Origin of the sequence: Bradyrhizobium diazoefficiens, from assembly GCF_016612535.1 — a bacterium.
GTDB lineage: Bacteria > Pseudomonadota > Alphaproteobacteria > Rhizobiales > Xanthobacteraceae > Bradyrhizobium > Bradyrhizobium diazoefficiens_C.
In genome coordinates this window covers 1-113,149 of the sequence record NZ_JAENXS010000005.1, presented here as the reverse complement: position 1 = coordinate 113,149, position 113,149 = coordinate 1, and the positions used below count along the sequence as shown (strand labels likewise).

The 113,149-nt window shown below is 62.7% G+C and carries 106 protein-coding genes, 1 tRNA gene and 2 pseudogenes; 52 read left to right on the top strand and 57 right to left on the bottom strand.

Going from position 1 to position 113,149, the window contains the following annotated elements; all coding sequences use genetic code 11:
• Positions 1-67: 67 nt before the first annotated feature.
• The 4 genes from JJE66_RS35815 to JJE66_RS35800 all read left to right on the top strand — a co-directional run bounded on the left by JJE66_RS35815 (position 68) and on the right by JJE66_RS35800 (position 1,698).
• Positions 68-460, top strand: a complete 393-nt coding sequence (locus JJE66_RS35815; RefSeq protein ID WP_200520503.1) for a curlin — start codon at positions 68-70, stop codon at positions 458-460.
• A 17-nt stretch (positions 461-477) separates the two neighbouring features.
• Positions 478-885, top strand: coding sequence for a curlin (locus tag JJE66_RS35810; RefSeq protein WP_200520502.1), 408 nt, complete (start codon positions 478-480; stop codon positions 883-885).
• 85 nt (positions 886-970) lie between these two features.
• Positions 971-1,387, top strand: a complete 417-nt coding sequence (locus tag JJE66_RS35805) for a curlin (RefSeq protein ID WP_283818555.1) — start codon at positions 971-973, stop codon at positions 1,385-1,387.
• A gap of 20 nt (positions 1,388-1,407) precedes the next feature.
• A complete protein-coding gene (locus JJE66_RS35800; RefSeq protein WP_200520501.1) occupies positions 1,408-1,698 on the top strand; it encodes a hypothetical protein in 291 nt (96 codons plus the stop codon).
• A 52-nt stretch (positions 1,699-1,750) separates the two neighbouring features.
• Here JJE66_RS35800 and JJE66_RS35795 read toward each other — a convergent pair whose 3' ends face one another.
• Complete coding sequence (locus JJE66_RS35795; RefSeq protein WP_200520500.1) at positions 1,751-2,038, bottom strand: hypothetical protein; 288 nt, start codon at positions 2,036-2,038, stop codon at positions 1,751-1,753.
• Positions 2,039-2,324: 286 nt separating this feature from the next.
• Here JJE66_RS35795 and JJE66_RS35790 point away from each other — a divergent pair, with 286 nt between their 5' ends.
• Positions 2,325-2,774, top strand: coding sequence for a hypothetical protein (locus tag JJE66_RS35790; protein ID WP_200520499.1), 450 nt, complete (start codon positions 2,325-2,327; stop codon positions 2,772-2,774).
• Positions 2,775-2,811: 37 nt separating this feature from the next.
• On the opposite strand, the gene JJE66_RS35785 is transcribed toward JJE66_RS35790, so the two are convergent.
• Both JJE66_RS35785 and JJE66_RS35780 read right to left on the bottom strand, forming a co-directional pair.
• Positions 2,812-3,246 (bottom strand): hypothetical protein, encoded by a 435-nt coding sequence (locus tag JJE66_RS35785; protein ID WP_200520498.1) that lies wholly within the window; start codon positions 3,244-3,246, stop codon positions 2,812-2,814.
• Between the two features lie 48 nt (positions 3,247-3,294).
• The gene (locus tag JJE66_RS35780) at positions 3,295-4,137 is read right to left on the bottom strand and encodes a GNAT family N-acetyltransferase (RefSeq protein WP_200520497.1); all 843 of its coding nucleotides are present in this window, start codon (positions 4,135-4,137) and stop codon (positions 3,295-3,297) included.
• A 124-nt stretch (positions 4,138-4,261) separates the two neighbouring features.
• On the opposite strand from JJE66_RS35780, the gene JJE66_RS35775 reads away from it, so the two are divergent.
• Positions 4,262-4,966 (top strand): SDR family oxidoreductase, encoded by a 705-nt coding sequence (locus JJE66_RS35775; RefSeq protein WP_200520496.1) that lies wholly within the window; start codon positions 4,262-4,264, stop codon positions 4,964-4,966.
• Between the two features lie 10 nt (positions 4,967-4,976).
• Here JJE66_RS35775 and JJE66_RS35770 read toward each other — a convergent pair whose 3' ends face one another.
• A complete protein-coding gene (locus JJE66_RS35770) occupies positions 4,977-6,029 on the bottom strand; it encodes a serine hydrolase (protein WP_200520495.1) in 1,053 nt (350 codons plus the stop codon).
• Between the two features lie 271 nt (positions 6,030-6,300).
• Here JJE66_RS35770 and JJE66_RS35765 point away from each other — a divergent pair, with 271 nt between their 5' ends.
• The 3 genes from JJE66_RS35765 (at position 6,301) to JJE66_RS35755 (ending at position 8,272) form a co-directional block, all read left to right on the top strand.
• On the top strand, positions 6,301-6,732 hold the full coding sequence (locus tag JJE66_RS35765; protein WP_200520494.1) for a helix-turn-helix transcriptional regulator: 432 nt from the start codon (positions 6,301-6,303) through the stop codon (positions 6,730-6,732).
• The gene (locus tag JJE66_RS35760; RefSeq protein WP_200520493.1) at positions 6,732-7,223 is read left to right on the top strand and encodes an SRPBCC family protein; all 492 of its coding nucleotides are present in this window, start codon (positions 6,732-6,734) and stop codon (positions 7,221-7,223) included. Before JJE66_RS35765 ends, JJE66_RS35760 begins: the two co-directional genes overlap by 1 nt.
• Before the next feature lie 206 nt (positions 7,224-7,429).
• On the top strand, positions 7,430-8,272 hold the full coding sequence (locus JJE66_RS35755) for a hypothetical protein (protein ID WP_200520492.1): 843 nt from the start codon (positions 7,430-7,432) through the stop codon (positions 8,270-8,272).
• A 10-nt stretch (positions 8,273-8,282) separates the two neighbouring features.
• Here JJE66_RS35755 and JJE66_RS35750 read toward each other — a convergent pair whose 3' ends face one another.
• Positions 8,283-8,936 carry a response regulator transcription factor gene (locus tag JJE66_RS35750; RefSeq protein ID WP_200520491.1) on the bottom strand — a complete coding sequence of 218 codons (654 nt, stop codon included), beginning with the start codon at positions 8,934-8,936 and terminating at the stop codon, positions 8,283-8,285.
• Entirely contained in the window at positions 8,933-10,318 is a 1,386-nt protein-coding gene (locus tag JJE66_RS35745) for a histidine kinase (protein WP_200520490.1), read from the bottom strand. Before JJE66_RS35745 ends, JJE66_RS35750 begins: the two co-directional genes overlap by 4 nt.
• A 187-nt stretch (positions 10,319-10,505) precedes the next feature.
• Here JJE66_RS35745 and JJE66_RS35740 point away from each other — a divergent pair.
• Positions 10,506-10,943, top strand: a pseudogene (locus JJE66_RS35740) (DUF2380 domain-containing protein); the annotation flags it as partial.
• A gap of 88 nt (positions 10,944-11,031) precedes the next feature.
• Here JJE66_RS35740 and JJE66_RS35735 read toward each other — a convergent pair.
• From JJE66_RS35735 to JJE66_RS35725, 3 genes are read right to left on the bottom strand one after another with little or no spacing between them, the layout of a single operon-like run.
• Complete coding sequence (locus JJE66_RS35735; RefSeq protein WP_200520489.1) at positions 11,032-12,063, bottom strand: L-idonate 5-dehydrogenase; 1,032 nt, start codon at positions 12,061-12,063, stop codon at positions 11,032-11,034.
• A gap of 24 nt (positions 12,064-12,087) precedes the next feature.
• Positions 12,088-12,855: an SDR family oxidoreductase gene (locus JJE66_RS35730; RefSeq protein WP_200520488.1), complete on the bottom strand. Its 768-nt coding sequence runs from the start codon at positions 12,853-12,855 to the stop codon at positions 12,088-12,090.
• Positions 12,856-12,867: 12 nt separating this feature from the next.
• Positions 12,868-14,067: a mandelate racemase/muconate lactonizing enzyme family protein gene (locus JJE66_RS35725; RefSeq protein WP_200520487.1), complete on the bottom strand. Its 1,200-nt coding sequence runs from the start codon at positions 14,065-14,067 to the stop codon at positions 12,868-12,870.
• 175 nt (positions 14,068-14,242) lie between these two features.
• Here JJE66_RS35725 and JJE66_RS35720 point away from each other — a divergent pair, with 175 nt between their 5' ends.
• Together JJE66_RS35720 and JJE66_RS35715 are read left to right on the top strand one after the other, a co-directional pair.
• Positions 14,243-15,010 carry a GntR family transcriptional regulator gene (locus tag JJE66_RS35720; protein ID WP_200520486.1) on the top strand — a complete coding sequence of 256 codons (768 nt, stop codon included), beginning with the start codon at positions 14,243-14,245 and terminating at the stop codon, positions 15,008-15,010.
• Between the two features lie 59 nt (positions 15,011-15,069).
• Positions 15,070-16,434: an MFS transporter gene (locus JJE66_RS35715; protein WP_200520485.1), complete on the top strand. Its 1,365-nt coding sequence runs from the start codon at positions 15,070-15,072 to the stop codon at positions 16,432-16,434.
• A 68-nt stretch (positions 16,435-16,502) separates the two neighbouring features.
• On the opposite strand, the gene JJE66_RS35710 is transcribed toward JJE66_RS35715, so the two are convergent.
• The 8 genes from JJE66_RS35710 to JJE66_RS35675 all read right to left on the bottom strand — a co-directional run bounded on the left by JJE66_RS35710 (position 16,503) and on the right by JJE66_RS35675 (position 26,370).
• On the bottom strand, positions 16,503-17,753 hold the full coding sequence (locus JJE66_RS35710; protein WP_200520484.1) for an arsenic transporter: 1,251 nt from the start codon (positions 17,751-17,753) through the stop codon (positions 16,503-16,505).
• Between the two features lie 25 nt (positions 17,754-17,778).
• The gene (locus JJE66_RS35705; protein ID WP_200520483.1) at positions 17,779-19,056 is read right to left on the bottom strand and encodes an MFS transporter; all 1,278 of its coding nucleotides are present in this window, start codon (positions 19,054-19,056) and stop codon (positions 17,779-17,781) included.
• A gap of 48 nt (positions 19,057-19,104) precedes the next feature.
• Positions 19,105-19,728 (bottom strand): hypothetical protein, encoded by a 624-nt coding sequence (locus JJE66_RS35700; RefSeq protein ID WP_200520482.1) that lies wholly within the window; start codon positions 19,726-19,728, stop codon positions 19,105-19,107.
• Positions 19,729-19,769: 41 nt separating this feature from the next.
• A complete protein-coding gene (locus JJE66_RS35695) occupies positions 19,770-20,465 on the bottom strand; it encodes a hypothetical protein (RefSeq protein ID WP_200520481.1) in 696 nt (231 codons plus the stop codon).
• A 111-nt stretch (positions 20,466-20,576) separates the two neighbouring features.
• Complete coding sequence (locus JJE66_RS35690) at positions 20,577-21,938, bottom strand: sigma-54 dependent transcriptional regulator (protein WP_200520480.1); 1,362 nt, start codon at positions 21,936-21,938, stop codon at positions 20,577-20,579.
• Positions 21,923-23,377, bottom strand: coding sequence for a PAS domain-containing sensor histidine kinase (locus JJE66_RS35685; protein WP_200520479.1), 1,455 nt, complete (start codon positions 23,375-23,377; stop codon positions 21,923-21,925). The genes JJE66_RS35690 and JJE66_RS35685 overlap by 16 nt, the downstream gene beginning before the upstream one ends.
• 32 nt (positions 23,378-23,409) lie before the next feature.
• On the bottom strand, positions 23,410-23,850 hold the full coding sequence (locus tag JJE66_RS35680) for an EamA family transporter (RefSeq protein ID WP_200520478.1): 441 nt from the start codon (positions 23,848-23,850) through the stop codon (positions 23,410-23,412).
• A gap of 42 nt (positions 23,851-23,892) precedes the next feature.
• Positions 23,893-26,370 carry a PAS domain-containing sensor histidine kinase gene (locus JJE66_RS35675; protein WP_200520477.1) on the bottom strand — a complete coding sequence of 826 codons (2,478 nt, stop codon included), beginning with the start codon at positions 26,368-26,370 and terminating at the stop codon, positions 23,893-23,895.
• A gap of 207 nt (positions 26,371-26,577) precedes the next feature.
• Here JJE66_RS35675 and JJE66_RS35670 point away from each other — a divergent pair, with 207 nt between their 5' ends.
• The 4 genes from JJE66_RS35670 (at position 26,578) to JJE66_RS35655 (ending at position 31,115) form a co-directional block, all read left to right on the top strand.
• Entirely contained in the window at positions 26,578-27,669 is a 1,092-nt protein-coding gene (locus tag JJE66_RS35670) for a putative zinc-binding metallopeptidase (protein ID WP_200520476.1), read from the top strand.
• 187 nt (positions 27,670-27,856) lie between these two features.
• Positions 27,857-29,872, top strand: a complete 2,016-nt coding sequence (locus JJE66_RS35665; RefSeq protein WP_200520475.1) for an acetyl/propionyl/methylcrotonyl-CoA carboxylase subunit alpha — start codon at positions 27,857-27,859, stop codon at positions 29,870-29,872.
• Between the two features lie 80 nt (positions 29,873-29,952).
• Positions 29,953-30,819: an oxaloacetate decarboxylase gene (locus JJE66_RS35660; RefSeq protein ID WP_200520474.1), complete on the top strand. Its 867-nt coding sequence runs from the start codon at positions 29,953-29,955 to the stop codon at positions 30,817-30,819.
• Positions 30,816-31,115, top strand: coding sequence for an acylphosphatase (locus JJE66_RS35655; RefSeq protein WP_200520473.1), 300 nt, complete (start codon positions 30,816-30,818; stop codon positions 31,113-31,115). Before JJE66_RS35660 ends, JJE66_RS35655 begins: the two co-directional genes overlap by 4 nt.
• A gap of 6 nt (positions 31,116-31,121) precedes the next feature.
• Here the strand turns inward: JJE66_RS35655 and JJE66_RS35650 are convergent, their stop codons facing one another.
• Positions 31,122-32,642, bottom strand: a complete 1,521-nt coding sequence (locus JJE66_RS35650) for a PAS domain-containing sensor histidine kinase (protein WP_200520472.1) — start codon at positions 32,640-32,642, stop codon at positions 31,122-31,124.
• A gap of 140 nt (positions 32,643-32,782) precedes the next feature.
• Between JJE66_RS35650 and JJE66_RS35645 the strand changes: the two are divergent.
• A pseudogene (locus JJE66_RS35645) lies at positions 32,783-32,992 on the top strand (DUF1731 domain-containing protein); the annotation flags it as partial.
• Positions 32,993-32,996: 4 nt separating this feature from the next.
• Here JJE66_RS35645 and JJE66_RS35640 read toward each other — a convergent pair.
• Positions 32,997-33,851 carry a LysR substrate-binding domain-containing protein gene (locus tag JJE66_RS35640; protein WP_200520471.1) on the bottom strand — a complete coding sequence of 285 codons (855 nt, stop codon included), beginning with the start codon at positions 33,849-33,851 and terminating at the stop codon, positions 32,997-32,999.
• A 113-nt stretch (positions 33,852-33,964) separates the two neighbouring features.
• Between JJE66_RS35640 and JJE66_RS35635 the strand changes: the two genes are divergently transcribed.
• Positions 33,965-34,387, top strand: a complete 423-nt coding sequence (locus JJE66_RS35635; RefSeq protein ID WP_200520470.1) for a 4-oxalocrotonate tautomerase family protein — start codon at positions 33,965-33,967, stop codon at positions 34,385-34,387.
• Positions 34,388-34,447: 60 nt separating this feature from the next.
• On the opposite strand, the gene JJE66_RS35630 is transcribed toward JJE66_RS35635, so the two are convergent.
• Together JJE66_RS35630 and lipB are read right to left on the bottom strand one after the other, a co-directional pair.
• A complete protein-coding gene (locus JJE66_RS35630; RefSeq protein ID WP_200520469.1) occupies positions 34,448-35,161 on the bottom strand; it encodes a DNA helicase in 714 nt (237 codons plus the stop codon).
• Between the two features lie 193 nt (positions 35,162-35,354).
• On the bottom strand, positions 35,355-36,104 hold the full coding sequence (lipB, locus tag JJE66_RS35625; RefSeq protein ID WP_200520468.1) for a lipoyl(octanoyl) transferase LipB: 750 nt from the start codon (positions 36,102-36,104) through the stop codon (positions 35,355-35,357).
• Positions 36,105-36,186: 82 nt separating this feature from the next.
• Between lipB and JJE66_RS35620 the strand changes: the two genes are divergently transcribed.
• The 4 genes from JJE66_RS35620 to JJE66_RS35605 all read left to right on the top strand — a co-directional run bounded on the left by JJE66_RS35620 (position 36,187) and on the right by JJE66_RS35605 (position 38,084).
• Positions 36,187-36,429, top strand: a complete 243-nt coding sequence (locus JJE66_RS35620) for a FliM/FliN family flagellar motor switch protein (RefSeq protein ID WP_035714832.1) — start codon at positions 36,187-36,189, stop codon at positions 36,427-36,429.
• 186 nt (positions 36,430-36,615) lie between these two features.
• A tRNA-Leu gene (locus JJE66_RS35615) sits at positions 36,616-36,700 on the top strand.
• Between the two features lie 304 nt (positions 36,701-37,004).
• Positions 37,005-37,445, top strand: a complete 441-nt coding sequence (locus JJE66_RS35610; RefSeq protein ID WP_200520467.1) for a hypothetical protein — start codon at positions 37,005-37,007, stop codon at positions 37,443-37,445.
• Between the two features lie 228 nt (positions 37,446-37,673).
• Positions 37,674-38,084 carry a hypothetical protein gene (locus tag JJE66_RS35605; protein ID WP_200520466.1) on the top strand — a complete coding sequence of 137 codons (411 nt, stop codon included), beginning with the start codon at positions 37,674-37,676 and terminating at the stop codon, positions 38,082-38,084.
• Between the two features lie 221 nt (positions 38,085-38,305).
• Here the strand turns inward: JJE66_RS35605 and JJE66_RS35600 are convergent, their stop codons facing one another.
• Both JJE66_RS35600 and JJE66_RS35595 read right to left on the bottom strand, forming a co-directional pair.
• The gene (locus tag JJE66_RS35600; RefSeq protein ID WP_200520465.1) at positions 38,306-38,587 is read right to left on the bottom strand and encodes a hypothetical protein; all 282 of its coding nucleotides are present in this window, start codon (positions 38,585-38,587) and stop codon (positions 38,306-38,308) included.
• A gap of 176 nt (positions 38,588-38,763) precedes the next feature.
• On the bottom strand, positions 38,764-39,213 hold the full coding sequence (locus tag JJE66_RS35595; RefSeq protein WP_200520464.1) for a MarR family winged helix-turn-helix transcriptional regulator: 450 nt from the start codon (positions 39,211-39,213) through the stop codon (positions 38,764-38,766).
• 586 nt (positions 39,214-39,799) lie between these two features.
• On the opposite strand from JJE66_RS35595, the gene JJE66_RS35590 reads away from it, so the two are divergent.
• Together JJE66_RS35590 and JJE66_RS35585 are read left to right on the top strand one after the other, a co-directional pair.
• A complete protein-coding gene (locus JJE66_RS35590) occupies positions 39,800-40,999 on the top strand; it encodes an ABC transporter substrate-binding protein (protein WP_200520463.1) in 1,200 nt (399 codons plus the stop codon).
• Between the two features lie 129 nt (positions 41,000-41,128).
• Positions 41,129-42,931: an AMP-binding protein gene (locus JJE66_RS35585; protein ID WP_200520462.1), complete on the top strand. Its 1,803-nt coding sequence runs from the start codon at positions 41,129-41,131 to the stop codon at positions 42,929-42,931.
• Between the two features lie 42 nt (positions 42,932-42,973).
• On the opposite strand, the gene JJE66_RS35580 is transcribed toward JJE66_RS35585, so the two are convergent.
• On the bottom strand, positions 42,974-43,507 hold the full coding sequence (locus JJE66_RS35580; RefSeq protein WP_200520461.1) for a helix-turn-helix domain-containing protein: 534 nt from the start codon (positions 43,505-43,507) through the stop codon (positions 42,974-42,976).
• 233 nt (positions 43,508-43,740) lie between these two features.
• Here JJE66_RS35580 and JJE66_RS35575 point away from each other — a divergent pair, with 233 nt between their 5' ends.
• Positions 43,741-44,373: a 2-hydroxychromene-2-carboxylate isomerase gene (locus JJE66_RS35575; protein ID WP_200520460.1), complete on the top strand. Its 633-nt coding sequence runs from the start codon at positions 43,741-43,743 to the stop codon at positions 44,371-44,373.
• Positions 44,374-44,448: 75 nt separating this feature from the next.
• Positions 44,449-45,648: a CaiB/BaiF CoA-transferase family protein gene (locus JJE66_RS35570; RefSeq protein WP_200520459.1), complete on the top strand. Its 1,200-nt coding sequence runs from the start codon at positions 44,449-44,451 to the stop codon at positions 45,646-45,648.
• Between the two features lie 31 nt (positions 45,649-45,679).
• Here JJE66_RS35570 and JJE66_RS35565 read toward each other — a convergent pair whose 3' ends face one another.
• Both JJE66_RS35565 and JJE66_RS35560 read right to left on the bottom strand, forming a co-directional pair.
• Entirely contained in the window at positions 45,680-46,357 is a 678-nt protein-coding gene (locus tag JJE66_RS35565; RefSeq protein ID WP_200520560.1) for a glutathione S-transferase family protein, read from the bottom strand.
• Entirely contained in the window at positions 46,357-47,100 is a 744-nt protein-coding gene (locus tag JJE66_RS35560; protein ID WP_200520458.1) for an SDR family NAD(P)-dependent oxidoreductase, read from the bottom strand. The genes JJE66_RS35565 and JJE66_RS35560 overlap by 1 nt, the downstream gene beginning before the upstream one ends.
• A gap of 348 nt (positions 47,101-47,448) precedes the next feature.
• On the opposite strand from JJE66_RS35560, the gene JJE66_RS35555 reads away from it, so the two are divergent.
• The 5 genes from JJE66_RS35555 to JJE66_RS35535 are packed head-to-tail and all read left to right on the top strand — an operon-like array spanning position 47,449 to position 52,766.
• Positions 47,449-48,186 carry an SDR family oxidoreductase gene (locus JJE66_RS35555; protein ID WP_200520457.1) on the top strand — a complete coding sequence of 246 codons (738 nt, stop codon included), beginning with the start codon at positions 47,449-47,451 and terminating at the stop codon, positions 48,184-48,186.
• 14 nt (positions 48,187-48,200) lie between these two features.
• On the top strand, positions 48,201-49,382 hold the full coding sequence (locus JJE66_RS35550; protein ID WP_200520456.1) for an acyl-CoA dehydrogenase family protein: 1,182 nt from the start codon (positions 48,201-48,203) through the stop codon (positions 49,380-49,382).
• A 23-nt stretch (positions 49,383-49,405) separates the two neighbouring features.
• Positions 49,406-50,536, top strand: a complete 1,131-nt coding sequence (locus JJE66_RS35545; protein ID WP_200520455.1) for an acyl-CoA dehydrogenase family protein — start codon at positions 49,406-49,408, stop codon at positions 50,534-50,536.
• 14 nt (positions 50,537-50,550) lie between these two features.
• Entirely contained in the window at positions 50,551-51,738 is a 1,188-nt protein-coding gene (locus tag JJE66_RS35540; protein WP_200520454.1) for an acetyl-CoA C-acyltransferase, read from the top strand.
• A gap of 23 nt (positions 51,739-51,761) precedes the next feature.
• The gene (locus tag JJE66_RS35535; RefSeq protein ID WP_200520453.1) at positions 51,762-52,766 is read left to right on the top strand and encodes a nitronate monooxygenase family protein; all 1,005 of its coding nucleotides are present in this window, start codon (positions 51,762-51,764) and stop codon (positions 52,764-52,766) included.
• Between the two features lie 90 nt (positions 52,767-52,856).
• Here the strand turns inward: JJE66_RS35535 and JJE66_RS35530 are convergent, their stop codons facing one another.
• From JJE66_RS35530 to JJE66_RS35520, 3 genes are all read right to left on the bottom strand, one after another.
• Positions 52,857-54,017 carry an iron-containing alcohol dehydrogenase gene (locus JJE66_RS35530; RefSeq protein ID WP_200520452.1) on the bottom strand — a complete coding sequence of 387 codons (1,161 nt, stop codon included), beginning with the start codon at positions 54,015-54,017 and terminating at the stop codon, positions 52,857-52,859.
• 73 nt (positions 54,018-54,090) lie between these two features.
• On the bottom strand, positions 54,091-54,939 hold the full coding sequence (locus tag JJE66_RS35525) for an alpha/beta fold hydrolase (protein ID WP_200520451.1): 849 nt from the start codon (positions 54,937-54,939) through the stop codon (positions 54,091-54,093).
• Positions 54,940-54,970: 31 nt separating this feature from the next.
• Positions 54,971-55,549, bottom strand: coding sequence for a TetR/AcrR family transcriptional regulator (locus tag JJE66_RS35520; protein ID WP_200520450.1), 579 nt, complete (start codon positions 55,547-55,549; stop codon positions 54,971-54,973).
• Between the two features lie 221 nt (positions 55,550-55,770).
• Here JJE66_RS35520 and JJE66_RS35515 point away from each other — a divergent pair, with 221 nt between their 5' ends.
• From JJE66_RS35515 to JJE66_RS35500, 4 genes are all read left to right on the top strand, one after another.
• On the top strand, positions 55,771-56,880 hold the full coding sequence (locus JJE66_RS35515; protein ID WP_200520449.1) for an efflux RND transporter periplasmic adaptor subunit: 1,110 nt from the start codon (positions 55,771-55,773) through the stop codon (positions 56,878-56,880).
• On the top strand, positions 56,880-59,990 hold the full coding sequence (locus tag JJE66_RS35510) for an efflux RND transporter permease subunit (protein WP_200520448.1): 3,111 nt from the start codon (positions 56,880-56,882) through the stop codon (positions 59,988-59,990). The genes JJE66_RS35515 and JJE66_RS35510 overlap by 1 nt, the downstream gene beginning before the upstream one ends.
• Positions 59,991-60,005: 15 nt before the next feature.
• Positions 60,006-60,644, top strand: coding sequence for a TetR/AcrR family transcriptional regulator (locus tag JJE66_RS35505; RefSeq protein ID WP_200520447.1), 639 nt, complete (start codon positions 60,006-60,008; stop codon positions 60,642-60,644).
• An 83-nt stretch (positions 60,645-60,727) separates the two neighbouring features.
• Positions 60,728-61,069, top strand: a complete 342-nt coding sequence (locus JJE66_RS35500) for a hypothetical protein (RefSeq protein ID WP_200520446.1) — start codon at positions 60,728-60,730, stop codon at positions 61,067-61,069.
• Between the two features lie 87 nt (positions 61,070-61,156).
• Here JJE66_RS35500 and JJE66_RS35495 read toward each other — a convergent pair whose 3' ends face one another.
• The 6 genes from JJE66_RS35495 to JJE66_RS35470 form a co-directional block, all read right to left on the bottom strand.
• Complete coding sequence (locus tag JJE66_RS35495) at positions 61,157-62,302, bottom strand: mandelate racemase/muconate lactonizing enzyme family protein (RefSeq protein ID WP_200520445.1); 1,146 nt, start codon at positions 62,300-62,302, stop codon at positions 61,157-61,159.
• Positions 62,303-62,334: 32 nt separating this feature from the next.
• Positions 62,335-63,324 carry a tripartite tricarboxylate transporter substrate binding protein gene (locus JJE66_RS35490; protein ID WP_200520444.1) on the bottom strand — a complete coding sequence of 330 codons (990 nt, stop codon included), beginning with the start codon at positions 63,322-63,324 and terminating at the stop codon, positions 62,335-62,337.
• Positions 63,325-63,327: 3 nt separating this feature from the next.
• Positions 63,328-64,605, bottom strand: a complete 1,278-nt coding sequence (locus tag JJE66_RS35485) for a lipase family protein (protein ID WP_246756821.1) — start codon at positions 64,603-64,605, stop codon at positions 63,328-63,330.
• Positions 64,606-64,696: 91 nt separating this feature from the next.
• Positions 64,697-65,680 (bottom strand): tripartite tricarboxylate transporter substrate binding protein, encoded by a 984-nt coding sequence (locus JJE66_RS35480; RefSeq protein ID WP_200520443.1) that lies wholly within the window; start codon positions 65,678-65,680, stop codon positions 64,697-64,699.
• Positions 65,646-65,843, bottom strand: a complete 198-nt coding sequence (locus tag JJE66_RS35475; RefSeq protein WP_200520442.1) for a hypothetical protein — start codon at positions 65,841-65,843, stop codon at positions 65,646-65,648. Before JJE66_RS35475 ends, JJE66_RS35480 begins: the two co-directional genes overlap by 35 nt.
• Positions 65,843-66,304: a hypothetical protein gene (locus tag JJE66_RS35470; protein ID WP_200520441.1), complete on the bottom strand. Its 462-nt coding sequence runs from the start codon at positions 66,302-66,304 to the stop codon at positions 65,843-65,845. Before JJE66_RS35470 ends, JJE66_RS35475 begins: the two co-directional genes overlap by 1 nt.
• Between JJE66_RS35470 and JJE66_RS35465 the strand changes: the two genes are divergently transcribed.
• Complete coding sequence (locus tag JJE66_RS35465; RefSeq protein WP_200520440.1) at positions 66,251-67,354, top strand: LysR substrate-binding domain-containing protein; 1,104 nt, start codon at positions 66,251-66,253, stop codon at positions 67,352-67,354. The genes JJE66_RS35470 and JJE66_RS35465 overlap by 54 nt on opposite strands.
• 40 nt (positions 67,355-67,394) lie before the next feature.
• Here JJE66_RS35465 and JJE66_RS35460 read toward each other — a convergent pair whose 3' ends face one another.
• From JJE66_RS35460 to JJE66_RS35425, 8 genes are read right to left on the bottom strand one after another with little or no spacing between them, the layout of a single operon-like run.
• On the bottom strand, positions 67,395-68,450 hold the full coding sequence (locus JJE66_RS35460; protein WP_200520439.1) for an acyl-CoA dehydrogenase family protein: 1,056 nt from the start codon (positions 68,448-68,450) through the stop codon (positions 67,395-67,397).
• Positions 68,451-68,467: 17 nt separating this feature from the next.
• Positions 68,468-69,667: a CaiB/BaiF CoA-transferase family protein gene (locus tag JJE66_RS35455; RefSeq protein ID WP_200520438.1), complete on the bottom strand. Its 1,200-nt coding sequence runs from the start codon at positions 69,665-69,667 to the stop codon at positions 68,468-68,470.
• Positions 69,664-70,839, bottom strand: a complete 1,176-nt coding sequence (locus JJE66_RS35450) for an acyl-CoA dehydrogenase family protein (protein WP_311980250.1) — start codon at positions 70,837-70,839, stop codon at positions 69,664-69,666. The genes JJE66_RS35455 and JJE66_RS35450 overlap by 4 nt, the downstream gene beginning before the upstream one ends.
• Before the next feature lie 3 nt (positions 70,840-70,842).
• On the bottom strand, positions 70,843-71,628 hold the full coding sequence (locus JJE66_RS35445) for an enoyl-CoA hydratase/isomerase family protein (RefSeq protein ID WP_200520437.1): 786 nt from the start codon (positions 71,626-71,628) through the stop codon (positions 70,843-70,845).
• The gene (locus tag JJE66_RS35440) at positions 71,625-72,524 is read right to left on the bottom strand and encodes an amidohydrolase family protein (RefSeq protein ID WP_311980249.1); all 900 of its coding nucleotides are present in this window, start codon (positions 72,522-72,524) and stop codon (positions 71,625-71,627) included. Before JJE66_RS35440 ends, JJE66_RS35445 begins: the two co-directional genes overlap by 4 nt.
• Positions 72,521-73,153, bottom strand: a complete 633-nt coding sequence (locus JJE66_RS35435) for a carboxymuconolactone decarboxylase family protein (RefSeq protein WP_200520435.1) — start codon at positions 73,151-73,153, stop codon at positions 72,521-72,523. Before JJE66_RS35435 ends, JJE66_RS35440 begins: the two co-directional genes overlap by 4 nt.
• Positions 73,150-74,397, bottom strand: coding sequence for a CaiB/BaiF CoA-transferase family protein (locus JJE66_RS35430; RefSeq protein WP_200520434.1), 1,248 nt, complete (start codon positions 74,395-74,397; stop codon positions 73,150-73,152). The genes JJE66_RS35435 and JJE66_RS35430 overlap by 4 nt, the downstream gene beginning before the upstream one ends.
• Positions 74,390-75,004: a glutathione S-transferase family protein gene (locus tag JJE66_RS35425; RefSeq protein ID WP_200520433.1), complete on the bottom strand. Its 615-nt coding sequence runs from the start codon at positions 75,002-75,004 to the stop codon at positions 74,390-74,392. Before JJE66_RS35425 ends, JJE66_RS35430 begins: the two co-directional genes overlap by 8 nt.
• Positions 75,005-75,132: 128 nt before the next feature.
• Between JJE66_RS35425 and JJE66_RS35420 the strand changes: the two genes are divergently transcribed.
• Together JJE66_RS35420 and JJE66_RS35415 are read left to right on the top strand one after the other, a co-directional pair.
• On the top strand, positions 75,133-75,876 hold the full coding sequence (locus JJE66_RS35420; protein WP_200520432.1) for a GntR family transcriptional regulator: 744 nt from the start codon (positions 75,133-75,135) through the stop codon (positions 75,874-75,876).
• Between the two features lie 114 nt (positions 75,877-75,990).
• On the top strand, positions 75,991-77,343 hold the full coding sequence (locus JJE66_RS35415) for an MFS transporter (RefSeq protein WP_200520431.1): 1,353 nt from the start codon (positions 75,991-75,993) through the stop codon (positions 77,341-77,343).
• Positions 77,344-77,673: 330 nt separating this feature from the next.
• Here the strand turns inward: JJE66_RS35415 and JJE66_RS39055 are convergent, their stop codons facing one another.
• The 5 genes from JJE66_RS39055 to ccmI form a co-directional block, all read right to left on the bottom strand.
• A complete protein-coding gene (locus JJE66_RS39055; RefSeq protein ID WP_409362864.1) occupies positions 77,674-78,276 on the bottom strand; it encodes an MFS transporter in 603 nt (200 codons plus the stop codon).
• Between the two features lie 5 nt (positions 78,277-78,281).
• A complete protein-coding gene (locus JJE66_RS35405; RefSeq protein WP_200520429.1) occupies positions 78,282-78,485 on the bottom strand; it encodes a hypothetical protein in 204 nt (67 codons plus the stop codon).
• 368 nt (positions 78,486-78,853) lie between these two features.
• Entirely contained in the window at positions 78,854-80,125 is a 1,272-nt protein-coding gene (locus tag JJE66_RS35400; protein WP_200520428.1) for a hypothetical protein, read from the bottom strand.
• Positions 80,071-80,424 (bottom strand): hypothetical protein, encoded by a 354-nt coding sequence (locus JJE66_RS35395; RefSeq protein ID WP_200520427.1) that lies wholly within the window; start codon positions 80,422-80,424, stop codon positions 80,071-80,073. Before JJE66_RS35395 ends, JJE66_RS35400 begins: the two co-directional genes overlap by 55 nt.
• A gap of 936 nt (positions 80,425-81,360) precedes the next feature.
• Positions 81,361-83,046 carry a c-type cytochrome biogenesis protein CcmI gene (gene ccmI / locus JJE66_RS35390; RefSeq protein WP_200520426.1) on the bottom strand — a complete coding sequence of 562 codons (1,686 nt, stop codon included), beginning with the start codon at positions 83,044-83,046 and terminating at the stop codon, positions 81,361-81,363.
• A gap of 739 nt (positions 83,047-83,785) precedes the next feature.
• Between ccmI and JJE66_RS35385 the strand changes: the two genes are divergently transcribed.
• The 9 genes from JJE66_RS35385 to JJE66_RS35345 all read left to right on the top strand — a co-directional run bounded on the left by JJE66_RS35385 (position 83,786) and on the right by JJE66_RS35345 (position 97,469).
• Positions 83,786-85,972 carry a multiheme c-type cytochrome gene (locus JJE66_RS35385; RefSeq protein ID WP_200520425.1) on the top strand — a complete coding sequence of 729 codons (2,187 nt, stop codon included), beginning with the start codon at positions 83,786-83,788 and terminating at the stop codon, positions 85,970-85,972.
• 81 nt (positions 85,973-86,053) lie between these two features.
• Entirely contained in the window at positions 86,054-87,589 is a 1,536-nt protein-coding gene (locus JJE66_RS35380) for a hypothetical protein (protein ID WP_200520424.1), read from the top strand.
• Between the two features lie 42 nt (positions 87,590-87,631).
• Entirely contained in the window at positions 87,632-88,912 is a 1,281-nt protein-coding gene (locus JJE66_RS35375; protein ID WP_200520423.1) for a 2Fe-2S iron-sulfur cluster-binding protein, read from the top strand.
• Positions 88,913-88,975: 63 nt separating this feature from the next.
• Positions 88,976-89,989 (top strand): cytochrome c family protein, encoded by a 1,014-nt coding sequence (locus JJE66_RS35370; RefSeq protein WP_246756817.1) that lies wholly within the window; start codon positions 88,976-88,978, stop codon positions 89,987-89,989.
• Positions 89,990-90,019: 30 nt separating this feature from the next.
• The gene (locus tag JJE66_RS35365) at positions 90,020-91,723 is read left to right on the top strand and encodes a 4Fe-4S dicluster domain-containing protein (RefSeq protein ID WP_200520422.1); all 1,704 of its coding nucleotides are present in this window, start codon (positions 90,020-90,022) and stop codon (positions 91,721-91,723) included.
• Complete coding sequence (locus tag JJE66_RS35360) at positions 91,720-92,541, top strand: hypothetical protein (RefSeq protein WP_200520421.1); 822 nt, start codon at positions 91,720-91,722, stop codon at positions 92,539-92,541. The genes JJE66_RS35365 and JJE66_RS35360 overlap by 4 nt, the downstream gene beginning before the upstream one ends.
• Before the next feature lie 6 nt (positions 92,542-92,547).
• Positions 92,548-95,817 (top strand): hypothetical protein, encoded by a 3,270-nt coding sequence (locus JJE66_RS35355; protein ID WP_200520420.1) that lies wholly within the window; start codon positions 92,548-92,550, stop codon positions 95,815-95,817.
• Positions 95,818-95,927: 110 nt separating this feature from the next.
• Complete coding sequence (locus JJE66_RS35350; RefSeq protein ID WP_200520419.1) at positions 95,928-96,341, top strand: hypothetical protein; 414 nt, start codon at positions 95,928-95,930, stop codon at positions 96,339-96,341.
• Between the two features lie 108 nt (positions 96,342-96,449).
• Positions 96,450-97,469 carry a patatin-like phospholipase family protein gene (locus JJE66_RS35345; protein WP_200520418.1) on the top strand — a complete coding sequence of 340 codons (1,020 nt, stop codon included), beginning with the start codon at positions 96,450-96,452 and terminating at the stop codon, positions 97,467-97,469.
• Positions 97,470-97,633: 164 nt separating this feature from the next.
• On the opposite strand, the gene JJE66_RS35340 is transcribed toward JJE66_RS35345, so the two are convergent.
• The 5 genes from JJE66_RS35340 to JJE66_RS35320 all read right to left on the bottom strand — a co-directional run bounded on the left by JJE66_RS35340 (position 97,634) and on the right by JJE66_RS35320 (position 105,145).
• Positions 97,634-97,825 (bottom strand): hypothetical protein, encoded by a 192-nt coding sequence (locus JJE66_RS35340; protein WP_200520417.1) that lies wholly within the window; start codon positions 97,823-97,825, stop codon positions 97,634-97,636.
• 98 nt (positions 97,826-97,923) lie between these two features.
• Positions 97,924-100,797, bottom strand: coding sequence for a lipopolysaccharide assembly protein LapB (locus tag JJE66_RS35335; RefSeq protein ID WP_200520416.1), 2,874 nt, complete (start codon positions 100,795-100,797; stop codon positions 97,924-97,926).
• The gene (locus tag JJE66_RS35330; protein ID WP_200520415.1) at positions 100,794-102,332 is read right to left on the bottom strand and encodes a hypothetical protein; all 1,539 of its coding nucleotides are present in this window, start codon (positions 102,330-102,332) and stop codon (positions 100,794-100,796) included. The genes JJE66_RS35335 and JJE66_RS35330 overlap by 4 nt, the downstream gene beginning before the upstream one ends.
• Positions 102,333-102,558: 226 nt before the next feature.
• The gene (locus JJE66_RS35325) at positions 102,559-104,445 is read right to left on the bottom strand and encodes a TRAFs-binding domain-containing protein (RefSeq protein WP_200520414.1); all 1,887 of its coding nucleotides are present in this window, start codon (positions 104,443-104,445) and stop codon (positions 102,559-102,561) included.
• Between the two features lie 442 nt (positions 104,446-104,887).
• A complete protein-coding gene (locus tag JJE66_RS35320; RefSeq protein WP_200520413.1) occupies positions 104,888-105,145 on the bottom strand; it encodes a hypothetical protein in 258 nt (85 codons plus the stop codon).
• 231 nt (positions 105,146-105,376) lie between these two features.
• On the opposite strand from JJE66_RS35320, the gene JJE66_RS35315 reads away from it, so the two are divergent.
• Positions 105,377-105,751, top strand: a complete 375-nt coding sequence (locus tag JJE66_RS35315) for a hypothetical protein (RefSeq protein WP_200520412.1) — start codon at positions 105,377-105,379, stop codon at positions 105,749-105,751.
• Between the two features lie 4 nt (positions 105,752-105,755).
• On the opposite strand, the gene JJE66_RS35310 is transcribed toward JJE66_RS35315, so the two are convergent.
• Positions 105,756-107,006, bottom strand: coding sequence for a polysaccharide deacetylase family protein (locus tag JJE66_RS35310; protein ID WP_200520411.1), 1,251 nt, complete (start codon positions 107,004-107,006; stop codon positions 105,756-105,758).
• 160 nt (positions 107,007-107,166) lie between these two features.
• Positions 107,167-107,970 (bottom strand): polysaccharide deacetylase family protein, encoded by an 804-nt coding sequence (locus JJE66_RS35305; RefSeq protein ID WP_246756815.1) that lies wholly within the window; start codon positions 107,968-107,970, stop codon positions 107,167-107,169.
• Between the two features lie 82 nt (positions 107,971-108,052).
• Here JJE66_RS35305 and mgtE point away from each other — a divergent pair, with 82 nt between their 5' ends.
• From mgtE to JJE66_RS35285, 4 genes are all read left to right on the top strand, one after another.
• Entirely contained in the window at positions 108,053-109,471 is a 1,419-nt protein-coding gene (gene mgtE / locus JJE66_RS35300; protein ID WP_200520410.1) for a magnesium transporter, read from the top strand.
• 217 nt (positions 109,472-109,688) lie between these two features.
• Positions 109,689-110,021 carry a DNA-binding transcriptional regulator gene (locus JJE66_RS35295; protein ID WP_200520409.1) on the top strand — a complete coding sequence of 111 codons (333 nt, stop codon included), beginning with the start codon at positions 109,689-109,691 and terminating at the stop codon, positions 110,019-110,021.
• Between the two features lie 119 nt (positions 110,022-110,140).
• Positions 110,141-110,959, top strand: a complete 819-nt coding sequence (locus JJE66_RS35290) for an aldo/keto reductase (RefSeq protein ID WP_200520408.1) — start codon at positions 110,141-110,143, stop codon at positions 110,957-110,959.
• 49 nt (positions 110,960-111,008) lie between these two features.
• Positions 111,009-112,007, top strand: coding sequence for a hypothetical protein (locus tag JJE66_RS35285; RefSeq protein WP_200520407.1), 999 nt, complete (start codon positions 111,009-111,011; stop codon positions 112,005-112,007).
• Between the two features lie 109 nt (positions 112,008-112,116).
• Here JJE66_RS35285 and JJE66_RS35280 read toward each other — a convergent pair whose 3' ends face one another.
• A complete protein-coding gene (locus JJE66_RS35280; RefSeq protein WP_200520406.1) occupies positions 112,117-112,968 on the bottom strand; it encodes a S9 family peptidase in 852 nt (283 codons plus the stop codon).
• Positions 112,965-113,149 (bottom strand): hypothetical protein (locus JJE66_RS37795; protein WP_210350128.1); only part of this gene is annotated, 185 nt, incomplete at its 5' end. The genes JJE66_RS37795 and JJE66_RS35280, both read right to left, overlap by 4 nt.

The following is a 113,149-nucleotide window of genomic DNA, read 5'->3' as shown; positions in this document are numbered from 1 at the left end:
CAAAGACCGCAATCGGACTCGTCGACCAAACCAGAGGTCGCTCGCCGACATTGGCGGAGGAAATGACATGAAAACCAAATTCATTATCGCGACGGCCGTCACGTTCAGCCTGTTGACCGCTGTCGATGCCCAGGCCGGCAACTCGGCCAGCGTGTTGCAATTCGGTGCAACGAACAACTCCTTCATCTCCCAGAGCGGGGGCGCCAACAACAGCGCCACGACCTTGCAGTTCGGTGCAACCAACACCGCGACGACGTTGCAGATGGGCTCGCTCCTGACCGTCAATAATTCGGTGATCGGGCAGGGCGGCACCACCGCGACCGCGACCAACTCGGCGCTGGCCGGTCAGGCCGGCGGCTCCAATTCGAGCCTGATCGGCCAGATCGGCGCCAACAACGCGGCCGGAGTTGGCCAGCTCGGGATCCTGAACGGCTCGACGATTCTCCAGCAGACTCCGTGATCGCGGCGAGGCATGTCATGAAACACTTTCCAGGCGTCGCCTGCGTCTCGTTTCTCGCGCTCTGTTGCGCTGCTGGATCGGCCGGCGCCCAGACCGCCGACATCAAGACCATCGTTTCGGTCGGCGGCCCGCCGATCGTGCTGAACCAGAACAGTCAGCTCAACATGGCGGGCGTGTTCATGATCGGCGGCAGCACCAGCGCGACCGTTATCCAGAACGGCACCAACAACGCCACCGGCATCCTGCAATTCGGCGGAACGAATTCGGCATCGGTCGGGCAGGCTGGCGTGAACAATCTCGCCTTTGTCGGCCAGACCGGCCAGTCGGCGACGAGCCTCGTGTCGCAGCTCGGGGCCATGAATACGGGAGCCATCGCGCAATTCGGCGCGATCAACTCCTCGACGGTGAACCAGAGCAGCCCGTGAAGTGCCTGAGGAGGCGTTGACCTCAATGCGAAGGGGAGCGGCGATGCGATACGGCAAACACGGCCTGAGGCGGATCCTGGCGGTGATGGCAGCGTTCGCCACCATCAACCTGGCGACAGAGGCATCCGCCGGGTCCATCGAGCGCGGCGTGAGCAACAGGAATGTGAGCATCGAGACGGTCGTGGAGTTCGGCAACAACGTCCAGCCGGTCACGATCGTGGAGAACAGCCGCATCAATATCGCACGCGTGATCGAGATCGGGACAGGAACCGTCGATGCGACGATTGTCCAGAACGGGACGCGCAACTATGTGGACGTGATTCAGGTCGGCAGCACCACCAATGCGCTGGTCGGCCAGTCGGGCCTGAGTAACATCGCGGACATCACCCAGGTCGGCAATTCGACGAATGCGCTGCTGCTTCAGGTCGGCGATATGAATACGGGAGCCGTCAGGCAGTTCGGACGTTTCAACTGGCTGGCCATCTTCCAGTTCAACCGCTGATCGAGACGAAGAGGTATGACATGAAGTTGCTCCTGCTCGCATCCGGAATGAGCCTGATGACCGTCATGGCGATGGCGCCGGCCGGCGCCGGTGAGGCCAATGACAGCCACACCACCGTGGTTCAGGACGAAAACGGCACGGCGACAATTACGCAAAGCGGCGATCCGGCGCAGGCCGAGGTCAGGATCGATAAGGAGCCGGGCCGCACCACGGTCTACCGCCGCAGCGGCGGCAATACCGCGATCGTGTCGCAGGGCACGGGAAACGCGCAGGACATGCTGGATTGGCTGCGCAAGCAGCGGGGTCACTGAGGTACGAAGGCCCATCGCTGGTGCGGACGAGGGGCCTTCGGTCGAGCCAGGCTTACCAGTTGCGATAACCGCCGGTCAGGGTGCCGTTATTGTTGCCGTCAGGGCCGACGTCGCCCTGCGTCGAGCTTGGCGTCGGATGGTTGGTGCCGTTGAGCGCGGCATAGGGGCCCGCTGTGCCAGAATAGTACATCGCGCGCGGCTGCACCCGTTCATATGCTGGCGGGGGCCGTTGCCATCCCACGGGATTGCCGAACCGATCGTAGGTTTGCGCTGACGCGGCGGCCGTGCCCGCGACACGCGTTGCTGCGATCAGGGGCACGAGTTTCATTCTGCGTTGCATGCGAGATGCTCCTTTTCTTGTGTCGGAGCCAACGATCGCAATGGGGAGCGTTCCGGACCTGTTCAGCTGGCACGATCAACTCCCATCAACTGCTCATGAGGCGATGAATTTTGCAGCACGATTTCGGTCAAACCGACTGAAATCCCGGGCGTCTTGCCGCACCGGCTTCCCTGATAATCCCGTGCCTTAACCAACAATTAATTATACGTTTGCGGGCGGGCGACGGGCCGGCCTAGCGTGCGGTGGGGAGCCGCTATCCGCGAAGCCAAACGAGTTGGTGCGTATCATGATGTCCAGATCATTTGGGGCGTTGCTCGCCTCGCTCAGCGCAGCCGCGCTGCTTCTTAGCCCCGGCGACAGTTTTGCACGACCGGGCGGCGCTGCCCCGCATGGCGTGATGGCCGCTCACGCGGCGTCGGCAGCGGCACGTTCGCCGATCGCGCCGGGCGCGCGATTCCGTGGCCGCAATGGCTCATTTGTCTATTGGCCAGGCGGAGGCGGCTTCTTCAACGACGGCGCAGGCTACAGCCAGCCCTTCGTCGACGCCGGACAGCCTGTTACCAACGACGTGCGCTACACCTACACCTACGACGTTCCCTGGGACTGGGCACATCGCTTCCCGCCGAATGTCGTACCGTCAGATCGGCCCTACGTGCCGAGCTGCCCGACGGAGTCCGTGACGGTGCCCGGCCGCGGTGGCGGCGAGCAAACCATCAACATCATGCGCTGCTACTGAGCGGCTTGCTGCATGACAGAATGCGTTACAGAATGCGCTACAGAATTCCTGCCGCGGCCGCCTGGTCGCGGTCGGACTGCTTCTGTCTGACGTTCGCGAGCTCGCGGCTGCAAGCCGCAAAAGAGGTCGTCCCCGCGCGCAACCCGAACTGGCCGCAGACATCTCGATCCTCGTCCGCGATGACGCGCGCGAGCTCCGCCTCCGCAGCCGCGCGTATCGCGGGAGCCGAGATCAGCATGTGCAGCCCGAAGGCCGTCACGACGGCGAGCAGCAACGCAGCCACGATCCCGGGGTGCCGCAGGTCTTCGGCCGTGTGCTGAGATGGGCCGGCCCTGCTTCTGGCTTCGGTCATCAAATCCTCTTGAATGAAATATCGATGGTGAGAAAATGATGTGGTCGGAAAAATGATGTTCGAGCCGTCCGGCAAAATCGGCGGATCGAACAGCAATACACGCTGCGCCGCAGCGGGCATGTGAAACAGATTACAAATTTCAAGCTGGTATCGGCATCAAGGCCGGTACTAGCCTAGTTCAAAACTGGTTACGCCGAACACGCGGTCGAGCTGGCCCGTCGGGACGGGTCCAGTGTACATTCGCGCCGTTTCGAACGCCGGCTTCAGGCCCAGGGATTCCGCAAGCGCAAGACCATCGCGGTTTACGGCGGGGATGTCGAGGACCATCTCGCTGCTTCCGGGATTCGCCAGCAAAGCCTGCACGACGGCGTCCGCCGCGGCGCGGTCATCGGCTACCAGCGGGCCGATCTTGTGTCCCGTTCGGCACGGGCGGATCACACCCCATGCGGCGAGCTTGCCATCGTGCACCAACGCACGGCCAACATGGCCGGGCGTGTCGATCCACGCGCGCAGAAAGGCGGCGCGCCGGGCGGGGAAGATTGTGGCGTCATCGGCTTCCACCATCGCGAACGGAATCTTGTCGAGCGCGACGATTTCGGCGGGTGGTCTGGCCGGCGCGGCGACGCTGCCGCCGTAGCGGATATTGGCATAGGCAAACCGGAAGCCTGATGTCCTGTAATTGTCCTGCTGTGCCACGACGCCGTCGAGCCCGATCACGCGCGAGCCCGCATGCGCGATCGCCGCATTCCAGATGCGCAGGCCGTGACCTCTGCCACGAAAGCCTCTGCGCACGATGTGGAAGCCGAGGAAGGCGAAGCGGTCGTCGTAATTGACGCAGGACACGGTCGCAACCGGCTCGCCGCCGATCTCGCCGACGAAGAAGCCTTGCGCATCGGGGATCGCGAAGCAGGCGGCGTCACGCGGGCCGGGATTCCAGCCCTCCATCGCGGCCCAGTCGATCGCAATGGAGATCTCCTCGGGGCGCAAATTGCGGATCTGCAACTCGCTCATGACGGATGCCTTGGACGGTGGACCTGCGGGCAGGGTCTGGTTTGCGGGCAAGTCTGGCGGTAGAAGGCCTGATGACAGGCCGGGCCTTCGGTTCGCCTCAACGCTATCACAGGGATGATCGGTCATGGCAGCAGAGAAGGTCGCACTCGTCACCGCAGGCGGCAGCGGCATGGGGGCCGGGGCTGCGCGGCGGCTCGCGGCCGACGGCTTTCGCGTGGGCGTCCTGTCGTCCTCCGGCAAGGGCGAGGCGCTCGCGGCCGAGCTCGGCGGGTTCGGCGTGACCGGCTCCAACAAGTCCAATGACGATCTGAAACGCCTGGTCGACGGTGCGCTCGCGCGGTGGGGGCGCATCGACGTGCTCGTCAACAGCGCCGGTCACGGGCCGCGCGCGGCCATCACCGAGATCACCGACGAGCAGTGGCATATCGGTCTCGATACATATTTGCTGAACGTGATCCGTCCGACCCGGCTGGTGACGCCGGTGATGCAGGCGCAGAAGGCTGGCGCGATCATCAACATCTCGACCGCCTGGGCCTTCGAGCCGAGTGCGATGTTTCCGACCTCGGCGGTGTTCCGCGCAGGGCTTGCCGCCTTCACGAAGATCTTCACCGACACCCATGCCGTCGACAATGTCCGCATGAACAACGTGCTGCCGGGCTGGATTGACAGCCTGTCGCAGCTAGACGCACGCCGCGACAGCGTGCCGATGAAGCGCTATGGCAAGGTCGAAGAGATCGCGGCGACGGTCTCGTTCCTGGCGTCCGACGGCGCGGCCTACATCACCGGCCAGAACATCCGCGTCGACGGCGGGCTGACGCGCTCGGTCTGAGGCGTGCACTTCAATGTGACACGACGAGCCGCGCCAGCGCAGGCAAAATCTTGTAGCGCGCGATCTCGTGCGGATATTCGCCGCGATTGGCCAGCAGCACGATACCGATCCGCCGCGCCGGCACCAGGCCGATATAGCCGGAGGCGTTGTTGAGGCCGCCCGGCTTGTCGACGACGGTGAGGCCGTCGAGATGCACGGTCTCCCAGGCCATGCCTTGTCCGAATTTCTCGTCGACGCGGAAGCTTTCGTGCTGCGTCATCCGCAGCGCCTCGCGCAAACGTGGATCAACCGAGCGGCCGTCGACGCAGGCCGCCACGAAGGTCGAAAGATCCCGCGCGCTCGAGAACATCTGGCCGGTGCCGGGGAAGTCGAAATAGCTCTGCTGGTCGCCGGGCGGGCCGATCGCCGTTCCCTGGTCGGAATAGCCTTGCACCACGCGCCGCATCGCGGCCTCGTCCATGATAGCGCGGTTGTCCCGTCCGCGCTCGGGAACGAATGTCGTATGCATGCCGAGCGGCTTGAGGATGCGGCTCTCGATCAGCTCTGGGATCGGCGCGCGATAGCAGCGCTCGAGCACGAGCTGAAGCAGCACGTAGCCGGCATGCGAGTAGATCCGCTGCTTGCCGGGCGCGACGCCCGCAGGCGTCCAGGCGTTGAGCATGTCGATGAACTGCGCCTCGGAGTATGAGTCGTTCGGCCAGGGCGGGTGATCGGTCGGCAGCAAGAGGCCAGAGGTGTGCGTGGCGAGCTCGCCGACGGTGACGTGGCGGATATAGTCGCCGCTCAGCTCCGGCAGATATTTGGGCAGGAGATCGTCGAGCCGCAGCTCGCCTTGGAGCGTGCCGAGCGCCACCAGCGTTGCCTCGAACGGTTTTCGCAAGGAGGCGAGATTGAACAGCGTGTCCGGCGTTACCGGCCGCTTTGTGGTGTCGTCGGCAAAGCCGTAGTTGAAAAACTCGGCATGGCGGCCGGCATAGAGCGCGACGGCGAGGCCGCCCGGATGTTCCGGCGTCACGGTCGGCCCGAGCTCGGCGGGAACGATATCGCGCATCTGCGCGGTCACGTCGGAATCCGCCGCTGCACGGCGCGGCCGGGCAAGTGCGACCGCGAAGGGAACAAGCGCGGCGCAGGCGAGGGTTCGCCGGGTGAGATGGAGTGAGGTGACAACAGGTGGCACGTGATCCGATAGTTCATGCGGTGCCCCCGGGGGCTGTCTTAGCGGGGAAAGCCCGCTGTCCCAATTCACGATTACGCGCTCCGGGTTCCACCAAATTACTTAGCTCATGAGCTAACAATTGTTGACGCCGGCGCGCGGCGCCTCTATAGTTAGCTTCATGGCTAACCAATTGTCCCAGCTCGACCAGATTTTTGCGGCCCTTGCCGATCCCACGCGGCGGGCGATCTTGATGCGGCTGTGCGCCGGCGAAGCCTCCGTGGGCGAACTCGCCGACCCCTTCGAGATGGCGCTGCCGAGCTTCATGAAGCACATCCACGTGCTGGAAGAGAGCGGGCTGCTGCAGTCGGAAAAATCCGGCCGCGTGCGGACCTGCCGCCTCAGTCCGCACGCGCTGGTCGGCGCGGAGGACTGGTTCCAGCAGCAGCGCGCAATCTGGGAGGCGCGGCTCGATCGGTTCGAGGCCTATGTGATGAAGCTCAAGCAGGAGAGGGCGGCAGCAAAGCCGCCGTCCAGAACAGCGAATAAGACAGCGAATACGACAACGAAGAAGGCCACCAGGAAGACAACCAAACGGAAAGGTTCCGAGTGATGACGAATTCTGCCAATGCTGCCCTGTCGCAATGGTCGCTCGACCGCGAGATCGTGATGTCACGCGTGATCGACGCGCCGCGCGATCTGGTGTTCGAGGCGTGGTCCGATCCAAAGCATTTGCCGCAATGGTTCGGGCCGAAGGGATTTGAGGTCGAGACCTTCGAGATCGACGTGCGCGTCGGCGGCGTCTGGCGCTTCAACATGATCGGTCCCGACGGCACCATCTATCCGAACCGCATGCGCTTCCGCCGCATCGAGCGGCCGAAACTGATGGAGATGGACCATGGCGTCGACCAGGACGATGATCCCGGCATGTTCCGCTTCATCCTCACGTTTGCCGAGCAAAGCAACGGCAAGACCGTGCTGATGATGCGGCAGTTGGCTTCGACCACCGAGCAGCGGGACCACATGATCGGCTTCGGCGCGGTTGAATATGGCTACCAGACGCTGGACAAGCTGGTGGCCTATGTGGGCGGGCTGAAGAAATAAATGCCCCGCGAGATTCCGGGGGCAGTCGAAGTGGCGGCTCCCGGAAAAGCTTCGAAACGAGTGGGGAAAGCCGTCGCCTTCGCGATTATGACAACGCGCAGGCGAATTATGACAGTGCCGTCACGCAGATTTTTGTCGCGCCGTGCTGCAGATTTATGACAGAATTGCTACCGTTGAATGTCATGTGGACTACGACGGAGCGATTTATGTTGCAGTGGCAGGCGCGGTCAAATCCCCTGGCGTGGTGGTGGGGATCCCTGACGCTGGTTAGTGCAGCCAATATCCTCGTCTGGTTCATGTTGTACCGCGAGTTCTATCCGACCGTTGCCGGCAGTGTCGGCGGCGGCTCGGATATCGGGCTGATGTTCCTGCTCTGCGCGGGCTATGTGTTCGGCTGCGCCTTCCGCTCGGTGCTGCCGCGCGCCGACGTGCAGCGCATCTGCCTGTTCGACACCTGGCTGTCGAGCGTGTTCGTCGGCCGCACCGTGGCGACCGTGGCCGAACTGTGCTTCGTCGCGCAATGGGCGATCATCCTGCATCAGCTCGGTCGCATGACGGGCGCGGAGACCGCGGTGAACATCGCGCTGATGATCGTGCCGATCATCATCATCGCGGAGTGCTTCTCCTGGTACGCGGTCGTCACCACCAACTTCTTCTTCAACGCGGTCGAGAATTCGCTGTGGGCGGTGACCTTCTTCCTCGCCGGCATCGCGCTGTGCCGGCTGATGCCGGAATTCCAGGGCCCGGTGCGCTGGGCGCTGATCGCCGGCATCGTCGGCATCGCCTGCTTCCTCGCCTTCCTCGTCACCGTCGACGTGCCGATGTATCTCAGCCGCTGGCGGGCCGGGCATGAACAGGGCGGCAGGTTCCTCGGCTTCCTCGAAGGGCTGCATGACGTCTCGACGCGATGGGTGGTGACCCACGACATCGCGCATTGGAAGGGCGAGCTGACCTGGATGTTCCTGTATTTCAGCGCAGCCGTCTGGTCGAGCCTGGCGCTCTGCGCGCTTTATGCGATGGACGGCTACGTCACGCGCTATCTGACCTGATCTGCCCGCTTCAGGCATCGCCGAGATCGAGCTGCGTCAATATTCCCTGCCGCAGCGCCAGCCGGACCAGCTCGATGTCGGAGCCGACGCCGAGCTTGTCCTTGATCAGCGAATGCAGGTTGGCCACCGTTTTCGGGCTGACATGGAGCGTCTCGGCGATCTCTTCCGTCGTGTTCTCGGCGAGCAGCAGCCGCATCACCTCGAACTCGCGCGGCGTCAGCACGTCGGCGGCCGACTTGTCGCCGCTGATCCGGCTGAGCGCGAGCTCGTGGTCGATATCCGGGCTGATCGCGATCTTGCCGGCGAGCACGTCCATCACCGCGCGCACCAGCGTCTCCGGCGGGCTGGTCTTGGTGACGTAACCCCTCGCGCCGGCGCGGATTGCCTGCACGGCGAAGCCGGCATTCTCGTGCATGGTGAAGACGAGGATCTTTGCCGCCTTGTCCCATTGCCGGATCCGCCTGACAGCCTCGATGCCGCCAATGCCGGGCATGCTCAGATCCATGATGACGAGGTCGGGCGTCTCGGATTTGAACAGACGATAGGCCTCCGCGCCGTCGGCGGCTTCGGCGATGACGCGCAGGCCGGGTTGCTTCTGGAGCACGGAGCGATAGCCTTCGCGAACGACGGAATGGTCGTCGACCAGCAAAATGGTCGCGCTCATGCCGCGTGCTCCAGTGCCTGCGCAGTGGCAGCCGCGACGGGAATGACGACACGCAACGCGGAGCCGCCATTTGGTCGAGCCTCGAAGCTCAGCCGGCCGCGCAGGGCCGCGACGCGCTCGCGCATCCCGAGCAGGCCCATTCCGGATTTCGCGGCGGGATCGGTCGAGCGTCCGTCGTCATCGATGGCGAGCGCGATGTCGTCGGAATGCGTGGTCAATTCCAGGCTCACCTTGGTGGCGCCGGCATGCTTGGCAGCGTTGGTGAGCGCCTCCTGCACGATGCGGTAGAGGTTGGCGCTGATCGTGGCCGGCAGGGTTTCGAACGTGCCGTCGAAACGGATCGAATAACGTGTTTCGCCTCGGCTGCGGCCGTTCCAGCCGGCAACCAGGCCTTCGAGGCTGGCCACCAGCCCCAGCTCCTCGACGTCAGGCGGGCGCAGCCGGAACAGCGCGCCGCGCAGCGTCTCCATCATGCCGGTCGCGGTCCGCGCGATGCCGTCGCATTCGCCGAGCAAAGAGGGGCAGTCCTGCGCGGCGGTCTGGCGGGCCGAGGATGCGAGCGCGCGGATGGCGGCGAGCGACTGACCGAACTCGTCGTGCAGCTCGCGCGCGAGATGGCGGCGCTCCTCGTCCTGGAGCGCGATCAGTTTCCGGGTCAACTCGGCGCGCTCGGCAAGCGCGGTGTCGAGGCTTTCGGCGAGATGGTTGAAGACATCGCGAACTGCGGAGAGTTCGGCGAGATCGAACGGCGGCAGCCGCGCCGTGAGGTCGTTGGCGGCGATCCGCTCGAGGCCGCTGCGGATCATGCGGGTGGGGCGCAGTGCGCGCGAGAGTGCCGCGTAGACCAGCATGCACAACAGCGGCAGCGTGATCGCCAACGCGATCATCAGTCGACCGGCCTCGTGCCAGGCCTCGGCCGTCTGAACGGCCGGGTCGACCGTGACGACGGCCTCGCCGAGCTTCGTTCCGCGCAAGATCACGGGCCGCGCCGCCTCGCGGCCGGGGTCGAACAGGCTGCGATAGAAGGCCGTGAAGGCTTGCGGCGGCGGGTCAGCAGGTATCGGCGCGCCGCTACAGAACCGCTGGAGCATGTCGCCGCTGGTGCCGCGGAATGCCAGACACAGGCCGGGCGTCATCACATAGGCCGAAACGGGATCCAGGTTCGGAAAGTCCGAGCGGGGGCTCGCAGCCCACAGGATTTTGCCCTGCTGCAGCTCCAGCGTCTTGGCCACGATGGCGGCAATACCGTCGATGCGTGCGTGGGCGGCGCGGTCGGCCGTGATCAGGAAATAGGCGGAGATTGCGGCGAAGCAGGCGGCCGATATCGCGGCCACGCGCATCGTCAGACGGACCTTGAGATCGAACCTCGGGCGGTTCCACATCGGCGGGCACCTGGCGCGAACGGAATTGTCGCCCCCGCATTAAAGGGCAGAATGCTGGCTGCGAAAAGCGGCACCCTTACCGCGGTGCAACGTCGTGAAATTTTCCCGGTGCTGGTCGGGACGGCCACGGCTGCGGCGCGTGAAGCGTCCGTCTAGCTTGCGGTCTTTCCACCACGCGAGGGCTGTCATGCGCCATACCCTGCCGTTGCTGTCTTTCCTTGTTCTGCTCGCGGCCGGGCTGGATGGCCGCGCCGCAGCCACTGAGACCACGACCATTGCTCTCGATGATTTCAGCTACACCGATACCTCGGCCGAGCCAGCCGATCAGACCGCCGCCCACGAGCGGCGGCTGCAGGCATTCATGGCCGCGCTCCGGCGGGACATCGCTGCCGACCCGCGCCACCAGCTTGCGCCGTCGGTGCAGGAGGGGGCGGCGTTCAAGATCATCGGCGGCATTCAGAAGACGAGCACGCTGGTGCAATGGGCCAAGGTCGCGGTGATCGACGTCGGCGCCAGAAAGATCGTGATGGACAAGCTCTACACGTTCCGCGGCGACAACGATGAATCGTGGGAGCGCGCGGAGATCTTCGTGTCCCGCGAGGTCATCGCCGCACTCGCGCAGCCCTAAAGCGCGATGAACATCATCGCGCTTTAGGTTTTTGTTTGAGCATGATCTTTTCGGAAAACCGCTGCACACTTTTCCGGATCATGCTTTAGAACGTCAGCTGCACCTTCATCGACTGCGAGCGGTCGCTGGCGAGCTCGAAGGCGGCGACCGCGTTCTCGAACGGCATGGTGGCCGTGATCAGCGGCTTGACGTCGATCAGGCCGTCGCCCATCAGCCTGACCGCGAGCTCGAACTCGGGGTCAAAGCGGAAGGTGCCGCGGAGCTGCAATTCCTTGGCGACGATGGCGTTGATCGGCAGCGTCATCTCGCCGCCGAGGCCGAGCTGCACCAGCGTCGCGCCGGGCCTGAGCACGTCGAGCGTGGTCCGGAGCGCTGCCGGGTTGCCGGAAGCTTCGAACAGCGTGTCGAACACGCCCTTGCCGGCGCGCCAGGGATCGAGCGCGGTCGCATGCGTCACGACATTGATGGCGTGCGTGGCGCCGAGCTTCTTCGCAACCGCGAGCGGGGAATCGGCGACATCAGTGACCACGATCTCGGAGGCGCCGCCGAAGCGCGAGACCAAAATCATCAGCGCGCCGATCGGGCCGCAGCCGGTGATCAGTACGCGCTTGCCGAGCAGGGCGCCGGCCTGCTTGCCGGCATGCAGGCACACCGCCAGCGGTTCGGCGACTGCGGCTTCGGCCAACGACAGCTTGTCGGCGATCGGCACGGCTTGCGTCGCATCGATCGTGATGAACTCGCGAAAACCGCCTTGCACATGCGGAAAGCGCATCGCGCTGCCGAGGAAGCGCATGTCGAGGCACTGGTTGCGCATGCCTTCCTGGCAATGCAGGCACTGGCCACAGGGCTTGCTCGGATTGACCGCGACGCGGGCGCCTGGTTTTAGGCCGGCGACGCCATCACCGACGGCCGCGACTACGCCGGCGATCTCGTGACCCAACGCCATCGGCTGCTGGATGCGAACGACGCCGAAACCGCCATGGTGGTAGTAATGCAGGTCCGAGCCGCAAATGCCGCCATTGGCGATCTTGACGCGGACTTCGCCCGGGCCGGGTGCTGGATCCGGATAACTATCGATCCGGAGATCCTTCGGGGCGTGAATGACGACGGCGCGCATGGTCTCGTTCCCTTGGGTTCGCGACTACATCGCGGCGATCATGCCGCCATCGACATAGATGATCTGGCCGTTGACGTAAGTGGAGGCGTCGGAGGCCAGGAAGATTGCAGCGCCGACCAGCTCGTCCGGCTTGCCCCAGCGCTTTGAAGGGATGCGGCCCATCAGCCAATTGTTGAAGTCGGTGTTGTTGACCAGCGCCTCGTTCATGTCGGTGAGCATGTAGCCGGGGCCGATGGCATTGGCCGTGATGCCGTGCTGGGCCCATTCCACCGCCATCGAGCGGGTCAGGTTCTTGATGCCGCCCTTGGCGGCGGTGTAGGGCGCAATCGTCGGGCGCGCGAGCTCGCTGCCGAGCGAACCGATATTGATGATCTTGCCGTGCTTGCGCGGGATCATGCGCTTGGCCGCCTCACGGCCGATCACGAAGGCGCTGGTGAGGTTGGTCTCGATCACCTTGCGCCATTCGTCGGTGGTGAACTCCACCAGCGGCTTGCGGTGCTGGATGCCGGCATTGTTGACGAGGATGTCGACCGCAATCCCCTTTTTGTCGAAGTCGTTGAACGCCGCGACGATCGCGGGCTCGTCGGTGACGTTGAAGGCGGCACCTTCGGCCTGATGGCCGGCGGCGCGAAACTCGGCGACGGCCTGTTCGACTCGCTTGGGATCGACGCCGTTGACGATGATCCTGGCGCCGGCCTTGGCCATGCCCTCGGCGATGGCGCGGCCGAGCCCGCGCGAGGAGCCGGTCACCAGTGCAGTGCGGCCGGAAAGGTCGAAGAGGGCAGTGCTCATCTCGAGAAATCCTTAAGCGTTGGAGCGACGCACGGTCAGATCGGAGCGATCGAACACCGCGGGCAGGAGATCGACGCCAAGGCCCGGTCCTTCCATCGGGAAGACATAGCCGTCCTTGATCGTCGGCATCGTCGTGACGAGCTCATTGTACCAGCCCTTGTAGAAGGCGCGCACCGATTCCTGGATCAGCGTGTTGGGCTGGCTGAACGACATGTGGATGGCGGCGATGAAGCCGATCGGGCCGATGCAATCATGCGGTGCGAAGGGCCGGTGGTAGGTCTCGGCCATCGCGGCGATCTTGCGGCCTTCGGTGAGGCCGCCGGTCCAGCACAGATCCGCCATCACCACATGCATGGCGTCGCGGTCGAGCATGTCCTTGTAGGGGAAGCGCGAGCCCAGCGTTTCGCTGGCGCAGACCCAGACGTCGGTCGAGCGCGCATATTCGGCGAGCGCCTGCGGCGAGTTCATGCGGATCGGGTCTTCGTACCAGGTCGGCTTGTACGGCTCGAGCGCACGCGCGATCTGTTTTGCGGTCGGCAGGTTCCAGAGCGAGTGGAGCTCGACCATGATCTCCATCTTGTCGCCGACGACTTTGCGGATTTTTTCGAACGGCTCGATCGCGTGCTTCATCTGGGCGGCGGTGATGTAGAGGCCCTTGTTCTCCTGTGCCGCAGGATCGAACGGCCAGATCTTCATCGCCGAGATGCCATTTTCCAGCAGGTTTTCGGCGAGCGCGTCGGCGTGATGCATGAAGCCGTCGAGATCCTCGTAAGGCCCCTTGGCGGCGCCGAGATTCCAGTTGGCGACCGGGCTGATATTGGTCGAGCGGACATATTGGGTGCCGGCACAGGTGTTGTAGATGCGCTGCTTGTCGCGGCAGAGGCCGCCGAGCATCTGGTGCACAGGCTGATTGCAGACCTTGCCGAACAGATCCCACAGCGCGATGTCGATTGCGGAGGCCGCACGATATTCGACGCCGGTGGAGGACTGCGCCATCGGCAGGTTCAGCATGTCGCGATGGATCGCCTCGATGTGCAGGGGATTGCGGCCGAGCAGGCGGCCGGCAAAGGTGTCGTGGATCTGCGCTTCGACCGCGCCCGCACCGTAGAAGGTTTCGCCGAGACCGATCATGCCCGTGTCGGTGTGGACGCGCACCCAGATGACGTTCGAAAATTCCTCGGTGCGCAACGTCTCGATCGACGTGATCTTCACGGCAATTGCCCTCCCATCACAGGCGCGTTGCGCCGGCCTGTTTCATTTCGCACCGCAGCATGTGGCGCACCGCTGGAAGTGTTACGCCTGCTTGTAATATATCACAACATGTTTTAAGGGTGCCACAAATAAGGCGCCGCCCTGCAGCGATAGCGCAGGCCGACGGGAGGCAGACATGGCACGGCGCAAGCGCACGCTCCAGGTGGTGAGACAGGAGGACGACGGCGAGGGTAAGCCCTCCCGGAGGAACCGGCTCAACTTCTTCGAATTGGCCTATCAGAGGATTGAAGAGCTCCTCGTCCATTGCGAGCTCAAGCCCGGCCAGTTCATGACCATGCTGGAATTACAGCAGATCACCGGCTTCGGTCGCACGCCGGTGCACCACGCGGTCAATCGTCTCTCCGCCGATACGCTCATCATCATCCGTCCGCGCCACGGCCTGCACATCGCGCCGATCGATCTGGCGCGTGAGCGCATGCTGCTGGCTTTGCGCCGCGACATGGAGCGCTTCGTCATTCGTCTTGCAGCCGATCGTGCCAGCCTCTCGCACCGCAATCAGGCGCTGCACATCGAGCGTCTCCTGCGCGAGCGCCGCGCCAATCTGAGCCTCGACGAATTCAACAGCATCGACCGCCGTATCGATGCGCTGGTGCTGGAGGCCGCGGGCGAGCCGTTCCTAGTGCATACGCTGCGGCCGCTGCACACGCTGTATCGCCGTATCGGCTACATCCACCACCGCTTCATGCCGGGGCAGACGGACCTGTCCAGCACGATCGATCATCATCTCGCCATTCTCGCGGCCGTCGCGGGCCGTCGCGTCGAGGACGCGGTGAAGGCGAGCGATGCCCTGATCGACTACATGGACCAGATGTTCACGGGCATGGAGGCGGGCATCGATCCGCGGCTGCTCGATTGCAGCATCGAGCCGCTGCTTGGCGCCTGAAAAGTACTTGGTGCTTAAAAGTACTTGGCGCGTAAAGAGTTTTGAAGAGAGGACCAAACATGTCGACGATGGCGATGCCACAACCAACCGCGAGCGAAGCCGCGATCCGCTACCTCATCACGAACTACAGTCCCAAGGGCAACAAGGTCGGCTGGCTGATGATGGCCTCGATCCTGGTCGAGGCCTGGGATCTCTATTCGATCGCCTTCGTGCTGATCTTCATCAAGGAACAGTACAATCCCGATCCGCTGATGCTGGGCCTTGCCGCAGCTGGTACGCAAGGCGGCGCGCTGATCGGCGCACTGCTCGGCGGCTGGCTGTCCGACAAGATCGGCCGCCGCGTGATGTTCCTGGTGACGATGGTGATGTTCATCGTGCTGGCGGTGGCGCAGGCCTTCGTGCCCAGCGTCGGCTGGCTCGTCGTGATCCGCTTCCTGCTCGGCGTCCCGCTCGGCTCGGACATCTCGACCGGTTACACCTACATCATGGAATCCATGGCCAAGGGCGAGCGCGAGGTCATGGGCAACCGCTGGCAGTTCATGTTCGCGGTCGGTGAAGTCCTGACCATCGGCGTCATCGTGATCTTCCTGCTGCTCGACATCCAGCACGAGATGCTGTGGCGGGTGACGCTCGGCCTCGGCGCGGTGCCGGCGCTGATCATCCTGATCATGCGCCACGACGTGCCGGAGACCGCGGTCTGGTTGGTCCAGAAAGGACGCTACCGCGAGGCCAAGCAGGTCGCGCGCGAGATGTTCAACGACGATCTCGCGATGCTGCCGGACCAGGACGTGCAGATGCCGAAGGTCTCGACCCGAGCTTTCCTGGCCGACCTCAAGCAGGACCCGATCCGCTGGCGCGCCACGATCTACGGCTGGATCGCCTGCTTCGCGCAAGGCAGCGAGTTCTCGACCTTCGCGTTCTATCTGCCGGTGCTGTTCGTAATGGTCGGCGTGTCGAGCGTGCTCGGCAACAATCTGGTGACGATGGGCCTGTTCTGTCTCGCCGCCGTGTCGGGCTGGGTCGGTCCGCTCTTGACCCCGAAGATCGGCCATCGCGGCATCGCCATTGCCGGTTTCGGCATCGTGCTGGCTTCCCTGCTGGTCGCGGCCTTCGCGCTCTACACCAACAACACGATCCTGCTGCCGTTCGCCGCCGCCGCGATGCTGTGGGGGCATTATTGGGACGCCTCGAACTGCATGACGATCCCGACCATGGTCGCCAAGCCGAAGTACCGCGGCACCGCCAGCGGCTTTGCCTACATGTTCGTCAAGCTGCCGTCGTTCCTGGCGATCTTCCTGTTCCCATCGCTGTTCGCGGCGATCGGGCAGGCCGGCGCCACGCTGTTCGTCGCGATCTTCCCGCTGATCGGATTGTGTGCGGCAATCTTCATCCTGCCGGAAGTCTATGGCTACGAGAACGACTAGAGCATGATCCGGAAAAGTGCGTAGCGGTTTTCCGAGAAAGATCATGCTCAAAAAATAGAGTCTGCTCGTTACCTGATCGCGGCTGCAAGCGCCGCGATCAGGGCGGGCGGGGTTACAAGCATGCCGAGCTTGAGAAACCGCCAAGCGCCGACCTCGATCTTCTCCCGCCGCAGCGCGACCAGCCAGAGGATTGTCGCGAGTGATCCGGTCACCGACAGATTTGGACCGAGATCGACGCCGATCAGGATCGCGCTAACGACCGTTGCGGGCAGGTGATCACTGGCGGCGACGGAGCCTGCAACGAGGCCGACGGGCAGATTGTTGGCGACGTTGGTGGCGACGCCCGTCGCAATGCCGGCGCTCCAGGCAGCCTGCGGAACCGACTGCGCGACCGCTTCGTGCAACAGAGCGCTGAGCTGCCCGATCACGCCGGTTTTCACCAGCGCCTCCACCATCACGAAGAGCCCGCCGACCAGCGGCAGCACGCTCCATGACACGCCACGCAGCACGGGCAGGGGCGACTGCCGGTTGATCAGCAGCACGATGGTGGCCGTGACCACGCCGCAGATGAAGGTTGGCAAGCCCAGTTGCTTGTCGAGTGCCGAAGCCGTGACCAGCACGACCCCGATCGCGATGATGCCAACTGCCGTCAGCTTGCCGCCGCGGCCGAGTTTTGGATGCGGCACGCTGCGTGCGATCGTTTCTTCCTTCAGCGCGCGATGCTGGGTCAGGCGCAGCACCACGTAAGTGAGCAGGATCGATGCGGCCGAGGGTAGGGCGAATAGGCGCAGCCATTCGGTGAGTTGCGGCATGTGCGCGCCGAACACGACGAGATTGGCGGGGTTGGAGATCGGCAGCACGAAGCTTGCGGCGTTGGCAATGAAGGCGCAGACGAACAGATAAGGCAGCGGCTTGGCGCCGGCCGCGCGCGTCGCGGCATAGACGGCCGGGGTCAGCACGATCGCGGTCGCGTCGTTGGAGAGCAACACGGTGACGATCGTGCCGACGATGTAGATCAGCAGGAACAGCCGCTGCGGCGAGCCGGCGGCATATTCCACCGCAAGGGCTGCGAGATAGTCGAACAGGTCTTCGAGCCGCGCCAGCTCGGCGATCAGCATCATGCCGATCAGGAAGAGATAGACGTCGATGCCCTTCTCGATCCCGGTGAGCGCGTCCTGCCACGGCAGGAAGCCGAGCAGCACCAGCGCGGCGGCCCCGATCACGGCCCAGATCGCCTCCGGCAGGCGGAACGGGCGGATGATGACGCCTGCGGTCGCAAGCGCGATGATGCTCCAGGCCCAGATGGCGTCAGACGGCACGTTCAATCCTTGAAATGGAATGATTTCATTCGGCAGCGATAGCGGAAGCTGATGCCGCTGTCTTCCCCTGCGGGCGCCGACCGGCATCGGCGATTTGCCGCGTCTCGGGGAGGGCGAAGAGGCAAACGACAGCGCCGATCGCCGCGACCGCGCCGAGGGTGACGAAGGCCGCGCTGTAGCCGGCTCCGACCACGACGAACCCCCCGAGCGTCGTCGACAGGGCCGCGCCGATGCTCTGGGCGGTGATCACAGCGCCTTGCGCGACATTGAAGCGGCCGGTGTTGCGCATGAGGTCGGCGACGATGACGGGGAAGATCGCCCCAAAAATGCCGGCGCCGACGCCATCGAGCAGCTGCACGCCGACCAGCCAGAACGGATTGTCCGAAAGTGTATAGAGCGTCCCCCGAACCGGCAGGATCAGCAACGCAGCGAGGAAGAAGCGCTTGTGGCCCCAGCGGTCGGCCCTTGCGCCGACCAGCATGGCGAACGGCACCATCACCAATTGGGCGGCGACGATGCAGGCGGACATCAGGCTGGTGCCCATGTTCTTGTCCTGCAGTGCGAGCTTCTGCCCGACCAGCGGCAACATCGCCGCGTTGGACAGATGGAAGAGCGTCACACAGATTGCAAAGACGAGCAGGGGACGGCAGGTCAGGAGAACGCCGAGGCCGGAGGGCTGTTCGTGCTGGCTGCCCGTGCCGGTGTCGTGAAGGCCGCGGGCCAGATCGTGGTCGATTGCCTCCTCGGGAATCGCAAGGATGCTGGCGAGGCTTGCGACCGCCATGGCGCCGAGAAGGTAGAAGACGACGGTCGGTCCGAACCAGCAGGCGGAGAGGCCGGCGAGCCCGGCCGCGACCGCATTGCCGGCGTGGTTGAACGTCTCATTGCGGCCGATCCGCCGGGTGAAGGCGGAGTGTCCGAAAATGCCGAGTGAGACGGCGGCGATTGCCGGAGGAAAAACCACGGCGGCCGCGTGCGCGAGGCTTTGCGAAATCACGACCGGCAGGAAGCTTGGAAACAATGGAAGTGCCAGCGACGCTATCGTCACCGTGATGGCAGCGACGGCCGTCACCAGCCGCTTGGCGCGCGTTGCATCGACCAGCGCACCGGCCGGCGTCTGCGCCACGATACCGGCCAGCGTTCCGATCGACATGACGAGGCCGATCCTGGCCTCGTCCCAGTGCTGCTCGGTCAGGAGATAGACCGCAAGATAGGGGCCGAGCCCATCGCGGACGTCGGCGAGGAAGAAATTGGCCGCATCCAGCGCGCGGCCGGCGCGCCCTTGGTCGACATTTCCGGCCATCAGAGTCCTCCGAAATACGGCTGCTTTCTTCCTCGCGCGAGGCCTTCGTCAGGCCGCGCGAGCGTCGCCCTCGTGCTTCGGCTCCTTGTGCTTGTCCTTTTCCTTGGGCTTCGGCTTCCGCACCGGCTTCAGCCTCGCGGCGTCTGGGCCAAGCTCCGGCGCATGGATCACACGGCCATGCCGGGTCTGAAGGCCGTCGCCGCGCGCCGCGAGCTTTGCTCCAGGCGCAAGCAGAGCTGCGACCTGCTCGGCCTCTTTCGGGCCGACGCGCAGGACGGTCCCGTCGGACAGCAGTGCGCCGCGCAGCTCACCCTTCGGCCCGAACAGCGACATCTGCACGATGCCGTCGGCCGTCATGGGTTCATGCTTCACCTTCGGATGCTTGCGATCGTGGTCCGGACCTTGGTCGATGATTTGCCGGCCGCTCGCGGTCGTGACGGCGACCGCGGCCAGCAGTTCGACGCCGCGGGGACGCACCCCGCGCACGCGGACGCTGTCGCCGAGCGCGAGGTGACTGGTGAGCTCGCCATCCAGGTGCGGAGGTGTGTGCACGAGGATGGCGGCGTTTTTGTCGGTCATGACGAAGCCATCGACCTCACCATGGGGATTGAGCACGAAGCGCTCGAAGGTGCCTGCGACTTCGGGCAGGCTATCGGGATTGATCCAATGCATGTTGAGTCCTTTGCGTGTTTTGTCTCGGTTGTGAATGAGGATCAGCCGCGTGGAGGCGGCGGCGGGCCGCGACGATCGGGGCCGTCTTTCGGGCCGGGCGGACGCGGACCGCGCAGCTCCGTCATCTGGTCCGGGAAAGCGCCGATGGCCCTCACATCGACGACCTTGCCGAGCACGGTGTCGAGCACGTCGCCGCGCGCCGCGACGGTCTGGCCCTGGCGCAGGTACTCCTGCATGCGCTCGGCCTCCGGCGGCGGCAGCCGGAGGGTGGTCCCGTCGTCAAGCAGCACGCCATTCACCTCGCCGCGCTTGCCATGCAATTGCAGCGCGATCCTGCCGCCGACGACACGATCATCATTGCCGCCGCGCCGGTCAGGCGGACCATCGTCGACGACGCTCTTGCCGGTCGCGATATTGGTGATCGACGCCGCGTCGACCAGCGGTAGGACGCGGGCGTGCAGGCCACGCACCGAGACCTCGTCGCCCGGGTGGATCGCGAATACGGTCTGCGCAGTAAGATGCGGTGGCAGTTTGACTTCGGTGCCGTCGGTGAGAATGATGCCGTCGACATCGCCGCGCGGCGTCAGCGTGTATTGCTTGACGATTCCGCGCGATTCCGGGAGCTGCGAGGAATCCCACATCGGATCTCTTGCCTCTGAGTAGGCGGCTGCTCCGCCGCCGATCGCCGTCGTGGCGAGCAGCAGGCAAAACAGCGCGCGCATGCGTGTCGTCTTCATGGAACATCTCCTTTCGATTTCGCGACGTTGTCGCGTGCGATGACTTCAGCAAGCGACGTGCCAGCCGGATAATCGCTGTTTCGAAAGAGAAATTCGCCGAAGAGGCCGATGTCAGCCGTCGTCTTTCGCGACACGGTCCGTCAGATTTTCTGACGGCTCGGCAAGGCCGTAACGCTGCATCTTCGTATAGAGAAGCTGACGGTTGATGTTGAGACGCCGTGCTGCTTCGGTGCGGTTGCCGTCGCAGGCCTCCAGCGCACGCTGGATCATTTCCATTTCGAACTGGGCGACGGCGGCGGGGAGGTCTGAATCTGGTTGCGCAGGGCCGGCCGTGATCTTGCTTGTGCCGATGTCGATGTCGTCGGCGCCGATGATGTCTGCGCGCGTCAGGATGCAGGCCCGCTCGATCACGTTGCGGAGCTCGCGGACATTGCCGTGCCAGGCATGGTGGCGCAATTTTTCCAGCGCAGCCGCATCGAGTTGCTTGTGCCGCCCGCTCGAAGCGCTCGCGCGCGCCAGGAAATGCCGAGCAAGTGGTCCGACATCGGCAGGTCGCTCACGCAGCGCAGGGATTGCAATCGGCACGACGTTGAGCCGGTAGTAGAGATCTTCACGGAATTGATGCGCCGCCACCAGCTTGGCGAGATCGCGGTGGGTGGCAGCGACGACCCGCGCATTGGTGCGCACCGGCTTGCCTCCGACCGGCGTAATCACCTGCTCCTGGAGCGCGCGCAGGATCTTGGCCTGCATCGCGAGCGGCATGTCGCCGATCTCGTCCAGGAACAGCGTGCCGTTGGCGGCGTCGCGGAAGGCACCGGCCCGATCGGCGGTGGCGCCCGTGAAGGAGCCTCTGACATGGCCGAACAGTTCGCTCTCGAGCAGGTCCTCGGGAATGGCCGCGCAATTGACCGCGACGAAGGGACCAGCCTTGCGCTTGCCGTGGACATGGAGCGCGCGCGCCACCAGCTCCTTGCCGGTGCCGGTCTCGCCGAGGATCAGCACGATGGCGTCGTTGTCGGCGGCAAGCCCGATCGCCTTTTGCACGCGGCGCATGCCCTCGCTCGACCCGATCAGGGTGTCCTCTGTTTCGTCATTCGGATCGCCGACCATAGACCTGCGCTCCGGCAAGCGCTCTAGCAGGGCTTTCAGTGCATCGCGCCCGATCGGCTTGCTGAGATGGTCGAACGCGCCGAGCCGCATCGCCTCGATCGTATTTGCGGCGCTGGCGAAGGCGGTCAGCACCACCACCGGCGGCGCGTCGTTCTCCGATCGAATCCGGCGCAGCACCTCGATTCCGTCCATGCCGCCGGGCATGCGCAGGTCGAGCAGGATGGCGTCGACGTCGCGGGCGAGGGCGGCGAGGCCCTCGCGGCCCGAGCCCGCGAGGCGGGGCGTATGCCCGAGATCGGTCAGCGCTTCGGCGAGGCCCTCGCGTAGCGCCGCATCATCGTCGACGATCAGGATGGTTGCCATGGGACCTCGATCTCGAATACTGCGCCGCCGGCGGCCTCGAGCAGGCGGACGTCGCCATGATGATGTCGTGCGATCTCGCGAACGATGGCGAGACCAAGACCGGTGCCGTCGGCGCGGCCGGTGACGAAGGGTTCGAACAGCCGTTCGCGCAGCTCTGCGGCAATTCCGGGACCGGTGTCGGCCACGCGCAACAGCAACATGTCATTTTTCCGGTGTGCCTCGACGGCAATCGCGCCGCCGGCAGGTGTGTTTTGAAGGGCGTTGATGATCAAATTGTCCATGGCCCGTTGCATCTGGGATGGATCGAACTTCGGTAACTGCGCGAACGCGGGCCCGGTTCCGGCGGTCAGGATGATGCCCCTCGCCGCTGCAAGCTCGCGATGGGTCTCGACGGTGCGGGCGAGAAAAGCCGCAAGATCGACCTCCGAGAATTTCGGATCGCGCGCCTGGGTCATTTCCAGAAGGTCGCGCAACAACGCATCCAGCCGGTCCACCTGCTGGAGAATCGTGTTCAAAGCTGCCGAGCTGCGCGATCCGTCGGTCGCGGCCAAGGCGTTCTCGGCCTTTAGCCGCATTGCGGCGATCGGATTGCGGATTTCGTGCGCGAGTCCCGCCGACATGCGGCCGAGCGCCGCCAACCGCTCGGCAGCGGCGGCGCGGCGACGCTCCGCCGACAGCCGCTCGCCGGTGCTGTTGAGCGCATCGACCAGGCGGTCGAGCTCGGGCGCGCCGGTGGGCGCAATTTTCGGCAGATCGACCAGTCCGTTCTTGCGGTCATCCAGTGCAGTTTCGATCTGATCGATCTTGCGCGACCAGACATACAAGACGCGCGCGAGCCACGCCGCCGAACCGAAGATGGTCAATGCAAGCAAGATGAGGCCGGCAAGCAGCTGATTATACGCCGGGCCTTCTGCGGTGAAGGCACGTGTCATAGTCCATCCGGTGATCCCCGGCAGGGGCCCGCGCAAGGGACAGGCGTGGACGATCAGAACTTGCGACCGGCCGGGCTGCCTGATCGATGCCGCGCGGCCGGATCGGAGCGCTTCGGCATTGACCTCGCGGATGGTTTTCAGCTCGGCTGCGGGAAGATCGGTCTTCGGTCCCGTGCCTTCATAGGTGGGAAACGCATAGGCGAGCGAGCCGTGGTCGGCCTTCCATATCCCGCCTTCGACGCCATTCGTGACCGCAAGCGCCGTTTGCGTGACGGCCGTCAGTTGCTGTCTGAGCTGATCATCGATCGGAGCCCCGTGCCAAGCGGCGACGAAGAGCTGGTAGCGATCGGCGAGCTCGCGGCAGGCGCGGGCGACCAGCTCCTCGGAGCGGGCCAGCCGCGCATTGGAAGTCTGCTGGAACGATTCGAACAGCAGGTAGCCGGTAGCAAGGCCGGAGACGACCAGCATGATCCAAAGCGCCAGCAATCGGGAGCGGAGCGAGTGCATGCTTGAGAACGAGTGTCTCCGGGATCAGTGTTTCAAAACTTCACCGCCAGCAGCACCGCGCCGGCGCCGATCATGGCGATGCCGAGCCAGCCCTGGGCGGTCGGGCGCTCGCCAAGAAAGGCGAAAGCGAACAGGGCCACCAGCACGACGCTGAGCTTGTCGATCGGCGCCACCAGCGTGGCGGGGCCGAGCTTCAGGGCGCGAAAATAGCATAGCCATGACGCGCCGGTCGCAAATCCCGAGAGGATCAGGAATAGCCAGGTCTTTGACGAGACCGCCGAAGGCACCGCGAACTGTCCCGTGAAGAACAGCAGCACCGAGAAGGCGAGCAGCACCACAATGGTTCGGATGAAGGTGGCGAGATCCGGATTGATGTTCTCGACGCCGACCTTGGCGAATATCGCGGTCAGCGCGGCGAAGCAGGCTGAGAGCAACGCCCAGGTCTGCCAGGCGGAGAAGAGGGCGGGTTTCATGGGCTACCTAAGGGGTCAAGTTGTCATGGAGGACGACGAACATCACCGTGCCACCGACAGCTTCTCCGTGATCGCCTTGCGCAATATCCGTGACAGCGACTCCACCGAATACGGCTTCTGGATCAGCTCGAAGCCGCGATGGGCGTTTTCGGCGAGCACGTTGCTGTAGCCGCTCGTGAGCACCACCGGCAGCCCCGGATAGCGCTCGCGGATGATGCCGGCGAGCTCGACGCCGTTCATGCCGGGCATGATGACGTCGGAGAACACGAGGTCGACGGCGAATTCGTTTTCGCCGAGGATGGCGAGCGCGGCGTTGGCGTTGGCGACACGACGGACGACATAGCCGAGATCCTCCAGGAGTTCGGTCGAGAACTGACCGACATCGTCATTGTCCTCGACGACCAGCACGCGATAGCCGCGCCCGGTGGTGGCGCCCTCGTGGGTCAAGGCCGCGGCTTCCTTCTCGGCCGCCGGGCTTTGCGCCTGCGGCAGATAGATGGTGAAGGTCGCGCCTTGTGCGGGCGTGCTCGTTACCGCGATGTCGCCCTCGGACTGCTTTGCGAAGCCAAACGCCTGGCTCAGGCCAAGGCCCGTGCCCTTGCCGACTTCCTTGGTGGTGAAGAACGGCTCGAAGATGGAGTCGAGGTGTTCCGCCGCGATGCCGCTGCCGGTGTCGGCGACGGAGATCGCGACGTAATCGCCGCCGCGTGCCGACTGCGCGCGCAGGCTTGGAATGCCCTCGACCTTGCGCACCGCGATGGTGAGATGGCCTTCGCCGTCCATGGCATCGCGGGCGTTGATCGCGAGGTTGATCAGCGCGGTCTCGAATTGCGCGATGTCGGCGACCGTAAAGCAGCCGGCATCGTGGACATCCACCGCGATCTCGATACGGCCGCCGACCAGCGGCCGGACCAGCTGCGCCACGTTCTCGACCTGGCTGCCGACGTTGAAGATCTGCGGCTTCAGCGGTTGCCGGCGCGCGAAAGCCAGTAGCTGCGCCGTCAGCTTGGAGGCGCGCTCGACGGTATCCGAGATCGCATCGACATAGCGGCGGCGGCGCTCCTCCGGCAGCTCGCGGCGGCGCAGGAAGTCGGTCGCCGAGCGGATGATGGTGAGGAGGTTGTTGAAATCGTGAGCGACGCCGCCGGTGAGCTGGCCGATCGCCTCCATCTTCTGCGACTGCCGCAGTGCCTCTTCGCCGCGGCGCCGCTCGGTGATGTCGACGGCCTCGGGTACCGCGCCGGTGATGTTGCCGTGGCGGTCGAGCACGGGGCGCATGCCGAACTCGAAATCGCGTTCGCCGATGGGCAGGCGCAGCCGCATCTCCATCCGCACCGCTTCGCCCTTGAGGACGGTGTCGAAGGCTTCGCGCACCGCGGCGCTCACGCCTTCGGTGGTGCTGAACCAGGGGGTGTCCCAGAACGGTTTTCCGATGATGTCGTTCGCCTCGGCGCGGATGCCGTCGAGCGCGGTCTTGTTGGCGTAGAGCAGCTCGCCTTCGAGGTTGACCAAGCCCTGATACTGGTTGCTGGTCCCAAGGATCGCGCGCAGCCGCGCCTCGTTGGCCTCGAGCTCGGCGGTGCGCTCGACGATGCGCTCTTCCAGCGTCTCGTTGAGCTGCCTGAGCTCGATTTCGGCCCGCTTGGCAACGGTGATGTCATGGGCGACGCCGATGAAGCCGATATGTTTGCCGGTCGGATCCCAGCGCGGCTGCGATTCCGAGCGCAGCCAGCGCCAGTCGCCACGGGCGTCCTTGTAGCGGGCCTCCAGTACGAACGGTTTGAGCGACGCCTCGCCCTGGACCGATTGCTGCAACACATGCGGCAGGTCGTCGGGATGCAGCACCTTGCGCCAGTCGAAGGCGATGGCCTGGTCGTAAGGCAAGCCGACGAAGTCGACATAGGCCTGGTTGGCGAAGGAGCGCGTGCGATCGAGCTTCGTCACCCATATCGGCACCGGCGCGCTGTCGGCGATCAGCCGAAACCGCTCCTCGCTCTCGCGCAGCGTGGCCTGCGCCAGCATCTGGTCGGTGACGTCGAGGTCGGCGCCGACCAGCCGTACCGCGCGGCCGCCCGCATCGCGCTCGATTTTGCCGACGACGCGGATCCAGCGCATCTCGCCGTCATTGGGGCGGATGATGCGGTAGCGATCCGCATAGTCCTTGCCGTCGCCCTTGAGGGTGTCGAAGAGATGGCGGACCGTCCGTTCGCGATCTTCGGGATGAACGCGGCCAATCCAGTCGTCGTAGCTCTCGTTCGCGGCAGTCGGTGGCAGGCCGTGGATCAGGAGATATTCGGGGGTGCGCCGGTTCTTCACGCCGTCGCGGAAATCAATCTCGAGGCCTCCGACGCCAGCGATGCGCTGGATGCGCGCGAGCTCGGCCTCGCGCTCCTGGAGGGCGCGATAGGCATCGTCGCGCTCGCGCGCGATCTCTTCGAGATGCTGGCGCAGCTTTTCGGCGGCTGTGGTTTCGGGCGTAGGATCGTTCAAGGCGTCGGCCGTTGTGATGCGGAAGCGCACGTGCCGGGCCGATATTCACACAGACAAAGCGTGATAGCCATTGCTCAAAAGGGAATAGATTAGGAAACGCCCCGCTTAACGGCGTGTGGCGACGGACGCGGGGTCCGGCTATTTGTTCCGCACATTGGAACGATGAGCCGTCGGCGGCGTATCTGCGAGGCACCACAACTGTTATTCGTAAAACTCCCTTTCCCAAGAGGCTAAATCTTGAAGCTCTTTGTCTGTCAGGCCTGCCGCAACGTGCTCTATTTCGAGAACCGCGCCTGCGAACGTTGCGGACACCGGGTCGCGTTCCTGCCGGAGAAGGAGACGATGTCGGCGATCGAGCCTGACGGCGCGACCTGGACCACGCTCGCCGACAAGGGCACAGGGCGGATGCTCTGCCGCAATGCCGAATATGACGCATGCAACTGGCTGACGGATGCGAGCGATACCACCGGCTATTGCCGCGCCTGCCGCCATAACGGCATCGTGCCCGATCTCTCCGATCCCGCGCAGCTCGCAGGCTGGCGCGCCCTGGAGGTGGCAAAACACCGGCTGTTCTATTCCCTGATCCGCTGGCAACTGCCGCTGCAAAACCGGCAGGACAATCCCGAGCACGGGCTGATCTTCAATTTCCTCGCCGACGATCCGAATAGCGGGCAGAAGATATTGACCGGCCATGACAACGGCCTGATCACGATCGCGCTCACCGAAACTGACGGCATCGAGCGCGAGCGGCGCAGGCTGGAGATGGGCGAGCCGTACCGGACGCTGCTCGGGCATTTCCGACATGAGGTCGGCCACTATTTCTGGGATGTGCTGGTGCGCGATGGCGGCAAGCTGGAGGAATGCCGTGCTGTATTCGGCGATGATTCCGTGGACTACGGCCAGGCGCTGCAGCGCCACTACGCCGACGGCGCACCGCCGGACTGGCAGCAGAATTACGTGTCGGCCTATGCGACCACGCACCCCTGGGAGGATTTTGCCGAAACCTGGGCGCACTATCTCCATATCGTCGATACGCTGGAGATGGCCTCGGAGTTCGGCATGGAGGTGCGGCCCAAGGTCGACCGCGACGGGGAGTTGACGGCACGCATCCGTTTCAACCCCTACGAGGCCAGGGACATCCGGGCGCTCATCGACGCATGGCTGCCTTTCGCCTTCGCCATGAACAGCGTCAACCGCGCCATGGGGATGCGCGACCTCTATCCCTTCATCCTGTCGCCGGCGGTGGTCGCCAAACTTGACTTCATTCACGGCCTGGTCCGGGACGTGGCCAAGTCCGAGTCCAGGTCCGAGTCCAAGGCCAGGCCGTAGGTTGCCCGAGGGCGGGCCAAGCCCGTCCACGTTCATTTCGGTCTTGCGCTGGTACGCCGGAAGGGCCGGATTTAGACCGTTGCCTCCGGCCCATTTTGATGTACCACGGGTGCCACACGGCCCGTCCCCGATAGGTCCGAACGGCTAAGGGGAAGGGTCCCGCCCAAGGTCGAGATTCAAGAAAAGCATGTTCAAACGCATTCTGATCGCCAATCGCGGCGAAATCGCCTGCCGGGTCATCAAGACCGCCCGCAAGATGGGAATTCAGACGGTGGCCGTCTATTCCGAGGCCGACCGCGACGCCCTGCATGTCGAGATGGCCGACGAGGCGGTGCTGATCGGCCCGCCGGCCGCGGCCGAGAGCTATCTGGTGATTGAGAAGATCGTCGAGGCATGCCGCAAGACCGGCGCCGAGGCCGTACATCCCGGCTATGGCTTCCTGTCCGAGCGCGAGGCATTTCCGCGGGCGCTGGAAGCCGCCGGCCTCGTCTTCATCGGCCCGAACCCGGGCGCGATCGCCGCGATGGGCGACAAGATCGAATCCAAGAAGGCGGCCGCGAAAGCCAAAGTCTCGACCGTGCCCGGCTATCTCGGCGTCATCGAGGACGACAAGCACGCGGTCAAGATCTCCGACGAGATCGGCTATCCCGTGATGATCAAGGCCTCCGCCGGCGGCGGCGGCAAGGGCATGCGCATCGCGCATTCGAAGGCCGAGGTCGCCGAAGGTTTCAATCTCGCCAAGGCCGAGGCCAAGGCCTCGTTCGGCGATGATCGCGTCTTCGTCGAAAAGTTTATTGTCGATCCCCGCCACATCGAGATCCAGGTGCTGGGCGATAAGCACGGCAACGTCATCTATCTCGGCGAGCGCGAATGCTCGATCCAGCGCCGCAACCAGAAGGTCATCGAGGAGGCGCCGTCGCCGCTGCTCGATGAAGCCACCCGCCGAATGATGGGCGAGCAGGCGGTCGCGCTGGCCAAGGCCGTGAATTACGATTCCGCCGGCACCGTGGAGTTCGTCGCAGGGCAAGACAAGAGCTTCTTCTTCCTCGAGATGAACACGCGTCTCCAGGTCGAGCATCCCGTCACCGAGCTCGTGACCGGCGTCGATCTCGTCGAGCAGATGATCCGCGTCGCTGCCGGCGAGAAGCTCGAGCTTACGCAGAAGGACGTCACGCTGACCGGCTGGGCGGTGGAATCGCGGCTCTATGCCGAGGATCCCTTCCGCAACTTCCTGCCCTCGATCGGACGGCTGGTGAAATACCGCCCGCCTGGGGAAGTGAGCAATGACGGCATCACCGTGCGCAACGACACCGGTGTTCAGGAGGGCGGCGAGATCTCGATCCATTACGATCCGATGATCGCCAAGCTCGTCACGCATGCGCCGTCGCGCGCCGCGGCAATCGAGGCGCAGGCGACCGCGCTGGATTCGTTTTATGTCGACGGTATCCGCCACAACATCCCGTTCCTGTCGGCGCTGATGCATCATCCGCGCTGGCGCGAGGGCCGGCTCTCGACCGGCTTCATCGCCGAGGAATTCCCCAAGGGCTTTGCGGTGCGCGTGCCCGAAGGCGAGGTCGCGCGGCGGATCGCCGCGGTCGGCGCCGCCATTGACCATGTGCTCGGCGAGCGCAAGCGGCAGATCTCGGGCCAGATGGGCGGGCGGATCGTGCAGCGCGAGCGCCGCCGCGCGGTGTGGCTCGATCGCCAGGAGATCCCGCTCGAGGTTGCGCGCGAAGGCGAGGCGATCGCGGTGAGCTTCGTCAACGCCGACGGCAAGGTGGGCAAAGCGCATCTGTTGCAGTCGCCGTGGAAGCCGGGCGATCCGGTCTGGCAGGGCACCATCGACGGCCAGCTCGTCGCGGTGCAGGCGCGCCCGATTGCGAACGGCATCCGCCTCGCGCACCAGGGCGTCGAAGTGCCGGTCTATGTCTGGACCGAGGCGGAAGCAGCCTCCGCGCGGTTGATGCCGGTGACGACGGCGTCCGACACGGGCAAGAAGCTGCTCTGTCCGATGCCCGGCCTGGTGGTCTCGATTGCGGTGACCGAGGGGCAGGAGGTCAAGGCCGGCGAGACGCTGGCCGTGGTCGAAGCCATGAAGATGCAGAACGTGCTCCGCGCCGAGCAGGACGGCACGGTGAAGAAGGTGCACGCCAGTGCCGGTGCGACGCTGGCGGTGGATGCGCTGATCCTGGAGTTTGCGTAACGCGTGTGAGCGGGGCCCTAACCGGGGCCCACCAACGCTGGAGTATGCTGCGGCTGCGTCGCAACAGTTGAGAGGGCACCATGGCCTTTCGTTCCCGCCGCGAGAAACTGCGCTCCATTCTATCGGGCTCAGCCTGCGTCCATCCCGGCTCGGTCTATGACGCGATCTCGATCCGCATCGCCGAGGACCTCGGCTTTCCCCTCGGCATGTTCGGCGGGTCGGTCGCCTCGCTCGCCGTGCTCGGCGATCCCGACATCACGCTGATCACGCTCTCCGAGCTTGCCGAGCAGATGCGGCGGATGTCGCGCGCCGCAAGCCTGCCGGTGCTGGTCGATGCCGATCACGGCTATGGCAATGCGCTCAACGTGCGCCGCACGGTGCAGGAGCTGGAGACGGCGGGTGCCGCCGGCCTCACCATCGAGGACACGCTGCTGCCCGCCGCGTTTGGCGAAGCGAAGGCGCAGCTGATCTCGCTGGAGGAGGGCGTCGGCAAGATCAAGGCCGCGCTCGACGGCCGCGGCGATCCCTCGCTTGTCATCATGGGCCGCACCGGCGCCGCCTCGATCACTTCGCTCGAGGACGCGATCCGCCGCGCCAGGGCCTACGAGGCCGCCGGCGTCGATGCGTTGTTCTTCACCGGCATCAAGTCGCGCGCGGAGCTCGAGGCCATTGTATCCGCGACGCGTCTTCCGATCGTTCTCGGTGGCGCGCCGGACGAATTGAACGCGATCGACTATCTCGCGGGCCAGCGCGTACGCATCGCGCTCCAGGGCCACGCGCCGATCGCGGCCGCTACGCAGGCCGTGTACGAGACCCAGAAAGCGTTGCGCGAGGGCACGGCGCCGAAAGCGCTCAAGGGGTTGCCGTCTGCGGAACTGACGGGCCGCGTCATGCGCGAGGCCGAGGTCAAGGCGCGCAGTGCCGATCTTCTCGGGCTGAAGACATGAGCCGGGCGATCCTCCAGGTCATGATCCGCGGCCGCGTCCAGGGCGTCGGCTACCGGGCCTGGGTCGAATACCAGGCCACCGCAAGCGGCCTCGAAGGCTGGGTCCGCAACCGCCGCGACGGCAGCGTGGAAGCGTTGTTCGCCGGCACGCCGAAGCACGTCGCCGATATGGTCGCACTGTGTCGCCACGGACCGCCGTCGTCGCGCGTCGACAGCGTCACCAGCGAGACGGCGAGTGCGGACGAGCTGAACCTGCGCAGGGCAGGGGAAGCGTTTTCGGTGCTGCCAACGGTGTAGAGGTATTCACCGCGGCAGCTTCGCGATCGCCTCGCTGAGCTCGTGGATTTCGTACGGTTTGCGCAGGATCGGGAAGTCGCCGCGGACGCCGGCCGCGGCTTCGCTGTAGCCTGTGGCGAGCAGGATCGGCAGGTCGGGGCGGATCTGGCGCAAACGATGGGCGAGGGTGAGCCCGTCCATCTTGCCGGGCATCACGATGTCGGAGAAGACGAAGTCGACGCCGTTGTGCTCGAGTTCGCGCAGTGCGGACTCGGCGTCGGGAACGCGGCGAACATGGTAGCCGAGCTGTTCCAGAAGGCCGATGCTGACAATGGCGACTTCCGGATTGTCCTCGACCAGCAGCACCGTGCCGCTGCCGCGGAGCGACCGTGCTTCCGTTGCCTCGCGCACCGGCGCATCCTCTCCGCGCGGCAGCAGAATGGTGAAGGTCGTGCCCTTGCCGAGCTCGCTTGCGACCCTCACGGTGCCGCCGGCCTGATGCGCGAAGCCATGCACCTGCGACAGGCCGAGACCCGTGCCTTTGCCGATCGGCTTGGTCGTGAAGAACGGCTCGAAAATCTTGTCGACGACGTCGGAGGGGATACCAAGCCCGGTGTCGGCGATGTCGATCGCGACGAACTCGCCAGTCAGCAGCGTCTCGTTCAGCACGACGTTGCGTGCGCTGATCGTCACCGTGCCGCCATCGGGCATCGCATCGCGGGCGTTGATGACGAGATTGAGCAGGGCCGTCTCGAGTTCGGAAGCGTCGGTCGTGATCGGCCAGACATCGCGATCGATGTCGAAGGCGAGGCGCACGGAGCTGCCGACGCCGGCTTCAAGCACCTCGCGGATCGAAGCGATACGCTCAGCGAAATCGATCGCCTGAGGATTGACGCTCTGCCGCCGCGCGAAGGTCAGGAGCTGCCCCGTCAGCGCCGCGCCGCGCTTGGTCGCGGTTTCGATCGCGGAAATCGCGCGCTGGAGCTTGGCGTCGTCGATCGCGCCCCTCTTTAGGATGTGGAGGCTGCCGCTGATGATCATCAGGAGGTTGTTAAAGTCGTGGGCGACCCCGCCCGTGAGCTGGCCGAGCGCGTCGAATTTCTGGGACTCGGCGAGTTGCTTCTGCATCGCTTCGAGCTTGAGCTGCGTGTCGCGCCGCTCGGTGATATCGCGCGTGATCTTGGCAAAGCCGATGAGCTGGCCGTGCTCGAAGATCGGGTCGATCACGACGCTTGCCCAGAAGAAGGTGCCGTCCTTGCGGACGCGCCAGCCTTCCTCCTCGTAGCGGCCCTTGTCCCGGGCAATGCCAAGCGCCCGGGCGGGCTTGCCGTTGGCCCGGTCCACCTCGGTGTAGAAGCGCGAAAAGTGCTGGCCGACGATCTCTGCGGAGGAATAGCCCTTGATGCGCTCGCCGCCGCTATTCCAGCTGGTGATGATGCCGGCGGGGTCGAGCATGTAGAGGGCGTAGTCGGCAACCCCTTCAACCAACAGCCGGAAACTGCGTTCACTTTCGAACAAGTCTCTCTGTTGACTAGACTTTTGAACCATTCCGAACCCCGCCTGGACCGGAGCAAACGCTCGAAGGTCCCGTTGGTTCCGCCGGATGAAGGATTCTTAGGCAACCAAGCTGGACGGTATACAGGGCCGGAGGCAGAATGCAGGAACGGCTTGACAGACGGTCATCTTCGTCAAACGCAAAGTTCACCGAGGAGCTCGGCCGCCGCCTGCACCGGCCCGCGGGGTTCCGCATTCCCGGCGGTCTGCTGCGCCGGATAGGTGGCGGCTTCGCCGATAAGCTGTTGCTCGTCGGTCAGCGCGTGCTGCCGAACAATGCGCTGAGCCGTGGCTTTGTGTTCCGCCACGAGACGCTGCGCAGCGCGTTCGAGGCGATCTTGTGAGATTTCAGGTGGCGGCTACACTTCGAAACGTCGCCGCCACCGCGCGCAGCGCCGCAAGCTTGGCCGGATCGCTAACCTTCGAATGCAGCATCACCTTGGAGCTACCGAGCTTTGGCAGCTTGTGCGCAGGCCCGATGTCGACCAACCCGGGCGGTGCGATCCGCCAGGCCAGCGGCGCGATCGCAAGTCCGGCGCGCGCGGCTGCGACCACCGCCGTGACGCCGCCGCCAACAAAGCGCTCGCGCCAGGTGATGCCGGCTTTGTCGAGCGCGCGCACGGCAATGGCGCGGACGCCGCAGGGCGGGGCGAGCGTCGCGAGCGGCAGTGCTTCGCCCTTGGGCAGTGTGAAGCGTCGCGACGCGAACCAGCCGAACTCGTCCTCGGTCAGCTTCTCGCCGCCGCGCCGACTGCCTTCCTGGCGGACGATCACTGCATCCAGCTCGCCCGCGTCGTAGGCATCCTGCATCTCGCGCGAGAAGCCGATGGTGACGGCGAGGGTGAGATTTGCCGAAATCGCGTGCAGGCGTTCGAGCAGCGGCACCAGTTCGGGGCCAGCGGCGTGGTCGGAAATGCCGAGCGAAAGCGATTGCGCGGCCGGTATCTCACCAGATAGCGCGCGATCATGCGCCGCGATCAGCGCACGGGCGCGATCGAGGAACGCTGCACCTTCGGTGGTGAGCCGGACCGCGCGCGGCGAGCGTTCGACGAGGCGTTTGCCCAGCAGCATCTCCAGCCGTTGCAGCTTGAGGCTGACGGCGGCCTGCGTCGTGCCAAGCACCTCGGCGGCACGGGTAAAGCTCTGGAGGTCGGCGACCAGCAGGAAGGCCTGGACGGTGGCGATATCGAGTGTGGCTGTCATTACGTATCGTTATCACTGCTATCTACATAGATAAGATACCAAAATGACGGTGGGAGGTCTAGCTTCTGCTCAACGCCGCACGAACCCCGCGCGACATTCTGAGGAGAACGACAATGCCCCTGATCACTGTGTCCTACACCACGCCTCGCCAGCCGCCGTCGCTGAAGGCCGACATCGCCAACGCCGTGTCCGAACTCACCGCCAGGATTCTGCACAAGGATCCCAAGGTCACCGCCATCATCGTGAAATCGGTCGACGCCGGCGACTGGTTCGCCGGCGGCCGGTCGCTCGCCGAGCAAAAGCTCGCGAGCTACTGGATCGACATCCATGTCACCGAGGGCACCAACACCAAGGACGAGAAGGCGGCCTATCTCGCTGCCATGTTCAAGCGCATGGCCGAGATTTTGGGCCCGCTGCATCCCGAGACCTATCTGCATGTCGACGAGGTCAAGGGCGATGCCTATGGCTTCGGCGGCCTGACCCAGGAACGGCGCTACATCGCCGGAAAGCTCGAGGTGTCGCTAGCTGCGGCGTGAGACTGCGGGCCGCGGGTGAGCAATCTCACCCGCGGCTTGACCACGTTGCAGCACGGATTGTCAGCCTGCCGCGCGGAACTGAACCTCGGACTTGTTCAGGAAGCACGTCTTGTCGAACAGCTTCAGGTCCAATGGGTTCGGCAATCGGACATCGTCGAGATCGGGGCAGGGCTTGACGGAGGGATCATACGACCGATCAATTTGCGAGATGAAGACGACGATCAGTCCCTTGTCGCGCGCGAACGACTTCAGCGCGCGCACTTGAATGGTCAAATCGGGGTTCTCGCGCCGCTGGTCGAGCAGTTGCAGATAGTCGATCACCACGACCGTGCCGCGAGGGGACGCGGCCATCTGCTTGACGACGTAATCGGCGCTGATCGCGTCGGAGCAGTCGACCTCGAACATATCGGCGACTCGCGCCGGGTCCACGCCGGTCGCCCGCAAGCGGTCCAGCACGTCTCTCTCGGTGTATTCAAGCGAGAAGAACGCGGCACGATGGCCCGACTTCATCGCCTCCACGGCGAGTTCGAGGCTCATCAAAGTCTTGCCCTGACCGGGGCGTGCCCCGACCAGCACCACGTCGCCCGGCTTGAATTGCGGGAACAGCTTATTGGCTGGCGTCAGTGCGGCGGCTTTCGCTGCGAGCATGCTCCAGGCGGAAAAGCCTTCGGCCGTGGCGACGCGGTCCAGTGCGTCGTGGAGCGGGATGCCTTCCTCGCGGGACAGGCGTTTTGCTTTACGCTTCAGATGATAGATGGGTGCAGACAGTCTCATCGTGAGAACCTCCCATTGCGAGCATGATCGCAACCCCTCCTTATGCTTGGCGCTCGAACAGTCGGTCCGATGATCTCATCGCCCGGCATGAGGTCTGCTTTCCCGGCGGAGGGGGGAGGCGTGGGCGGCACCGGAAACAAACGTAGCCGATTCCACAACGGCAGAGAACAAGCGCGGTCAGCTTTCCAACAGCCTAAGCCGCCGCTTCCGGCACCAGTGCTTTGGTCGGCCCGAACAGCTCCTCAAACGCCTGTCGGAGCGCGATGTCGACATCGGCCATAGTGACGAGCTGGCCGAGGTCCACCAGCGAAGTGACTCCGTATCGGGAGTCGGCGACGCCGCAGGGCACGATGCCGGCGAAATGCGAAAGCTCCGGCTCGACGTTGATGGCGATTCCGTGGAACGAGACCCACCGCTTCAGCCTGACGCCGATCGCCGCGATCTTGTCCTCGTGCCCCTCGCCCTTGTCCGGGCGCTTCACCCAGACGCCGACCCGGTCCTCGCGCCGCTCGCCGCGGATGTTGAAGGCGGCGAGCGTCTTCAGAATCAGTTCCTCGAGGCTTGCGACATAGGCCCGCACGTCCGGGCGGCGGCGCTTGAGGTCGAGCATGATGTAGGCCACCCGCTGTCCGGGGCCGTGATAGGTGAGCTGTCCGCCGCGCCCGGTGGCAAAGGTCGGGAATCGGGGATCGAGCAGGTCGGAATCCTTGCCCGAGGTGCCGGAAGTGTACAGCGGAGGATGTTCGAGCAGCCACACGAGCTCCGGGGCCTCGCCTGCCGCGATCGCGGCGACGCGGGCCTCCATGGCGGTGATGGCTCCCGGATAAGGCACCGGCGCGTCCGAAATCCGCCATTCGACCGGCTCGCCGCCAGGGGCGGAAAACGACGTCAAATCGAGGTCTTGACGCCGATCTTGGCGGAGGTTTTGCGGTGAATTAACCATTGCCTAACCATAACGTGGTGATGATCGTCGGCGCAAATGCCAAGTCCTTTGGCGCGAGTCTCTAGTTGCGGTGGTGCTGACAGTGCCTACTCTCGATAAAGTCACCGTGGATCTCATGGTCGTCCTCGGGACGACCACCATGCCGATCCATCAAGTATTACGTCTTTCCCGCGGCGCCATCATCGAGCTGGACGCAACCGAGGCCGACGAGGTCAAGGTTCTCGCCAACAATCTGCCGGTGGCCTCCGGCGTGGTGCTGGTCGACCGCAACCGGATCGCCGTCGAGGTCAAGCAGATGCTGCCGCGCACGGCAGGCACGCGGTAGCGGCCTGGGCACGGGGCAGAGGCCTGGGCACGGGGCAGAGGCCGATCCCGGGGGAGCGGGCCGGAACTTTCCTGTCAAGCTTGTGGAATTCGGGGCCATTGCAGGCTTGTACCCCTCTGATGGATTTGTTAGATCGGCGCCGTTGATCCGGCCGGCCTCCTAGGCCTCAAGCCGGCATCCCCAAAAGCGCTCGTGGCGGAATTGGTAGACGCGCTGCCTTGAGGTGGCAGTGAGTAAAATCGTGGGGGTTCGAGTCCCTCCGAGCGCACCACAAACCCACATTTCACATTGAAATAATTAGACTTTTTCTCGGACGTTACCCGGAAAGTTACCACTCCGTTCCGGTGTGGCGTTCGCGCGCTGTTCACCTGCGGCGTTGCCAGGTCGTCGTCCAGTGACTGGCCCTGATCGAAGGTGACGATCTTCTCCATCCCGCTGATCCCGAGCCTCTCTCGATTCGCCTGCGCGATGTAGTGTGCGGGCATTTTGGGGGCGGTCCAGCCGAACATGGCCATCATCTGACTCTCAGTGCAGTCGGCGTAAGCGGCGAGTTCAGCCCAGGCCTTTCGAACGCCATGGCAGCTCTTCTTCGGTTCGTTGACGCCCGCGAGAACCGCATATTTTTTGAACTTGGCCGCCCACGCCTTCTTGTTCATCGGCAGGACACGGCCGCGGACGACCTTGCCGGTGAATACCTCAGCGCCGGTGATGTTCGCCGCGCGAGCCGCCCTCAGGCTCGCAGCGAACTCCGGATGGACAGGCACCGTGACGGTTGTATTGCCCTGACTTTTCTCAGCGGCAATCTGCACAGCCATCTTTCGCACGATCTGGCGCAGGTGGGGCGGCCCGAAACGGTGGGCATCTCCAAGCCGCAGGAACGTGTAGTGCAGGATGTCGAACATCAGCCGTGCTTCGGTACCCAACGGCCACTTCGCCCGATAGCGGGCCATGTCGTCCTCGGTCCAGGGCACAAAACCGCCGGTCTCACGGCTCGCCTTTGCCTTGCCGGACTTTAGTCCGATCGTTGGATCGTCGTCTTCGTCGATATGCCTCTCGTCGATCATCCAACGGATCATGCCCCGAACCGCCGATAGCAAATTGCCCGCCTGCGATGGGGTACGCGCCTTCATCTCCGCTTTGATCACCTTGCGCGTCAGCACCGCAAACGGCTTCTCGCCATTCTCGGGTAGCAGTGACTCGATTAGTCCGATGCGCTGGAGCCGCGTGGACTCCGCAAGCCCCTCGTGACCGATACTGAGGTTGCCGAGCCAGTGATCACTTTGCTTGTAGCCGTTCCAGTACCAGCGCAGCGTACCAGCGCGTGCCGGTGTCTCCGGCAGAGCAGGGCGCGCCTCGTTGCGCTGCTTCTGTGCGTTGATGAAATCGCCGTCGTTGCCGTACAGCGCGATCTGGCCGGCAACCGCGGCATCAACTTCGGCGCCGAACTCACTAGTGCCGTACTCGGCCTTGATCCGGATCTTCGGCAGCTTGTTTCGCAATTGCACGTAGTACCGCACTTGACCACGTTGGCTTACGTCGACATGCAAATAGCGACGTTCCGGCTGGTCCGGTTTCGCTATGCCTTTGCCACGACGCATGCGAATGACTCCCCCCAACGCTGTAACGCCTGCTTCATAGGCAGCGTCGAACGCTGACGTTCCGTATTCCTCCGCAATCCCGATCCTTCGGCCTTTGCTGCTGACTTTCACGTACCAGCGCAGCGAACCGGACTCGGAATAGTTAAAGTAAAGGTACATGCGCCGATCCCCGGGAGCGCGGGGGTCGCGTTTTTCCGTTCCAAGGATTGCTGTCTCCGTCGACCAATGCCCGGAGTCTAGCGACGCGATGACTCCGCATCAATTGCATAAGGTGTCTTTCACCCGCTTTCGGTGCGTTTCAGGTAACGCTCCAACGCCTCCGATGGAACCCATATTTCGTCGACACCTGCAGTGGGTTTGGTTGGAGGGGCGCTCGACGTCAGCGCAATCCGAATAACACCGTCTGCATCGACGCTGACCGCGCTCGCGCCGGCTTCCTTGGCGGCTCGGATCGCGCGAGCTAGGTCGGCTTGTGTAACCTTTGCCGGACGCCGCGGCATGACGTTTTCTCCAAACTGAAAATTTAGCGCGTTCAAGGCGCGCGCTTCCTCGCCGATCATTCTCAGTGCAAAACACAGTGCGTTGGCATCAGCTTCTGCGTTGGCGACTGCGAAATCGATAGCAATGACTCAGGAGATAGCGCCGCGTTAATTTATTTGACCACCGCGTTCGGCACTCAACCTAGTGAAGGTAGATAAAGCTTGGAGTATTGTGAGACAGTGGAGAGAGCCAAAAATCATCGTGAGCTAGCGAAGTCGAAGAAGAAGATGGCGATCATTTTCTCTTGATCGGCTTGGCTGCGACAGCTCTGCAGTTTCTCAAGGATTTCTTTAGCGCTTCCAATGCTGCGGCCTCGAGGCGGTGCGCGCTCGATCCTGGAACGGCACACTGGCTCACGTGATGGACTGGAGGCGGGAAGAGGGACGTCAACGATCCGGTCCATCAGATCACGCATATCGGCGGCTTCCCGTTCGCCCATAGTGTCTTCAAAGGCTGTCTGCGCGCGTCGCCATGCGGCCAGCGCGCAGGCATCCGTCTTATGTCCCTGCTTTGTGACGCTGACGATGCGCTCCCGGCGGTCATTCTCGCCGACCGAAATCTCAACGAAACTGTCGCGCACGAGCGGCCTCAGGTTATACCCCGTGGTCGCACGATCCGTCGACATCAGCTTGGGGAGCCGCGCCATGGTCATCGGCCCCAAGGTCAAGAGATAACTCAGCGGACTGCCGATTTGAGGCCGGTCGAGACCGATGGCCCCCAGCAGGCACTGGCTCCCGGAGCAGGCGCTGAACTGGTCTGGACCGCCTGTCGTGCACGTTCGCCCGACGTCCTTCCTGGACACGTTCTTCCTTCGGCTCGTGATCGCTCGCGTCCCGCTTTCGCAGCGGGCCAGGACCAGACAGGTTCAATAATAGAATTAAGATGATGCGGGCGGCGCAACCTGCTTCTCCGACGCGGCGTTCCCGGCTGAAGATGCTCTGCCCTAGTGATTTTCGCGCCCCAAGCCAAACATGCCACTTCTCATCGAACCCGTCGGCTCGGTGGCGCCGTCAACGAACGACCATCTAATCGCTTGACTAGTTCTAAAAAAGAACGGTAGCTTTTCGCTGCAAGACGGCCGAGCTCAACGGCCGCAGGGCTCACCGCGCCGGCCAATCAGATTTGGGCGGCGAGGCGCGCAGTTCGCACGGCACGGTGCTGGGCGAGCAGCCGGGCGACGCAACAAAACACAACGACGTGCCCGGATGGGTGCGCATCAGGGAGGACGAGCCATGTTGGCGAAATGGAAGAGTCTTGCGGCTCTGGCTTTGCTTTTGAGCAGTCCGGCGTTCGCAGCCGACGAGCAAGGAGTGACCGCGACCGAGATCAAGATCGGCGGGGTATATCCATTCAGCGGACCTGCGTCCTCGATCGGTCTCGTAGGCAAGGGCCTTATCGCCTACATTCAATCGATAAATGACCGCGGTGGTATCAACGGCCGCAAGATTAACTACATCGCCTATGACGACGCCTACAGTCCTCCGAAAGCGGTGGAGCACGTCCGCAAGCTCGTCGAGAGCGATGAAGTGGCGTTCATGTTCGGCCAGCTCGGCACGCCCGGCCTTTCGGCCACGGCAAAATACCTGCGGGCGAAAGGGGTGCCCAGCATCGCCATCATCAGCGGTTCGTCGAAGTTCACTGACGTCGCGAGCTACCCGCTGACGACGACGGGCCTCGTCAGCTACGACACTGAAGGAAAGATCTACGCCAAGTATTTGACCAAGGCGCTGCCGAACGCAAAGTACGCGATCCTTTATCAGAACGACGATCTCGGCAAAGACTACGTCAATGCCTTCAAAGCGTTTCTCGGCAAGGACTACGATCGAAAGGTCGTCAGCGCGTCCTATGAGGTCACGGAGCCGACCGTCGATTCGCAGATCACAACTCTGAAAAGCTCCGGTGCCGAGGCCCTGATGATCGCGGGAACGCCGAAATTCGCCGCGCAGGCGATCCGGCAAGCTTCTGTGATCGGCTGGAAGGCGACGGTGATCATCAACTTTCCGTCCGGTTCGGTCGGCGGCACGCTCGCGCCGGCTGGCCTCGAGAAATCAGTGGGCGTGATCGTCGGGACCATCAACAAGGACGTCGTGGATCCGACCTGGAAGGACGATCCCGCCATGCAGACCTATCGGGCGTTTCTCGACAAGTACCTGCCCGGCGTCGATATCACCAACGGCAGCTATCTCACCGGCTATCAGCAAGGCATCCTGCTCGAGCAGATCCTGAAACAATGCAGCAATGATCTGTCGCGCAAGAACGTTCTGGCACAGGCCAAGAACCTCAGGGATTTCGTCGTCCCGACCGCGTTGCCCGGGATCAGGGTGAACACCAGCGAAACCGAGAACATGATCTGGACGCAGATGCGGCTGCAGCGGTGGACCGGCTCGACCTGGGAAGCCTTCAGCGAGGTGTTGGACGCCAGGTCCGAGTGAGTTCGTGACAGCCAGAGGAGCGGACGCGGCGCGAGCTGCGTCCGTGCTTGCTCTGTGTCGGCGAGCCGCCCAGGGGCACCACAGGAATGCACCGCGTGCGGCCTTCAGCAATTCGGGAGATCATTTTCGATGTCGACGACGGCACTGACGTTTGCACCACGAGAGGTTTCCATCGAGCGCCGGGCAGACGGCACGCTCATCTTGAGTTCGCCTCTCGCGTGGGAACCGTGCGATTGGCGCATCACGGATTTTCTGCCACGCTGGGCCGAAGCCGTCCCGGACCGGATTTTCCTCGCGCAGCGCAACGCGAAGGGCGAATGGGACGAGATCACCTATGGAGATGCGTGGACGCAGGTTCAGGCGGTCGGCCAAAGCCTGATCGACATGGGCGCAAAGCCGGCCGACAAGCTCGCGGTCCTGTCGGGAAACTCCATCGAGAACGCGGTGATCTCGTTTGCGGCGATGTCGATCGGGGTCGTTCTGGCGCCGATCTCGCCAAACTACACGCTGATGCCCGGCGGACTGGCACGGCTCAAGGACATCGCCCAAGTGCTGCGCCCGAGTTTCGTGTTCGTCCAGAGCGGTCGCGACTTTTCCGCCGGTCGCGCCATTCCCGAACTGGCCGCCGCGACCTGGACCAGCGTCGATGGTGCGCCGGACACGGTGCCTTTCAAGGTTCTGACCGATCGGACCGGGAGCGAGGGATTCGCGCGCGCCTCGCGCGAGGTGCCTTGCGACGCAGTCGCCAAGATCCTCTTCACTTCCGGCTCGACCGGCTTTCCCAAAGGGGTGCTCAATACCCACCGGATGATGGCAAGCTCCCTGCAAATGGGGAGCCTGCTCGTATCACCTCCGGCTGCCCCGGTGCAGGTTGAATGGCTGCCCTGGCACCATACGATGGGCAGCAACGTCATCCTTCACGGCATTCTGAAGAATGGCGGAACGCTCTATATCGACAACGGCCGGCCGTTGCCGCAGCTCTTTCACAAGACCATTGCCAATCTCAGGGAGATTTCGCCGACCGCGATGTTCAACGTGCCTGCGGGCTACAATCTCTTATGCGACGCGGTCGAGAAGGACCACGACCTCGGGGCCAGCGTGTTCAAGCGGATGGATCGTTTGAGCTACGCCGGCGCTGCAATTTCGCAAGGCACGCTTGAAAAACTCTACCGGCTGACATCGTCGATCACGGGCCGGTCAATTCCTGTCATGTCAGGCTACGGCACGACCGAAACCGCCCCGACGATCAGTACGACCCACTGGGCTACGGATCAGCCGGGGGAGATTGGCCTTCCCGCGCCGGGACTTCAGCTCAAGCTGATTCCCGTCACCGATACTTACGAGGTCAGGGTCAAGGGACCCAACGTCACGCCCGGTTATCTCGGCCAACCGGAGTTGACGGAAAAGGCTTTCGATGAAGAGGGCTTCTATCGCATCGGCGATACCGTCTCGTTTCTGGACCCGCAGAAGCCGGAGCGGGGTCTTCGCTTTACCGGCAGAATCTCCGAGAATTTCAAGCTCTCGAACGGCACCTGGGTGGCGATCGGCAATATGCGCGCGGCAATCCTGGCCGCGACCCGCGGCGTCCTGCTCGATATCGTCGTTGCGGGCGAAAACCGCGAGGCGTGCGCGCTGCTCTGCTGGCTGAATCCGAGCGAGGCGGCAAGAATCTCGAGCGGCCAAGCCGGCGATTTGACCTGCGATCCTGGCGTGATTCAGTTCCTGAAGGATCGTTTTCAGGAGTATAACGAGACGGTCGGGAGCAGCGAAAGGATCTGTTCGTTCTCGCTGCTGAAGGATCCGCCATCAATGGCCGCGGGAGAAATCACCGACAAGGCCTATGTCAACCAACGTGCCGTGCTGAAAGTTCGCTCCGAACAGGTTGAGCGCCTCTACGCCAACGAACCGTGCCGCGATGTGGTCTTGGTGTGACGGCGAGTTCAGCGTTACTTGCGGCATGCCGGCGCTGCCGTCTCAAGCGGCGCGTGAGCGTGCCTTTGTCTTCCTGCTCTCCGGCGTCTTTCCGGTCTCCGGCGCGCTTTTCTCAATCAGGCCGCCGCGGGCACCCGGCCCCGGGTGAGTGTGAACCTCCTTGGCCGACAGCGGCTCGCCGCATTCGGAGCACACCATGACCGGATCGAAGTCCTTTCCGCATTTGCGGTGCTGGTGCAGCAAGGGGCGGCCGCGCTCGTCGACCATATGAGTATCACCCCAATGCACGATCGCCATCATGATCGGATAGAGGTCGAGGCCCTTCTGAGTCAGGATATATTCGTGGCGCTTGGGCGATTCCTGGTACGGAATGCGGCGCAGGATGCCCTGCCGAACCAGTTTTTTCAGCCGCTCGGCGAGCAAGTGCCGTGTGATTCCCAGCGCCGACTGGAATCCCTCGAAGCGGCGCGTGCGCAGGAAGCACTCACGCAAGATCAGGAGCGTCCAGCGATCGCCGATCACGCCGATGGTCCGGGCCATCGAGCACGGCTCTTCCTCGAGTTCTTTCCACTTCATCCACACACTCCAGTCGTGCCGGCATGGGCCGTTTCGAATCGCCACAGAGGCCAGCGCCGTCTCTTGCATTCTAGATAGGTACTAAATTCCAAACAATACCCCTCGGGACAACGGAAACCAGCGGAGTACAGACATATTTGACAGTTCTATTTTAGAACTATACGCTAGAGGAAAATGGGTCGCTGGCGAGTGGATCGCGAGGGACCGCCATACGATCTCCGGGAGAAGCCGCGATGACCTTGAAGGTTGAATTCCAATTCGATTTCGGTAGTCCGAACGCCTACCTGGCCGAAACGGCCATTCCGGGCATTGAGCAGCGCAGCGGCGTGAAGTTCACCTACGTCCCGGTCCTGCTGGGCGGAATTTACAAAGCGACCGGCAACATGTCGCCGTTCGATTCTCTTCGCGGGATCAAGAACAAGCCGGAATATCAGGCGCTGGAGACCCAGCGCTTCATCCGACGCCACAACATCACGAAATTTCACCAGAATCCCTTCTTTCCGGTCAACACCTTGATGCTGATGCGCGGCGCTGTCGCCGCCCAGTTCGAGGGCACGTTCGAGCCCTATTTTCGCGCCGCCTATCATCATATGTGGGAAGAGCCGAAAAAGATGGACGACCTCGAAATCTTTCGCAGCGCGTTTATCTCCTCGGGCATCGATGTCGACCGGCTGATGGCGCGCGCACAGCAGGATGACGTCAAGAAACGGCTGATCGATCTGACCAACGATGCCGTCAGCCGGGGAGCATTCGGCTCTCCGACGTTCTTCGTTGGCAAGGAGATGTTCTTCGGCAAGGACCAGCTCCGCGACGTCGAGGAGTCCATCGTCGAGCAAACCAGACAGCCCGTTCCCAAGTCGGCCTGACGAGCGCCGATCGTCCGGCGACTGGCGAAAGACGCTCGCGGTTCGAGAACAAAAGCAAAATCAGGGAGAATGCCCATGCCCGGTCCACTTCACGGCGTTCGGGTGCTCGATTTGACCGGCGTTGTGTCGGGTCCATTCGCGACCATGTTTCTGGCGGATCAGGGCGCCGACGTGCTGAAAATCGAGCCGATCGGCGGCGACATTACCCGCCGCAGCCGTGCCACCATCGACAAGGAAGGCGAGTTCTCCGCGCTGTTCATCTCCTCGAATCGAGGAAAGCGCTCGCTGTCGATCGACGTCAAGAGTGCGGCGGGGCGCGAGGTGCTCACCCGGCTGGTCGCGCAGGCCGATGTCCTGGTGCAGAATTTCCGGCCAGGGACCATGGAACGTCTTGGTCTCGGCGTTCAGGAGCTGCGCCAGCTCCATCCGCGCCTGATCTACGTCTCGATCAGCGGCGTCGGCGATACCGGTCCATATGTCAAGAAGCGCGTCTATGATCCGATCGTTCAGGGACTCTCCGGCTTCGCCGACATCCAGTCGCAGCCGGTGACGAACCGGCCACAGATGATCCGCACCATCGTCTGCGACAAGACCACCGCGGTGTTCACCGCGCAGGCGGTGGCGGCGGCACTGTATGCACGCGAGAAGACGGGGCAGGGCGATCATATCCAGGTGGCGATGCTGGATGCGATGATCTCCTATCTGTGGCCGGAAGGGATGATGCAATACACCGTGGTCGGCGCCGAGGCGGCCGCCGCCGATCCGAACGACCGGCCGGATCTCGTGTTCAAGACCAGCGACGGCTATATCACCGCGGGCACCATCTCCGATTCCGAATGGCAGGGTTTTTGCCGCGCTTGCGGCGATCCCGAACTTGCCAAGGATCTCCGCTTCGCAACGCCGGCGACGCGTTCGGTCAATGCCACCGCGCGGATCAACAAGATGGCGGAATATATCAGCCAGCATACGACGGCCGAGTGGCTGGAGCGCCTGGACGCCGCAGATGTGCCTTGCGCGCCGATCCTGCGGCGGGGCGAGATCATCCACAATGAACAGGTCGTCGCGCGCGGCCTCATCACCGAATTCGACCAGCCGAAGGTCGGCCGGGTGCGGCAGCCCAAGCCGGCAGCCCGGTTCGATGTCAACCAGGCCGCGATTGGCGGGCCCGCGCCCCGGGTCGGCGAGCACTCGCGCGAGGTGCTGCGCGATCTCGGCTATGACGATGCCGCCATCGACAAGATGATTGCCGAGCGCGCCGTGCGCGTGGCCGTTTAATCAACGGCCCTCGTCGGCGGCCGGCGGCTCTTCAGGCCTTTGCCGGCGCCGCCGCAATGGGAGCGACCGGAGCATTTGCTGCGACCGCTCGCTGATAGGCCCCCCGCTGCTGAATACGTTCGAGGTAGGGCCGCGCATTGTCGCAAATGCCGACGCCGTAAGCGATGGCCCAGTCGAGGCACGTTGTCAGGAGGATATCCGCGCTGCTGAAGCGCTCGCCCATGAGAAACGGCCGGCCGTCAGCCAAGGCGACTTCGACGTGGCGCAGCTGCCCGCGGAAATAGTCTGCGGCTTGAGCGACGACCTCAGGCGCAACGCCATAGATGTGTCCCAGTGCGTCCGCCCGGTGACGGCGCATGACATACAGGCTCGTCGAATCGAGTTCAGCCACGATAAAAAAGCACCATTCGAGCCATGCGGCATAGTCACGGGCGGCGTCCGGAATCAGCGAGCGTTCCGGCGTGGAATACATCCGCGACAGATAGGCGACGATCGCGGCGCTTTCCCCGATGCAGAAGTCGCCGTCCTGCAACAGCGGAATCTTCTGGCGGGGATTGAGCCTGGTATATTCGGCCGTCTTGGTCTCGCCTGTGCGCGGCCCAATGGGCTTGGCCTTATAGGATAAGCCAAGCTCGTGCATCGCCCAGTGCGCACGGATGGTGCGGCTGGTGCCGGCGCCCCACAGCGTGAGATCGGGTGTCGGGCTCATCACCATTTCTCCACCGACGGGCGAAGATCGAGTTCATGGGTCCAGCCGTCGCGGCACTGCTGGTGCGCGAACCAATAGGCGTCTGCGATTGAGGAGGTCTTGGTCAGGCTGTCCGGCGGGATCTCGCTCGCCTCGATCCCCTTTGCCGCCTTCATGCGCTGATGGATCGCGTCGCTATCGACGCCGGCGTCGATGATGAGATGGACGACGTGGATATTCTTTGGCCCAAGCTCGCGCGCCATGGCCTGGGCCACCGCGCGAAGTCCGAATTTCGCCGAGGAAAACGCGGCAAAGCCCTTGCCGCCGCGAATGCTGGCCGTCGCGCCAGTAAAGAAGATGGTGCCGCGCCCGCGCGGCAGCATGACCCGCGCGGCTTCGCGGCCCACGAGGAAGCCGGCATAGCAGGCAAGCTCCCAGGCCTTGAAGAACAACTTCTCCGTGGTGTCCAGGAGGGGCTTGTTGACGTTGGACCCGGCATTGAAAAGGCAGACCTCGATCGGTCCGATATTGCTGTCGATGTCCGAAAAGAGCTTCTGGACCTCGGCCTCTTGACGCGCATCGACACTGAAGGCGTGGATTCGACAGCCGGCGTCAGTCAGTTCATCCACAAGCCCCTGCGATTTGGCGGCGTCGCGCCGGCAGATGCAAACCGTATAGCCGCCCTTCGCAAAGCGCCGCGCGACGGCTGCGCCGATCGCATCGCCTGCGCCCACCAGGATTGCCACGCCGCGGCTCTCGACCATGCGTTTTCCTCAAGTACGTTCTTATTTAGAACGTATTGGTAATTGCTCTCTGCAGCTTTGTAAAGAACGGTCGAAAGGGCAACTTAGCTGCCGCTTTCTCGCGCCAAAGCCGAAAGCGACAAATTTAGCGGTTGACGAGTTCTAAAAAAGAACGTTAGATCGGACCCATGAATGCGCTGCGGCAAAGGACATGGGCTCATATCCGGGAGGTTGGCAATGGCGACCTTTACAAGCGCGACCGATATAGCAGGCGGCCATATGCTCACGACCGGCGAACGCCGCATTGGGCCAGGCGCTCCGGGCTCGGCGGAATAGCTCAACAGATCCAACCCAACCGGGAGACGAGCCTTGCAAAAGAGAAACGCAACCGCGGCCGTGATCGGCGCCGGCGATTTCATCGGCGGCGAGATCGCCAAAAAATTTGCGGCAGAGGGATTCACGGTCTTCGCCGGCCGCCGTAACGGCGAAAAGCTGGCCCCGCTCGTGAGGGATGTCGAGGCTGCCGGCGGAGAAATCCACGCCCGTTCTCTCGACGCTCGTAATGAAGACGAAATCATCTCCTTCCTGAACGATGCGGACAGGCACGCGCCGCTGGAGGTCTGCATCTTCAACATCGGGGCGAACGTCAACTTCCCGATCCTGGAAACCACAGAACGCGTTTTCCGCAAGGTCTGGGAAATGGCCTGCTATTCCGGCTTTCTGGCCGGTCGCGAGGCAGCCCGCCTCATGCTGCCGCGCGGGGGCGGCAACATCTTCTTTACGGGGGCGACCGCCTCGCTCCGGGGCGGCAGCGGTTATGCAGCTTTCGCAAGCGCCAAGTTTGGCCTTCGCGCGGTCGCGCAAGCAATGGCACGCGAGCTTGGCCCGAAAAATATTCACGTCGCGCATCTCATCATCGATTCTGGCGTGGATACCGAATGGGTTCGGCAGCGCCGGCTGGAGGCTCTCGGGCCGAACGCGCTGGATGATCCGGACGCCTTGATGCCGCCGTCCTCCGTTGCCGCATCCTATTGGCAGCTCTACCAGCAGCCGAAAAGCGCGTGGACGTTCGAGATGGAGATCCGTCCCTTCGGCGAGAAGTGGTAGCGGAGCCTGCCACGATGGAGCTCAAGCTTTCCCCCGAGGATGCCGCGTTCCGTGACGAGGTGCGCACTTTCATTGCGGAGAACTATCCGCCGGAGATGCGCGTTCCCAATCCGGAGACCGACCTGACCAAGGAGCAGTCGCTGCTCTGGCACCGGATTCTCTACAAGAAGGGTTGGATCGCGCCGCTCTGGCCCAAGGAGTATGGCGGCCCGGGCTGGTCCGTCACGCAGCGCTTCGTCTTCGAGCAGGAAACCTCTCGCGCCGGCACGCTGCCGCCGCTCGCCTTCAGCGTCACCATGGTTGGGCCGGTGATCTATACGTTCGGCAACGAGGCGCAGAAGAAGAAGTTTCTGCCGCGGATTCTGTCCGGCGAGGATTGGTGGTGCCAGGGCTATTCGGAGCCGGGCTCGGGCTCGGACCTCGCGACCGTCAGAACCAAGGCGGTGCGTGACGGCGACCACTACATCGTCAACGGTCACAAGACCTGGACCACGCTGGCGCAGCATGCGGACTGGATCTTCTGCCTCGTGCGCACCGATCCGTCCGCGAAGCCGCAATCCGGCATCTCCTTCCTGCTGATCGACATGAAGTCGCCCGGCGTCACCGTGCGGCCGATCATCACGATCGACGGCAGCCATGAGGTCAACGACGTCTTCCTCGAAAACGTCCGCGTGCCCGCCGAGAACCTGGTCGGCGAGGAGAACAAGGGCTGGACCTACGCTAAGTTCCTGCTCGGCAACGAGCGCACCAGCATGGCCGGCATCGGCCGGTCCACCCGTTACATCAACAAGCTGAAGCAAATCGTGAGGGCCGAGATACCGGCCGACGATCCCGCCCATCTCGAATTCCTGCGCGACATTGCCCGCATCGAGCTCGACGTGCTGGCGTTGGAGGCGACGGAGCTGCGCGTCGTCGCCCAAATGGCGCGGGGCATTGATCCAGGTCCGGCGGCTTCGCTGTTCAAGATCCGCGGTACCGAGATATTTCAGAATGTCACCGAGCTCACCCATCGCGCGATCGGCAATTACGGCCTTGCCATCCGCGAGCATCCGGTCAGCGCCAACCGCTTCATGCCCGGCCCCGACTACGGCCATACCGCGTCGGAGAAATATCTGAACGCGCGCAAGCTCAGCATCTACGGCGGATCCAACGAGATCCAGCGAAACATCATCGCCAAGGCCGTGCTCGGGCTCTAGCCACGGCGGATCGGGAGGATCGGATGGATATTCAGTTCACGGAAGAGCAGGAATTGCTGCGATCCAGCGTCCAGCGCCTGCTGCGCGACCAATACGATTTCGAGGCGCGCCGTAAGATCGTGGCAAGCGAGGAGGGCTTCAGCCGGAAGCAATGGGACGCTTTCGCCGAGCTTGGCTTGCTTGCCGCGCCGTTCTCTGAGAGCGCCGGCGGTCTCGGCGGCGGTCCGCTCTCGACCATGATCGTCATGCATGAGTTCGGCCGCCACCTCGTGGTCGAGCCGTTCATCGAGACGGTGGTGCTGGCCGGCGGATTGATCGAGCATGTGGGCACGCCGGAGCAGCAGAAAAGCTTCATCCCTGAAATCATCGAGGGCTCGAAGATCTGGACCCTGGCCTGGACAGAGAAGGCATCACGTTTCGATCTGGCCAATGTCACGACCCGGGCGCGGTGCGAGGGGAGCGACTACATCCTGACCGGCGCGAAGATCATGGTGATCGCCGCGCCCTGGGCGGACTATCTGATCGTCTCGGCGCGGACCTCGGGCGACGACCGGGAGCGCGGTGGCGTCAGTCTGTTCGTGGTCGATCGCCGCGCGACCGGCGTCGATCTCCAGAGCTTCAAGACCATCGACAGTCGCCGGGCCGCCGAAGTCAGCCTGCGCGACGTCCGCGGCCAATTGCTGGGCGCACAAGGCGAGGGCGTTGCCGCGCTGGAAGCGTGCCGAGACCGCGCCATCGGCGCACTCTGCGCGGAAGCCGTCGGCGCCATCGGTGAGCTGAACTCGGCGACCCTGGAATATTCGAAGACGCGCAAGCAGTTCGGCACCACCATCGGCTCCTTCCAGGTGCTGCAGCATCGGATGGTCGACATGTTCATCGCCCATCAGGAGGCGCTCTCCCTGATGCAGCATTTGAGCCTCAGCCTCAGCGGCGGCGATGCCAGCCTGTCGCGGCTCGCCTCCGGTGCCAAGTCGAAGATCGGCTATGCCGGCAAGTTCGTCGCCGATCAGGCGGTGCAGCTTCACGGCGGCATGGGAATGACCGAGGAGCTCAGCGTCGGGCACTATTTCAAGCGACTCTCCTCCATCAACATCCAGTTCGGCGATCCCGCGTTCCATGTGCTGCGTTACGCGCAGCTGGACACGGCCGCGTAAGCAGCGAGGCAGGCATGACGACTGAAGCAGTAATCGTTTCCACCGCGCGGACGGCTGTCGGCAAAGCCTACCGCGGCGCGCTCAACAATACCGACGGCCCGACCATGGCGGGGCACGTGATGGCCGAGGCGGTGAAGCGCGCCGGCGTCGCGCCTGATGAGGTGGAAGACGTAGTCATGGGTTGCGCGATGCAACAGGGCACCATGGTGATGAACGTGGCGCGCAAGGGCGCGATCCGCGCTGGCTTGCCGGTGACGGTCGCCGGCACCACCATCGACCGGCAATGCGCCTCCGGCCTCCAGGCCATCGCGGTGGCTGCACGCTCGGTGATGCTCGACGGTGTCGAGGTCGCGATCGGCGGCGGCATCGAGTCGATCAGCCTCGTGCAGAACGAGCATATGAACAAATTCCACGCCGTCGACGACGAACTGATGGCGATGAAGCCGGAAATGTACATGTCTATGCTCGATACCGCTGAGGTCGTCGCCGAGCGCTACAAGATCGGCCGCCACAAGCAGGACGAATACAGCCTCGAGTGCCAACGCCGCGTCGGCGCCGCGTTGCAGGCGGGCCGCTTCAACGAGGAGATCGTGCCGTTCACGACCAGGATGGCGCTGGTCAACAAGGACACCAAGGAGGTCACCTACGAGCAGGTGACGCTCGCAAAGGACGAAGGCCCACGTCCCGAAACCACGGCCGAAGGCCTCGCCAAGATCAAGCCGGTGTTCGAGGGCAAGACCATCAGCGCGGGCAATGCCAGTCAGCTCTCGGACGGTGCCTCGGCCTGCGTGATCATGAGCGACAAGATTGCAGCCAGGAAGGGCCTCAAACCGCTCGGCATCTTCCGCGGCTTCGTCGCCGCCGGCGTCGAGTCGGACGAGATGGGCGTGGGGCCGGTCGCCGCGATCCCGCGGCTGCTCAAGCGCCACAATCTGAAGATCGACGACATCGATCTCTGGGAGCTCAACGAGGCCTATGCGGTGCAGGTGATCTATTGCCGCGACAAGCTCGGCATCGATCCGGAGAAGCTCAACGTCAATGGCGGCTCGATCGCGATCGGCCACCCCTACGGCATGACTGGCTCGCGGCTCACCGGCCATCTGCTGATCGAGGGCCGGCGGCGCAAGGCGAAATACGGCGTGGTGACCATGTGCATCGGTGGCGGCATGGGCGCAGCCGGCCTGTTCGAAATCATCCACTGAGCGGCAACGCGGGGAGACCATTCGTGAAGACAGCGATCACTGAACTGCTCGGGATCGAGCACCCGATCATCCAGGGCGGAATGCACTATGTCGGCTTCGCGGAAATGGCCGCGGCCGTCTCCAATGCGGGCGGGCTCGGCTTGATCACGGGCCTGACGCAGAGAACGCCGGAGCTGCTGGCCAAGGAGATCGCGCGCTGCCGCGACATGACGGACAAGCCGTTCGGCGTGAACCTCACATTCCTGCCGACCTTCAGCGCACCGCCTTATCCGGAATACATCGCGGCGATCAGGGAAGGCGGCGTCAAAATCGTCGAAACCGCCGGGCGCAGCCCCGAACAGTACATGCCGGCCCTGAAGGCGGGCGGCATCAAGGTAATTCACAAGTGTACCTCTGTTCGGCACTCCCTGAAGGCCGAGCAGATCGGCTGCGATGCCGTCAGCGTCGACGGCTTCGAGTGCGGTGGCCATCCCGGCGAGGATGACATGCCGAACATGATCCTGTTGCCGCGCGCGGCCGAGGAACTGAAGATCCCGTTCGTTGCCTCGGGCGGCATGGCGGACGCGCGCAGCCTGGTTGCGGCCCTGGCGATGGGCGCTGCGGGCATGAACATGGGCACGCGCTTTATCGCCACCAAGGAAGCGCCGGTGCACGAGAACGTCAAGAAAGCGCTGGTCGCGGCGACGGAGCTCGATACCAGGCTCGTGATGCGCGCGCTCCGCAACACCGAGCGGGTCCTGACCAACAAGGGCGTCGAGCAGCTGCTCGAGATCGAGCGCGAGAAGGGCAAGAGCCTCAAGATCGAGGACATCCACGACCAGGTGGCGGGCGTCTATCCCAAAGTGATGATCGAGGGCGACATGGATGCAGGCGCCTGGAGCTGCGGCATGGTCGTCGGGCTCATTCACGACATTCCGACCGTGAAGGAGCTGATCGACCGCATCATGGCGGATGCCGAGCGACTGATCAGGGACAGGCTGACCGGATTTCTCGACGCCGACAGCGGAGCCGCGCGGAAGGTCGCGTGAGGACCACGGGGATCGGCGCTTCAAGCGCCGCTTCCCGCGCATCCGTCTGGTGAGGGGCCTCCGACCTCGGCTCCCTCACCGGGGCCGCTGCTAGGCGGCCATTCGCAGCAGACCGACGATGTCGGATTCGTCCTTGAAGGGTCGCGGATTGGCCTGGACGAAGCGATGGTTGATCGCGATTTTGCTGATCCGCTCGAATTTGTCTTCGCCGACGCCGACGTCGGCCAGGCGGCCTGGTAATCCGAGACTTTTGGTGAATTCCGCGAAAGCGTCTGCGGCTTCGATATCCGGCGCACCAAGAGCCGTCGCCAAACGCTTCTGCGCGCCCTCGGTGAACGGCTTGTTGTAGCGAAGCAGGCTCGGCATGATGACGGGCGTGCAATAGTAGTGTGGAACGTCGAACGTCCCTCCAAGCACGTGGCCAATGCCGTGACTTGCGCCCATCGGGACGCGCGCCTGGAGTCCGAATGACGCGAGCCAGGAGCCATATTGAGATAGTCGGCGCGCCTCGAGATCATCGGGTTGTTGCAAGGTCCGCAGCATTCCTTCACGCAGATGACGGATCCCCGCCAGGACGACTTCGTCGGCCAGGGGCGTGCCGGCCGGCGAGCATAAGGCTTCGATGCCGTGATCCATCGCGCGCGTGCCCGATCCCATCCAGAGCTTTGAAGGCGTATGAAGCGTGAGGGCAGGGTCGAGAATGATCGCCACCGGCATCATCTGGGGGTGAAAGAAAATCTGCTTCAGCTTATGGCGCTCATCGGTGACGAGCGCTGCCGCGTTGTATTCGCCGCCATTCAGCGTGGATGGCACCGCGATCTGCCGGACGGTCGGCGAGCGGAAGGGAGAATGGCTGACGCCGGGACCCATGGGAAACGGATCGAAACCCGCTTCATCGCGGATGTCGTGTTCCATCGCCATGATGACGATCTTGGCGAGATCAACGGCAGAGCCTCCGCCGACAGCCACGACCAGATCAGCGCGGGCGTCATTTGCGTGGCAGGCAACCTCGGCCGCCTGCTTGCGCGTCGTATGCTCTGCAATTCCATCGAAGGTCGCTGCGTGTTTGTTGCCGAGCGCTCGGCGAATCTTCTCGATCTCGTCGGTTTTCGAGTTCAAGGTTCGGCTGACGATAAGGAAGACGCGTTTCGCGCTCAGTCGCTCCGCCTCTTCGCTGAGGGCTTCAGACGCCGCTTTGCCGTAGATGACACGATCAATTGCTGGAAAGTTATGTACACCAGTCCTGCGCATTTTTGTCCTCCCGTTGATGTAGTCAAGAGCGCTTGAACATAGTTGCGCGCTCCTGCGCTGGTCATTGCGGCAATTATGTTCCCATTATCGTGCGAGCCAGCTCCGACGGGTTCTCAATAGCTGAGAAGTGGCCGGTGTTTTTGAGGGTCACCATCTGCGAAGCAGGAATCAGCGACCGTGTGCGTTCGCGCTCATCTGGCCGGGACCAGTCGCTGTCACCATAAATGAGCGTCACGGGTGCCGAGATCTGCCGATAGTAGTCGCGGGCGTTGCTCCAGGATCGCCATCCTGCCAGCACCTTGCGTGCGATCCGCTTGTATCCCGGGCGCTGGGCAACTTCATTGAACTCGGCAAGCAGATCGGCCGGCAGTTTGCGGGGATCGTGATATCCACCGCCCATGATCTTGCCGAGGATCAGCTTGTTTTCGAGCCAAGCGTTGATTGCGCCGAGCACCGGGATCTGCAAACTTCCGATGATGAAATTCGCGAACCAGTTGCCGCGTCGAATGCCGTCGCCGTAGCGGGTCTCGTAATCATAGGGATTGATCGCATAGACCCGTTTCACGCGCTGGGGAAGCGACGCCGCCACCGTGAGAGCCAATGCGCCGCCGATCGACTCGCCGACGATCGTGACGTCCGAGAGATCTAGCTGCTCGATGACGCCAATGACGGCCCGCCTGAAGTAGGGTTCGTCGAAGCTTGCGCCAGGATCTATCGGTGAGTGTCCATGGCCTGGCAGGTCAATGGCGTAAACCGTGTGCGAACGGGCGAGGAGGGGCGCAAGACTGCGGAAATATTCAAGCTGCGTCCGGATGGTATGGATGAGGAGCAGCGGAGGCCCGCTGCCGGTCTTTTGAAGACGCACACTTAGCGTGTCCGATAGCTTGAGCAAACTTGGTTTGACTTCACTGGTGCTAAGCATTCGATCTCTCTGTGGTTCGAGGGGTGATCCTTCAGGCGCCTGCGGCGTCGCGAACCTGTTCGGCTGCCGCATCGAGAAGGGCCTGAGCCAGATCAGGGTCGTTGACGACGCGCGATAGCGTCACCGCGCCGATCATTGTCGCGAGAATGGCCATGGCCTTGCCACGGGATTCCTCGCCGCCGGTCTCGGCGAGGAAGCGGCCGAGGACCTCGAGATGTGCCTTGATTCCCGTTTCGAAGGCCGCTTTCACGCCGGGCCCCTGTCTGGCGGCATCCGAGCCGAGCGCCACGATCGGGCAGCCGTCCATCCTTTCTCCGCGATGGTCGGCACTGAGGTAGAACGCGATCACCGCGCCGAGCGGATCATCGGGGTGCTGCGCGGCCGCGTCCGACCATCGGAGGGAGGCGCTCTCCAACGCCCGGTTAGACGCCTCGACCGCCAAATCCTCTTTTGACGCGAACTGTTTGTAGAAGGCGCCTTGGGTCAGCCCGGCGGCCTCCATCAGATCCTTCAGGCCGATGCCGTCAAAGCCCCGCTCCCGGAAAAGGCGACTTGCCACATTGATCACCTTTTGGCGGTTTTCCGCAGCCTGAACGCGACTCACACGCATCGTGGCTCTCCTCTTTTAGATTTCGTTTGACCTCTATACGAGAGTTAGAGGCTGAACGCAATCTATCAAGGGGTCGTTCCCGCGGCGAAAGCTCCTACAACGAGATGGTGAGTTCTCGTCATGATCACGGTTCCGTGAATTCGCTCTTATATAGATTGCGATCGAACTCTATTCTGGATTATAGAGTTTGAAAGCAATCTAAACGAAGGCGGGAGTTCGACATGGGAAAGAAGAGATTTGCGGTTTTGGCCGGTGTCGTGCTCGCCGCGTCCGGGGCGGCTGCCTTCGTTACTTTTGGCATTCCCACCCAAAGGGCCTCTGCCCTGAGCGATCCGAGACAAGAGCTACCGATCGTCAACCTGGTGACGGCAGCGCGAGTGGCCGGATCCGAACGCGGCTTCACCGGCGTTGTCGGGGCGCGGGTGGAAAGCAATCTCGGTTTTCGCGTCGCCGGCAAGATCGTGGAACGCCTGGTGAATGTCGGTCAGCAGGTCAAAGCCGGCGAGCCGCTGCTGCGCATCGACGAAACCGATCTCCGCCTTGCACTCGCGGCGAAACGCAACGCCGTCGTCGCAGCGCGCGCAACCGTCGTTCAGACCGACGCGGATGAGAAGCGATATGCCAACCTGGTCAACGACGGATGGACGTCCCGACAGCGGTACGAGCAGGCGAAAGCCGCCTCGGACACCGCCAACGCGCAACTCGCCGCGGCCGAAGCCGACGCGCGCGTCGCCGAGAACCAGGCGACCTATTCGGTCCTGGTGGCCGACGCGGACGGAACGGTCATGCAAACGCTTGGCGAGCCGGGACAAGTGGTCTCCGCGGGCCAGACGGTCGTTCGACTCGCACAGTCCGGTCCTCGCGAAGCTGTGGTCGCGCTTCCCGAAACGATGCGGCCGGCGATCGGCTCGCTCGCCGAGGCGAGCCTGTATGGGAGCGATGGACGCCGCTTTACTGCGCATCTCCGGCAGTTGTCGGATTCCGCCGATGTCCAGACCCGTACCTACGAGGCCCGCTATGTGCTCGACGGCGAGGCCGCGGCGGCACCTCTTGGCGCGACGGTCACCATTCGGCTTGCAAGCCAGGAGACTCTCCCGGAAGTCCAGGTCCCGCTGGGAGCCGTGCTCGATGACGGCACAAAGACCGGCGTTTGGGTCTTCGACAGCGGCATCTCGGCTGTACACTTTCAGCCCATCAAGCTTGTGCGTGTGACGAGCGAAACTGCCGTTATCTCCGGGTTGAGCTCAGGTGATCGGGTCGTTTCGCTGGGCGCTCACCTCCTGCAAGAAGGCGCGCGCGTCAGGACTGCCTCCGAAAGCAGGAGCAACTGATGAGCCTCAATCTCTCCGCGGTCGCCGTTCGCGAACGAGCCGTCACCCTGTTCTTCATCCTCCTGCTGGCGGCCGCGGGCGCCTACGCCTTCTTCAAGCTCGGCCGCGCGGAGGATCCCTCCTTCACGATCAAGACCCTGACGGTCACGACGGTGTGGCCCGGCGCGACAGCGCGCGAGATGCAGGACCAGGTCGCCGAACCCCTGGAGAAGCGGATTCAGGAGCTGACCTGGTACGACCGCGTGGAGACGACCACGCGGCCGGGTTATGCCTACATGACGGTGACGCTGAAGGACAGCACGCCGCCGTCCGTCGTGCAGGAGGAGTTCTACCAGGCCCGCAAGAAGCTCGGGGATGAAGCGCGCAAGCTGCCGTCCGGTGTGCTTGGCCCCTTCGTCAACGACGAATATTCGGACGTGAGCTTCGCCCTTTATGCCCTCAAGGCGAAAGGCATGCCGATGCGGGAGCTCGCCAGGCAAGCCGAGACCATTCGCCAGGACCTCCTGCACGTGCCCGGCGTCAAGAAGATCAACATCCTCGGGGAACGTCCCGAGCAAATCTTCGTCGAGTTTTCCTATCCCAAGCTGGCAACGCTCGGTATGTCGGCACAGGATATCGTTGCCGCCTTGCAGCGGCAGAACACCGTCACGCCGGCCGGCTCGATCGACACCAGGGGGCCGCAGGTCTTCATCCGGGTCGATGGTGCCTATGACAGCGTCCAGGCGATCGCCGACGCCCCGATCGTCGCTGCGGGGCGGACCCTGAAACTCTCCGACATCGCCGCAGTCCGCCGCGGTTACGAGGATCCTCCGACCTATCTCATCCGGCACCAAGGCGAGCCGTCCATCATGCTCGCGGCGGTCATGCAAGAGGGCTGGAATGGCCTCGCGCTCGGCAAGGCGCTGGAGGAGAGGTCCGCAGCGATCTCCCGGACGCTGCCACTCGGGATGTCTCTGGCCAAGGTCAGCGACCAGGCCGTCAACATCAGTTCGGCCGTCGACGAATTCATGATGAAGTTCGCGATGGCGCTCGGCGTGGTGCTGCTGGTGAGCCTGCTCAGCCTCGGCTGGCGCGTCGGCATCGTGGTCGCGGCTGCCGTTCCTCTGACCCTTGCCGTCGTGTTTCTCATCATGCTGGAGACCGGCCGGTTCTTCGACCGCATCACGCTGGGTGCCCTCATCCTGGCGCTTGGTCTTCTCGTGGACGACGCCATCATCGCCATCGAGGTGATGGTGGTGAAAATGGAAGAGGGCATGGACCGCATCCGGGCGGCGGCCTATGCGTGGAGCCACACGGCGGCGCCGATGCTGTCGGGAACACTGGTGACGATCGCCGGCTTCCTGCCGGTGGGCTTCGCGCGCTCGACGGCCGGCGAATACGCCGGCAACATCTTCTGGGTCGTGGGATTCGCCCTCATCGTCTCCTGGATCGTCGCGGTGGTCTTCACGCCCTATCTGGGTGTCAAGATGCTGCCAGCGATCCAACCGATCGAAGGTGGTCACCACGCGATTTACGGTACGCCGAATTATCGGCGCCTGCGCGCGGTCATTACGTTCGCCGTGCGCCACAAGTTCGTAACCAGTGGCATCGTTGCCGTCGCTTTCGCGTTGTCGATCGTCGGCATGGGCGGCGTCAAGCAGCAGTTCTTCCCGACCTCCGACCGCCCCGAAGTGCTGGTGGAGGTTCGTCTGCCGGAAGGCACCAGCATCGAGACGACCACCGCCGCAGCCGAGAAGCTCGAGCGCTGGCTGCACGATCAGCCCGAGGCGAAGATCGTCACGAGCTATATCGGCCAGGGCGCGCCGCGCTTCTTCTTCGCGATGGCCCCGGAACTGCCTGATCCGGCCTTCGCCAAAATCGTCGTGCTGACGCCGGATGCGGAGGCGCGCGAAGATCTCAAGCACCGGCTCCGACAGGCGGTGTCACAGGGGCTCGCACCTGAGGCCAATGTGCGCGTCACGCAGCTCGTGTTCGGACCCTACACGCCATTCCCGGTCGAGTTTCGGGTCACGGGGCCTGATCCGGCGCAATTGTACGCCATCTCCGAAAAAGCCCTCGGTATCATGCGTGGTGTTCCCGATGTGCGCCAAGCGAACCGCGACTGGGGTGATCGCACGCCCGTGCTCCGCTTCATCCCGGATCAGGATCGACTGAACCTCATCGGCCTTTCGCCAACGGAGGTGGGCCGGCAACTCCAGTTTCTCCTCACTGGCATCACCGTGACGCAGGTCCGCGAGGACATTCGCAATGTCCCGATCGTAGCGCGCAGCGCCGGCGGAGAGCGGCTGGATCCGACGCGTCTGGCGGATTTCTCGCTGATGAGCCGGGACGGCCGCCCAATTCCGCTCGACCAGGTCGGACATTCGGAAGTCCAACTTGAAGAGCCGATCCTGAAGCGTCGCGATCGTACCCCCGTCGTCACCATCCGCTCGGACATCAACGAGGCGACCCAACCTCCGGAGGTGTCCAAGGAGATCAGGACGGCCCTTCAGCCGCTGATCGCGTCGCTGCCGGCCGGCTATCGCATCGAATTGGGCGGATCGATCGAGGAGGCGACCAAGGCCAACGATGCGCTCGCGACGATCTTTCCCGCCATGATTGCCGCCATGCTGATCGTCATCATATTGCAGGTGCGATCGTTCTCGACGATGGCCATGGTCGTGCTGACGGGACCGCTCGGCCTCGTCGGCGTCGTGCCGATGTTGCTGATCTTTCACCAGCCCTTCGGGTTCAACGCCATTCTGGGCCTGATCGGATTGGCTGGCATCCTGATGCGCAACACGCTGATCCTGACCGAACAGATCAAGGAGAACCTTGCCGCCGGCCTCGACGACTATCACGCGGTGATCGAAGCCACGGTGCAGCGTACGAGGCCCGTGATCCTGACCGCACTTGCTGCCGTGCTGGCCTTCATTCCCCTCACGCACTCGGTCTTCTGGGGATCGATGGCCTATACGCTGATCGGCGGCACGGCCGTCGGCACGGTCCTGATCCTGCTGTTCCTGCCTGCGCTTTATGCCGTGTGGTTCCGGATCAAGCCGACTGCCGATGAGATTCATGAGCATTCGACGCAGGAACCGGAATTGCAAACATCGATGGCTGCCGAGTAGGGCTCGGCCGCATCCATGAATCGTCCGGTCCGAACGGTCACCGACTCTGACGAGGCGCGCGCGCGTATCCTGGAGGTGGCGGAGGAGCACTTTCGCCGCGTCGGTTACCACAGGACGTCGGTGGCTGACATCGCCTCGGGGCTCGGCATGAGCCCGGCAAATGTCTACCGCTTCTTTCCCTCCAGGGATGCGATTAACGAGTCCATTTGCGGTCGGGTTTTGGAGGAGGTTACTGAGATCGCTTTTGCGATCGCAGGTTCGAACGCACCGGCCACAGAAAAACTCGACAAGCTCCTGACCGCCGTTCACCAGCACAACAAGATGACGCTGGTCAAGGAAAGGCGCATGCACGAGCTGATTGTCGCCGCCATGCACGAGAACTGGGCGATCATCAAGGCGCACATGGAGCGATTGCTGACAATCTTCGAGGCGATCATACGCGAGGGCGTTCAAGCGGGCGAATTCGAGGTCGAAGATGCCGCGGAAGCCGCGCGAGCGGTCAACGCCGCCTTCATGCCGTTCTTCCATCCGATGCTGATCGAGCATTGCCTTCAATGCGGCGAAGATCCGGAAGCAGGGTTGCGCGTCCAGATTCGCTTCATCCTGAAAGCTCTCGGCAGGTCCGATCAAACAGTCTGCCTTAGCCGGACCTGATGCACTCGGTCGCCGCACATCGCCGTCTAGCGTTTGTGACTTCACCAAGCGGCACGCCGATGCGGAAAACTAGGAATACCTGAATGAAGTTTTCTGTGTGGTCGCTGGGGCTGATGCTGCTGACGACGTCTGCGAAGGCGCGTGATGACGGGCGCTACGCCAATTCGCCCCTGAAAGGATGGTTCGAGAGCCTACAAAGCGAATTCGGGCAATGTTGTTCGGACTCAGACGGATACTTCATTGCCGATGTCGACTGGAAGTCCGATCACGGACATTATCGTGTGCGCATCGACGATGAGTGGGTGCTGGTCCCTGACGGCGCCGTGGTCACGCAGCCGAACAAGACCGGCAGGACCATGGTGTGGAAGTACTATATCGATGGTCATCCGCGGGTCCGCTGTTTCATGCCGGGCACCATGATGTGACTTGTGTACTGACGCGACGCGGAGCGGTCTGGCATTCGATCTGGGCTTGCTTGCGCAGTGCGATACGTACGACAGCAGAAGAGTTTCCTAAAGACGCTCCGACCACGAGTCAGTGACCCATTGCTCGAGCTGTTCGGGCTGCAAATCAACGCCCGTGCCGGGACCTTCCGGTATCGTGAGCATGCCGCGCTGATCAAGCGATGGTGTGCCGGCGAGGCGCAGGAGCGGGTTATCCATCATGTCGTACTCCACGAATGGATACACTGCGCAGGCTCCGCCGCGGCGTGGTTCAAGCACAGCCGACATTTGAAGTGAGGCGTGGAAATTTACGGCCGTACCGAACACATGGGGCATGATGGGCAGATCATAGGCTTGCGCGAGCGCCCAAACTTGCCGAAAGCCGCTGTAACCTCCGCATATCGAAAGATCGGGTTGAAGAATATCGAAGGTACCTGCGGCCAGAAAATCGCGGAAGGCACGCAGGCTTCCGAGTGCCTCTCCGCCCGCGGTGGCAACCTTGGCGGCGCGCGTAAAGGATTGATAGCCCGGGAGGTCCTCCGGCTGAACTGGTTCTTCAATCCAGAGCAGGTCGGCATCCTCCATGAACTTGGTCGCGCGGATGGCGGCTGCTGCGGTATAGCTCTGGTTGATATCGACCATGATATCGATGTCAGGGCCCACCTGCTTGCGAAGCGCGTTTGCCATCAAGCCATCGGATCTTGGCTCAACGCCGCCCCTTGGCTTGATGGCTTTGAAGTTCAGCGAAAGATACTGATCGACCTCGCGCGGATACTCCCGGTAGGGATCGGGCTGCATTCGCACGAAGGGTCCGCTTGCGTAAGCAAACACCTCGTTGCGCACCGCTCCGCCCATCAGCGCTGCTACGCTGATTCCATGCATTTGCGCAGCAAGATCGTGCAGGGCGATGTCGATGGCCGATATCGCCATCATCGCCGCGCCCCGCCGATCATACCCGAGACAACCGCACATCGATTGAAAGTGGCGGCCATAGTCGGCGGGCGACTTGCCCAGGATCAGTCCGGCCAACCGGGCGCGAATAAAGGCGCCTGCGGTGTGCGGGGAATTGCCTGCCTCTCCCCACCCGGAAAGGCCGCTATCTGTGCATATCTGGATAAGCAACGCCTCCCGCTTCCGGAACACGTTGAGGGCGTTTCCCATGGGCTCGGCCAGCGGGAAACTGAGATTGAAGCCACGAATTTCGATTATTTTCATAGCAGCTCACTGAGTACAGGTGAGGGCAGGGGTCAGCCCGGCTGAATATTTCCCTTCTCGACGATGCGAGTCCATTTTGCGATCTCGTCATTGATACGTGCCGCAAATTCGGAGGGCGAGCTGCCAACGGAAACAAAACCGAGGTCCGTTATCCTCAGTCGGAGTGCCTCGTCCCTGAAGGCCTTTTCGGTAACCTGTGCAAGCTTCTCGATGATGGGAGGCGGCAGCGCAGCCGGTCCGACCATGCCGAAGATCGGCGTGGCGTCCACGGCCGGCAAGCCGGCCTCGGCCATCGTGGGGACGTCGGGCAGCTGTGCGACGCGGCCGTCCCCTGTAACGGCCAGGGCACGGACCAGACCCTGACGTACCTGCTGTCCGATTGCTGCAACGGTGGCGAACGTCATTTGCACCTGGCCGCCAATCAGATCGGTGATGGCCGGCCCGCCGCCTCGATAAGGCACATGAAAAATATCGATCTCGGCGGCTTGTCGCAGCTGCTCTCCCGCCAAATGAATGGCCGTTCCAAGACCGGCCGAGGCGAAGTTGATCTTGCCCGGCTGAGCTTTGGCGAGCGCTACAAATTCCTGCAGGGTATTGGCGGCGACAGAAGGATGTACGACCAGAACGAGTGGGGATGTCGCCAAAAGCGAGATCGGCACAAAGTCCGTTTTGGTGTTGTAGGGAAGCTTCGCGCGAAACAGGGCAGGGTTGATGACAAAAGCGCTATCGATAACTCCGATGGTATGGCCGTCAGTTGAGGCGGTCGCGACCGCCTGCGTGCCGACCATGCTCGCGCCGCCACCGCGATTATCGACAATGAAGGGCTGGCCCAGCGCACGTTCCAATTCCGGTGAAACCAGCCGCGCAATGATGTCGGAGGCACCTCCCGCCGCATAGGGAACGATGATTTTCACAGGCCGTTGCGGGTAAGTCTGCGCCTTGACCGTTCGCAGGAACGGCGAAACAGCAACCGCGGTTGCCAGCCCCGAGCCGACGATCGCTCTTCGCGTAAATGGGGGCATGGCTCAATCGTTGAATTTGAAACCGGGTAAGGGCTCGCCCGGCGGTCCCGGATCGGCAATCGAAGCGCAATTGGACTGCATCGGGGTCCCGGCCAGCGCGGCCTGAACGAATGCAAGTTCGTCGGAATAGGCTGCGTGCACCGTTCCGTTATGGCTCACGCCAGCATAGGTCTTCCAAACCACGTGGCTCCCTGCAGCGCAGAGTGCTGCAACCGCTGCATATTGGTGCCGTGGGTAGATCGACTTGTCAGCCAAACCTGTGGCGAGAAAGACCGGTACCGGCATTCGAACCGGACTCATGTCTCTAACAGTGCTTACACGATCCGCGATTTCAGGGTCTTTCAGGCTGTTTGCCAGAGTGAGGCCGTTGCTGCGAACCACCTGTGCAAGCCCCGCGTTACATCCCTCTCGGGCGGCTTGCAGCAATGGCTTCCCTGCTTCAGTTACGAGGTCGTCCGGCTTTCTTGCGTCGTCCCCGAGAGCACCGCCAATCATCATCAGAATGGTGAGTTGCGGCGGAATTGAACGTGCAAAACTCTGCTCGCTTGAAGGCTTCTTGTCTGCGGCGGGAAACGCGGAAATGATGCCGGTTGCGATCGCTGCCTTGATATTAAGCTCAGGTGCGTAGGAAGGTGCGAGACGCGTCGCCCCGAGCGAGGCGCCGGAGCCTTGCGACTGACCCGTGATGATGATCGCATTGGCAATCGCTCCGTTTGAATGGTCGAGCGCTGCTCTTGCGGCATCGAGCACCGAGCGCCCTTCTGCTTCCCAGTACAGATAAGGATGCGGGCCAGGCCCGCCGAGACCTTGGTAGTCGGTCGCAACGACGGCGAACCCTTGTTCCAGCCAATTGTTGATGTACTCGCCGTCCCGCGGACGATGCCTGCTCCACGATGCGGCACACCTGTCGGAGCCGCCAAGCGTGCCATGCGCCCAGGCAACAAGCGGCCATCCGCCCTTTGGCGCGGCTTGCTTCGGAAGATAGAGCGTGCCGCTGACAGGAATGATGCCGGAACGCCATCTTGCATCCACCGAAGTGTACAGGATTCTCTTCGCCGTTGCGGCCGCAACGATCTCGGGCTGATCCGGTATGCCCTCTTCGCGTAGCATGAGACCTGGCTTCTCGGGCAGAGCGCCGCTCCAGCGGTAGAACGGCGACAGATCCTGGTCACCAACGGTCGGGCCCTGGGGCAGCGACTCCGCTGCGGCGTACGAAGCGCCCGGAAGAGGCGAGGCGCACACAGCGAGTGCCGCGACGCTCATTGTTGCAAGGGCTTTCATCGTTTCGTTCCTCCACTTTTTCGTGCAGCTCGAGAGGCTGCGATCCTTTATGACTCGTCGCGTTGCTTGCTTCAGCACTAAGCGCACGTGGCTATTCCACCTGCAGCCCGACCCGGCGGATGACCTCTCCCCACTTTTCTGATTCCGCCTCGAGCAGCGCTGCCGCTTGAGCCGGGCTCGTAGCCCGCGGCTCGAGGCCGATCTTGGCGAACTGGGCCACCCCATCGGGCTCCAGTAGAACGGCATTGAGTGCGGTGTTGATTTTGGCGACGGCTTCGTCCGACATCGCTGCCGGACCGTACAGCGCGAACCAGGTTTCGACTTGATAGTTGGGCAAACCTGCCTCGGCCGAACTCGGCACGTCCGGCAGCAGCGGCGTACGCTGCTGCGATGGGACGACCAAAGGGCGCAATTTACCATCGGCGATGTAGGGCGCCGAGTTACCGATGGCGTCGACCATCACCTGCAGCCTTCCGCCGAGCACATCGGTCAGCGCAGGTCCGTTGCCGCCATAGGGAACATGCAGCATCTCGAACCCAGCGATGTTCTTCAGCAACTCGCCGGCGAGATGCAGGATGACGCCGGTCGCAGAACCGTAGGCGAGCTTGGTTGGGTTCGCTTTGCCATAGGCGATCAGTTCCTGCAGGCTGTGTACGGGCACGCTCGGATTGACAGAGACGACCAGAGGACCGGTGCCGATCAGCCCCAGCGAAGTAAAATCGCTAATCCCGTCATAGGGCACGGGTTTGCGCAGATGCGGATTTACCGCATGGGTGGATACGCCGCCGAGCAACAGCGTGTATCCATCGGATACCGACTTTGCGACGAATTGCGATCCGATGATCGCGCCCGCGCCAGGCCGGTTCTCGATGATGATCGCTTGCCCTAGCCGCTCGCGCATGCGCTCTGCGATGAAACGGGCGACGACGTCGCTGCTCCCGCCAGCTGCGTAGGGCACGATCAGCTTGATGACCCGGTTAGGATAGTCGCTCTGCGCGCGGGCAAGCCAGGGAGTTGCGAGCGCGCCGAGCAGGCCAAGACTAGCCCGCCGCGTCAGCCCTCTCGCCATGGTCATCCTGTCTCTCCCGGTCTTTCGCCGACCGCAAGCCGCGCGGCGTTATTTTCCGGCTTTCCAGCATGCCCGCCGTTTCCGGCCTGACCAGCCCGAAACCGCCTGCAATCGACCACCACATGTGATCGGCGCGATGGACGATCAGGCATTCGAGGCTGCGCTGCATCAGGTCGCCCTCGTAGGAATGGCCGATTGCGATGTGCGCGATTTCTTCGGGCGGCCCCACCGCAATGCAGATGTAGGCGCCGTAGACCGGATGCGCAGTGCGGGCGAGCCGGCCTGCGACTTGCCCGCTTCCCATCGTCTGCGGTTGGCGGGATCGAACTCCCAGGCCTTGCCGACATAGTGCAGCAGTGCACCCGCCAGAACGATGTCGCGGTCGACAGTGGCTTCGGGGAATTCCTGCGCAAACTCGTCTGCGATTGCGATCGCGATTCGGGCCACGCTGCGCAGATGAACTGCCTGGCTGCCCCTCTTCAGCGCGAAGACCCCCGGCGTCGCCTCTCCGGGAATGGCGGTGGGTCGCGGAAAATCCGTTTCGGCCAATGCAGAGGCCCAGGCCTCGATGGCCTTGTGACGCAGTTCTTCATCGCGAATGTCATCAAGTTCCGGCAGATCCTCGAGCACCGTTGCGCGCAGCGCGTCTGTGACCGGGCGGGGCCGGCGTCGATCAAGGAAATACATGGACAACCATTATTCGTCTCGATCCATGTTGCCGCCGCCCGTAACATAGTTTCAAATACCGATTTGATCATAGTTCATGCTCTGGGGTTATATATGGCGATCAGCGTACGGGAGATGGACGTGTTCCGATGCGTGATGCAATCAGGCTCGGTGACCAGCGCCGCCATCGCCTTGAATATCTCGCAACCGGCGGTCAGCCGGATGTTGCAGCAGGCAGAGGAGCGTCTCGGTTTCAGGCTGTTCGTGCGACAGAAGAAACGGCTGAAGCCGACGACGGAGGCGCAGACGCTTTTCGCAGAAGTTGTGAACGTCTTCGCGGCGATCGAACATACCCAGCGGCTGGCGCTCGAGCTTCGCGACGGTCGGGCTGGGCTCCTGACGGTCGCGACCGTGACCGGGTTCGGTCACACCATTGTGCCGCAGGCGGTCCAGCGCTTTCGCGCCGACCGGCCGGACGTCTCCGTTGTCGTTCAAACCATGACCGGGCCGGAGGTCGTCACCCGCGTCGCCCAAGGCCGAGCTGATCTCGGCCTGACCGTCGGCCCGATCGGGGATACGTCCCTTGAGAGCACTATTCTCTGCACCACCAGGCTCGGCTGCGTGCTTCCGATCGGTCACCCGCTTGTAGCTAAGGATGCTTTGAGCGCGCCCGACCTTGCCGACGAGCAGGTGATTTGTCCTGGTCCGCACTTGTCGATCGGAGCCGCAATCGTCGTTGCCTTTGCCGAAGCGAATTTGCGCCTGCGCATCGCGGTGGAGGCATCGCAGTCGAATATCGCCTGCGAGCTGGTTCGTGCCGGTGCCGGCATCGCGATCCTGGACGGCCTTGGGCTGCTCAGTGCCCGAACAAATGATCTCGTCACGCGCCCGTTCGCACCGAGCCTGCAAAGCGTCGCCCGGTTGCTGAAAGGAACAAAACGGCCGGTTTCTCGTCTCGTGGAAGAGTTTTCCGGAGTCGTGCAGAGGGTTACGGCCGATAGCGGCCTGACATAAGCCTTCGCATCCTCGGCTCTCTTTTGGAACCCGAGGCTCATTATCCTGACGACGCCAGTCGCGCAAATCGATTACGGTGAGCCAATGCGGACCCATACTGATTCGCAGCCGAAAGCGCTTTGCGCACGAACAGACCGATGTCACACTCGTCGGCCCAGCCGATCGCCCCATGCATTTGCAAGGCTTCCCGCGTCACCAGGAGGGCCGTGTCGCTTGCTCTTGCCTTGGCCCGCGAGACCGCCAGGGTGCGTGTCTTCGGATTGGAGCTTCGCTCTGCTTCAATTGCCGCACCCTCGATGCTGGCGCGGGTCAAAGCGAGTTGGATCATCAGGTCGGCTGCCCGATGCTGCAAGGCCTGGAATGCCGCAAGCGGCTGACCGAACTGCTGCCGTTGTTTGAGGTAGTCGAGAGTGATCTCAAAGGCTCGCTGTGCGAGCCCGAGCAGGTACGCGGCAGTCGCCAGTGCAGCCTCATCAAGCGCGTGCGTCAGTTCGTCCCTCACGTTGCCTGATACCGCGCGGCCGCCACTCGCCGGTACTTGAACAGTTGCAACTGTCGTTCCGTCCTGTTGCAGGTGTGGAAGGATAGACAGTTCGTTGGCATCGAACAGCAGGAGGTGAACACCACCATTTTGGGCGACCGGAACGAGGTAGAGCTCCGCGGCCCCCGTCATCGGGACAAATAGCCTGGCTGGTGTGGGGCCACAGCGCAGCTCGAGTCCGTCCGGCAGGTCCTGCCAGGCGAGCGCCACCGAGGTTTCGCCTGCGAGGACGCGCGCAAGCAGGTCGTGCTCGGTTGTGAGAGCGAGGGCTTGGGCTGCGAGGCTCCCGGCGATCAGTGGTTCGGGGACGAGTCCCCGGCCGAGCTCTTCATGGAGGGCGACGCTCTCCATCAGACCCATCCCGACCCCGCCTTGGGTCTCGGGAATGCGCAGACCAATCCAGCCCATCTCAGCCATCCGTCTCCAGACGGCGAGGTCGAAGCCAAGTGGCGCAAAGCGCAGTTTGCGCACACGTTCAAGGTTATCGTCGCGAGGCGCCACAGCTGCCGCACTTTCGCGGATCGCACGTACTTGTTCCAGCCTGTGTTCATCCATCGCGAGGTAACTCTGGTCTATTTCTCAGGTGAGCCCAGCCAATCGGCCAGAACATTCCCGGTATGCTCGCCAAGGGATGGCGGCAGACGATCGTAACGGACCGGCGTTTCGGAGAGACGTACAGGGTTGGCAATGAAGCGGAACGCGCCGACCTCCGGATCCGGCATCTCACGGACCATCTCGCGGTGCACGATTTGCGCATCCGAGAGTGCCGAGCCGAAGTCATTGAGCCGGCCGCATGGGATACCAGCCGCGTTCAAGCATTCCACCCAGTCAGCCGCGCTGCGCAATGCGAACGCGCGCTCGAGGATCGGAATGAGCTCGGCCTTGTGCGCCATGCGGTCCCGGTTGGTGACGAAGCGTTGATCGGCGGCCGTCTCGGGCGTACCCAAGGCTGCGCAGAGCGCGGCAAACTGCCGATCGTTGCCGACGGCGATCATGATCGCGGCGTCTGCTGCCGGAAATGCTTGCCAAGGCATGTTGATCTGGGACGCCGTCCCGGCCCGTGCGGGCATTTTTCCGGAGACAAGATAGTTCTGCGCAATATGCGACTGGGCGGCGAGCTGGGTATCGAGCAGGGCAATATCGATGTGCTGTCCGCGCCCGGTCACCTGATCCCGTGCGCGCAGCGCAACCATGATCGAAATCGCGGCATAGAAGCCGGCATTGATGTCGGAGACACTGTAGCCCACCAGCGCCGGGCCCGCACCCGGCGTGCCGTCAGGCTGGCCGGTCACGCTCATGAGTCCGCTCTCGGCCTGGAAGATCGGATCATAGCCCGGACGCGACGCGTACGGGCCGTCCTGGCCGTAACCGGTGATCGAGCAGTAAATGATCGCCACATTGCCGGCCGAGACCGTCTGATAGTCGAGGCCGAACTTTCGCAGGGTGCCGGTCTTGAAGTTTTCGATGAGAATGTCCGCTCGTTGCGCCAGCGCTTGCAGCATCGCGAGGTCGTCTTGATCCGCCATGTCGAGTGCGATTGATCGCTTGTTTCGGTTCATGGCAAGGAAGGATGAGGTCTGGCCTGTCTCGGTGCCGTCCGCTCGCTTCTGAGGAAACCCCATGCGGCGGACGTCGTCACCACCTCTGGGATGCTCGACCTTGACGACATCGGCGCCGAAATCTGCCAGCATCTGCGCGGCCCAAGGGCCTGCGAAGACGCGCGTCATGTCGAGCACCCTAAGACCAGCCAGTGCTTTGGGAGCGGACGTCATCGTGCCGGCATCCCCAGCTCGTTGCGCGCCAGCACATTGCGCAGGATCTCGGACGAGCCGCCGAAGATGGTCGCCGGCCGGGCCAGAAGAAACTGGCCGGACGGGTGCAGATCGCTCTCGTCCATGGGCTCGAACCGGGCAGCATGACCTCCACTGATCGCCACCATCGTTTCGGTGATGCGCTGGAACAGTTCCGTCTGTACGATCTTCAGGACCGAGATCTGTGCGTTCGGCATTTCGCCGCGTTTCACAGCCGCTACGATCGAAGCATAAAGTGCCTTCAGGTCGGCAAGGTCGAGCTGAAAGCGGGTATACGACGCTTGAAACTCTGGATCGTCAGCCACGCCGATTTCCTCGGCAAGCTGCTTCAGCCGGACAAGACCGCTCGAGGACAATTTCGGGCTGCCGATCGCGATGCGTTCGAAGCCAAGCAGCGCCTTGGCATAGGTCCAGCCCTTGTTGACTTCGCCAACGACGCGCTCCTTGGGTACGCGAACGTTCTCGAAGAACATCTCGGCGAACTCGTCGTGCATGTCGAGGTTGGTGATGCCGCGAACCGCAAGACCGGGAGTGTCGACGGGCACAAGGAGGAACGAGATGCCCTCTTGCTTCTTGCTCTCGTTGCCGGTGCGGGCGAGCACAAAGGCCCAGTTCGCGTCCGTTCCCAAGGTGATCCAGGTCTTTTGCCCGTTGAGCACCCAATGATCACCGTGATCCTTGGCGGCAAGGCGCAACGAGGCGAGATCCGATCCGGCGCCGGGCTCGGAATATGCCTGCGCCCAGATGTGCTCTCCGGATAGAATCCGCGGCAGGAAAAACCTCTTCTGTTCGTCGCTCCCGTGTTGGATCAGCAGCGGCCCCAGCATGACGAGCCCCTGATCGTTGACGCGCCCCGCGCCGAAACGCTCCATTTCCTCGATCATGATGAGCTGGCGTGTGCCTGACAGACCCATGCCGCCATATTCTCGCGGCCATCCCGGTGCGATCCACCCCTTTGCCGCCAGCCGCATGAACCATTCGCGATTTTCACGCCAAAACAAGCGCCGCGACGGATAGCGCACCATACCAGGAGGGTAATTGGCCTCGATCCAGTCGCGGACCTCCAGTCGGAACGCGTCGTCGCTCAGCGCGTCGAGGCGGTCCAGCTCCTTGGCATTCGCATTTGTCGACACGGCTCAGCGGCCCTTGAACACCGGTTTTCGCTTTTCGCGGAAGGCCGCCAGCGCCTCCTTGGTGTCTTCGGTCTCCGCCAGCGCGGCCGTCTGGCCTTGCTCGTAGCGGTAGCCGTCGCGCAGCGGCATTTCCTCGGTAAGCCCGAACGAGCGCTTTGCGGCGACGACGGCAAGCGGCACTTTCTCCGCGATCGTGCGTGCGATGCCGGTGGCTTCATCGAGCAGCTTCACCCTCGGCACGCACAATGACGCCGCGTTCATCCGAAGCAGCTCCGGCCCTGAGATGCGCTTGGCGGTGTAGATCATCAGGCGCGCATCGGAAGGGCTGAAGGCACGCAGCACGTGACGAACCCCACCGGCGAGGCCGTAATCGACCTCGGTCATGGACAGGAACGCCTCTTCGGCGACGACAAGGATGTCGCAAACGAGGGCAAGCACGCATCCCGCGCCGATCGCGGCGCCGTTGACCGCGGCGATCACCGGCTTCGGACATTCGAGCACGCAATCAAAGGACGCCCGGACCAGCCGGTTGTGCCGGGCATAGCCGCCCGGCTCAGCCAGAATTCCCGGCCGCTCGGACAAGTCGGCGCCCGCGGAAAACGCTTTGCCGTCTCCGGTAAGCACGATGGCCCGGACATCCACTTCTGCCCCGAGCACATCGAAGATGCGCACGCTTTCTTCGCGGAAGCGCCGATCCTGGGCATTCACCGGTGGCGCGGTCATCGTGACAGTCGCAACATGGCCCTCGACCGTGACGCGAAAGCGCTCGATATCCTCGAGTCCCTTCATGCTTGCTGCTCCTCCTTAAAGCCGTAGAGTTCACCGGGGTTGACGACCAGGATGCGCCGAATGAGTTCGGCGTCCCCAATCCATTCTTGAACGAGATCGGCGAGACGGCCTGCGTCCGGTGCTGGCTGTAAGCGGACATACGGCCAGTCGGAACCCCATACGAGGCGCGATGGCGCGCGCTCGACGAGCCGGTCATGAAGCGGACGGACGCGGGCGTAATCCGCTGCGTCCGCAGCGACCCTGCAGAGCACCAGCTTGAGCCACAGCGAGCCGTCCGCAAGCAGATCGACGATCCGGGCAAAGGCTGCGCCATCCGGCCCCTCTGCCGGCTCCGGGCAACCCATGTGATCGACGACGACGGGAATTCCGAGGCGAAGCAATGCAGGTAGGTGCTCCGCGAGGTCAGGCGCTTTGGCCCAAAGTTGAGCGTGCATGCCAAGCTGGCGCATGCGCGGCGCAAGTGCATGGAGCACCGCAAAGCCGACGCTGCCGGGATAGATTTCACCGGAAGGCGTCCGCATCTCGGTGAACCGCAATCCGACAATGCCGGCCGCGCGCCAGCGCTCGAGGGTCGCATCGCCAATGCGGCCATCCGCGACAGCTACCCCGCGCAAAGCCTGGGGCGCACCGGCGATCGCCGCCAGCATGGCGCCGGGATCGTGGGCGTAGGGTGCGGGTTGCGTCAGCACGCCGCGTGCGACGCCGATGGTGCGACGAAGAGCGGCGTGAATCTCCGGTCCCGCCTCAGGGAGCGCATAAACCGACCTCTCGACCGGTGGAAATTGGGCGAAGGGCCCGAACACGTGGCTATGTGCGTCGCAGGCTCCCCGCGGAAGCGGATGGGCAGGCCTCGAGACGGGCGGGGGAGGGACGGTCAGGAAGGCCCCAACGCTCACGACGAGGCTCCCAGCTTTCCCGCCGGCAGCATGACGAGATCGCTCTCGCAGGGTAGCCCTTCAGCTCCTTCGGGAAGAGGCAGCCGGTGCGCGTTCAGCGTGATTGAGACCATGGTGTAATAACCGATGACGGCCGTCAGCTCCACCACGCCGCGCGTTTTCCAACGGCGAGCAATCGCGTCGTAGCTCTCCTCTGCAACCCCGCCGGTCTGCTGTAGCGTCCGCGCAAACTCGTAGACTTCCAGATCCGCCTCTTCGGAGAAGACCGGCGCGCGTTTGGCGCGGATTGCATCGATCACTGTCTGCGGTAGTCCGGCCGCGGCGGAGGCGCGGGCATGGACCCACCATTCGACCTGGCTCGTCCAGCGACGCGCCGTGACGAGGATAGCAAGCTCGTTCAAGCGCGGCGGCAGACAAGTGCGATAGCGAAGGAACTCCCCGAATTCGGACCAGAGCGCCGCGAGCTCCGGGCTGTGGATTGCGGCGCGGAGCGGACCGATCATCTCGCCGCGAGGCCCCGACACGACGCGATCGTGGATGCGCCGCTGCTCGGGACTCATTTCGTCGACGCTCAATAGTGGAACGCGCGCGTCTTGGCAGATAGCTTTCGCCGTGCTGACGATCTTCATATGATGTCCTCGGCAGCGAGGGTCGCGATGTCAGCGTCGCTCATGCCGATCTCTTCGAGAATCGACCGGGTATGCTGGCCGAGCGTGGGGGGCGGGCGATCGAAGCGCAGCCAAGCATCCTGCATCCGGATCGGGCTGACGATCTGGGGTAAATGACCGGCGATCGGGTGGGGCAGGTGGCGGAGCATCTGCCGGTGCTGGACTTGAGCGTCGGCCAGAACCTGGTCGATCGAGTTGATGGGAGCGGCGGGTACGCCAGCGTCATCGAGCGCCGCCACGATGTCTCGTCGCGTCTGCTTGGCGAACTGCTCGCCGAGCAGGGTCGTCAACGCCGTGTTATTCGTCACGCGGGCTGCGTTCGTACTGAACCTCGGATCGCTCGCCCATTCGGGCTTGCCCAGCACGGCGCAGAGCTTCGCAAACTGCGCATCGTTGCCGACTGCCAGGACGAATGTCCCGTCCGCACAGGCGAACACGTCCTGTGGCTGGATGTTCGGGTGCTGATTGCCGCCGCGCGTTGGGATGCGGCCGGTCAACAGATGGTTCATGGCCTGGTTTGCGAGAATTGCCGCCGAAACGTCCAGCATCGCCAGGTCGATGGTCTCTCCCTGGCCCGTCTGTGCCGCACGGATCAGCGCGGCCTGGATGGCGACCGCGGCGTACATGCCGGTCATCAGGTCGATGATGGGAATGCCGACCTTCTGGGGGCCGGCGCCGGGACGCCCATCGCGTTCGCCCGTGATGCTCATCAGCCCGCCCATCGCCTGGATGGCGAAGTCATAGGCGGCCTGATCGCGGCGCGGGCCGTCCTGACCGAAGCCCGTCACTGAGCAATAGACCAGTTTGGGATTGCGCGCCCGAAGCGAATTCGCATCCAGGCCATAACGAGCGAGCGCACCTGCCTTGAAATTCTCGATGACGACGTCGGCTGTCGCCGCGAGCAGCCGGACGATGGCCTGCCCTTTCGGCTGCGCGATGTCCACGGTGATCGACCGCTTGCCGCGATTGACCGCGAGGAAGTAGCCCGCATCCTTGGTGATCCGGCCCTCCGCGTCCTTCAGGAAGGGTGGGCCCCAACTGCGCGTGTCGTCGCCGCTCTCCGGCCGCTCGACCTTGATCACATCCGCCCCCAGATCGGCCAGGATCTGCGTGGCCCAGGGCGCAGCCATGATGCGGCTGAGATCGAGCACTCGGATATGGTGGAGCGGCCCGGTTCGTTCGGCCGGTCGGGTGTCGTCAGCCATTAACGGCCTCCGTGGCTCGCGCGGAAGGACGCATGGCGAAGCTCTCGTGCCATTTGGAAAGGTGAGGACGGCCGGTGCGCCAGTCGAGCTCGGCAAAACGGAAATCGGTGTAAGATAGCGCACAGCCGAGCGCGATCTCGCCAATACCGAAACTCGACGCCGGAGCATCCGCCGCTTGCTGTTCGAACCGATCGATTGTCGCGTTGGCCTTGGTCGCGAACGCTTCGAGCCACGCCTCTGTCTGTCGCTCCGGCGGCTTGCTGCGCTCGTTTCGCCACAGGATCAGCACGTCGAGCAGGCCGTCCGCGAGTGCCTGCCGGCTGAGAGCGCGCCAGCGCTCTGGCCCTTTAAGGGGTACCAGCACACCGGGTCCTGCCAGACTGTCCAGATATTCGACGATCGTCCGCGAATCGAGCAGGACATCACCGTCGTCCAGGACCAGGGTCGGAATCTTGCTCAGGGGATTGTCCGCCATGATGATAGGATTTGGCGTCGGCAGGGCTGCAACGCTGCGCACGCAGGTGATGCGCTCGGCGAGCCCGAGCTCATGTGCGGCAACCATCACCTTTCGGACGTACGGCGAACGAGGGGACCAATGAAGCTTCATGGCCGACCTCGTCGGAAATGGACATCAGCCACCGGGCGTTTCCTGTTGTGCGGTTATGATGCTCTCGCCTTAAAAGGAAAAAGGTCATATGTCTAGCCTATTGGTCGTCGTTGCCATGCAGCCCTGTCATGCCTAGCCGCACCAGACCCCCAGCCAAGCCGGATCTGTCGCGCAGCAATGTTGCCCGCTACGTTCAGCTAGCGACGCTGTTTCGCCGTCATATCGACTCGGGCCACTGGCCGGCAGGTGGCCAGATTCCGACGGTCGACGAGCTGGCCGCCCAACATGGCGTGGCACGCGCCACCATCCGCCAAGCGCTCGGCATCCTGGAGAGCGATGCCCTCATCAGTCGCTTCAGGGCGAAAGGGACATTCGTCAACGCGCAGAAGCGCCAACATCTTTGGCTTGACATGACCACTGATTGGCGCGGCCTTCTCAATGCGCGAGAGGGCGCCGTCATCGAGGTCTTGGAGGAGGAGGATGTCAGCGTTTTGCCGCGGCGGTCCCATGATATCGGGACACCCACGTCACGGTATCGCCGGCTGAGGCGGCGTCATTCGCGGGAGGGGCAGATCTTCCTGGTGGCCGACGTTTTCATCGATGCAGAGTTCTTTCCGCTCATCCCGCGGGAAGCCTTGAACAGCACGACGGCGATGCGTCTTGCGACCTTTTTTCCACGCAATATCAGCCATGCCCATCAGACCATTGTCATCGGCTCCGCCGATCTCGAAACGTCCGCGCTGCTCGAAGTTCCGCTGAACGCGCCCGTTTGCCTCGTTGATCGATCGGCCGTCGATGATCGCGGACGCCTCATTCTCTTGTCCAAGGGCGTCTATCGGGGAGACCTCGTTCGCCTGGACATGCGCCTCTAGTGACGCGCCGCTGGACAAGCTTAGGCCTATAGTCCATATTTATGGCATAATCACAACGGCTCGCCGGGAGCGTAGCCGAACGGGAGGGCGCGCGTGACGGACACAACCATCGATATGCCGGGCCGCCACGAGGTGGATGCGACGTTTCGCAAAGTGGCCTGGCGCCTCGTTCCGATCTTGATGCTCGCCTACGTGCTCGCGTTCATCGATCGCGGCAATGTAGGTTTCGCGAAACTGCAGTTCATGGGTGATCTGCATTTCAGCGAGGCGACGTTCGGCCTTGGCGGGGGCCTTTTCTATCTCGGCTACAGCGTCTTCGAGATTCCGAGCAATCTGTGGCTCGCCCGCATCGGAGCACGGACCACGCTGCTGCGCATCATGGTGTGCTGGGGGCTTTGCTCGGCGGCGCTCGCCTTCATGACTGCTCCTTCTCATTACTACATTCTTCGGTTTCTGCTGGGGGCGGCCGAGGCTGGCTTGTTTCCGGGGGTGCTGTTTTATCTCACCACCTGGATTCCTCCGTCGCGCCGGAGCCAGTTCACTGCGCTGTTCATGTCTGCGATTGCCATCTCCGGCATCGTCAGCGGGCCTTTGTCAGGAGGGATCCTGGGTGCCACCGACGGGCTGCTCGGCCTGAAGGGCTGGCAATGGCTGTTCCTCATAGAGGGGTTGCCTTCGGCGCTGACGGGCCTCGTCATCTACTTCGTGCTGGCCGATAGCCCCCAGACGGCGAAGTGGCTCTCCGCGCGTGAGGTTGCCATCATCACTGCGGAGTTGCAGAGCGAAGCGAATCCAGGCCAGCAGCAGCATCAGCATAATTTCGCAGCTGCTCTGTGCGATAAGCGCCTGTATCTCCTTTCCGGCATGTCGGTCGGCCTCATCGCGGGCGGAGCCGGAATTCCGCTCTGGCTTCCGACCATTCTCCGGGGGACCGGAATTCACGACCCGCTCGCGCTCGGTCTGTTCTCTGCCATTCCCTACATTGTCGCCGTGGTGGTGCAGCAACTCATTGCGCGGAGCTCCGACCGCTTGCGCGAGCGTCGCTGGCACGCCGCAGCGCCGACACTGCTTTGCGCGATCGGATGGCTGTTGCTTCCGCAAGCGATGGGGCACCCATGGATGGCGATTGGCCTACTGACGGTGATGACAGCCGGATATCTCGGCGCAACCGGGCCATTCTGGACGATGCCCAGCCTCTATCTCTCGGGACCGGCGGCGGCCGGCGGAATCGCGATGATCACGACGTGCGGCGGCATCGGCGCATTCTTTGCGCCGACGTTGGTCGGCTGGATGACCACCGCAACAGGGTCATTGACGTACGGATTATACTCCTATGGAACGATCATGGCGCTCGGCGCAATGATAATGCTCCTGGGAACGAGCCCGATTGCACCTGCGACAGCAGCGACAACGCAGGGTCACGAGGGTGATCTTCGGTTGGCAGCAAAGCACGGAGTTGATGTCTGACAAAGTCCGACATGGCGGTGGCAATACGGCCCGTTGCCGCTCACCCGTCTAAACGTTGCAGTAGGCGGCCTGGCACAACCCATCGGTGAATATTGCCGGCATTTGGTGGTCGAGTTCACCTAGGAGAGTTATGACCAGAGCTGTTCTCGGCCGCCTTGCGGTCACTCATGATGAGGAGAGATTTGGAAGCCCTACGAAGTGCGCGTCCTCTCACGTCGTAGAAGAGCCGGTGATCCGTACCCAAGTTCCGTCCTGAAGAACTTGAGCGGTGTTGCGGACCGTATTCATCCGACGTTGCCGGTGATCTCCTCCAGAACCCTGCCTCGCATTTCAATGAAGAAAAGCAGGACCGTAACGGCTCCCGCCGCTGCGGCCGCGCCAAAGAACGCTAAGACCGCCCGGAAGTTTCCCGATTGCAAGAGGAGGCCGACTATCGCAGGGCCCAAGGTGGAAGCGATCCGAAACCAAGAACTTGCGACGCCCCCCTAACGCTCGCATACTCGTCGGGTAGATCTCCCCCACATACGCGGAGAACATCGCCATCCAGGCTGTCAACGTCCGAAGGGCGTAACCGCCCGCGAACAGGTTTCGGAAGTGAGCGGGTGTGGGCCTCGGTGCAATTGGCTCTGCCAGCACAGGCGGAAGCGGGCGCTTGCCGAAACCGGACACGCTGTCTTCGGTGGAAGCCATCGCTCTGCCGGCCCGAGCGGCATCTCCCCTCTCGGCGATCCAACGCGGCGATTCCGGCAGGATCCGCGGTAGAATGAAAGCAAGTACCACGGGGAGGCCGCCGATCACGAACATCGAGCGCCAGCCGTAGTGTGGAATCAACCAGATGGCGGCCAATGACGTGATCATCGCTCCAAAACCGAAGAGGACGTTTAGCAGGAAGACCAGGCGCCCGCGGAAACGACTCGAACTAACCTCCGTCATGTAGGTCAGTAGCTCACTTGCCACGCATAACTTCGTTGCCCGTCGTCAAATAGTCGTGGGCGAGCCATGGCAAGCTCTGCACCACGCGCGCCTGTGAGCGCGTCCTCGTCACCAGAGCCGAAACGGTATTTCGCTTCGGCGTCGGCGACCGCCGCGAGATATCTGTCGCGCAAAATCGGTTTTAGCGAAGCTGGGACAAGTGAATCCATTTGGAAATTGCATCCATCGAGGGGGAGGGAAATATCACCTAGTCTGTAGGCCCAAGCAACCTTAGCTTGTGCATAAGGTTCGATTGCCTTTACTGCGTGGGATGTTCAAAGCGGATGGATGCGGCATTGAAGGTGGCTGTGCTGATAGGTGTTCTTCGTTGTCGCTCGCCGGAGCCCGTCGGGCAGGGGGCCGCCGCTTTGCGGCGTCGTTATCACTGTCATTGCGCGGGCGCCTTGTTAACCGGTCTCGCGACTGCACTCGCTTTCGGGTCCCCCCGCCATTCCATGTCGGCGTCGCTATCACTGTCCCGAAATCGGGTGCCTGTATTTCGGACTCGTCATGAGCCGAGCCTCTGGCGCAACGGCGGTCAAGTCTTGCCCGTGCCGTACGGGTTCGACAGATCGGGGTTTTCACGCGCGTGTCTTGACCACATATGTTCCGCGAAGCGCGAACAATAGACTTGCGCGAGCCGCCGCTGATCGAGGCGGTGCAGCGCGGCCGCGTCTGGCCAATTGGAGGTGAACTCGATCAGCTTCTCCCTGGGCGTGTCCGCATGACTTTCCCAGAAGAAGTCGAAGGCATCGAGCGGCTCGCTTATCTCGCGCGTGACATCCTTGACAATGCCGAAGAAAGTCTCCGGGGAGCGCTTGTAAGCGGCCATCTCGGCGTCGCTCAAATCGTTTGCGCAAATGACGTGCGTTCCGTCGGCGTACCGGTAGGTCCCGTAAGCGCGCCGCTCGGGCTCAAGGACGACGGCATCCGTCAGCACCGCAGGCACTTCCCGTCCATCGGCGAGCGGAATCAGGTATGCCGATCCAATCAGAAGACGCGGGAGGGAGGAATCCTTCGGTTCGTCGGGGAGCCGGTCGTCGAACGTGCTTGGGACCGTTTGTTGTCGGTTGAGTGCCTTCCGCAGCCAGTGCAGCTCAAGATGCTTATCGCGCGCATCGACGAGCTCCAGGATGGATCGGGCGGGTGTGCGGCTGGCAAAATCCGGAATCTTGAACCCGCAGGCCAGCCCTACATCGGTGAAGACGGTGCCGTCGAGCGCATGAATGGCGCCGAGGTTTGTCACCATGACGTAGGCGGGTGGTGCAGGGCGCCCCTCGATCGTGAAGTCCTTTTCGGCCTGTTCGATCTCGGCATCGATATGCTGCATCCAGTCCGGCATTTCACCCGGGGCCCCGGTTCCTGCGCGGTTCAGCTCGATGAAGATCATGCGCTCGTGATCGGCCTGCTTGCACAAAGCCTTGTAAAGCTGATTGCGGATGCGGGGCGGCTCGGCGCTCGCTCCCGAACGACTGCTCAAGGAGGTAACGGTCTTGGCCTCGACAGAAAACTTGCGGCCCGTGTCCTTGTGTGTTGCCGCTAATTCGCAATGCGAGCGGTTGGAGTCCGTCTCGTCCTCCAGCTCGATATGAAAACCGGCCCGAGCCAGGCTGCCGATGACGCGGGCTTCGTAGACGGCACCTTCGAAGGTCTGCGCATTGCGCAAGCGCGTCAACAGCAGCTCGGGCAGCTCGGCGTTGTGCGCGCTCAAAAAGAGATCGTAGGCTAGGCCGAGATAGGCCCGCACCGCGCCAGTCATCTCGGCCGAATAGATGCCATCCGGTCCCTTGGGCAGGGTCTGCTGCAGCATGCAGACCTTGTGATACCATTTGAGGAGCGGTGACGCTCCACTTCCGGTTTGGCGAGCTCTGTGTTTCCCCATTCCGACGTAAGCTTCACCTTGATGTAGTCGAACAGAAAATCGGGAAAGGTGCGCCATGTCTTCCAGCGCACCTCCTTGCCGACGCAGACGACGCGATAGCCGTGGTTCTCGAATGAGATGATCGGCTTGCCAAGGCCCTGCATCAACCGGCGCTGGTGCTCGCGGGCCTCCTGCCGCGCGGCTTCCAGCTGTATCCTGGCAAGAGCGTCGGGCGAGGGGCCGGTCATGTGCCGCCCGATTTGCTGACGCCTATGTTCATCGCGTCCTTGAACGCCGGGATCACGAGAGGATCGTTCAGGACGCGTTGGATAGGGGCAGCAAGATCGTCACCAAGCATCTGCTGGGCAGCAGCGATCTTTTGCGCGGCCAGCTAGGCGTAGACCAGAATGCCCGGCGAGCCTCGCTCGGCAACGCCAAAGATCGTGACTGCTAGTGTCATGCGTTCTTATTGTTCTTCCTCAAGGATTCCAGGCTGGCTGTCGGCCAGATTGCCATCGATCAGTTCAGGCAGCTACATGGACTCGAACACACGCTTGAGCAGTTCCAGGGTGCCGGGCGTCTTCGGGCTGTTGGAGCCGGGCTGGAAGGCAGCCTATAGGCGGGAAATGCACCTAACCTCTTCGCCCATCCGCGTAAGTCATTGAAATCGCAACAAATGCGACCGCCCCTCCGAGCGCACCAAGCGCCTAATTCGTTGAAATACAGGGGGTTTTAAGAATTGCCCGCAAGGAAGCCCCTTGCGCTGGCATAACCCACAGGGATTTTTCGCTGCAGGCGGCGCCGCCTTAGAGACGAGAAGAGTCATGGCTTCACCGCAGCACGTCTTCTCTTCGGCTACGATCGCCGAATCCCCAATCGAACCTTCACGGCTTCAGTCCGACCCAGGATGGGTTCATTTTGCGCGATAGAACAGCGCGCGTCCGGTTGGGAACGGTGGCGGTCCGCGCGTTGGATGGATTCAATGCGCCAACCGTGTGCATCAGTTCCTGGATAGCAACGGTCGAGCGATTGACCTCTCGCTCAGCGATCAGCTTGTCCAAGATCTGAGGCGAACGAATTTGCATCTGACGATCTGGACGGAGGTCAAGCAAAAGTCCTCGCCCGACAGTTAGGTTCGGATTGACGAACGGCAGCGCATTGTCACTTCGTCGCGTCAGCGATCGTCATGGCAAGTCTACGCCCAGTCCTTTCGCGCCTGCATCCAGCCGATTAAGCGCTTCGGTATCGTTGCCGAGAGCCGCGCGGCCGCTGCGAGCCGCAGCGGATGCCTGGTCCCGCTGACCGAGGACCACATAAGAACGCATCAGTTGAATCCATCCATCGACGTCGTTGCCATTCCGCGTCAGCCGGTCGGCCAGGCGATCGACCATGCCTTTGATCATCGCCTGTTGTTCCTCAGTCGGAGACGTATTGGTGGGGGCTGGCGGATTGTCCCGTCGCGGCGACATGTTCGCTACAGGCGGGCCTGAAGCATCATCTATCGCGCCCAGGCGCTGGTTGAAATCAACGAGCTTTTGCGGATCGGAGGCAAAGGCCGACCGGGCCTGTGCAGTCGCGGCCGTGGCTTTCTTGTGCTCTCCAAGAGTTTCGTATGAGCGTACCAGCATCAGCCAGCTATCGACGTCACCACCCTTCCTGCTCAGGCGCTCGGCCAGCTTGTCGACCATGGCCTGCACCGGAGCGCTGTCATGTTCGGCCGGTCCGGCTGTCGTCGGGGCAGGTTGCTTGGAAACCTCCCGGGAAACGCCATTGAGCGGGCGATCGATGCTCGCCAGACCCATTTCGAGCCGGGCTAGTTTCTCGGGATCCGACGCGAGCGCGCGTCGTGCATTCACGATGGCGGCGTCGGCCTTGTCGCGCTCACGAAGGACCTTGTACGAGCGCACAAGCCTGAGCCAGCCATCCAGATCTCCGCCATTGATTTTGAGGCGCTCCGATAATCCCTCGACCATGGACCTGATCATGGCATCCTGTTGCTTCTCAGGCGCCGAAGCATCGTCCGCGGCTGCGACTGAAGGCGCATCGAGGCGTGCGAGTGCGTTGCGAACGGTATCGAGCCAGTCTGCATCAGGTGGCGCGGTGTCGATCAGACCGCGCCAGATCCTGGCCGCCTCATCCGGCCGGCCATCCTGTTTTGCCGCAAGTCCGATGTAAAAACCGGCGTCGACGCTGGTGGGATCGATCGATAGCGCCTGATTGAACGCTCTCCTGGCTTCGTTCGTCACGACGCCATTGGCAGCGGCAACAAGGGCCTCGCCTAGATTTTCCTCGCGGTCGGAGCTGTCGCCCAGGCCAGTTATGGCCTTTTGCCAAGCGCGCGCCGAATCGTCATATCGCCCCATCCGCATGTAGATTGGAGCAAGAATCTCCCAGCCGTGTCCATCGTTCGGCTTGCCCTTCAGATAGCTCTCGACTTGAGCGACCATGCCGTCAACCACATCATCAGAAGAGGATGTGGTTTGATCAGCAACCTCCATCCGGACCGTGCCAGGCGAGCCGAGCCGGAGATACATGCCGCCGGCAAATGTTGGCAAGAACACCATGCCCATTGCGAGTGCCGTGAGCCGGCGCACTTTGGTGTTACTACCACCGACCGGTAATTGGTTAGGCGTCTCGGAGGCCTCGGCCGCCTTCAGAAGTCGGCGCGAAACCTCGAGGCGTGCCGCGTCGGCGTCTGCCGTGCCAATCGAGCCGGCTTCTCGATCTCGATCGATTTCGATGAGTTGATCCTTGTAGACCGCGACGTCGCTGCCGGACGGAGCGGTTCGACCGGCAAACGCGATCGGCCAAACGACGGCGGCGAGAGCTGCTATCGTCATCAACATCAGAACGAGCCAGAGTGGCATCATGCTCTTTCAGACCAACAAGCGCCGCCGGACCACGGCTGCCCGATGTGATACGCAAGGGCCGGTTGCGGCATCACAAGTACGGGTTCGACACACAACGCGTCGCCGGCTGTCCGACCTCAAATGGATTGCAACATCTTGCGGCGCCGCCTGTGGAAGCTCCGACCAATCGGTTGGTCTGAGTTAAGCCGCTTTCCCTTGGTGCCGCAAGCAGCGCTTGGGGCGGCGTTTTGGGATTGCGGCGCATCGGATCGGCTCTCGCTTCAGCGGGACGGCGGTGCTGGTGACCTTAGTGTTCGTTGAGAAAGTCGACGCGGGCCTCGAGATCGCACGGCGGGTAGGGTTCCGCGACGGGCTGCAGCCGCTGGGTGTCTTTGTGCTGAAGTTCGACCGCGCTCGAAATGGTCAGATGCATAGGGAATGTGCACGCGTTGCTCTTCGAACCATCCGGTCGAAGATCGACTGTTGCCGGGCAGGCACAACTCGTGGAGAATCTACGCACGATCGAAGGATGAGTCCGTCAGACCAAGCTTCCGGCATCGATTATGTTCTTAAACCTGCTCCAGTGCGCGCGGTTTGCCCGGGAGGGCCAAGAATTTTGTTTGCGGACTGTCATTTGTTAAGGGTATCCTTTTTCCTTATTCAGGGGCTTCATCGAATTCGTTGCACAATTTTTGCGTGAAGCCCGATAGCGATTGGTAGTTTGATTATGGCTCGCGTGATTGGAAGGCGAGTTTGGCATGTGGCCGCATTGATTGCCGCCTCGGCTGGTTCCGTGCTGCCGGTCACAGTCGATGCCCGCTCCCCATCTGATGCCTTGGCTGTACATGGCACGGCCGCGACCGATCTCGCCCGGCTCGAAAAATACTGGGCCGAAGTCACTGGCGGCAAACCGCCATCGACCTCGCCCCACAATCGCGGCGCTTCGGCTCCTGATATCATTCGGCTCCGAGACTATTTGGCAGATGTCACTAGCGCCACAGGCCGGCCACGTCAGATCGTTGCCCAGGGCAACAACGATGATCTGTTGATCCCGCAGACTTCTCCCGCGCCGGCCCCGTCCGGGTCCAACAAGCCTGCCGGGGATGACCTGCTGACGCCAGCGCCGAGTGGCGGCGATTTGCTGACCCCGGCCCCTGGCGGCAACGATCTCTTGACACCGGGCGCCAACAATCCCGCAGACGCGCTGAAGGTCGCGCCAGGTGCCGCCAAGGATTCGGACGAGGCGAAAAAGAAACAGGCGGATGATGAGGCCAGGCGAAAGGCCGCGGACGCGGAGCATGAGAAGCTGTTCCTCGAGACCAAGTATCCGTCGGCGAGCACGTGCGCCGTCTGCCACGTCAAGCAATTCGAGGAATGGTCGGTCTCACAGCACGCCTATGCTCAAGTCAGCGTCGTGTTCAACGCGATGCAGACCAAGATCAATATCAACAGCGGCGGCACCAATGGCGATTTCTGCATTCGCTGCCATACACCGCTCGGGATGAACCTCAACGAGTCAGTCTACGGTTCCAACCTCGACCGATCGCCGGCGTCCCGGGAAGGGATTACCTGTGTGGCCTGCCACCGGGTCAATCAAGCATACGGCAAGATCAGCGCGCGGATGGCGACCGTGGAAGGTGACATTTATTCGCCGGTCTACGGCCCGAAGGGCGGCGCTGAGCTCAAACGGGTGCTGAGCAAGCCGGAAGAGTACCGCGTTTCGACATCCAAGGATCAGCCCGGGCGCGCCATCCATGGCTCGGTCAAGCAGGCGTTCTTTCTCACGAAGCCGATGTTCTGCGGAAGCTGCCACGATGTCACGCTGCTCAATGGGTTCAGGCTGGAGGAGGCTTTCACCGAATTCAAGGCATCGCCCGCGATCAAGGAGAGAGGCGAGAAGTGCCAGGATTGCCATATGGGCCGGGTGCAGGGTGTCGCGTCGGGCTATGATTTCGGGCCGGCTGCAATCGTCGGCGGTGTGCCGACCAAGGACCGCAAGATCACCAACCATACCTTCGCCGGACCCGACTATTCGGTGATCCATCCCGGGATATTCCCGTTCAACGTCGACGCGCAGAAGCTCAAGTCGCTCGCGGAATGGCTGCAGTTCAACTACAAGGCCGGATGGGGCACCGACGAATTCGAGAAAGCGGCCCCGAAGGACTACAAATTTCCCAAGGCTTGGGAGTCCCGTGACGAGCGCTACGACGCGCGAGCCATCATCAAGACGCAGTTCGAACGTCTGGCAAAGGTGCGCCAACTCCGTTTGCAGGTCTTGCGCAACGGTATCCAACTCAGCGACATCAATGTTCTCAGGCGGGATACCGGCGGCCTCCAGTTTGCCGTCGACGTCATCAACGTGACCCAAGGGCACGCCGTGCCAACGGGGTTCGACGCTGAGCGTCTCTTCTTCCTGGAGGTCACCGTCACCGACAGCCGCGGCAACAAGGTCTATGTCTCAGGGGACCGCGATCCCAACGGCGATGTCCGGGACACTCATTCCATATACGTGCACAACGGCGAGTTGGAGGAGGACAAGGACCTCTTCAATCTGCAATCGATCTTCCTGGTGCGCACGCTTCGTGGCGGCGAACGTGAGCAGGTTCTGCCAACCAATCTTTCGGCCGACGTGCTGCCTTTCGTGCGGCCGGAAACCAGGGCGACGGTTCTCGTGGGGCACCCGCTCGGTGCGCGCAAGCACAAGCAGACCATCGAGCCTTTGGGGCGGCGGACCGCCACCTATACCGTGCCTGCCGAGAAGCTCAGGAGCGGCGAACGCTACAAGATCACGGTCCGGTTCATCGCGCAGATGATACCGAGCAACTTGATCGATACTGTCAAGGACGGCGGTTTTGACTACAACATGAGCCCCGCCGAGATTGCCCGTGCGGTCGTCAATGGAAGCGTAGCCGTCAGGACACGAAGCGCCGACGTGGTTTTGCCTTAGGTCTGGCAACGGGGGTTGGGTGGCATGCGAACGGGCCGGTTGCTGATCTTTTGCGGAGCCGCGCTGGCTCAGGCGGCTGGCATGCCCGCGCCCGCCGGAGCCGGGCCGGCCGAGCAGGAGTCCACCGAGGTCGCCGCGCTTGCCGCGGCGCCATCAGGGGCCGCCGAGGCAGATCACATGGGCAAGAAGAAGCCGAGCGTCCGTCGCAGGCCGGCGCCTCAAGGTGAGGAGGCGGTCCATGCCGAGGCGACTCATGCCGAGCTTGCCCACAGCAAGAGCCGCCTGAGCGAAAAGCCGGTGCCGCTGCTGAAGGAACACACGCAGCTGCCCGAGCGAAATCCGCCGATCATCGAGTGGAACGAGCCGTTCCTGGGACCTGGAAACATCAAGTCGGGGTTCAAGATCCCCACCGGCGCAGTGTGGCAGCCGGCCTTCTGGGTGTTCGGCTCCGTTCAGAGCAATGCCGGGGTGTTCAACGACGGCGTCCACCCTGGCCGGGAATATGGGTCCGGTCGGGCTGATATTTTTGGCCATTTGCAGCTGACGCCCACGGAGCGGGTGGTCATCGGATTTAGCCCGCTCTCGCAAGGCCCCAATCTGGGCACCGGCGTACTGAACGTCGATGGGCAGGGCACGCAATTCGTCAACGCGTTCAACCCGAATATCCAGACTTTCTTCTTCGAGGGCGACACGCGCCAGTTGTTTCCGGGTATCGATCCCGACGACCGAAGGGGCCTCGATTTCGGTTTCTCCGTCGGCAAGCAGCAGATCTTTTTCCAAGAAGGAATCATGATCAACGACAACATCCAGGCGCTGGGGATCACGAAGGATACGATCCAGATACCTGGCCTCACTCAGGACATCCGTGTGACCGGAGTCTACGGCTGGGGCGACCTCCGGCGCGGCGATGCTCAACCCCTGCCGGATCACTCAGCCCAACTGCTCGGTGTGTTTACTGAAACGGACTTCCGCAGGAACGTCGTGACGTTCGACTTCGCCTTCGTCAACAGTGACAATCCGCGGGATTGGGCTGGGGTACAAAGGGGCGGTTCGGGTGTTTTCTGGGGCGCTTCATCGACACAGCGTTTCGGAGACATCAACACTGCGTTCAGGATCAACACCTCGACGGCGCTCGATGCAAAGGGGCCATGGGTCAATGACGGCGTCCTGCTGTTGGCGGAAATCTCCCAGACACAGAAAGGTTCGAACGACATTCTCTATGCCAACGTTTTCTCGTCGTTTGGCAACTACACCTCGGCTGCCCGCAGCGCCCAGGTCGCCGGTCCTCTGGAACGCGCCGGCATCTTGTTCAGCCCGCTGGCTGCGGGCTTGGCCGGTTCGCCGCTTCCGAGCGATGCATATAGCGCATCCTTCGGCGGCGCCATTGGTTACCAAAAGTTCTTCGGTCCCAGGAAACAGCTGACCATTGAACTCGCCGGCAAGGGATTTACCAGCGGCGATATACGGGGCGTCAGAGAGAGCGTCGTGGCAATCGGCGCTCAGTATGTGCAGGCGGTCGACAGCAGGACCAGCGTTCATGTGAACGGCTTTGTGCTGGAGACGCTCGAGCAGCATTTCGGGTATGGTGCCGCTGTAGGAACGACGACACGATTCTGATTTTTCTTTTTGGAATGACCCGGCCATTCGGAAGGGCAGCTCATGTTGGCTGTGGCACTACAATTCGGCGGACTGTTCATCATCGGCGCCGTGCTGTTGCAGGCGGGTGTAACGCTGTTCGCCGACGTCGGACATGCCATTCGCAGGCGGCAGATGGATCGTCGAAGGCTTGCCGTCTTCAAGGTCCAGAGTGACGCCCTGCTTCGTCGCGCCAAAGCTTCCCACGAGCGAGCCGAACTGACCTGGTCTGGCAAGCGGAAGTTTCGCCTGGTGGAGCGGAAGATCGAAAACCGCGCGAAGGATGTCTGCTCCTTCTATCTGGCGCCGCACGATGGCGGGGCCTTGCCCCCATTTCTGCCGGGGCAGTTCCTGACCTTCGAGCTGAAAGTACCTGACCATCCCGTCCCGGTTGTTCGGTGCTATTCTCTGTCCGACAGCCCGCTCGCCCGTGATCGATACCGGGTCAGTATCAAGCGCATACCGCCACCGCCAAAAGCAGGACCCGACATTCCGGCCGGTCTGTCCTCGAGCTATTTTCACGAGAGCCTGAAGGAAGGCGACATCGTTGATGTCAGGGCGCCCGCGGGCCAATTCCATCTCGACACCGCTTCGGAACGTCCTGTCGTGTTTATTGCGGGCGGCATAGGACTGACGCCTGTTTTATCCATGTTCAAGTGGCTGGCCGATACCGGCAGCAGACGGACGGCATGGTTCTTCCTCGCGGTTCGAAACGGCAACGACATCGCACTGCGCGACGAAATCCGGGCTGTCGCTAACACAAACCGGAAGCAATTCCACACCGTTACGCTGTATTCCGACCCGACGAACGAATGCATCGAGGGTGAGGATTACGACTGCAAGGGATTTCTGAGCATCGATTTGCTCAAGCGCTATCTGAATACGTCGAATTACGAGTTCTACATTTGCGGTCCACCGCCGATGATGGAGGCCGTGGTCAAGGCGCTCTCGGAATGGGGGGTGCCTGAGGCGGATATCCACTTCGAGGCCTTCGGACCCGGATCGGTCAAGAAGGTCCAGAGGCCGGAATCGGATGCAGAGGCTGCCGCGGGATTCAAGGTAGAACTCGCGCGGTCGCGTAGATCTCTGGTCTGGACCAAGGAGGCGGGGAGCTTGCTCGAGTTGGCCGAGGCAAACGGCATTAGGATCAATTCGGGATGCCGGGCGGGTAACTGCGGCACCTGTGTTACGGCTGTCAAGCGTGGAAGCGTAAACTATCTCGTCAGACCGGCGACCGATCCGGCACCCGGTTCGGCGCTGCTCTGTATCGCGCATCCGACCGCAGATATCACCCTGGATGCGTAAAGCGACTGATCAGATCGGATACTGCGGGCAAGTGACCGCCCGCTTGATGGACGGGAGACGGAAATGACAATCAAGCCGACGAATTTGGTGGCGCCCGTCTGGCTGGCGCGGATCGCGACGGTGATGCTTCTCGCTGGAATCGGAGTTTCCGTCGCGCGCGCGGCCGATCCCGAATTGGTTGTCGGACCCAATGCCTGTGCCGAATGCCATAAGAAGGAAGCGACGATCTGGCAGCGAACCCATCATTTCACGACGTTTCGGGACCTTCCCAACAACAAGGACGCAGATGCCATAGCGGAGAAGATGGGCGTCAAGCGGCTGAAATCGGAAAGCCTGTGCCTGAACTGCCACTTTACCACTCAGGCACCCGACAAGGTGATTGCCGGTATTTCGTGCGAGTCCTGCCATTCCGGAGCCAAGGACTGGGTCAAGGTGCATTCCGGGTTCAGCGGCAAGAAGGAAGGGCAGGAAACAAAGGCCGAGATCGCCGAGCGATGGGAGAAGTCCGAGGCGGCGGGCATGATCCGTCCGACAAACTACTACGCTCTCGCCAAAAATTGCCTCACCTGCCACGTCGTACCGAATGAAAAGCTCGTCAATGTCGGCGGACACGCCGCCGGAAGCAGCTTCGAACTTGTGAGCTGGAGTCAGGGCGAAATCCGCCACAACGTCTGGTTCAACAAGGGCGCGTCGAATCCGGAAGCTTCGCAGGCTCGCAAACGCATGCTGTTCGTGGTCGGTCGCGTGGTCGAGCTGGAAGCCGCTTTGATCGGCGTCAGCAAAGCCACCGCCAAGGACACTTATGCATTGAAAATGGCAACGCGAGCCGACGTCGCGCGCAAGGCCGTTGCCGCGCTGGCCAATGTCCTGCCCAATGCGCCGGAGCTCAAGGCGATTGCCGACGTGGGCCAGGGCGCCGGACTGAAGCTGAACAACGAGGCCGAGCTGGTCGCGGCGGCCGGCAAGGTCTCCGAGTTGGGCCAGAAGTTCTCCAAGGGCTACGATGGCTCGGGCTTCGCCGCGGTCGACCAGTACATCCCCGGCGCCGACAAATACAAAGGCCAGGTTTCAAACTAAAGTTTCAAACTAAAGAGGTCTCATACCGAAATGGCTGAGCCGGTCTCGGAGCTCGTCGAAGAACGTAATCGCCGATGGGATGAACCGTTCGGCGACGAACCGCTCGACGGCAAAACCGTAGCCCGCATTCTCTCGCTGCCAAGCTTCGCGAATGTCGACCCGGCCGAGTTCCAGGCATGGCTACCGCTCGATAAGATCATCGCGAATGACGGGCGCTTGCGAAAATTCCAGCGCGGGGAGGTGATCATCCGCAAAGGCGATTACGGCAATTCGCTGTTTATCGTCCTGGAAGGTGGCGTCCTCACGCTCCCTTCGATTGAGTCCGAGACGGGCGCCGCCCGGACGCCAAAGCGTGGGGTGAGCTGGTGGCGATCGATCGCGCAGCTGCTTGCGCGTGCCAAGCCTCCCGAGTTTAGGCCGACACGGCGGCGGCAGCGCGGGCGCAGGCCGGTGGCGTCCGAATCGGCTGTGCCTAGCGGACTGGGAAAGATCGAAATCGATGATTCCAAGCAGCGGTTTTCGGCGGTCGCTCTCCGAGCGACCGAGGTTTTTGGCGAGCTGGCCGCGCTGACTGGAAGGCAGCGCACGGCCACTGTCGTGGCGGCCGAGAACGACACGCTTTTGTTCGAGCTGCGATGGCAGGGTGTTCGCGACATCCGCACCTGGTCCACGGCGTTCCGTCAGCGCATAGATCAGCTCTATCGCGAGCGCGGTCTGGTCGGCCGACTGCGGGAAAGCCCGATTCTTCGTCATTTGGACGCACAAGCGCTGGACGAGATTGCAAGGGAATCGCTGTTTGAAACCTACGGCAACACCGATTGGACGCATCGCTTCAAGAAAGAGAGGCAGAGCGACGTCAGCCGCGTGATCGAACAGGAAACCGTGATAAGCGAGCAGGGGGCCCATGTTGACGGCTTGCTATTGATTAGCCGGGGCTTTGCCAGAGTGACCGAGCACGTCGACTACGGCGAGCAGGCGATTGATCATCTGTCCGTCAACGATGTTTTCGGCCTGGACGAGATCGCGTCCATCGCAGCCGGAGACGCCGGCGTGGTGTTAAAGGCAAGTCTGCGCGCCATCGGCTATGTCGACATCATTCGGATTCCGACCAAACTGGTGTGCAAATACGTGCTTCCGGGCCTTCCTGCCCGTCCTCGCAACAATAAGAAGGCCGTGTCGAGACGGGAGCCTGTTGCGCTGAAGATGCAGCAGGAGATGATGGATTTTCTCGTCGATCATCGCTTTATCAACGGCGAGAAAGCGATGGCGATCAACCTCGATCGCTGCGTCGGCTGCGACGATTGCGTGAAGGCTTGCGCCACGGCACACGACAACAATCCGCGCTTCAGGCGGCACGGCTTCTCGCATCACAACCTCATGGTTGCCAATGCCTGCATGCACTGCACCGATCCGGTCTGCCTGATAGGTTGTCCAACAGGCGCCATCCACCGCGAAGAGGGGACCGGGACCGTCGTGATCAATGACGGCACCTGTGTCGGCTGTGCTACCTGCGCCAATGCGTGCCCTTACGACAACATTCAGATGGTGGACATCCGCGACAAGTCGGGCGCTTTCCTGCTCGACAGCGAAGGCCTGACGATCAGTCGCGCCACCAAGTGCGACCTTTGCGCCGATCAATTGACGGGACCGGCCTGCGCCCAGGCCTGTCCCCACGATGCCCTGATCCGTGTTGACATTCGCGATTCCAGAAAGTTGCTGGCGTGGCTCGGTTGACCTCATTGTTGAGCAGGAACACTGCGATCAATCTGGCGGTCGCGAGTGTCGCGTTCGCGCTGTTCTTTTTCGAGAATGCCCGGCGTGATATTGCCTTGCATAAAGTCCAGTTCTTCAGCGGGTGGAGTTTGTTTGCCTGCATCACCGTGATGATGTTGCTGGGTTGGCGCAAGAAGGTCGTCATCCTTCCCTTCGGTCGTGTCAGGTTCTGGCTGCTCGTGCACTATTACGTCGGCTTCCTGACGATCGCGGTCTTCGTCGTCCACACCAGATTTGAGCTGCCCGGGTCTCTGTTGCATTGGCTGCTTTGGGGCCTGTTGATGTTTGTCACCCTGAGTGGGCTGGCAGGCGCAATTATGAGCAAGATCCTGCCGCCGCGCCTCGAGGCGCAGGGGGAGCGGATCCTGTTCGATCGCATCCCGCTGTTCAGGGCCCAGTTGGCGGAACAGGCCGAGGCGATCGCGCGGGAGTCGGTCCAGGACGGCAACACCCGGAGCATTGCCAGGCTCTATATCGACACCCTGAGCGACTTCTTTGCGGGGCCTCGTAACATTCTCGCGCATTTGGTGGCATCGAAGGTGCCGCAGGCGCGGCTTGTCGGGCAACTGTCCGCCATTGAGCGATATCTCGACGAACCCGGCAAGGCTCGCCTGCAGAAGATGCGCGATCTCATCGAGGCCAAGAGCAATCTCGATTTTCATTACAGCAATGGCGGGCTGCTGCGCATTTGGCTTTTCGTGCATGTCCCTGCGACCTACGCGCTGCTGGTTGCGATCGCAGTCCATGTGGCGTTGGAATACGCCTTTGCGGCGAGTTAGGTCGGCATGATCGTCCTCCAGAAATTCGGCTTCAAGGAGAGCAAGTACGAGCGTCCGCAGGATGCGTGGGTTTGCGGGCGCTTGGCGGACGGCAAGCCGTGCGATCTGGGCCCGGGAGCCGACGGTCGGTGTTGCGTGACCACCGCCTGCCAGCCCCGATTGGAGAACGATCGCTGGCAATGCCGGCGATCCGCCAATGCCGGGGGGCCCTGCCAGGCGGGGCCGCTGCCGGATGGACAGTGCTGCATGACGCTAGAGCGCTGCGTCCCGCGCCCGAGCCTGCGGACGAAACGCAGGCGCGCTACGTTCGCCGCAATGGCGCTGACGATCGGACTTCTGGTTTTGGTCATGGGAGGCGAAGCCGGGCGCCATTTCATGATGCCGGGCAAGCTTTCCTCACACCATGCAGGCTTGACCGATTGCTCGACCTGCCATGCCGGCGCCCGGTCCGGCCGGGTCGATCTGCTGCATCGTTTGGTCACCGCGGTCGAGCCGCGGCAGAACTCCAATTTATGCGTGACCTGCCACGTCATGGGAGCTGAACCGTTCAGACCGCATACGCATCCGGTCGATGACCTGAAGCGGCTCACCGAAACGCTTCGGAGCAAGTCGAAAGACGCGCCGCCCGAGAGCTTGATACAGCGCGCCGTCTTTCCCGCAACTCCACGCGGGGCCGACACGGAGATTCAGTGCGGGACCTGCCACGAGGAGCATCAAGGCGTGTTTACGGACCTGAAGAAGGTCTCGAATCAGCGCTGCCAGACCTGCCATGTGTCGAAGATCGGATCGTTTGCCAATTCGCATCCGCAGTTTGCGAAATATCCGTATCAACGGCGACCGCGCATCATCTTCGATCACCGATCGCATATGACCAAGCACTTTCCGGAAGCCGTGAAAGCTGCGGTCGCGGGGCAGATTGTGCCCGATGTTTGCACCGACTGCCATCAGCCGGGTGTCCGGAAGAGATACATGGTGGTGAAGCCGTTCGAAACCATGTGCGCCGGCTGTCACAACGGTGACATCAACGGAGCCACGCGGGTCAGCGGGCCCAAGGGCATCGACGTCATCGCGGTCCCCGGACTGGATGTTGCGACGCTGAGGGAACACGGCGTCGACATCGGCAACTGGCCCAAAGACTCTGAAGCAGCTCTGACCCCTTTCATGCGGCTGCTCTTGGACGCCAACGGCGAGAACGTCGTATCCGCTGTGGCGGAACTGAATCTGCTTGATCTGAGCAAGGCCAGCGATCAGGACCTCGCGCGGGTTGGGGCGCTGGCATGGGCGGTGAAGCGCCTGTTCGGCCGCCTGGAGACCGCGAATCCAGCGGCGATGAGGGCTCTGGCCGGCAACAAATCCGGCAGGCAAGTCGACAGCCTCCAAATGGCTGCGCTGACCGGTGGCATGTCGCATGACGTTGTCATGGCAGGTAATCAGGAATGGTTCCCCGATTTGCAGGACGATCTGCAGCGGCATGCCCGCGGCGAGCCAACCGGCAATTTCAAGCCGCCGGAAAAGCCAGCCAATGACGCGGCGATTCCGCCGCCTTCCTCGCCTCGCGGCGACGGGAAGGCCGTCGCTGCGACTGTAGCGCCCGGTGCCGGATCTTCCGACGATATCCTCACTCCCGGAGGAAACGCCGGTGACAGCAAGGCCGACATCCTCGCCACAGGCAAGGACGACACGTCCACCTTGACAAAAAACGCCGACATCCTCGCGCCAGCCAACAAGGATGACGCTCTTGCCCCAGGCAACAAGGACGACATTCTGTCGGGAGACAAGGCCGCCGCCGACAACACCTTGTCAGCAACTGGCGATGACAGTTCGACGCCTAGCGGAGGCGATGCGAACGCAGGTGCCGGAGCCAAGAAACCGACCGATGCCATGCCCATCCCGTTCGATCCCGAGACCTGGGCACAGACTGGCGGCTGGTATCGTGAGGATTTCACGATCCGTTATCGCCCGACCGGCCATGCCGATCAGTTCCTGCAGAACTGGCTCGACTTTGCGGGCCGGGCCTATGGCAGCGGCCTTCACGATCAGATGACGCCGATCTTTGATGAGTTGGCGCCGAAGGATGCGGTCGGCCGCTGCACCAAGTGCCACAGCATAGACGACCATGGCAAAGCCAAGATTGTAAACTGGCAGCCGTTTGACCCGAATACGATCAATAACCGCTTCACGAATTACTCTCACAAGCCGCACGTCGAGCTGATCGGCTCCAAGACCTGCGTCAGGTGCCACGAATTGCAGCCTAATGAGAGCGAATTTCTGAAGACCTACGAAGGAGGCGATCCGGTCAACTACACGTCGAATTTCAAGCACCTGGACAAGGCAGTCTGCGCCGAATGCCACAGCCAGCAGACCGCCTGGGAAAGCTGCACGCTCTGCCACGGTTATCACGTCCCCGACGTCAGCTCGATCGCTCCGGCGCCCGTCATTCCGACAGCGCTTGGCGAACCGGCGGTCCCGGCCGCAGACACTGCCCTGCCGGCGCCGGCGCCAGATCCGGATGCCGCCGCGCGCCGCGACTACGCGAGCGCGGAAGAGGTTGGGACCAGACAGGCCTGGGATAACTTCGTGACCAATTATCCCGCGGGCCAGTATCACGACCTGGCGGTCCAACAGATCGCCAAGCTCAACCCCGCGGCGTCCGATACGCCGGCGATTGTCACCCCCGACATTCCCAAGCCGGTAGCACCTGAAAATGCCCGGCCTTCCGCACCCGACACCTTGTCGCCGGACACATCAGTCAAATCGGCAGCGGTCACACCGGGCGTTTCTGCATCTCCGACGCCCGCACCGTCGAACAGCATTGCTCCCGCCCAGCCTGCTGATCCGGACGGTCTTTTCCGACGTGGGCTGCAGCGGGCGCTCGGGGGCGAGTTTGAACTCGCCATCCAGGACTTTGATGAGGTGATCCGCCGCGATCCGAACCATGCGGGCGCGCTCAACGACCGTTGCTGGGCACTGGCTATGCTCGACGAGGTCCAGGCGGCGCTCACCGACTGCGACGCGTCGCTGCGAATTGCGCCGAATTTTGCCGATGCTTTCGACAGCCGCGGCCTGGTTAATTTGAAACTCGGCTCTTACAAGAAGGCAATTGCCGATTACACCTCGGCGTTGTTGCACGATCCAAAGCGTGTGTCCGCGCTTTATGGTCGTGGAATCGCTAAGCGGCGCAGCGGCAAAGCTGCCGGCGCCAAGGTCGACATCGATGCCGCGAAAAAGATCCAGCCGTCCATCGTCGAGGAGTTCGCTCGCTATGGGATCGAATAGGCGCAAACCCGCCGACCTGATCGGGTGCCGGGGCCGCTGCTGCTCCGTCACGCAATGCCAGTTCGAAAGCGATACAGAGGACGAGACGATAGGACGAGGGAGAGTTTGATATGAAAGTTGTCACCGCGATTGTCGTCGGTGCGGCAGCTTTGCTGCTTGTACAAGGGAGCGAGGTATCGGCGGAAAATGCCTGTCCCGATCCTTGGGCCAATCTGCAAGGCACTTACAAATGCGAGGGGCCGTGCAACTACACCGCGGCGGTCTGCAACCTGCCTGAATACGCCACCGGGTATAAAAGATGGCGGTTTGCCGGTCAGGGCGGTTCTGCCACGGGCGTGCTGACGGTGGCGGGCTCCGGGAGCATCTACTTCTCGACGACATCGGCATGGAACTTTACCGCCGCCAACACCTCGGATTGCGGCGCGACCATTCAGTTTGATGGTGTTCCCAAGGGTGTCGCCTGGAGGCGGATCGACAACAGTCCGCGCATGTGTGGAAGCCGCTCCGGCGGCAAGTCGCGCTGATTGACAACGCAGGCTCGACAAGTGCCGAAGGACCGCTGAGGGCCGAAGCAGTCCTTCGATAGCGCCGGCTTCGAGGCGAGGCAGCTTGGCCGTTGGGCACTGGACCAGATGACCTCCGCACACAAGACGGTCAACCTCGCCTTGCAAGGCGGTGGAGCGCATGGCGCCTTCACCTGGGGCGTCCTGGATCGTCTGCTCGAAGACGAGCGGATATCCTTCGAGGGGATCTGCGCCACCAGCGCCGGCGCGATGAATGCCGTGGTCATGGCGTACGGCCTGACGACAGGCGGTCGCGAGGGCGCAAGGCGCGCGCTCGCGGAGTATTGGCGTCGCGTCAGTGAGCTCGGTGTTTGGGGACCGTTGCAGCCGACTCTGTTCGATCGCCTCACGAAAGGTCGTTCGCTGGAAACGTCGCCGGCCTTTGTCTTCTTCGACATGATGACGCGCCTGCTGTCGCCGTATCAGATCAATCCGCTGAATTACAACCCGCTGCGCGGCGTTCTCGAGCAGACCGTGGATTTTGAACGACTGCGCAACGAGAGCATCGTCAAGCTGTTCCTCTGTGCGACGAATGTGCGCACTGGGAAGGTGAAGGTCTTTGAGAACCATGAACTCACGGCTTTGGCCGTTCTTGCTTCGAGTTGCCTGCCCTTGCTCTTCCAGGCGATCGAGATCGACGGCGAGGCCTTTTGGGACGGCGGGTACATGGGCAATCCAGCAATTTTTCCGGTCATTTATGGCTGCGAGTCGACAGATGTCGTCATCATCCACATCAATCCGATTTCACGTGAGGAAATTCCGCGAACTGCGAGCGACATCTTGAATCGGCTGAACGAGATCAGCTTCAATTCGTCGCTGATGCGCGAGATGCGAGCGATTGCCTTCGCCAACAGGCTCGTTGGCAGCGGACTGCTGCGTGGCGAGGAGATCAAGAGCATGCTGATCCACGCAATCGAGGCTGAATCAATCATGAAGGAGCTCGGCGCCGCCAGCAAGTTCAACGTCGATTGGGAATTCCTGATCCATTTGCGCGATGTGGGCCGCGTTTGCGCCGAGAACTGGCTGCAGGCCAATTTCAGCCATGTTGGCGTTCGCTCGACCATCGACATCGCCGCCAGATATTTGTAAGCGCGGCGTGCGGCCGATCCTAATCTAGCGGCTGGCTATCGCCTTGCGCCGGAATTTGCAGGATTCGGACACATCCGTCGTTGCTCTTCCGCGCACGAGCTTGGCGACCGGATCCAGCGCCGCGTCGGTCAGGTAGTCCGTCGCGACAATGATGGAGACGGGAATTACCGCGCCTTCTTGACGATCTCGAAACCACCGGCGGCCAAGTCGGACAGGATAGCTTGGGCGATGTGCAAGCTCTGGTCGCGGGGGATCAAGTTGTAGTCCAGGTTGGCGCCGCCATCGCCCTCTGGGTAGGCGGTCAGGGAGCAGTGGATGGTATTCGCGATCAACTCTTCTACCGTGGCCTCACTCATCTTTGCCCTCCCTGGCCGGTCGCAGATCCCTCGGTGGATTTGCAAGATTGCTGTCGTCGTATCCTTGGTTGAGCCAAACCCTAAAACTGCGATCGAGGTCAATGCCGATTGGTGGATCCGGATGCCGCGGCGAGGGCTTGAAGGTCATTTAGCCGCTTCCTGCATGACGTCAGGTTGTTACGCCAATCGCTCGCCGCCGGTTCGATCTCTCTAAGTCGATCGAGCACTTCCATCTCGCGGCCGACCTGGCCGATCGCTTGGTCGACCAGCGAACCATCGACATGCGCCGCTTGCGCCAAATGCTCACCATACAGCTTCCGGAGTTGTGCGAGACGCTCGAGCCATTGCGGGTTGTCGGGATTTTCATCGGCGAGGCTCCTGCGCAATTCTTCCGCTTGGGTAAAGTCTGCTTCTGCCGCATCGACGGCAGCTCGGCCTGGCGAAGCCATCTTGGATGAAGCGTGGGCACGTGCGGTCAAGGCGGCTGCTAGATTCGATCGGACGATGTGGTTCTTCGGGGCGGCCGAAAGTGCTCGTTCTTCGATGCCAATGGCCTCGTTATATCGGAGAATGGCAGCAGAATAGTTCGGCGGTTGCGCTGAAATCAGGACGGAGGCTATCTTGAACCGGGTGAACGCGGACTGAAGCCGCCGATCCATCTTTGCGCTGGATTCGAGATCTGCCGCTTTCTCCAGCGCCTCCTGAAACTTCGCAAGAGCCCCGGAAAAATCTCCTTTCGCCAGAAGTGCTTCGCCGATCTTGTTGGTCGAGAAAACAAGGCGGAAGGTGTCGTCCTCAGATCGCATGACGTCTGCGACTTCGAAGTGACCGGGCGGCGGGATGTCGAGCGAGGCAATCTTTTCAGCCGCGGAGTGGCTCCGAAGATAGTGGTCCATTGCGCTCTCTGCAGCACGGTCGGCTACAGATTCGTTTTTGCCCAGATTCAAAAATTTGGTCAGCTCCAGATCGCCATTTCGAAAAAGGGACTCGTAGAGAAGTTCTTGCCAGTCCCTGTTATTCGGGTCGAGCGCGGCGAGGCGCTTCGCATTCTTGAGCGCCTGTTCAACATAGTTACGGACTTGATCCGGCTTGTTGAAGGCATCGGCAATATCGGCTTCGGCAAGAAGCCATTCAGTACGCAACGCTGCCGTTTCGGTTGTCTCTTTGATATGTTGGACGCTTTGGTAGAGATCGTCGGCTGATTGGTGGAGGATCTCGGCACCCACCAAACCTAATCGTCCATTGTTGAACTGTTCGAGAATGTTGTGCGAAATGAGTTTGGCGGACTTGGCAGTGACGCGGAAAATACTTGCCGTCTCGTGTGCATTTTGGATCGTAATTGCGGAGAGGATGATAATTGCCGGCAGGACCAGCGCCACCGCGGCATATGCGGCCCGGCGCTTCAGACCTGACCTGCGGGATGCGAGGAATGATCGCCTGACGAGGTTCTCGACCTCAGCGAAAGCGCCGCCATAGCGTGCCGCCCAGGCCTCGCTAGGCTTGCGCCTTTGCCACCACGTCCAGGATCGCCGGGTCTGGTCGGTCGAGAGACCGGACTCGTTAGGACTGTCGGGGTCGAGGCAGGATCGCAGGAACAAGTAGTGGTTGCCGTCCTTCTGCTCGCGCCGAAGCCATCCAACGTCACGTTTATCAGACCGCTCTCCGGTCGCTCCGGGCTCGCCGCATACTCGTTCCCAGCAGCGGAGCAGTGCTTCATGCCCAATGTCGATGATCGTATCGGTCGGCAGCTGTTCAGTCGTTTCCAAAGAGGACAACGGCGGAACGACAAACGAACACTCGTCCGCACGAAACTTGTCGAGGACCGCATACATCTCCGCGGCGGGTTGGCCCGCTTCGGCGAGCAGTTGATTGAGGCTGCGTGCGCGCCGGATGATCCTGCCGTCTTTGTCGATTTCAGCGAGCGCCTGGAAGATGCGCTCGATGGTTGTCTCTGCCCCCTGTAGCGAGGCGAAAATCTCGTTGGCATGGCCCGAGATGGCCCCCATGGTCCCGCCGACATCGCGGTAAGTTTGCTCGGTGATATGCGGGCCTCGCGGCGGGCCGGATGTCGGAGGTTCAGCCGGTTCCGGATGCATGCTCCGACTTGCGCAGGTCCACAGTCTCGCCAGACAATGCTGCAACAGCGGCAGCTGGTCGAGCTCGTCGCTACTGTCGTTGAGGAGACGTTCGACGAGCGTCGGCTCTATTGACGTGTTCGAGAGTTCCAGGGGCTTGCGGATTGCTTCCTCACGCTGGTCGCGCGTTAGCGACGGCACAAGGAACTGCGCAGCACTAACCGCTTCGGGGAGCCCTTGAAAGCGCGCGCAGTCGCCGATGAAATCCGAACGCATCGTTAAGACGACGCGGACAGGGCTGTCGTGAGATCGCGTGGCGTCAAGCAGCAACTGCACGAAGTGTGTCGACTCTTCGCGGCGTTTGGCAACTTCGGCGCGGTCTGCCACCGCTTGCGCGGGAGTCAGAAACCGGAACAACTCCTCGAATTGATCGACGAGGATGACCAACTCCGCACCTTGTTCGACGCCGACATCGGAAAGAGACTCCATGATGCCGGCACGCGACGACCGCAGGATTGAAGCAATTCTGTCCCGACGGGCGGATAAGAACCTGTCGCCCGCCGGCTGGACCGCGGTCGCGAGCGCGCCGGCAAGGCGATTGATCGGGTTGAGACCGGGCCTCATCGTCGTCCAATGCCACACCCGGTGCCGACGCTCTTCGCTCTCGCGATCGAGGACCGGCAGGAGGCCAGCCCGAATGATAGATGATTTTCCGCTGCCGGAACTGCCAACGACGGCTATGAAATGATGGCGCGTCAACAAGCGGTAGAGTTCGAAGATCTGCTCATCGCGTCCGAAGAAATATTTATGGTCACGATACGAAAATGGACGGAGTCCGGGGAAGGGGGGTCCCGCGGTCGTCTCACACAGGTTTGCCTCTCCAATCGCCTGAATCATCGTCGAGCGGGCGTGATGATTTTACGCATCTCTTCGTTCGTCGGAATCTCGACACCGGTCCAATTGACGAGTAAGTCGATCTCCTTGTTCGAAAAGATGTGTCGGAGCAGGCGATCCTCCTTACGGAGATGTGGGGGTGGACCGGCAATCAACGTTCGAGACGAGAATTGAGCCGCACGGCGCAGCTTTCGCCAATCCGCGAACTCATGCGCATTTGCTCTCGCCCAACATTCAGACGCGTTGGCCCAGCACATGATGATCGTGCTGCATTTGGCAAGAACGGTCTTGTGGTGCTGCTCGCGCTCGGTGTCGGGTGCCAGGAGAGCCGGCATCACATAACTGATGTCGTTTTCTCTGAGCAGGTCGGCGAGCTGGATCGCATAGTCGGTATCGAGCTCGTGGTGATAGAGATAAACCTCGCCATCGACGAGAGGCTCGGCCTGCGGTTGGGCGAGCGAGTCGAGAAACTGCAGTACCCATTCGGAGAAGATGCTGACACTGCTGCCGTCGATCCGGTCGCTCGCAAGTTGCCGGCCAAATGCTTTGAAGGTCTCGATCGGATCACGCTCGCTGGCCGTTCCCGTCGCGTCTTCGAGAAACCTCGGTATCCACGCAAATCTCCGAAATGATCCGTCCACGTTTTCGGCAGCTCTGTTGGCTGCCCGGCTCAGCTGCAGCTTGACAATCGGGTCAAGCTCGTCGGGCGCATAACCGGGCTTCTGGCCGATTGGATGAACGGTAATGACCGCATCCCGCAATGCGTCGTCAATGAAGGCGACGGCCGATGCATCAACTGGAATTTCGGCATCCAGGTCGGGAGCGACATGGCAACCATGGCTGGTCAGGTCGTTGTACAGGCGCCGATACCCCGCGCGCATGTCGGCTGCCGGCTTCGCTAGGTACACCTTGAGGCCGGACTTTGGCGGGACCTTCGGCGCAGCTGACAAGTTCTGCAGAGTTCGTGTGGCGGTATCGACTTGGCCCGGTCGATGCTTGGCCCTCCGCTTGAGGACATGGGCAAGCTCCGCGGCGGCGTCGTGAAACTCTCGATTGCCTTCGCCACGCGTGAAATGCGGAATTTCAACGCCGTCGCGTGAACTCGAATAGAAGCGTAACCCGCGCACTTCGGGAAGGATATCCGGACGTCGTTCGGGCGGAACCCAAGCCTTGTGCACAAGTATGATACGATGTCCGAAATCGAAATCGCTCTCGTGCTTCCATCGTTCCCGAAAGAGATCGAGCTCTTTCCGGCAATAGGGACTGTCGATCCAGTGGTGAGACAAAACGATGACAAAATAGGACGATCGACCAATGGCGTCTACAATTGGCGCTTCGAATTGCTCGGTGTTGTCGATATGATCGAAATCACACCAAAGTAGTGGTCCCGTGGGGTCGGAGTCGAAATGATACTCGACGGAATCGACGAGCGCCTTCACGAAGCCGCCCTTTCCAGCGGTATCGCCGGGAGCTGATCGGTTGTCCTTGATTGCATAGGACAAGAATGCTGTCACAGCCCCATTAATCATCGGCAGCATCGCAATAATTGAAACAGAGAACGAAGGATAAAATCTTCGATAGTCTAGAAAGAAAATTACAATTCCGTCAAGGGAAGATGCGCGCCGCGCGGGTACAGCGCCTCCTGTTCTGCAAGCCTTGACTGAACCACGCGGACTCAGGCCGGCCGGTGCCCTTAATGCAAAGCTTGGTGGCCGTACTTTGAACCTCAGGACTGTCGGCGGCCGCCGGGCGGGACGTGCCCCCTTAAATGGGCAGCTTGGCTGCCTGCCGGCGCCGCACCGCAAACATTGGAAATTCGCCAAATTGTTTTGCAAGCGGTATCCGGCCAACATAGTCGCAGACGAATTCGCTTACATTCTCGCATTCACACAATGCGGCAAACGGCTGGCTGCAATAAACGCTTCCCGATGGTGTGATCGGCTCGATGCGTGCAGCGCGGCTCACATGGGCACCCTTGAATTCCCGTTGTTTGAGGACAGGATCGGTCACTTCATGGACCGGACCGCAGTGGAGGGCGATTCGCAGCGAAAGCGTTAAAGGCAGTCCGAATTTGGTCCACTCCGTTTCTCGTACGGCTTCGGCCAAGTCCAGCGCAAAGCGCCCGGCGCCGGCTGGTGTCGCAAAACAAAGGTAAAGACCGTCGCCCCACGTGTTGCGGGTCAGGGGCAACTCCTTTTGGCCCTCGATAATGTTGGCCACCATTCCAAGAAAGTGCTCGGCGAAAAGCGGAATTTGGTCGTCGGACAATTTACTGAATCCGACCGCGTCGGCAAACAACATCGAGACGACGCGCTGCGATCCGATCGTACGGCCGGATTTGGAGCCCGTCGTTTCAATCTGAACTGCATTCCAGTTCGAGCGGCCTGCCTGAAGCGGGGCGATCCACTCGACCGGCTGACCAAATCGCTGCCAGTCGCGAACGGCATCGGAAGTTCCTCCCGGCAAGCCCGGCCGCCCATCCCAAATAGCGAAAGCGAGGATGTTTCCTTCGATTTGCCGAGCCCGTGAACGGGCAAGTCCTAGAAGAACCCAGTTGTTGAACGCGTAGCCGATGTCCCCCGATACCGAGCCTGAGTGTACGATCACACTCTGGGCGCTTTTTAGAACTGAGTGAAAGCGTGCCGACCATTCGGCACTGTCCGCCGCCAGAGACCGAGCCTCAAATTCATCGGGCGGGGCCGGCAGCACGACGTGTGTCTCGCGTCCCGAACCCAACATCGCTTCATGAAAGAGGATGTCCCCCCCAGAGGCCGCTGAGGCAAATCCAACCTGCGCATCAGAGTTCTCGATATACGCCCTGATTGCGCCCGCGACGTCTTTCTCCCGCCATGCGGGAAAGCGGGGCGGCGCCTGCTCCTCCCCGTCAATTCGGTGTCCCGTGAAGACCGCGACGGTCACTGGCGCGAACAGGCTGCCGAGGACCTTGAGCGCTAGCCCCTGGGCCTCCAGAGCAAGGCGCGCATTTCGTCGCATTGAAGCGCGGTCGCCTAGCTCCGCCTGAGCAAGTGCCTCCTGAAACCAAGAGCGAGCTACCTCAAGATCTCCGGACAACAAGGATGCTTCGCCTATCGTGGCGGCCAACCAGTGATCCTCACCGGAGGAGGCCGTCCTGGCGACTAGGCACTCGTCGCGAACCTTGGCTGCAAGCTGCTTCGATTTCTCCACTTGACCGAGATACATCGCCAGCGTCGCGGCGTTGATTCCCGGCCAATGGCCGCCGTTTGCCAAATAGGACTCTTCGTAGAGCTCTTGCGAGCGCTTTAAACTGGGGTGTTCCGGAGTAACAGGGCGCTTCTCCAGCCAGATATCCTTGTACGTGCGCGCCAGAATACCGAGTGTTTCCTCATCCCGGTGTCCGTGCGAGTACAGTCGCTCGAGAAGCTGCTGCGCCTGTTCGTATGCACCGGAACGTGCCAAAGCCAGGCACTGTACCTGTTGCAATCTCAAGTGATCGGCGGCTTTGCCAAGCCCGAACGTACAGAAATCGTAGGACAGCAGCGGCTCACCTAGCACTAGCGCCCGTTGTGCAATCAACGCACACTCATCCAGCCTGCTTGCAAGGTCGATTGCGTCGCGCTGCTCGAAGATGGTGAACAGCTGTCGGAGGTCCACACCCGAGATTCCCAGCATGTTGCTCCCAGTTTCCTCGCAAGTCGCCGCACGCGAACCGCTTGGCCGTTGTCAGACAATGCGTGCGAGGCCCGGGCTTCGGCGCCTGCTGACAGCTTAGCTACGCGATCCAATATACGGGTAGGCTTTTTGGGACCGGATGCGATAATTGTGACGTTGTGTACGCGCTTTCCAGCCTTTTCGCTGTGCGCGCCGGACGCGCGCCCGGCGTCGGGGGCATTGGCTCGCAGCATCAGCTGCCGTGTTTACGCGGCTCTGTTTGGCCGATCAGAAATTAGCCAGCAGATCGCAGCCTTGAAAAGGCACTTCGAGGGCACGAAGCGCACCTGAAGGCTTGCCTGTCTCGACAAGCCATTGAAATCGCATAAAATGCGACCGCCGCCCGAGCGTACCAAGCCTCATAAATCCTGATCTGGCGAGAACTGGCCCCGCGCGGGCCGCCTCAGCCATATTCCTCTCCAATCCCGTATTCCTTGTAGATCTCGAGCGGATCCGTATCCGGGAACAGGCGGCACTTGGCCTGGGCCAGGTGCAGGCTCACCGCCGCCGGCTCCTTGCCGTTCGCCAGCATTTTCCGTATGTCATCCATATGCGCGCTCGGCTGGTGCTTGGTATCGAGCTGCTCCAGCGCGACCAGCGCGGTCGCCAGCGCCTCGGTCAGAACCCAGTCGTCGTGGCCCGTGATTCCCTTTTTCGGCATCGGCAGACCCCAATCCGCAGACTTCACATGGTGCGGCGGCAGCAGTCTACCGTAGCTTCCATTGAATCTCCATCGAGCCGGCGTGGCGCGTGGAACAGGCCTGTGGCCGCGCGCTCGCTTGCATTATGGCGGCGCGTGGCTAAAAGGCGGCGGCGCGGGGGCGATGGTATCTTTGTTGAAACAAAGTTGGCGTAGACGGGCCTCGCACGCCTTCTCTCGGCTGGAGCCAGCATGGTCATTCTAAGCTTCGTCTACCGCTTCCTGACCAACTTCGCGTTCATGGCGCTGGTCTATTTCAGCCTGAACTTCATGGAGAAGTATCCGAACCGGGCGATCCTTGCGATCCTGGTGCTGGTCTATAGCGGCATGCGCGCCGTCTCGACGCTGCGTGCGTTCTATTTCTTCCAGAAGATCGAAAAGCTCGAGGCCGAGACGCGGCGTCTCCAGGGCCCGATCAATGACGGTTCGGGCGGCACCAACGCGCGCAGGCAGATCGTCATGGATGTCGCGCGGCTGCGCCGCGACGGCGAGCTCAAATCCTATATGGATCTGTTCTTCATGGCGCTGATCGTGCTGCTCTGCGTCGCCGCCATCATGCGGCAGTAAAGACTTACTGCGCCCGCTTCTTCAGGCTCGCAAGCCGCGTCGGATGTGGCGCAGCACTCTCGGGCTGAGCCGCATGCTTCGGTGCGGCGTGCACAGCATGTGCGGTTCGCCGCCCGCGGGCTTTGCCTTTGCCGGCATGCGGCCCTTCGGCTGCGATCGCGAGCCGGGTCGCTGCCCGCCGCGACAAGGTCGTCGACAGCAGCACCTCGACCGAGCCCTCGGGGATCGCGAACAGATCGCGGCCGGGCGCGGGCAGGGTGGCCGCGACATTCGCCTGCGCCATGGTCTTGCGCGGCAGCAGCAGCGGCTGATGCGCGGTCTGCGCGTTGAGATCGGCCAAGCCGGGCGCCGGCAGGGTCGCAGTCTGCGCGAACGCGAAATTCGGCACGGAAGGCCAGCGCGCGATCGGCGTGGTTTCGCTCGGCGGATGCAACAGCCACTCCACCGGGGTGGTCGGCGTCGCTGGCCGGTCGGCGGTCGCGGGCACCACCTGCACGATGCGATAGCCGCGCGCCTTGAGCTCGCGGATGATCTTGGGCAGCGCCGCCACCGTGCGCGCCTGGATATCGTGCAGCAGCAGGATGCCCTTGCCCTTGGCCTCCAGCCGCTGGATCGCGAGCTGGTAGACGCGGTCGGGCGAGATGTGGCGCCAGTCGTCGGCCGGGAAATCGGCGCTCCACACCTGGATGCCGCGCGAGATCAGATAGTTCTCCACGCCTTCAGCACGCATCAGGCCGGGAATGCGGAAAAACGGTGCAAGTTGGGACGCCGGGTCGGTCATCGCCGCCGACGTCCACGCGATGCCGCCGTTGACCTCGGCCTCGATCTTCTCGATCGGCATTTTGTTGAACGTCAGCGGATGGGTCATGCTGTGCGTGCCGACGGTGTGGCCCGCCGCGACCAGCTTGCGCACGCCTTCCGGGTTCGCCTTGGCCTGTTCCCCGATGATGAAGAAGGTCGCCTTGATGCACTCGTCGGCCAGGATCTGGAGCACCTGGTTTGAATATTTCGGCAGCGGACCGTCGTCGAAGGTCAGGACCACTTCGTGGTCCTTCAGCGGCAGCGTCTCGCGGTACTGCATGGTGCCGATGCGCGGATGCTCGCGCGGATCGACGACGAGGGTGCGGGAGGTGCCGAGCGCGCCCGGATGGCCCGGGCATTCGGCGGCGAAGGCCGCCGGCGACGCTGCGGTCAGCAACCCCAGAAGGAGGACGGTCCACGATCGCGTCCGGACAACAACGCTACTACCGATCATGAACCTGGTCTGCCCTCATAAGCGATGCCGCCATAGTAGGTCGGAGACGCCCGGAAACGGTTCAGGCGCAAAAGCCCCTCGATCTTTGCATGGCGTAGCATGAACAGAGTGTTAATAGGGCCCAAGTCACCCCATTTTGCGCCGGCGTGACATTCCGGCATCAATGCGCGTCGGCGTTCTTCTGTGATGTCCCCGCCGGGACCACATGAACCACATGAAAGCCGTTCTCCCGCAAATACCGCAGGAAGGCCGGCATGATGGCGGCGGTGCGCGCCTTCGGATCGTGGAACAGGATGATGCCCTTGCCGGCAGCGGCGAGCCGCTCGGTAATAAGCTTCAATTCCTGCTCCGGCGTCATCTCGTTCCAGTCGCTGGCCCAGAGATCGGCCCCGAACACGACGATGCCGCGCGACTGGAGCCAATCGAGCTCGGCTTGCGTGGACTCGAAATAGGGAAAGCGGAAGAACGGCGTCGAAGGCGCCGTGGTCGAGACCCCATGCAGCGCCATTTCGTCGGCGGCGATGCCGCGGTCGATCTCGGCCTTGGCCTTGTCGAATGGGATCCGCGCCAGGAATGGATGCGACCAGGTGTGATGGCCGATGGTGTGACCTTCGCGGGCGATGCGCTTGACCATGTCGGGATGTTCGGCGGCGTGCTGGCCGAGCAGAAAGAAGGTCGCGCGCACGCATTCCTGTGCCAGCGCCGCCAGCACCTTCGAGGTGGTCGGCGGATGCGGGCCGTCGTCGAAGGTCAGCACGACCTCATGATCGGCGAGCGGCAGTGTCTGCGGAAAACTCTTCAAGCCGACGCGCGGCGTGGTCTTGGCGTCGACACTCAGCAGGCGCGACGTGCCGAGTGCATCCTTGCGCGGGCAGTCCGCGGCCTTGACTGAGCCGATCGCGGTGAGGGCGGCGAGAGTCAGGCCCATCGTGATCGAGGTCCTCAGAGGATGCATCTTTGCCATTGCGCTCGCGATTGCCTTGTGGGTATTGCCTGACCGTCAGCTCAGACCCCCTGATCCAATCTGTCAGACGGCGAGGCGTACCATGGATGAACAAATGGAAGCCGCTTCCGCCGAGGCCTCGGTACTCGACCACGTACCGATGCGCAATGAAGACGGCGAAATTCGGCACGAATTCGTCGAGGAGATCGCGCATGCGATCGAGGCCGGTGACAGCGCCGCGCTGCGCGCCTGCGTCGCCGAGCTGCATGAGGCCGATCTCGGCGATCTGATCGGGGCGCTCGCGCCCGACGACCGCGTCCGCCTCGTCGAGCTGACGGGCCGCGACTTCGACTTCTCCGCGCTGAACGAAGTCGACGAGGCCGTCCGCGACGAGATCCTCGACGAACTGCCGCCGGAGACGGTGGCCGAAGGCGTCCGCGAGCTCGAATCCGACGACGCGGTCGAGCTCCTGGAAACCCTCGACGAGGCCGAGCAGGAGGAAATCCTCGAGAAGCTGCCGCTGCGGGAGCGCGTCGCGCTCGAGCGCAGCCTGTTGTATCCGGAAAATTCCGCCGGCAGGCGGATGCAGACCGAGTTCATCGCCGTACCGCAGGATTTCACCGTCGGGCAGGCGATCGACTACATGCGCGACACGCCCGATCTGCCCGACCGCTTCTACGAGATCTACGTCGTCGACAAGGACCAGCACTGGCAGGGCGCGGTCTCGCTTGACGTGCTGCTCCGCGCCCGCCGTCCGGTGCCGCTGACCGAATTGACCGACGAGGATCGCCGCCGCGTCTCCGTCCTGGAGGACCAGGAAGAGGTGGCGCGCATGTTCGGCAAATACAATCTCGTCGCGGCGCCGGTGCTCGACACCCAGGACCGCCTCGTCGGCGTCATCACCGTCGACGACGTCGTTGACGTTATCGAGGAGGAGGCGGACGAGGACCTCAAGGCGCTCGGCGGCGTCAACAGCGACGAAGAACTCTCCGACACCGTGTTCACCATCGCGCGCGCCCGCTTCAACTGGCTGCTGGTCAACCTCGCCACCGCTTTCCTGGCGTCCTCCGTGCTCGGCCTGTTCGAAGGCCAGCTCGAGAAGATGGTGGCGCTCGCCGTGCTCGCGCCGATCGTGGCGAGCCAGGGCGGCAATGCCGCGACTCAGACCATGACGGTCGCGGTGCGGGCGCTCGCCACCCGCGAGCTCGGCTCCTCCAACGCCTGGCGCGTCGTGATGCGCGAAGCCACGGTCGGCCTCGTCAACGGCGTGGCTTTTGCCGTGATCACGGGGATCGCTGCGGTGGCCTGGTTCAAGATTCCCGGCCTCGGCATCGTCATCGGGCTCGCGATCATCTGCAACCTCTTCGCCGGCGCGCTCGGCGGCATCCTGATCCCGATGGCGCTTGAACGTGTGCGCGCCGACCCTGCCGTGGCCTCGGGCACGTTCGTGACGACCGTGACCGACGTCGTCGGCTTCTTCTCCTTCCTCGGCATCGCGACGCTGTGGTTCGGGTTGAGGTAGCGGCCAGTTTTCGGGCGCTGCTCTCCCCGCCCGTCATTGCGAGCGCAGCGAAGCAATCCAGAATCCCTCCGCGGCGGCAGTCTGGATTGCTTCGTCGCAAGGGCTCCTCGCAATGACGGGGTGAGTAACGGGGCACTCTCACTCTCGCATCGCGGGCAAGATGCGGCTTTAATTCGACCTTAAGCGTGCTGTCGCATCATCGCCCGCGTTTGGGGGAATGAGCATGCGGTTGCGGCTGAAGGCAGACGGACGGGTCGTTGAGTTGCGGGACGGGCAGGAGCTTCCTGTTCAGCCGTTTCCGGTCCAGCCGTTTCCTGTCCAGCCTGCGATCCAGACTCCGCCACCGGAGGCCGGTTCGCTCGCGGTGCGCGATTTGCGCCGGCGCGCCTGTCTCACCCAGATGGAGTTCGCCGCCAAGCTTGGCGTGCCCGTCGAGACCATCCGCAACTGGGAGCAGGGTAAGCGCGCACCGCGCGGACCCGCCCGCGCGCTGCTCGCCGTGATCGCGCATGCGCCCGACACGGTATTCCAGGCGCTGGCGAAAGCCTGAAACGAGCCTCCCGTTCGCATTGCGCTGAAGATCCGGCCCGGTGGTGGGCGCCCTCCGTTGCACTCTGGCGACGCGGGTCCATAATGGCAGGTGGGGCGGCCGCACAGGGAGGATTCCTCATGCTGTTCGTCGAGGCCAACGGCGCAAAAATCCCGGCGATCGGGCTCGGGACCTGGGAGCTGAGTGGACGGACCTGCGCCCGCGTGGTCGAGCAGGCGCTGCGGCTCGGCTACCGCCACGTCGACACCGCCCAAATCTACGACAATGAGCGCGAAGTCGGCGACGGTGTGCGCGCCTCCGGCGTCCGCCGCGACGACGTCTTCGTCACCACCAAGGTCTGGACCAGCCATTTCGTGCCCAACGATCTCGAGCGATCCGTCAAGGAAAGCCTGGTCAAGCTGCGGCTTTCTTCCGTCGATCTCGTGCTGTTGCACTGGCCCAATCCGCACGTGCCGCTCGAGGAGACGCTGGGCGCGCTGGCGCATGCCAAGCGCATGGGCCTGACCCGCCACATCGGCGTCTCCAACTTCACGGTGGCGCTGATCGAGCAGGCGGCCGCGCTGTCGGGGGAGCCGCTGGTCTGCAACCAGGTCGAATATCACCCCTATCTCGATCAGGCCAAGGTGAGGGCAGCCTGCGACCAACATCGGATGGCGCTCGTTGCCTACAGCCCGATCGCCAGGGGCCGCATCAAGTCCGACCAGACGCTCGCCGAGATCGGCCACGCCCATCACAAGACGCCGGCGCAGATCTGTCTGCGCTGGCTGGTGCAACAGAACGTGTCGGCGATTCCCCGAACCTCGCGCGTCGAACGGCTGTCGGAAAACATCGAGATCTTCGATTTCGCGCTCACGGAGGACGAGATGGCCATCATCTCGGCACTGGCCAGTCCGAAGGGGCGTCTGACTGATTTCGGCTTCGCGCCGAAATGGGATTGAGGGGCTGTTCCGTTATGCTAGGACGACGGCGGCAACCCAAGATCGGGCGATGGAACCGCGGAAGATCATACGGACGGACCTTGCAGCGTCAGCAATCGCGCATCTGACGCTGGTGGGGCTGATCATCCTGATCAGCGAGGTCCATCCATTTCATTCCGCGCCGCCCGAGACCGTGTCGGTCGATATCGTCACGCCGGAGCAGGTGAAGCAGGAGGAGGAGAAGGCGGAGGAACAGGCCAAGGAGAAGGCCCCGGATCCGACCCCCGACCTGCAACTGCCGAAGATCGATTTCGCCGACAAGGACAGGGCGGCGGCGCCCAAGCTTGCCACCAAGGAGCTTGCCACCAAGGAGCCCGCGGCCAAGGAGACCGCAGCGTCCCAACCGTCGCCGCAGCAGAAGCAGGTCTCGACCGAACCGCAACAGAAACAGCCGCAGCCTCAGCCGTCACAGGCCCCGAAGCAGCAAGAGGCCAACACCCAGCCGCAACTTCAGCAATCTCAAGCGCAGCAACCACAGCCACAGCCATCGCAGGTCCCGCCGCAACAGCCGCCGCCTCAGGAGGCACAGCAGCCGGCTCCGGCGATGCCGCAGCCGCAGGCCGCCCCCCCGGCCTATCAGGCGCCGGAGCCCGACGTCACCGTCAAATACGGCGTGATGCTGGGCCTGCCGCCCGAATTGCCGCCGGAGCCGAAGGATGCCCCCAAGGATGACGGCGGCGATGCCAAGGATTCGATCGGAGCCAAGCTGCCGCCCGAAATCATTGCCGAGCTTCGCCGTCACCTGAGGAGCTGTGCGAAACTCCCGGCCGGGGTCGCGCCGGCCGACGCCGTGCGCATCAAGCTGCGCGCGGTGATGGCCACCGATGGCACGCTGGCGCGCCCGCCGATCCTGATCGAAGCCCCACCGTCTGCGAAGGGCGTGGCCATCGTGAAGTCCGCGATGAGCGCGATCCAGGCCTGCCAGCCCTACAAGATGCTGCCCGTGGACAAATATCAGGAGTGGAAGGTGATGGACCTTTCATTCACACCGCAGGATTTCGGGTCGTAGGGAAGATCGCCGGTGCGTAGGATGGGCAGAGCACTTGCCAAACCGATCATTCTACGACGGTGATTGATGGGTTTCGCTTCCGCTCTGTCGATCCTACGCGCTCCTACGGCTACGCGCTGTGGTTCGCGAGCCAGGTGAAGGCTGCCAAAATTCCCGGCAGTTGCAGATCATGACGAAGCTTGCCCGTTGCGGGCAGGAGACGATGGTCCACTGCGACGCCGACGCGGCGCAGTGCCTCGACATAGGCGGTCTGGACCGACGCAGACACACGCTGGTCGTGCGGGTCGGTGAGCGCGATGATCTGCAGCGGAGGATGGCGCGCCACCTCGGCGACATGGTCGATCGGATCGAGGAAGTCCGTATGTCCGGTGATATCTGCGCTCCAGCCGTTCTCGCGGTTGCGCTGCGCCACCGCCGTATTGCCCGAGGTGATCACCGCGCAACCGACATCGTCGCGGCGTGCGATCAGCGCCGCCACGAGATGGCCGCCGCCGGACTGGCCGACGAGATTGAGGCGGCGCCAACCGAAATGCGCCTTGAGACGGGTTAACGCTGCATCGACCAGCGCGACCTCGCGCGGCCGGCGCCGGTCGAGATGATGTCCGCTCGAACCCAGGATGCCGGGACGCGCCAGATGGACGTAGGGGCGATGGAAGCTGGCGCTGAACTGTTCAGCCAGCGCTTGCACGTCATAGGCCGTCGTCGCGACGTACCATTCGTTGGCCACGACCTCACCATCGCGTTTCTCCACGGCATCGCCACGCAGGAAGATGACGGGATCGGCCGGCGCAGCTTCGGGCGCGGCACCATAGAAGGCGAGAACGTCAGGCTTGCCGTCGACCTCAACCCGAACGCGTCCCGGACCGTCGCCATCGGACGTGGCGCATTCGACTCCCCGAACCACATCGGCCCCGGAGAAAGGCGTCGTCGGCAGGTCTGTAAGATTTGGAAAACTGATCATGGCATAAGTTGTCGAGGAAACTCGCAGTCCATGTCAACGGGCACCTGAGTGATGCTGGTCACGCAGGCGGCGCGAGTGTGCTCCAGCAAAATGAGCCGTTGACCGACGACGGGCAAAACACCCCGACACGCTGTCAATCGGTTTTCGCAAAAATATTCTACTTTACCGAATTTCGGATTTG

Excerpts from the sequence above, each read along its gene's own strand:
- JJE66_RS35815 (WP_200520503.1), top strand. The coding sequence starts at position 68 with ATGAAAACCAAATTCATTATCGCGACGGCCGTCACGTTCAGCCTGTTG.
- JJE66_RS35810 (WP_200520502.1), top strand. The coding sequence starts at position 478 with ATGAAACACTTTCCAGGCGTCGCCTGCGTCTCGTTTCTCGCGCTCTGT.
- JJE66_RS35805 (WP_283818555.1), top strand. The coding sequence starts at position 971 with ATGGCAGCGTTCGCCACCATCAACCTGGCGACAGAGGCATCCGCCGGG.
- JJE66_RS35800 (WP_200520501.1), top strand. The coding sequence starts at position 1,408 with ATGAAGTTGCTCCTGCTCGCATCCGGAATGAGCCTGATGACCGTCATG.
- JJE66_RS35795 (WP_200520500.1), bottom strand. The coding sequence starts at position 2,038 with ATGCAACGCAGAATGAAACTCGTGCCCCTGATCGCAGCAACGCGTGTC.
- JJE66_RS35790 (WP_200520499.1), top strand. The coding sequence starts at position 2,325 with ATGATGTCCAGATCATTTGGGGCGTTGCTCGCCTCGCTCAGCGCAGCC.
- JJE66_RS35785 (WP_200520498.1), bottom strand. The coding sequence starts at position 3,246 with ATGCCCGCTGCGGCGCAGCGTGTATTGCTGTTCGATCCGCCGATTTTG.
- JJE66_RS35780 (WP_200520497.1), bottom strand. The coding sequence starts at position 4,137 with ATGAGCGAGTTGCAGATCCGCAATTTGCGCCCCGAGGAGATCTCCATT.
- JJE66_RS35775 (WP_200520496.1), top strand. The coding sequence starts at position 4,262 with ATGGCAGCAGAGAAGGTCGCACTCGTCACCGCAGGCGGCAGCGGCATG.
- JJE66_RS35765 (WP_200520494.1), top strand. The coding sequence starts at position 6,301 with ATGGCTAACCAATTGTCCCAGCTCGACCAGATTTTTGCGGCCCTTGCC.
- JJE66_RS35760 (WP_200520493.1), top strand. The coding sequence starts at position 6,732 with ATGACGAATTCTGCCAATGCTGCCCTGTCGCAATGGTCGCTCGACCGC.
- JJE66_RS35755 (WP_200520492.1), top strand. The coding sequence starts at position 7,430 with ATGTTGCAGTGGCAGGCGCGGTCAAATCCCCTGGCGTGGTGGTGGGGA.
- JJE66_RS35750 (WP_200520491.1), bottom strand. The coding sequence starts at position 8,936 with ATGAGCGCGACCATTTTGCTGGTCGACGACCATTCCGTCGTTCGCGAA.
- JJE66_RS35745 (WP_200520490.1), bottom strand. The coding sequence starts at position 10,318 with ATGTGGAACCGCCCGAGGTTCGATCTCAAGGTCCGTCTGACGATGCGC.
- JJE66_RS35735 (WP_200520489.1), bottom strand. The coding sequence starts at position 12,063 with ATGCGCGCCGTCGTCATTCACGCCCCGAAGGATCTCCGGATCGATAGT.
- JJE66_RS35730 (WP_200520488.1), bottom strand. The coding sequence starts at position 12,855 with ATGAGCACTGCCCTCTTCGACCTTTCCGGCCGCACTGCACTGGTGACC.
- JJE66_RS35720 (WP_200520486.1), top strand. The coding sequence starts at position 14,243 with ATGGCACGGCGCAAGCGCACGCTCCAGGTGGTGAGACAGGAGGACGAC.
- JJE66_RS35715 (WP_200520485.1), top strand. The coding sequence starts at position 15,070 with ATGTCGACGATGGCGATGCCACAACCAACCGCGAGCGAAGCCGCGATC.
- JJE66_RS35705 (WP_200520483.1), bottom strand. The coding sequence starts at position 19,056 with ATGGCCGGAAATGTCGACCAAGGGCGCGCCGGCCGCGCGCTGGATGCG.
- JJE66_RS35700 (WP_200520482.1), bottom strand. The coding sequence starts at position 19,728 with ATGCATTGGATCAATCCCGATAGCCTGCCCGAAGTCGCAGGCACCTTC.
- JJE66_RS35695 (WP_200520481.1), bottom strand. The coding sequence starts at position 20,465 with ATGAAGACGACACGCATGCGCGCGCTGTTTTGCCTGCTGCTCGCCACG.
- JJE66_RS35690 (WP_200520480.1), bottom strand. The coding sequence starts at position 21,938 with ATGGCAACCATCCTGATCGTCGACGATGATGCGGCGCTACGCGAGGGC.
- JJE66_RS35685 (WP_200520479.1), bottom strand. The coding sequence starts at position 23,377 with ATGCACTCGCTCCGCTCCCGATTGCTGGCGCTTTGGATCATGCTGGTC.
- JJE66_RS35680 (WP_200520478.1), bottom strand. The coding sequence starts at position 23,850 with ATGAAACCCGCCCTCTTCTCCGCCTGGCAGACCTGGGCGTTGCTCTCA.
- JJE66_RS35665 (WP_200520475.1), top strand. The coding sequence starts at position 27,857 with ATGTTCAAACGCATTCTGATCGCCAATCGCGGCGAAATCGCCTGCCGG.
- JJE66_RS35660 (WP_200520474.1), top strand. The coding sequence starts at position 29,953 with ATGGCCTTTCGTTCCCGCCGCGAGAAACTGCGCTCCATTCTATCGGGC.
- JJE66_RS35655 (WP_200520473.1), top strand. The coding sequence starts at position 30,816 with ATGAGCCGGGCGATCCTCCAGGTCATGATCCGCGGCCGCGTCCAGGGC.
- JJE66_RS35650 (WP_200520472.1), bottom strand. The coding sequence starts at position 32,642 with ATGGTTCAAAAGTCTAGTCAACAGAGAGACTTGTTCGAAAGTGAACGC.
- JJE66_RS35640 (WP_200520471.1), bottom strand. The coding sequence starts at position 33,851 with ATGACAGCCACACTCGATATCGCCACCGTCCAGGCCTTCCTGCTGGTC.
- JJE66_RS35635 (WP_200520470.1), top strand. The coding sequence starts at position 33,965 with ATGCCCCTGATCACTGTGTCCTACACCACGCCTCGCCAGCCGCCGTCG.
- JJE66_RS35630 (WP_200520469.1), bottom strand. The coding sequence starts at position 35,161 with ATGAGACTGTCTGCACCCATCTATCATCTGAAGCGTAAAGCAAAACGC.
- lipB (WP_200520468.1), bottom strand. The coding sequence starts at position 36,104 with ATGGTTAATTCACCGCAAAACCTCCGCCAAGATCGGCGTCAAGACCTC.
- JJE66_RS35610 (WP_200520467.1), top strand. The coding sequence starts at position 37,005 with ATGGCAGCTCTTCTTCGGTTCGTTGACGCCCGCGAGAACCGCATATTT.
- JJE66_RS35600 (WP_200520465.1), bottom strand. The coding sequence starts at position 38,587 with ATGATCGGCGAGGAAGCGCGCGCCTTGAACGCGCTAAATTTTCAGTTT.
- JJE66_RS35595 (WP_200520464.1), bottom strand. The coding sequence starts at position 39,213 with ATGGCGCGGCTCCCCAAGCTGATGTCGACGGATCGTGCGACCACGGGG.
- JJE66_RS35590 (WP_200520463.1), top strand. The coding sequence starts at position 39,800 with ATGTTGGCGAAATGGAAGAGTCTTGCGGCTCTGGCTTTGCTTTTGAGC.
- JJE66_RS35585 (WP_200520462.1), top strand. The coding sequence starts at position 41,129 with ATGTCGACGACGGCACTGACGTTTGCACCACGAGAGGTTTCCATCGAG.
- JJE66_RS35580 (WP_200520461.1), bottom strand. The coding sequence starts at position 43,507 with ATGAAGTGGAAAGAACTCGAGGAAGAGCCGTGCTCGATGGCCCGGACC.
- JJE66_RS35575 (WP_200520460.1), top strand. The coding sequence starts at position 43,741 with ATGACCTTGAAGGTTGAATTCCAATTCGATTTCGGTAGTCCGAACGCC.
- JJE66_RS35570 (WP_200520459.1), top strand. The coding sequence starts at position 44,449 with ATGCCCGGTCCACTTCACGGCGTTCGGGTGCTCGATTTGACCGGCGTT.
- JJE66_RS35565 (WP_200520560.1), bottom strand. The coding sequence starts at position 46,357 with ATGAGCCCGACACCCGATCTCACGCTGTGGGGCGCCGGCACCAGCCGC.
- JJE66_RS35560 (WP_200520458.1), bottom strand. The coding sequence starts at position 47,100 with ATGGTCGAGAGCCGCGGCGTGGCAATCCTGGTGGGCGCAGGCGATGCG.
- JJE66_RS35550 (WP_200520456.1), top strand. The coding sequence starts at position 48,201 with ATGGAGCTCAAGCTTTCCCCCGAGGATGCCGCGTTCCGTGACGAGGTG.
- JJE66_RS35545 (WP_200520455.1), top strand. The coding sequence starts at position 49,406 with ATGGATATTCAGTTCACGGAAGAGCAGGAATTGCTGCGATCCAGCGTC.
- JJE66_RS35540 (WP_200520454.1), top strand. The coding sequence starts at position 50,551 with ATGACGACTGAAGCAGTAATCGTTTCCACCGCGCGGACGGCTGTCGGC.
- JJE66_RS35530 (WP_200520452.1), bottom strand. The coding sequence starts at position 54,017 with ATGCGCAGGACTGGTGTACATAACTTTCCAGCAATTGATCGTGTCATC.
- JJE66_RS35525 (WP_200520451.1), bottom strand. The coding sequence starts at position 54,939 with ATGCTTAGCACCAGTGAAGTCAAACCAAGTTTGCTCAAGCTATCGGAC.
- JJE66_RS35520 (WP_200520450.1), bottom strand. The coding sequence starts at position 55,549 with ATGCGTGTGAGTCGCGTTCAGGCTGCGGAAAACCGCCAAAAGGTGATC.
- JJE66_RS35515 (WP_200520449.1), top strand. The coding sequence starts at position 55,771 with ATGGGAAAGAAGAGATTTGCGGTTTTGGCCGGTGTCGTGCTCGCCGCG.
- JJE66_RS35510 (WP_200520448.1), top strand. The coding sequence starts at position 56,880 with ATGAGCCTCAATCTCTCCGCGGTCGCCGTTCGCGAACGAGCCGTCACC.
- JJE66_RS35505 (WP_200520447.1), top strand. The coding sequence starts at position 60,006 with ATGAATCGTCCGGTCCGAACGGTCACCGACTCTGACGAGGCGCGCGCG.
- JJE66_RS35500 (WP_200520446.1), top strand. The coding sequence starts at position 60,728 with ATGAAGTTTTCTGTGTGGTCGCTGGGGCTGATGCTGCTGACGACGTCT.
- JJE66_RS35495 (WP_200520445.1), bottom strand. The coding sequence starts at position 62,302 with ATGAAAATAATCGAAATTCGTGGCTTCAATCTCAGTTTCCCGCTGGCC.
- JJE66_RS35490 (WP_200520444.1), bottom strand. The coding sequence starts at position 63,324 with ATGCCCCCATTTACGCGAAGAGCGATCGTCGGCTCGGGGCTGGCAACC.
- JJE66_RS35485 (WP_246756821.1), bottom strand. The coding sequence starts at position 64,605 with ATGAAAGCCCTTGCAACAATGAGCGTCGCGGCACTCGCTGTGTGCGCC.
- JJE66_RS35480 (WP_200520443.1), bottom strand. The coding sequence starts at position 65,680 with ATGACCATGGCGAGAGGGCTGACGCGGCGGGCTAGTCTTGGCCTGCTC.
- JJE66_RS35475 (WP_200520442.1), bottom strand. The coding sequence starts at position 65,843 with ATGCAGCGCAGCCTCGAATGCCTGATCGTCCATCGCGCCGATCACATG.
- JJE66_RS35460 (WP_200520439.1), bottom strand. The coding sequence starts at position 68,450 with ATGGATGAACACAGGCTGGAACAAGTACGTGCGATCCGCGAAAGTGCG.
- JJE66_RS35455 (WP_200520438.1), bottom strand. The coding sequence starts at position 69,667 with ATGACGTCCGCTCCCAAAGCACTGGCTGGTCTTAGGGTGCTCGACATG.
- JJE66_RS35445 (WP_200520437.1), bottom strand. The coding sequence starts at position 71,628 with ATGAAGGGACTCGAGGATATCGAGCGCTTTCGCGTCACGGTCGAGGGC.
- JJE66_RS35435 (WP_200520435.1), bottom strand. The coding sequence starts at position 73,153 with ATGAAGATCGTCAGCACGGCGAAAGCTATCTGCCAAGACGCGCGCGTT.
- JJE66_RS35430 (WP_200520434.1), bottom strand. The coding sequence starts at position 74,397 with ATGGCTGACGACACCCGACCGGCCGAACGAACCGGGCCGCTCCACCAT.
- JJE66_RS35425 (WP_200520433.1), bottom strand. The coding sequence starts at position 75,004 with ATGAAGCTTCATTGGTCCCCTCGTTCGCCGTACGTCCGAAAGGTGATG.
- JJE66_RS35420 (WP_200520432.1), top strand. The coding sequence starts at position 75,133 with ATGCCTAGCCGCACCAGACCCCCAGCCAAGCCGGATCTGTCGCGCAGC.
- JJE66_RS35415 (WP_200520431.1), top strand. The coding sequence starts at position 75,991 with ATGCCGGGCCGCCACGAGGTGGATGCGACGTTTCGCAAAGTGGCCTGG.
- JJE66_RS39055 (WP_409362864.1), bottom strand. The coding sequence starts at position 78,276 with ATGACGGAGGTTAGTTCGAGTCGTTTCCGCGGGCGCCTGGTCTTCCTG.
- JJE66_RS35405 (WP_200520429.1), bottom strand. The coding sequence starts at position 78,485 with ATGGATTCACTTGTCCCAGCTTCGCTAAAACCGATTTTGCGCGACAGA.
- JJE66_RS35400 (WP_200520428.1), bottom strand. The coding sequence starts at position 80,125 with ATGCTGCAGCAGACCCTGCCCAAGGGACCGGATGGCATCTATTCGGCC.
- JJE66_RS35395 (WP_200520427.1), bottom strand. The coding sequence starts at position 80,424 with ATGACCGGCCCCTCGCCCGACGCTCTTGCCAGGATACAGCTGGAAGCC.
- ccmI (WP_200520426.1), bottom strand. The coding sequence starts at position 83,046 with ATGATGCCACTCTGGCTCGTTCTGATGTTGATGACGATAGCAGCTCTC.
- JJE66_RS35380 (WP_200520424.1), top strand. The coding sequence starts at position 86,054 with ATGCCCGCGCCCGCCGGAGCCGGGCCGGCCGAGCAGGAGTCCACCGAG.
- JJE66_RS35375 (WP_200520423.1), top strand. The coding sequence starts at position 87,632 with ATGTTGGCTGTGGCACTACAATTCGGCGGACTGTTCATCATCGGCGCC.
- JJE66_RS35370 (WP_246756817.1), top strand. The coding sequence starts at position 88,976 with ATGACAATCAAGCCGACGAATTTGGTGGCGCCCGTCTGGCTGGCGCGG.
- JJE66_RS35365 (WP_200520422.1), top strand. The coding sequence starts at position 90,020 with ATGGCTGAGCCGGTCTCGGAGCTCGTCGAAGAACGTAATCGCCGATGG.
- JJE66_RS35355 (WP_200520420.1), top strand. The coding sequence starts at position 92,548 with ATGATCGTCCTCCAGAAATTCGGCTTCAAGGAGAGCAAGTACGAGCGT.
- JJE66_RS35350 (WP_200520419.1), top strand. The coding sequence starts at position 95,928 with ATGAAAGTTGTCACCGCGATTGTCGTCGGTGCGGCAGCTTTGCTGCTT.
- JJE66_RS35345 (WP_200520418.1), top strand. The coding sequence starts at position 96,450 with ATGACCTCCGCACACAAGACGGTCAACCTCGCCTTGCAAGGCGGTGGA.
- JJE66_RS35340 (WP_200520417.1), bottom strand. The coding sequence starts at position 97,825 with ATGAGTGAGGCCACGGTAGAAGAGTTGATCGCGAATACCATCCACTGC.
- JJE66_RS35335 (WP_200520416.1), bottom strand. The coding sequence starts at position 100,797 with ATGATTCAGGCGATTGGAGAGGCAAACCTGTGTGAGACGACCGCGGGA.
- JJE66_RS35330 (WP_200520415.1), bottom strand. The coding sequence starts at position 102,332 with ATGCTGCCGATGATTAATGGGGCTGTGACAGCATTCTTGTCCTATGCA.
- JJE66_RS35325 (WP_200520414.1), bottom strand. The coding sequence starts at position 104,445 with ATGCTGGGAATCTCGGGTGTGGACCTCCGACAGCTGTTCACCATCTTC.
- JJE66_RS35320 (WP_200520413.1), bottom strand. The coding sequence starts at position 105,145 with ATGCCGAAAAAGGGAATCACGGGCCACGACGACTGGGTTCTGACCGAG.
- JJE66_RS35315 (WP_200520412.1), top strand. The coding sequence starts at position 105,377 with ATGGTCATTCTAAGCTTCGTCTACCGCTTCCTGACCAACTTCGCGTTC.
- JJE66_RS35310 (WP_200520411.1), bottom strand. The coding sequence starts at position 107,006 with ATGATCGGTAGTAGCGTTGTTGTCCGGACGCGATCGTGGACCGTCCTC.
- JJE66_RS35305 (WP_246756815.1), bottom strand. The coding sequence starts at position 107,970 with ATGGCAAAGATGCATCCTCTGAGGACCTCGATCACGATGGGCCTGACT.
- mgtE (WP_200520410.1), top strand. The coding sequence starts at position 108,053 with ATGGATGAACAAATGGAAGCCGCTTCCGCCGAGGCCTCGGTACTCGAC.
- JJE66_RS35295 (WP_200520409.1), top strand. The coding sequence starts at position 109,689 with ATGAGCATGCGGTTGCGGCTGAAGGCAGACGGACGGGTCGTTGAGTTG.
- JJE66_RS35290 (WP_200520408.1), top strand. The coding sequence starts at position 110,141 with ATGCTGTTCGTCGAGGCCAACGGCGCAAAAATCCCGGCGATCGGGCTC.
- JJE66_RS35285 (WP_200520407.1), top strand. The coding sequence starts at position 111,009 with ATGGAACCGCGGAAGATCATACGGACGGACCTTGCAGCGTCAGCAATC.
- JJE66_RS35280 (WP_200520406.1), bottom strand. The coding sequence starts at position 112,968 with ATGATCAGTTTTCCAAATCTTACAGACCTGCCGACGACGCCTTTCTCC.